Annotated in this window: 100 protein-coding genes (2 of these 100 cut by a window edge); 53 read left to right on the top strand and 47 right to left on the bottom strand. The window is 68.6% G+C overall.

The features are described 5' to 3' along the window. From ACP26O_RS15270 to ACP26O_RS15255, 4 genes are all read right to left on the bottom strand, one after another. On the bottom strand, nt 1-142 hold the beginning of the coding sequence (locus ACP26O_RS15270; protein ID WP_126228648.1) for an AGE family epimerase/isomerase. Its footprint begins 1139 nt before the window's first position; the window shows 142 of its 1281 coding nt (coding positions 1-142); it begins with the start codon at nt 140-142; its stop codon lies off the left edge, out of view. Next, nucleotides 139-1158, bottom strand: a complete 1020-nt coding sequence (locus tag ACP26O_RS15265; protein WP_006754117.1) for a LacI family DNA-binding transcriptional regulator — start codon at nt 1156-1158, stop codon at nt 139-141. Before ACP26O_RS15265 ends, ACP26O_RS15270 begins: the two co-directional genes overlap by 4 nt. 177 nt (nt 1159-1335) lie before the next feature. Beyond that, nucleotides 1336-3174 carry an EAL domain-containing protein gene (locus ACP26O_RS15260; RefSeq protein WP_175665688.1) on the bottom strand — a complete coding sequence of 613 codons (1839 nt, stop codon included), beginning with the start codon at nt 3172-3174 and terminating at the stop codon, nt 1336-1338. 205 nt (nt 3175-3379) lie between these two features. Beyond that, a complete protein-coding gene (locus ACP26O_RS15255; protein WP_175665687.1) occupies nt 3380-4423 on the bottom strand; it encodes a bile acid:sodium symporter family protein in 1044 nt (347 codons plus the stop codon). Between the two features lie 332 nt (nt 4424-4755). Between ACP26O_RS15255 and ACP26O_RS15250 the strand changes: the two genes are divergently transcribed. The 3 genes from ACP26O_RS15250 to ACP26O_RS15240 all read left to right on the top strand — a co-directional run bounded on the left by ACP26O_RS15250 (nt 4756) and on the right by ACP26O_RS15240 (nt 7818). Continuing rightward, nucleotides 4756-5241 carry a peptide-binding protein gene (locus ACP26O_RS15250; RefSeq protein WP_175665686.1) on the top strand — a complete coding sequence of 162 codons (486 nt, stop codon included), beginning with the start codon at nt 4756-4758 and terminating at the stop codon, nt 5239-5241. Nucleotides 5242-5607: 366 nt separating this feature from the next. After that, complete coding sequence (locus tag ACP26O_RS15245; protein WP_126228644.1) at nt 5608-6684, top strand: porin; 1077 nt, start codon at nt 5608-5610, stop codon at nt 6682-6684. Nucleotides 6685-6855: 171 nt separating this feature from the next. After that, complete coding sequence (locus ACP26O_RS15240; protein WP_012364858.1) at nt 6856-7818, top strand: LysR family transcriptional regulator; 963 nt, start codon at nt 6856-6858, stop codon at nt 7816-7818. A 145-nt stretch (nt 7819-7963) separates the two neighbouring features. On the opposite strand, the gene ACP26O_RS15235 is transcribed toward ACP26O_RS15240, so the two are convergent. Continuing rightward, on the bottom strand, nt 7964-8923 hold the full coding sequence (locus ACP26O_RS15235) for an NAD(P)H-dependent flavin oxidoreductase (RefSeq protein WP_011658097.1): 960 nt from the start codon (nt 8921-8923) through the stop codon (nt 7964-7966). A 271-nt stretch (nt 8924-9194) separates the two neighbouring features. On the opposite strand from ACP26O_RS15235, the gene ACP26O_RS15230 reads away from it, so the two are divergent. Next, nucleotides 9195-10091, top strand: coding sequence for an alpha/beta fold hydrolase (locus ACP26O_RS15230; protein WP_175665685.1), 897 nt, complete (start codon nt 9195-9197; stop codon nt 10089-10091). A 32-nt stretch (nt 10092-10123) separates the two neighbouring features. Here the strand turns inward: ACP26O_RS15230 and ACP26O_RS15225 are convergent, their stop codons facing one another. Next, nucleotides 10124-10615, bottom strand: a complete 492-nt coding sequence (locus tag ACP26O_RS15225) for an Lrp/AsnC family transcriptional regulator (RefSeq protein WP_006754260.1) — start codon at nt 10613-10615, stop codon at nt 10124-10126. A gap of 113 nt (nt 10616-10728) precedes the next feature. On the opposite strand from ACP26O_RS15225, the gene ACP26O_RS15220 reads away from it, so the two are divergent. After that, nucleotides 10729-11631 (top strand): DMT family transporter, encoded by a 903-nt coding sequence (locus tag ACP26O_RS15220; RefSeq protein WP_105834748.1) that lies wholly within the window; start codon nt 10729-10731, stop codon nt 11629-11631. A gap of 243 nt (nt 11632-11874) precedes the next feature. Here the strand turns inward: ACP26O_RS15220 and ACP26O_RS15215 are convergent, their stop codons facing one another. Genes ACP26O_RS15215 through ACP26O_RS15195 form a run of 5 tightly spaced genes read right to left on the bottom strand, consistent with a single transcriptional unit; the run spans nt 11875 to nt 14951 of the window. Beyond that, nucleotides 11875-12081 (bottom strand): DUF1289 domain-containing protein, encoded by a 207-nt coding sequence (locus tag ACP26O_RS15215; protein ID WP_006754262.1) that lies wholly within the window; start codon nt 12079-12081, stop codon nt 11875-11877. Then, nucleotides 12078-12584, bottom strand: coding sequence for a YbaK/EbsC family protein (locus tag ACP26O_RS15210; RefSeq protein ID WP_011658094.1), 507 nt, complete (start codon nt 12582-12584; stop codon nt 12078-12080). Before ACP26O_RS15210 ends, ACP26O_RS15215 begins: the two co-directional genes overlap by 4 nt. A 22-nt stretch (nt 12585-12606) precedes the next feature. Beyond that, on the bottom strand, nt 12607-13539 hold the full coding sequence (locus ACP26O_RS15205) for a hydroxymethylglutaryl-CoA lyase (protein ID WP_011658093.1): 933 nt from the start codon (nt 13537-13539) through the stop codon (nt 12607-12609). Between the two features lie 28 nt (nt 13540-13567). Continuing rightward, a complete protein-coding gene (locus ACP26O_RS15200) occupies nt 13568-14509 on the bottom strand; it encodes a 2-hydroxyacid dehydrogenase (protein WP_175665684.1) in 942 nt (313 codons plus the stop codon). A gap of 4 nt (nt 14510-14513) precedes the next feature. Continuing rightward, on the bottom strand, nt 14514-14951 hold the full coding sequence (locus ACP26O_RS15195) for a VOC family protein (RefSeq protein ID WP_175665683.1): 438 nt from the start codon (nt 14949-14951) through the stop codon (nt 14514-14516). Between the two features lie 365 nt (nt 14952-15316). Here ACP26O_RS15195 and ACP26O_RS15190 point away from each other — a divergent pair, with 365 nt between their 5' ends. Continuing rightward, the gene (locus ACP26O_RS15190) at nt 15317-15940 is read left to right on the top strand and encodes an RBBP9/YdeN family alpha/beta hydrolase (RefSeq protein ID WP_175665682.1); all 624 of its coding nucleotides are present in this window, start codon (nt 15317-15319) and stop codon (nt 15938-15940) included. Between the two features lie 37 nt (nt 15941-15977). Here ACP26O_RS15190 and ACP26O_RS15185 read toward each other — a convergent pair whose 3' ends face one another. Together ACP26O_RS15185 and ACP26O_RS15180 are read right to left on the bottom strand one after the other, a co-directional pair. Then, complete coding sequence (locus ACP26O_RS15185) at nt 15978-18098, bottom strand: phosphocholine-specific phospholipase C (protein WP_175665681.1); 2121 nt, start codon at nt 18096-18098, stop codon at nt 15978-15980. A 50-nt stretch (nt 18099-18148) separates the two neighbouring features. After that, complete coding sequence (locus ACP26O_RS15180) at nt 18149-18433, bottom strand: hypothetical protein (RefSeq protein WP_175665680.1); 285 nt, start codon at nt 18431-18433, stop codon at nt 18149-18151. A 559-nt stretch (nt 18434-18992) separates the two neighbouring features. Here ACP26O_RS15180 and ACP26O_RS15175 point away from each other — a divergent pair. Genes ACP26O_RS15175 through ACP26O_RS15165 form a run of 3 tightly spaced genes read left to right on the top strand, consistent with a single transcriptional unit; the run spans nt 18993 to nt 22990 of the window. Continuing rightward, a complete protein-coding gene (locus tag ACP26O_RS15175; RefSeq protein ID WP_175665679.1) occupies nt 18993-19748 on the top strand; it encodes a (2Fe-2S)-binding protein in 756 nt (251 codons plus the stop codon). A gap of 18 nt (nt 19749-19766) precedes the next feature. Further along, nucleotides 19767-20768, top strand: coding sequence for an FAD binding domain-containing protein (locus ACP26O_RS15170; protein WP_175665678.1), 1002 nt, complete (start codon nt 19767-19769; stop codon nt 20766-20768). After that, the gene (locus tag ACP26O_RS15165; RefSeq protein WP_175665677.1) at nt 20765-22990 is read left to right on the top strand and encodes a xanthine dehydrogenase family protein molybdopterin-binding subunit; all 2226 of its coding nucleotides are present in this window, start codon (nt 20765-20767) and stop codon (nt 22988-22990) included. The genes ACP26O_RS15170 and ACP26O_RS15165 overlap by 4 nt, the downstream gene beginning before the upstream one ends. 5 nt (nt 22991-22995) lie before the next feature. Here the strand turns inward: ACP26O_RS15165 and ACP26O_RS15160 are convergent, their stop codons facing one another. Continuing rightward, nucleotides 22996-23916, bottom strand: coding sequence for a LysR substrate-binding domain-containing protein (locus ACP26O_RS15160; RefSeq protein WP_175665676.1), 921 nt, complete (start codon nt 23914-23916; stop codon nt 22996-22998). 113 nt (nt 23917-24029) lie between these two features. On the opposite strand from ACP26O_RS15160, the gene ACP26O_RS15155 reads away from it, so the two are divergent. Both ACP26O_RS15155 and ACP26O_RS15150 read left to right on the top strand, forming a co-directional pair. After that, a complete protein-coding gene (locus ACP26O_RS15155) occupies nt 24030-24668 on the top strand; it encodes a glutathione S-transferase family protein (protein ID WP_175665675.1) in 639 nt (212 codons plus the stop codon). Between the two features lie 144 nt (nt 24669-24812). Continuing rightward, nucleotides 24813-27014: a TonB-dependent receptor gene (locus ACP26O_RS15150; protein WP_175665674.1), complete on the top strand. Its 2202-nt coding sequence runs from the start codon at nt 24813-24815 to the stop codon at nt 27012-27014. Between the two features lie 43 nt (nt 27015-27057). Here the strand turns inward: ACP26O_RS15150 and ACP26O_RS15145 are convergent, their stop codons facing one another. Further along, nucleotides 27058-28329 (bottom strand): MFS transporter, encoded by a 1272-nt coding sequence (locus tag ACP26O_RS15145; RefSeq protein WP_175665673.1) that lies wholly within the window; start codon nt 28327-28329, stop codon nt 27058-27060. Between the two features lie 107 nt (nt 28330-28436). Between ACP26O_RS15145 and ACP26O_RS15140 the strand changes: the two genes are divergently transcribed. Together ACP26O_RS15140 and ACP26O_RS15135 are read left to right on the top strand one after the other, a co-directional pair. After that, on the top strand, nt 28437-29483 hold the full coding sequence (locus ACP26O_RS15140) for a LysR substrate-binding domain-containing protein (RefSeq protein WP_175665672.1): 1047 nt from the start codon (nt 28437-28439) through the stop codon (nt 29481-29483). Nucleotides 29484-29597: 114 nt separating this feature from the next. Further along, the gene (locus tag ACP26O_RS15135; protein WP_175665671.1) at nt 29598-29807 is read left to right on the top strand and encodes a hypothetical protein; all 210 of its coding nucleotides are present in this window, start codon (nt 29598-29600) and stop codon (nt 29805-29807) included. A 151-nt stretch (nt 29808-29958) separates the two neighbouring features. On the opposite strand, the gene dapA is transcribed toward ACP26O_RS15135, so the two are convergent. Continuing rightward, nucleotides 29959-30852: a 4-hydroxy-tetrahydrodipicolinate synthase gene (gene dapA / locus ACP26O_RS15130; RefSeq protein WP_175665670.1), complete on the bottom strand. Its 894-nt coding sequence runs from the start codon at nt 30850-30852 to the stop codon at nt 29959-29961. Nucleotides 30853-31304: 452 nt separating this feature from the next. Between dapA and ACP26O_RS15125 the strand changes: the two genes are divergently transcribed. Beyond that, complete coding sequence (locus tag ACP26O_RS15125) at nt 31305-32324, top strand: sulfate ABC transporter substrate-binding protein (RefSeq protein ID WP_175665668.1); 1020 nt, start codon at nt 31305-31307, stop codon at nt 32322-32324. 215 nt (nt 32325-32539) lie between these two features. After that, nucleotides 32540-33505: an ion channel gene (locus tag ACP26O_RS15120; RefSeq protein ID WP_175665667.1), complete on the top strand. Its 966-nt coding sequence runs from the start codon at nt 32540-32542 to the stop codon at nt 33503-33505. Between the two features lie 84 nt (nt 33506-33589). Here ACP26O_RS15120 and ACP26O_RS15115 read toward each other — a convergent pair whose 3' ends face one another. Beyond that, the gene (locus ACP26O_RS15115; RefSeq protein WP_166725561.1) at nt 33590-34204 is read right to left on the bottom strand and encodes a glutathione S-transferase family protein; all 615 of its coding nucleotides are present in this window, start codon (nt 34202-34204) and stop codon (nt 33590-33592) included. Between the two features lie 412 nt (nt 34205-34616). On the opposite strand from ACP26O_RS15115, the gene ACP26O_RS15110 reads away from it, so the two are divergent. The 3 genes from ACP26O_RS15110 (at nt 34617) to ACP26O_RS15100 (ending at nt 41247) form a co-directional block, all read left to right on the top strand. Continuing rightward, nucleotides 34617-35174 (top strand): sugar O-acetyltransferase, encoded by a 558-nt coding sequence (locus ACP26O_RS15110; protein ID WP_175665666.1) that lies wholly within the window; start codon nt 34617-34619, stop codon nt 35172-35174. 1846 nt (nt 35175-37020) lie between these two features. Beyond that, nucleotides 37021-37251 carry a hypothetical protein gene (locus ACP26O_RS15105; RefSeq protein WP_175665665.1) on the top strand — a complete coding sequence of 77 codons (231 nt, stop codon included), beginning with the start codon at nt 37021-37023 and terminating at the stop codon, nt 37249-37251. A gap of 423 nt (nt 37252-37674) precedes the next feature. Further along, on the top strand, nt 37675-41247 hold the full coding sequence (locus ACP26O_RS15100) for an indolepyruvate ferredoxin oxidoreductase family protein (RefSeq protein WP_175665664.1): 3573 nt from the start codon (nt 37675-37677) through the stop codon (nt 41245-41247). A gap of 235 nt (nt 41248-41482) precedes the next feature. Here ACP26O_RS15100 and ACP26O_RS15095 read toward each other — a convergent pair whose 3' ends face one another. Both ACP26O_RS15095 and ACP26O_RS15090 read right to left on the bottom strand, forming a co-directional pair. Beyond that, nucleotides 41483-42901, bottom strand: a complete 1419-nt coding sequence (locus ACP26O_RS15095; RefSeq protein WP_244099035.1) for a glycoside hydrolase family 1 protein — start codon at nt 42899-42901, stop codon at nt 41483-41485. Nucleotides 42902-43225: 324 nt separating this feature from the next. Next, nucleotides 43226-44893, bottom strand: a complete 1668-nt coding sequence (locus ACP26O_RS15090) for a Na+/H+ antiporter (RefSeq protein WP_175665663.1) — start codon at nt 44891-44893, stop codon at nt 43226-43228. 291 nt (nt 44894-45184) lie between these two features. Between ACP26O_RS15090 and ACP26O_RS15085 the strand changes: the two genes are divergently transcribed. Both ACP26O_RS15085 and ACP26O_RS15080 read left to right on the top strand, forming a co-directional pair. Next, a complete protein-coding gene (locus ACP26O_RS15085) occupies nt 45185-46471 on the top strand; it encodes a sensor domain-containing phosphodiesterase (protein WP_175665662.1) in 1287 nt (428 codons plus the stop codon). Between the two features lie 88 nt (nt 46472-46559). Continuing rightward, the gene (locus ACP26O_RS15080) at nt 46560-47285 is read left to right on the top strand and encodes a copper homeostasis protein CutC (RefSeq protein WP_175665661.1); all 726 of its coding nucleotides are present in this window, start codon (nt 46560-46562) and stop codon (nt 47283-47285) included. A 100-nt stretch (nt 47286-47385) separates the two neighbouring features. Here the strand turns inward: ACP26O_RS15080 and bioB are convergent, their stop codons facing one another. The 9 genes from bioB to aceK all read right to left on the bottom strand — a co-directional run bounded on the left by bioB (nt 47386) and on the right by aceK (nt 57960). Then, nucleotides 47386-48405, bottom strand: a complete 1020-nt coding sequence (bioB, locus tag ACP26O_RS15075) for a biotin synthase BioB (RefSeq protein WP_426356251.1) — start codon at nt 48403-48405, stop codon at nt 47386-47388. A 55-nt stretch (nt 48406-48460) separates the two neighbouring features. Further along, on the bottom strand, nt 48461-49180 hold the full coding sequence (gene bioD / locus ACP26O_RS15070; protein WP_175665660.1) for a dethiobiotin synthase: 720 nt from the start codon (nt 49178-49180) through the stop codon (nt 48461-48463). Then, a complete protein-coding gene (gene bioF, locus ACP26O_RS15065) occupies nt 49177-50544 on the bottom strand; it encodes an 8-amino-7-oxononanoate synthase (RefSeq protein ID WP_244099034.1) in 1368 nt (455 codons plus the stop codon). The genes bioD and bioF overlap by 4 nt, the downstream gene beginning before the upstream one ends. Further along, nucleotides 50541-51887 (bottom strand): adenosylmethionine--8-amino-7-oxononanoate transaminase, encoded by a 1347-nt coding sequence (bioA, locus tag ACP26O_RS15060; RefSeq protein ID WP_175665659.1) that lies wholly within the window; start codon nt 51885-51887, stop codon nt 50541-50543. The genes bioF and bioA overlap by 4 nt, the downstream gene beginning before the upstream one ends. 739 nt (nt 51888-52626) lie before the next feature. Continuing rightward, on the bottom strand, nt 52627-53886 hold the full coding sequence (locus ACP26O_RS15055; protein ID WP_175665658.1) for a dienelactone hydrolase family protein: 1260 nt from the start codon (nt 53884-53886) through the stop codon (nt 52627-52629). Nucleotides 53887-53994: 108 nt separating this feature from the next. Further along, the gene (locus tag ACP26O_RS15050; protein WP_175665657.1) at nt 53995-54432 is read right to left on the bottom strand and encodes a YchJ family protein; all 438 of its coding nucleotides are present in this window, start codon (nt 54430-54432) and stop codon (nt 53995-53997) included. A 39-nt stretch (nt 54433-54471) separates the two neighbouring features. Continuing rightward, nucleotides 54472-55149 (bottom strand): SDR family oxidoreductase, encoded by a 678-nt coding sequence (locus tag ACP26O_RS15045; protein WP_011658064.1) that lies wholly within the window; start codon nt 55147-55149, stop codon nt 54472-54474. 134 nt (nt 55150-55283) lie between these two features. After that, nucleotides 55284-56054, bottom strand: coding sequence for a carbonate dehydratase (gene can / locus ACP26O_RS15040; protein WP_175665656.1), 771 nt, complete (start codon nt 56052-56054; stop codon nt 55284-55286). A 79-nt stretch (nt 56055-56133) separates the two neighbouring features. Next, nucleotides 56134-57960: a bifunctional isocitrate dehydrogenase kinase/phosphatase gene (gene aceK, locus ACP26O_RS15035; protein ID WP_175665655.1), complete on the bottom strand. Its 1827-nt coding sequence runs from the start codon at nt 57958-57960 to the stop codon at nt 56134-56136. Nucleotides 57961-58312: 352 nt separating this feature from the next. Between aceK and ACP26O_RS15030 the strand changes: the two genes are divergently transcribed. Together ACP26O_RS15030 and ACP26O_RS15025 are read left to right on the top strand one after the other, a co-directional pair. Beyond that, a complete protein-coding gene (locus ACP26O_RS15030; RefSeq protein ID WP_175665654.1) occupies nt 58313-59389 on the top strand; it encodes an MBL fold metallo-hydrolase in 1077 nt (358 codons plus the stop codon). A gap of 130 nt (nt 59390-59519) precedes the next feature. Next, a complete protein-coding gene (locus ACP26O_RS15025; protein WP_175665653.1) occupies nt 59520-59666 on the top strand; it encodes a hypothetical protein in 147 nt (48 codons plus the stop codon). Nucleotides 59667-59673: 7 nt separating this feature from the next. Here the strand turns inward: ACP26O_RS15025 and ACP26O_RS15020 are convergent, their stop codons facing one another. From ACP26O_RS15020 to argS, 6 genes are all read right to left on the bottom strand, one after another. Continuing rightward, nucleotides 59674-61314 carry an ABC-F family ATP-binding cassette domain-containing protein gene (locus tag ACP26O_RS15020; protein WP_175665652.1) on the bottom strand — a complete coding sequence of 547 codons (1641 nt, stop codon included), beginning with the start codon at nt 61312-61314 and terminating at the stop codon, nt 59674-59676. 189 nt (nt 61315-61503) lie between these two features. Continuing rightward, nucleotides 61504-63099, bottom strand: coding sequence for an ABC transporter substrate-binding protein (locus tag ACP26O_RS15015; RefSeq protein WP_175665651.1), 1596 nt, complete (start codon nt 63097-63099; stop codon nt 61504-61506). 264 nt (nt 63100-63363) lie between these two features. Continuing rightward, nucleotides 63364-64137, bottom strand: coding sequence for an SDR family oxidoreductase (locus ACP26O_RS15010; protein WP_006750886.1), 774 nt, complete (start codon nt 64135-64137; stop codon nt 63364-63366). Nucleotides 64138-64156: 19 nt separating this feature from the next. Further along, complete coding sequence (locus tag ACP26O_RS15005; RefSeq protein ID WP_175665650.1) at nt 64157-64798, bottom strand: thiol:disulfide interchange protein DsbA/DsbL; 642 nt, start codon at nt 64796-64798, stop codon at nt 64157-64159. Between the two features lie 69 nt (nt 64799-64867). Beyond that, the gene (locus tag ACP26O_RS15000) at nt 64868-65752 is read right to left on the bottom strand and encodes an SPOR domain-containing protein (RefSeq protein ID WP_175665649.1); all 885 of its coding nucleotides are present in this window, start codon (nt 65750-65752) and stop codon (nt 64868-64870) included. A gap of 84 nt (nt 65753-65836) precedes the next feature. Further along, a complete protein-coding gene (gene argS / locus ACP26O_RS14995; protein ID WP_175665648.1) occupies nt 65837-67618 on the bottom strand; it encodes an arginine--tRNA ligase in 1782 nt (593 codons plus the stop codon). Between the two features lie 201 nt (nt 67619-67819). Here argS and ACP26O_RS14990 point away from each other — a divergent pair, with 201 nt between their 5' ends. Then, nucleotides 67820-68143: a DUF1840 domain-containing protein gene (locus tag ACP26O_RS14990; protein WP_012364816.1), complete on the top strand. Its 324-nt coding sequence runs from the start codon at nt 67820-67822 to the stop codon at nt 68141-68143. Nucleotides 68144-68256: 113 nt separating this feature from the next. Here the strand turns inward: ACP26O_RS14990 and metH are convergent, their stop codons facing one another. The 5 genes from metH to ACP26O_RS14965 form a co-directional block, all read right to left on the bottom strand. Then, the gene (gene metH, locus ACP26O_RS14985; RefSeq protein ID WP_426356250.1) at nt 68257-70974 is read right to left on the bottom strand and encodes a methionine synthase; all 2718 of its coding nucleotides are present in this window, start codon (nt 70972-70974) and stop codon (nt 68257-68259) included. Between the two features lie 46 nt (nt 70975-71020). Beyond that, nucleotides 71021-72088: a homocysteine S-methyltransferase family protein gene (locus ACP26O_RS14980; RefSeq protein WP_011658053.1), complete on the bottom strand. Its 1068-nt coding sequence runs from the start codon at nt 72086-72088 to the stop codon at nt 71021-71023. Between the two features lie 263 nt (nt 72089-72351). Further along, nucleotides 72352-72609, bottom strand: a complete 258-nt coding sequence (locus tag ACP26O_RS14975) for a BTH_I0359 family protein (protein WP_006477667.1) — start codon at nt 72607-72609, stop codon at nt 72352-72354. Nucleotides 72610-72854: 245 nt separating this feature from the next. Then, nucleotides 72855-74138 (bottom strand): DUF3108 domain-containing protein, encoded by a 1284-nt coding sequence (locus ACP26O_RS14970; protein ID WP_175665646.1) that lies wholly within the window; start codon nt 74136-74138, stop codon nt 72855-72857. Between the two features lie 187 nt (nt 74139-74325). Beyond that, nucleotides 74326-75201: an IclR family transcriptional regulator gene (locus ACP26O_RS14965; protein ID WP_175701421.1), complete on the bottom strand. Its 876-nt coding sequence runs from the start codon at nt 75199-75201 to the stop codon at nt 74326-74328. A gap of 127 nt (nt 75202-75328) precedes the next feature. Between ACP26O_RS14965 and ACP26O_RS14960 the strand changes: the two genes are divergently transcribed. The 6 genes from ACP26O_RS14960 (at nt 75329) to rfaE2 (ending at nt 81381) form a co-directional block, all read left to right on the top strand. Continuing rightward, the gene (locus ACP26O_RS14960; RefSeq protein ID WP_175665644.1) at nt 75329-76321 is read left to right on the top strand and encodes a fumarylacetoacetate hydrolase family protein; all 993 of its coding nucleotides are present in this window, start codon (nt 75329-75331) and stop codon (nt 76319-76321) included. Between the two features lie 118 nt (nt 76322-76439). Then, nucleotides 76440-77267 carry an enoyl-CoA hydratase/isomerase family protein gene (locus ACP26O_RS14955; RefSeq protein WP_105832865.1) on the top strand — a complete coding sequence of 276 codons (828 nt, stop codon included), beginning with the start codon at nt 76440-76442 and terminating at the stop codon, nt 77265-77267. A 79-nt stretch (nt 77268-77346) separates the two neighbouring features. Next, the gene (locus ACP26O_RS14950) at nt 77347-78105 is read left to right on the top strand and encodes a PhaM family polyhydroxyalkanoate granule multifunctional regulatory protein (RefSeq protein WP_175665643.1); all 759 of its coding nucleotides are present in this window, start codon (nt 77347-77349) and stop codon (nt 78103-78105) included. A gap of 24 nt (nt 78106-78129) precedes the next feature. After that, nucleotides 78130-79356 (top strand): patatin-like phospholipase family protein, encoded by a 1227-nt coding sequence (locus tag ACP26O_RS14945; protein ID WP_175665642.1) that lies wholly within the window; start codon nt 78130-78132, stop codon nt 79354-79356. Nucleotides 79357-79851: 495 nt separating this feature from the next. Further along, nucleotides 79852-80730 (top strand): hypothetical protein, encoded by an 879-nt coding sequence (locus ACP26O_RS14940; protein ID WP_006755359.1) that lies wholly within the window; start codon nt 79852-79854, stop codon nt 80728-80730. Nucleotides 80731-80895: 165 nt separating this feature from the next. Next, entirely contained in the window at nt 80896-81381 is a 486-nt protein-coding gene (rfaE2, locus tag ACP26O_RS14935; protein WP_105787132.1) for a D-glycero-beta-D-manno-heptose 1-phosphate adenylyltransferase, read from the top strand. Nucleotides 81382-81397: 16 nt separating this feature from the next. Here the strand turns inward: rfaE2 and ACP26O_RS14930 are convergent, their stop codons facing one another. The 3 genes from ACP26O_RS14930 to ACP26O_RS14920 form a co-directional block, all read right to left on the bottom strand. Continuing rightward, nucleotides 81398-81640 carry a hypothetical protein gene (locus ACP26O_RS14930; RefSeq protein WP_105832942.1) on the bottom strand — a complete coding sequence of 81 codons (243 nt, stop codon included), beginning with the start codon at nt 81638-81640 and terminating at the stop codon, nt 81398-81400. Between the two features lie 225 nt (nt 81641-81865). Then, nucleotides 81866-82654 (bottom strand): type III pantothenate kinase, encoded by a 789-nt coding sequence (locus ACP26O_RS14925; protein WP_175665641.1) that lies wholly within the window; start codon nt 82652-82654, stop codon nt 81866-81868. Beyond that, nucleotides 82651-83571, bottom strand: coding sequence for a biotin--[acetyl-CoA-carboxylase] ligase (locus ACP26O_RS14920; protein ID WP_165752094.1), 921 nt, complete (start codon nt 83569-83571; stop codon nt 82651-82653). Before ACP26O_RS14920 ends, ACP26O_RS14925 begins: the two co-directional genes overlap by 4 nt. Nucleotides 83572-83866: 295 nt before the next feature. Between ACP26O_RS14920 and ACP26O_RS14915 the strand changes: the two genes are divergently transcribed. The 4 genes from ACP26O_RS14915 to ACP26O_RS14900 all read left to right on the top strand — a co-directional run bounded on the left by ACP26O_RS14915 (nt 83867) and on the right by ACP26O_RS14900 (nt 85682). After that, the gene (locus tag ACP26O_RS14915; protein WP_175665640.1) at nt 83867-84043 is read left to right on the top strand and encodes a hypothetical protein; all 177 of its coding nucleotides are present in this window, start codon (nt 83867-83869) and stop codon (nt 84041-84043) included. Further along, nucleotides 84040-84594, top strand: a complete 555-nt coding sequence (locus ACP26O_RS14910) for a hypothetical protein (protein WP_175665639.1) — start codon at nt 84040-84042, stop codon at nt 84592-84594. The genes ACP26O_RS14915 and ACP26O_RS14910 overlap by 4 nt, the downstream gene beginning before the upstream one ends. After that, entirely contained in the window at nt 84584-85258 is a 675-nt protein-coding gene (locus tag ACP26O_RS14905; RefSeq protein ID WP_175665638.1) for a M35 family metallo-endopeptidase, read from the top strand. Before ACP26O_RS14910 ends, ACP26O_RS14905 begins: the two co-directional genes overlap by 11 nt. Before the next feature lie 82 nt (nt 85259-85340). Continuing rightward, nucleotides 85341-85682: an OmpA family protein gene (locus ACP26O_RS14900; RefSeq protein WP_175662480.1), complete on the top strand. Its 342-nt coding sequence runs from the start codon at nt 85341-85343 to the stop codon at nt 85680-85682. A gap of 107 nt (nt 85683-85789) precedes the next feature. Here ACP26O_RS14900 and ACP26O_RS14895 read toward each other — a convergent pair whose 3' ends face one another. Continuing rightward, complete coding sequence (locus ACP26O_RS14895) at nt 85790-86632, bottom strand: tetratricopeptide repeat protein (RefSeq protein ID WP_175665637.1); 843 nt, start codon at nt 86630-86632, stop codon at nt 85790-85792. Nucleotides 86633-86646: 14 nt separating this feature from the next. Continuing rightward, nucleotides 86647-88707 carry a bifunctional 2',3'-cyclic-nucleotide 2'-phosphodiesterase/3'-nucleotidase gene (locus tag ACP26O_RS14890; protein WP_175665636.1) on the bottom strand — a complete coding sequence of 687 codons (2061 nt, stop codon included), beginning with the start codon at nt 88705-88707 and terminating at the stop codon, nt 86647-86649. Nucleotides 88708-88999: 292 nt separating this feature from the next. Between ACP26O_RS14890 and ACP26O_RS14885 the strand changes: the two genes are divergently transcribed. The 10 genes from ACP26O_RS14885 (at nt 89000) to ACP26O_RS14840 (ending at nt 98126) form a co-directional block, all read left to right on the top strand. Beyond that, entirely contained in the window at nt 89000-90124 is a 1125-nt protein-coding gene (locus tag ACP26O_RS14885) for an MlaE family ABC transporter permease (RefSeq protein ID WP_011658040.1), read from the top strand. After that, the gene (locus ACP26O_RS14880; RefSeq protein WP_011658039.1) at nt 90121-91032 is read left to right on the top strand and encodes an ABC transporter ATP-binding protein; all 912 of its coding nucleotides are present in this window, start codon (nt 90121-90123) and stop codon (nt 91030-91032) included. The genes ACP26O_RS14885 and ACP26O_RS14880 overlap by 4 nt, the downstream gene beginning before the upstream one ends. Nucleotides 91033-91055: 23 nt before the next feature. Then, nucleotides 91056-91991: an MlaD family protein gene (locus tag ACP26O_RS14875; RefSeq protein WP_012364800.1), complete on the top strand. Its 936-nt coding sequence runs from the start codon at nt 91056-91058 to the stop codon at nt 91989-91991. A gap of 89 nt (nt 91992-92080) precedes the next feature. Then, a complete protein-coding gene (locus ACP26O_RS14870; RefSeq protein ID WP_175656229.1) occupies nt 92081-92704 on the top strand; it encodes an ABC-type transport auxiliary lipoprotein family protein in 624 nt (207 codons plus the stop codon). Between the two features lie 19 nt (nt 92705-92723). Next, a complete protein-coding gene (locus tag ACP26O_RS14865) occupies nt 92724-93875 on the top strand; it encodes a VanZ family protein (protein ID WP_105832947.1) in 1152 nt (383 codons plus the stop codon). A gap of 154 nt (nt 93876-94029) precedes the next feature. After that, the gene (locus ACP26O_RS14860) at nt 94030-94347 is read left to right on the top strand and encodes a (2Fe-2S) ferredoxin domain-containing protein (RefSeq protein WP_175665635.1); all 318 of its coding nucleotides are present in this window, start codon (nt 94030-94032) and stop codon (nt 94345-94347) included. A 13-nt stretch (nt 94348-94360) separates the two neighbouring features. Next, the gene (locus ACP26O_RS14855) at nt 94361-95005 is read left to right on the top strand and encodes an alpha/beta hydrolase (RefSeq protein WP_126228585.1); all 645 of its coding nucleotides are present in this window, start codon (nt 94361-94363) and stop codon (nt 95003-95005) included. 527 nt (nt 95006-95532) lie between these two features. Then, nucleotides 95533-96843: a D-alanyl-D-alanine carboxypeptidase family protein gene (locus tag ACP26O_RS14850; protein WP_175665634.1), complete on the top strand. Its 1311-nt coding sequence runs from the start codon at nt 95533-95535 to the stop codon at nt 96841-96843. A 48-nt stretch (nt 96844-96891) separates the two neighbouring features. Continuing rightward, nucleotides 96892-97818: a D-amino acid aminotransferase gene (locus ACP26O_RS14845; RefSeq protein ID WP_011658032.1), complete on the top strand. Its 927-nt coding sequence runs from the start codon at nt 96892-96894 to the stop codon at nt 97816-97818. Continuing rightward, nucleotides 97818-98126, top strand: a complete 309-nt coding sequence (locus ACP26O_RS14840) for an HP0495 family protein (protein ID WP_006760320.1) — start codon at nt 97818-97820, stop codon at nt 98124-98126. The genes ACP26O_RS14845 and ACP26O_RS14840 overlap by 1 nt, the downstream gene beginning before the upstream one ends. Here the strand turns inward: ACP26O_RS14840 and ACP26O_RS14835 are convergent. Further along, nucleotides 98110-99096, bottom strand: coding sequence for a transcriptional regulator GcvA (locus ACP26O_RS14835; RefSeq protein ID WP_175662485.1), 987 nt, complete (start codon nt 99094-99096; stop codon nt 98110-98112). The two genes, ACP26O_RS14840 and ACP26O_RS14835, sit on opposite strands and share 17 nt — an antisense overlap. 102 nt (nt 99097-99198) lie before the next feature. On the opposite strand from ACP26O_RS14835, the gene ACP26O_RS14830 reads away from it, so the two are divergent. The 6 genes from ACP26O_RS14830 to ACP26O_RS14805 all read left to right on the top strand — a co-directional run bounded on the left by ACP26O_RS14830 (nt 99199) and on the right by ACP26O_RS14805 (nt 104438). Continuing rightward, on the top strand, nt 99199-99525 hold the full coding sequence (locus tag ACP26O_RS14830; RefSeq protein WP_165752088.1) for a DUF2917 domain-containing protein: 327 nt from the start codon (nt 99199-99201) through the stop codon (nt 99523-99525). Nucleotides 99526-99608: 83 nt separating this feature from the next. Then, nucleotides 99609-100364 carry a lipoyl(octanoyl) transferase LipB gene (gene lipB, locus ACP26O_RS14825; RefSeq protein WP_012364793.1) on the top strand — a complete coding sequence of 252 codons (756 nt, stop codon included), beginning with the start codon at nt 99609-99611 and terminating at the stop codon, nt 100362-100364. Beyond that, nucleotides 100357-101349, top strand: coding sequence for a lipoyl synthase (lipA, locus tag ACP26O_RS14820; protein WP_006760316.1), 993 nt, complete (start codon nt 100357-100359; stop codon nt 101347-101349). The genes lipB and lipA overlap by 8 nt, the downstream gene beginning before the upstream one ends. A 261-nt stretch (nt 101350-101610) precedes the next feature. Then, on the top strand, nt 101611-102627 hold the full coding sequence (gene tauA / locus ACP26O_RS14815; RefSeq protein WP_105832952.1) for a taurine ABC transporter substrate-binding protein: 1017 nt from the start codon (nt 101611-101613) through the stop codon (nt 102625-102627). Nucleotides 102628-102675: 48 nt separating this feature from the next. Next, the gene (locus tag ACP26O_RS14810) at nt 102676-103473 is read left to right on the top strand and encodes a taurine ABC transporter ATP-binding protein (protein WP_175665633.1); all 798 of its coding nucleotides are present in this window, start codon (nt 102676-102678) and stop codon (nt 103471-103473) included. Further along, on the top strand, nt 103473-104438 hold the full coding sequence (locus tag ACP26O_RS14805; RefSeq protein WP_175665697.1) for an ABC transporter permease subunit: 966 nt from the start codon (nt 103473-103475) through the stop codon (nt 104436-104438). Before ACP26O_RS14810 ends, ACP26O_RS14805 begins: the two co-directional genes overlap by 1 nt. Before the next feature lie 43 nt (nt 104439-104481). On the opposite strand, the gene ggt is transcribed toward ACP26O_RS14805, so the two are convergent. Next, the gene (gene ggt, locus ACP26O_RS14800) at nt 104482-106362 is read right to left on the bottom strand and encodes a gamma-glutamyltransferase (RefSeq protein WP_175665632.1); all 1881 of its coding nucleotides are present in this window, start codon (nt 106360-106362) and stop codon (nt 104482-104484) included. Nucleotides 106363-106432: 70 nt separating this feature from the next. Continuing rightward, nucleotides 106433-107395: a LysR family transcriptional regulator gene (locus ACP26O_RS14795; protein ID WP_105832956.1), complete on the bottom strand. Its 963-nt coding sequence runs from the start codon at nt 107393-107395 to the stop codon at nt 106433-106435. A gap of 228 nt (nt 107396-107623) precedes the next feature. Between ACP26O_RS14795 and ACP26O_RS14790 the strand changes: the two genes are divergently transcribed. The 4 genes in view from ACP26O_RS14790 to ACP26O_RS14775 are tightly spaced (at most 30 nt apart) and all read left to right on the top strand, a layout consistent with a single transcriptional unit that may run on beyond the window. After that, on the top strand, nt 107624-109759 hold the full coding sequence (locus ACP26O_RS14790; RefSeq protein WP_175665631.1) for a 3-hydroxyacyl-CoA dehydrogenase NAD-binding domain-containing protein: 2136 nt from the start codon (nt 107624-107626) through the stop codon (nt 109757-109759). 29 nt (nt 109760-109788) lie between these two features. Further along, nucleotides 109789-110985, top strand: a complete 1197-nt coding sequence (locus ACP26O_RS14785; protein ID WP_175665630.1) for an acyl-CoA dehydrogenase family protein — start codon at nt 109789-109791, stop codon at nt 110983-110985. 14 nt (nt 110986-110999) lie between these two features. Beyond that, nucleotides 111000-112145 (top strand): acyl-CoA dehydrogenase family protein, encoded by a 1146-nt coding sequence (locus ACP26O_RS14780; protein ID WP_175665629.1) that lies wholly within the window; start codon nt 111000-111002, stop codon nt 112143-112145. 30 nt (nt 112146-112175) lie between these two features. Further along, on the top strand, nt 112176-113216 hold the 5' portion of the coding sequence (locus tag ACP26O_RS14775) for a CaiB/BaiF CoA transferase family protein (protein WP_175665628.1). It continues 165 nt past the right edge of the window; the window shows 1041 of its 1206 coding nt (coding positions 1-1041); its start codon is at nt 112176-112178; its stop codon lies beyond the right edge, outside the window.

The raw sequence follows: 113216 nt of genomic DNA, 5'->3' as shown, positions 1-113216 counted from the left end.
ACGCGTTCGTCGCGTAGAAGCGCAGCGTATCCTCGATGTGCGACAGCAGGAACGACGGATCGCGGAAGCTCGCGACGAACGGCGCCGCTTGCGCGTGGTTGGCCGGCGTGGCCGTGCGGGATTGGACCGGGGGCATGTTCATGATTCGGTGACCGTGGCGGTATCGAGTGCCGGTGAGCCGGCGGGCTGGCTGCTGGCCCGCACGATCAGCTCGACGGGCAGGGAGATCTCGGTGCGTTCGGGCGCTTCGGCGAGCAGCAGTTCGACGCCGCGGCGGCCGAGCGCTTCCTTGTCGACGGCGAGCGTCGTGAGCGGCGGATTCGCGTGCGCGGCGGCGGGGATGTCGTCGAAGCCGACGATCGCGATGTCTTCCGGAATCCGCACGCCGCGCGCGATGCACACGCGCTGCGCGGCCAGCGCGGCGGCGTCGTTGTACGCGAACACCGCATCGGGGCGCGGGCCCGGCGCGTCGAGCAGCTGCTGCATCGCGCGCGCGGCGCCGGTGTCGGGGTCGAGCCCGGCGTCGATCGTCACCTCGTACGCGGGATCGAACAGCCGGCCGGCCTCGAAGAACGCGCGCCGATAGCCGATCGCGCGCTGCGCGATGCTGTAGTGCGCGGCGGAGCCGCCGATGAACGCGATCCGCGAGCGGCCGGTGGCGAGCAGGTGGCGCATCGCGAGCGCCGCGCCCGTCGCGTTGTCGATGTTCACCGAGCGCAGGCCGGGCGCCCACAGGTCGATCAGCACGAGCGGGCGGCCGGTCGCGGCGAGCGCCTCGATCGTCTCGGGCTCGATGAAGCCGGCCACCGCGATCGCGTCCGGCGCGTGCGGGCGCATCTGGCGGAGCACGTCGTCGTTCGGGCCGACCGTGAGCAGCGTCGGCACGATACCGCGCTCGCGGCATGCGTCCTCGACGCCGTGCAGCACGTGCGAGAAGAACGGACTGGCGGGAAAGCGGTTGTGCTGGCGGTGCAGCAGGAAGGTGAGCCGGCGGATGCGCGGGCGCAACTGGGCCGGGTCGTAACCGAGCCGCTGCGCGATCTCGACGATGCGCGCGCGCGTGGCTTCGGACAGGCCCGGCTGGTTTTTCAGCGCGCGGGAGACGGTGCCGATCGAGACCTCTGCCGCCCGCGCTACGTCGCGAATGGTGGTGCCCATCGTTCGGGATCCGGTTTGTTTAGGGTGACGGCGATTGTATAGTAAAACTCGGCGCCAAATTCGGGCCGGATAACCGGGGAATACCCGGAAATAACGGGTTTTTACGTGCTAATCTGCGAAAACGCCGTTACTAAAAATACTAAACAAAACGCGAAAAAGGCAAGGTGCGCCTCCCACTCAACCCGCCGCCGCGAGCGGCGGCTCGCCGCGCTCGCGCAGCGCCGCGCGCCCCGCATCGAGATCGACGACCGCGAGCCCGCCCGGCTGCTGTTTCGCCCGCCGCTTCGCGAGCGCCGCGACCGACGCGATCTCGTCGCTGCCGTAGCGCATCGCGCCGTGCGCGCCTGCCGGCACACCGACCGCGCCGATCGCCATCGTCACGAAGCCGAAGAACGCGGGGTTGCCGTGGCGGTCCTCGCCGCGCAGCCCGCCCGCCAGCCGGTCGGCCTGCGTGTAGAAGCGCTGCGCGCCGTCGTTGAAGCGCGCGATCGCGTCGGTCGCCCGCGCGCGCCAGTCGTCGCGCTGGAACAGCACCAGGAAATCGTCGCCGCCGACGTGCCCGAGAAAATCCCGCTGCGGATCGCACACGCCGGCCAGCACCGTCGCCGCGAACTTCAGCACTTCGTCGCCCTGCCAGTAGCCGTACTGGTCGTTGAACGGCTTGAACTGGTTCAGGTCGACGTAGCACGCATGGAAGCCGGCGTCGCGCTCCAGCAGGCGGTCGATATGCGCGCTGATCGGGATGTTGCCGGGCAGGAAGGTCAACGGATTCGCGTAGCGCGCGGCCTCGATGCGCATCTCGGTCACCGCGCGCACGAGGCTCTCGCCGGTGCCGAGCCCGAGGTAGCGGCCGTGTTCGGTGATCACGAAACCGTCCGCGAGATAGCGCTGGTCGTGGCTCGCGAGCAGCATCGCGAGCTGCTCGACCGACGTCGCGTTGTCGATCATCAGCGGCGCGTCGTTCGCGAACTGCAGGCACGGCTTCTTCCCGAACACCTCGCGGTGGTACGGCAGTGTGAAGCGGTCGATGAAGCCGCGCCGGTTCACGAGCGCGACCGGCCGCCCGCGTTCGACGAGCGCGACCGCGTGCAGGCCGGGCATCCGGTTGAACAGGTCGAGCACGTCGTTGCTGGTCGCCTCGCGCGGCAGCGCCGGCGCGGGCACGAGCATCTTCGCCGCGATCGTGCCGGCCGGCCGCGCGGTGCGCGTCGCGCCGGGGAACACCGCGATGTGCGGGGTGCGGATCGCGTCGCGCGCGGCCGGCGCGACGACCGGCGACGGCCGCGCGTTCGGCCGGCCGAGCAGGAAGCCCTGCACGCAGCAGATGCCCATGTCGCGCACGACGATCAGGTCGCTCGCGTTCTCGATGCCTTCCGCGATCAGCTGCGCGCCGCTCGCGTGCGCGAAGTGCTGCATCGCCCTGACCGCCTCGAACTTGAGCGGGTCGCGCGCGATGTCGTGGATGAAGAAGCGGTCGATCTTCACGACATCCGGGTGCAGGCGCAACCACAGGTTCATGCTCGCGTTGGCGGTGCCGTAGTCGTCGAGCGCGAACTGGATGCCGGCGTCGCGCAGCGACGCGACCGCCGGCTCGATGCGCGCGACGTCCGGCATCGCGGTCTGCTCGGTCAGCTCGATTACGATGCGCTCGGCGCCGACGCCCGCCCGGCCGAGCAGTTGCCGCACGCGCTCGCGTTCGCGCACGAGTTGCACGATCGTGCCCGCGCTGAAGTTGAGGAACAGCTTGCCGTCGCAGCCGAGCGCCGCGAACGCGTCGAGGCAGGCGAGCGCGGCCGCCTGCTCGAGTGCGATGGTCGTGCCGTCGCGGGCGGCCTGCGCGAACAACGCGGCCGGCGGCTCGAGGTCGGTGCCGCTCGGGCCGCGGATCAGGCCTTCGTAGCCGACGACCGTGCCCGATCCGAGATCGACGATCGGCTGGAACACGGCGGCGAGCGCGCGCTCCGCGATCAGGCGCGTGGTGGGAGCAACGGACGAGTCAGGATGGGGCGCGGGCATGGAGGAGGGCGGCCGAGGCGACGGGACGCCCGACTTTAACGGCAGCGCGCGCGAAGAATTGAATGAAGATTTCGTGACGCGATGCACGTCGATGGTGCAGGCGTTGCGTGGGGCCGAAAGGGCGCGACGGGGGAGGCCGGCGCGGGAGCGCCAACGTGCGTGCCGCCGGGCCGCGGCCAGCGATGCCGGCCGCGCCGCCTCCGCGTCAGCGCTTGCCCGCGTTCAGCGTACCCTGCGTGCGCGCCGTGCCGGCCGCGGCATCCTCGCCGTCGCGCTCGCCGCTCAGGTCGCGCGCGCCCCAGCGCTGCGCGAGCGCCGCGCACGCCATCAGCTGGATCTGGTGGAACAGCATCAGCGGCAGCACGATCGCGCCGACCGCCTGCGCGGAGAAGATCACCTTCGCCATCGGCACGCCGGCCGCGAGGCTCTTCTTCGATCCGCAGAAGATGATCGTGATCTGGTCGGCGCGGTTGAAGCCGAGCCGCTTGCTGACGATCGTGGTCAGCACCAGCGCGATCACGAGCAGCACGACGTTGACGACCAGCAGGCCGCCGAGCGCGCGTGCCGGAATCTGGTGCCACAGCCCCTGGTTCACGGCCTCGCTGAACGCGACATAGACGACGAGCAGGATCGAGCCCTGGTCGACGAAGCGCAGCACGCCGCGATTGCGCTCGATCCAGCCGCCGATCACGGGCCGCAGCAACTGGCCGGCGACGAACGGCACGAGCAGCTGCATCACGATGCTGCCGACCGTACTCCACGGCGACGCGGCCGCGGCCGACTGCGACGTGATCATCAGCCCGACGAGCGCCGGCGTCACGAAGATCCCGAGCAGGCTCGACGCGGACGCCGCGCACACGGCGGCCGGCACGTTGCCTTTCGCGATCGACGTGAACGCGATCGACGACTGGACCGTCGACGGCAGCGTGCACAGAAACAGCACGCCGGCATAGAGCGTCGGCGTGACGAGCGGCTGCAGCACGGGTTTCAGCGCGAGGCCGAGCAGCGGGAACAGCGCGAACGTGCTGAGCAGCACGACCGCATGCAGCCGCCAGTGGGTCGCCCCCGCGACGACGGCTTCGCGCGACAGCTTCGCGCCATGCAGGAAGAACAGCAGGCCGACCGCGATGTTGGTCGCCCAGTTGAACGCGTGGGCGGCCGGGCCGCGGCACGGCAACAGGCTCGCGAGCACGACGGTGCCGACGAGCGCGAGCGTGAAGTTGTCGGGAAGGAAACGGGGACGGGCCATCGGGAGCTCGATTCGGAAACGGCGGCGCGCATCGCGCGCGCGAAGCCGATATTGTCCCGGCTGCTCATTCAAGAGACAAATTCATTGTGAGAATCGATTGATGAATCCATTGAATGCGGCAGGGCCACCGGACGGCGCGCGAATGAGCAGAAGAATGTTCTTCCACGATTGGCCGCGGAAGTGAAAAAACCTAGCAGTAACATGGTGTTACACCGATGCCGGCGACCTAACACTTTTTGGCTCGACACCGTTTCAGGCCGCTCATAAATTACTGCTGAAAGGCTTGCGTCAGCCGAAAAACACCGGCGGCGAGCGGTAACAGGCAACGAATGATGACGGAACGGGTGAAACTGAAGGTCGGACGATGGGTGGCAGGCGTGCTCGGCACGCTGCTGATGCCGTTCGCGCTCGCGCAACCACCGCACGGCGGTCATGCGTTCGGCGGCCACGGTTTCGGCGGCGGCGACATGCGCGCGTACGGCCAGTCGGCCGCCAGCGGGCAGGTCTGGCGCCGGGCGCTGCCGCCGGGCGGCGCGCGTGCCGGCGGCGTGAGCGGCTCCGGCTCCCGCTGGGGCCTGCGGCCGACGCCGTCTTACGGCCATTACGCCGCGCAAAGCCCGTATCGCCCGATCAGCGCCGACTCCCGCCAGATGCCGCGCCCGCCGGGCGGCGGCAACGTGCCGATGCGTGCCGGCTCGATCCGCGCCGACGTCGCGCGCTACAACGAGGAGCGCGGTGGCCGTCCGATGCCGCCGCCGCGCGCGCAGGAAGAACCTGCCGCCCACTCGCCGTATTTCTCCCCGTTCTACCGAAACTGAGCGCCCCGCGCGTTCGCTGAGCGCCGCCGCGCGCTCGTCCCTCGCCGGCTGTGATGCGAATTCGCCACAGTCGCGCGCAGATTTCCGCTGATTTTCCCCCCGCATTGCGCTATCTTTCGCGCCCGGCACGGGCGCCGTCCCGCGGCCGTCCCGTCGCGTGCCTGCCCCGCGCGGGCCCGCCGCGACGCGTGCGGCCATGTGTCGATGCCGCGAAGTTAATGCCGCCGCTATACCCGCAATAAGTGCGCGCAATTTTGACCGGACAAATGATCCGTAAAGATGGCTGCGCCCCATACGACGCAAGCAATCGGCTCCAAAAAACAACGCTCGCGCCACTTATCGACTTCGACAAAACCTGGAGATCCCATGAAAGCATTCGCTCGCCGTGCGTCGCGCACGTCCGTCAAGCTGATCGCCGCGGCCACCTGCGTGGCGGCCGCCGCACCCGTCCACGCGCAGTCGAGCGTTTCGCTCTACGGTCAGGTGGACGAATGGATCGGCGCAACCAAGTTCCCGGGCGGCGATCGCGCGTGGAACGTGTCGGGCGGCGGGATGTCGACCTCGTATTGGGGCCTGCACGGTGCGGAGGATCTCGGCAACGGCTACAAGGCGATCTTCACGCTGGAGAGCTTCTTCCGCGCGCAGAACGGCCAGTTCGGGCGCTTCCAGGGCGATACGTTCTTCGCGCGCAACGCGTACGTCGGCGTCAGCTCGCCGTACGGCACGGTGACGGCAGGCCGCCTGACCACGCACCTGTTCCTGTCGACGATCCTGTTCAACCCGTTCTATGATTCGTACACCTTCTCGCCGATGGTGTACCACGTGTTCCTCGGCCTCGGCACGTTCCCGACCTATCCGAGCGACCAGGGCGCGGTCGGCGATTCGGGCTGGAACAATGCGCTGTCGTACACGTCGCCTTCGTTCGGCGGCCTGAATTTCGGGGCGATGTACGCGCTCGGCAACACGGCCGGCGACAACCGCTCGAAGAAGTGGAGCGCGCAGTTCAACTACGCGAACGGCCCGTTCGCCGCGACCGCCGTCTACCAATACGTGAACTTCAACAACGGCCCGCAGGACCTGAGCTCGCTCGTGACCGGCATGAAGAGCCAGGGGATCGGGCTGGTCGGCGCGACCTACGACCTGAAGTACGTGAAGCTGTTCGGCCAGTATATGTATACGAAGAACGACCAGGTCGCCGGCAGCTGGCACGTGAATACCGCGCAGGGCGGCGTGTCGGTGCCGCTCGGCGTCGGCAACGCGATGGCGTCGTATGCGTACTCGCGCGACGGCGGCGGCCTCGACCAGACGCGCCAGACCTGGGCCGTCGGCTACGACTATCCGCTGTCCAAGCGCACCGACGTCTATGCCGCGTACATGAACGACCACATCAGCGGCCTGTCGAACGGCAACACGTTCGGCGCAGGCATCCGCGCAAAGTTCTGACGAGACGATGGCGGGCGCGAATCGACACCGCGCGTGCCGCCCGCCCGTTTCCCGCCCCGCAACGGCGCCGCTTACTGTTGCGCCGTTTTGCCATTGTTGACCTTTTGGTTTCCTTGCCTTTGTTACCCTATCTCGTAATTGCATGATTCCCAGGAATTGCGAGCTAGTTCGATGGATACCCTCGTCAGCATGAATGTGTTTCGCTACGTCGTCGAAGTGGGCAGCTTCGTCGGCGCGGCGGAGCGCATGCAGATGTCGGCCGCGATGGCGAGCAAGCACGTGATGCATCTCGAGCAGCAGCTCGGCGCGCGGCTGCTGCATCGCACGACACGACGCGTCGCGCCGACCGAGGCGGGACGCGAATACTATGAGCGCCTCGTGCAGGCGCTGTCGGAACTCGACGAAGCCGGACAGGCGGTCGGCGCCGCGAGCGTCGTGCCGCAGGGCCGCCTGCGCGTGACGTCGCTGTCCGCGTTCGGATTGCGGCACGTGATGCAGGCCGTCACCGATTATGCGGGCCGGTTCCCGGACGTGGTCGTCGACATGACGCTGTCCGATCGCGTGGTCGACCTGATCGAGGAAGGCTATGACGTCGCGGTGCGCGCGGCGCCCAACGGACTGAAATCCTCGTCGCTGGTCGCGCGGCAGATCGCGACCGCGCACATCCTGCTGGTCGCGTCGCCCGAGTATCTCGAGAAGCACGGCACGCCGCAGACGATCGCCGATCTCGCGCACCACAACTACCTGCGCCGCGATTCGAATTCGACGATGCTCGATTCGCTGGTGATCGACGCGGCCGCCGCGTCGCGCGTGAACCTGAACGGCAACCTGATCGTGAACCATCTCGAAGGGCTGCGCGCGGCCGTGCTCGCGGGCGCGGGCATCGCGCTGCTCGGCACCGAGGTGGTCGGCGACGACATCGAATCCGGCCGCCTCGTGCCGGTGCTGCTCGACTCGGTGCCGCCGCACGAGGCGCCGATCTATGCGGTGTATGCGAGCCGCCGCCACGTGTCCGCGAAGGTACGCTCGTTCGTCGACTTCCTCGCCGCGCGTTTCGAAGGGCAGTCGCTGTGCCCGTCGATCGAATCGCATCTGCGCGTGCTGCCGATCACGCGGATCAAGCGCGCGGGCTGACCGGCGCTGCCCGCCCGCGGGCGGACATGAAAAAAAGCGCGAGCCGTTGTGCGGTTCGCGCTTTTTCGTTTCTGGTCCGACGTGATGCGCGGATGCGCGGCGGTGGCGCCGCCCGCCACCCGCCACCCGCCACCCGCCACATGCGTCAGCGTGCGATGCCGAGCCGTGCCTTCGCGTCGTCGTACTCGCGCTTCATCCGCTCGACGAGCTCGCCGACGCTCGGCAGGTCGTCCATCAGGCCGACGCCCTGGCCGGCACCCCAGATGTCCTTCCACGCCTTCGTCTTGTCGCCGCCGAAATTCATCTTCGTCTTGTCCGATTCCGGCAGCGCGTCCGGATCGAGGCCGGCCTTCTCGATGCTCTCGCGGATGTAGTTGCCGTGCACGCCGGTGAAGAGGTTCGTATAGATGATGTCGGACGATTTCGCGTTGAGGATCGCGTGCTTGTAGTCCTCGACCGCGTGCGCTTCCTGCGTCGCGATGAAGCGCGTGCCCATGTACGCGAAGTCGGCGCCCATCGCCTGCGCGGCGAGGATCGAGCCGCCGTTCGCGATCGAACCGGACAGCACGATCGGGCCGTCGAACATCCTGCGCACTTCGCCGACGAGCGCGAACGGCGACGTCGTGCCCGCATGGCCGCCGGCGCCGGCCGCGACGAGGATCAGCCCGTCGACGCCGGCTTCGAGCGCCTTCTGCGCGTGACGCAGGTTGATCACGTCGTGCAGCACGATGCCGCCGTAGCTGTGCACCGCGTCGACGATCTCGCGCGCCGGGGCGCGCAGGCTCGTGATGAAGATCGGCACCTTGTGCTCGACGCATACGCGCACGTCATGCTCGAGACGCACATTCGACTGGTGGACGATCTGGTTGACCGCGATCGGGCCGATCACCGCGTCCGGGTGCTTCGCCTTGTGGTCGGCGAGCTCGGACTGGATCTGCGTGAGCCACTCGTCGAGCAGTTCGGCCGGACGGGCGTTGAGCGCGGGGAAGGATCCGACGATACCCGCCTTGCATTGCGCGAGCACGAGTTCGGGGTAGCTGACGATGAACATCGGCGACGCGATGACGGGCAGCGTCAGGTTCTGCAGGACAGCGGGCAATGCCATGTGATGTCTCCAGTCTCGAGGGGCGGCCGGCCCCGGCGCGATCGCGCCGGCTTCGGCATGCATGCTTGGCGGTGCTTCGAGTGTAGCGGCGTAGCGCTGCGCCCATATTAATACGAACGGTCGTGCGATTCTACGCGAGCTTAGCAAACGGCGCGGCGTGGCGACAATCGAGTGAGTGTTCTCTTTCTACGCATTCGGGCCGCTGCCGCGCGCAGCAGCCGGCCGCGCGCTCCTACAATACCCGCCATAACAAACCGACGAGAAACAAACCATGTCGTTTGACGCGTTTGCATCGTTTCGCGTGACGATGCAGGACACCGACATCTTCGGTGTCAAAGGAGGCGCGGGGCCGCCGCTTCTGCTGCTGCACGGCCATCCGCAGACCCACATGATCTGGCATCGCGTCGCCGCGATGCTGGCGAATCACTTCACGGTGATCGCGACCGACCTGCGCGGCTACGGCGCGTCGGGCAGGCCGCCGAGCGACGCGCGGCATGCGCCGTATTCGAAACGCGCGATGGCGGCCGACCAGGTCGCCGTGATGCGGCATTTCGGCTTCGAGCAATTCCACGTGTGCGCGCACGATCGCGGCGCGCGTGTCGCGCACCGGCTCGCGCTCGATCATCCGGCGGCCGTCGAACGGATGATGCTGCTCGACATCGCGCCGACGCTCGCGATGTACGAGAAAACGGATCGTGCGTTCGCGACCGCGTATTTCCACTGGTTCTTCCTGATCCAGCCGGCGCCGCTGCCCGAAACGCTGATCGAAGGCCGCACCGATGCGTATATCGAACGCGTGATGGGCAACCGTTCGGCCGGGCTCGCGCCGTTCGCGCCGGAGGCGCTCGCCGCGTATCGCGCCGCGCTCGCGCAGCCGGGCGCCGTGCATGCGATGTGCGAGGACTACCGCGCGTCGGCGACGATCGATCTCGAACACGACCGCGCGGATCTCGAGCGCGGCAACAAGGTCGCGTGCCCGCTGCGCGTGCTGTGGGGCGAGCACGGGATCGTCGGCCGCTGCTTCGATCCGCTCGACGAGTGGCGGCGCGTCGCGCGCGACGTCAGCGGCCGCGCGCTCGATTGCGGGCACTACATTCCGGAAGAGGCGCCCGTCGCGCTGATCGACGAGCTGCTCGCGTTCTTCGACGCGCGCGACGCGGCCGCGTGAGCGGCGCCGGTCGCTGCGGCAAGCGCCGACGGTCAGCGGCGCGCGGCGTCGTCTTCGACGAGCGGCGGCAGGCGGCGCGGCACGGGCGTCGATTTCACGATCGCCGTGCTCGTTTCCGCGCGCTCCGTCACCTTCGACAGGATGTCGTCGAGGTGGCCGATCGTGCGCAGGTAGAGCCGGCAGATGAAGCAGTCCTCGCCGGTCACCTTGTCGCATTCGACGAATTCGGGAATCCGCCGCAACACCTCCTCGACCAGATGCAGCTGCCCCGGCAGCGGCTTCACGCGGACGATCGCCTGCAGCGTGTAGCCGAGCGCGCGCGGGTCGAGCTCGACGGTGAAGCCCGCGATCACGCCCTGCGCTTCGAGCCGCCGCACGCGGTCGGCGGTCGCGGGCGCCGACAGCCCGATCTGCCGCGCCAGTTCGCTGGTGGCGATGCGCGCATCCTCGGCAAGCGCCGCGAGGATCGCGCGGTCGGTCGCGTCCAGTGACGCGACGGCGGGCGGGGAAAGGCGTTTCGACATGATCGCTTTGCTTTCGAAGGTGAATCGGTGGTTTCGCTTCAGTTTAGTCGTGGATGCGCGGAAAGCAAGTTCCTAGAATCGAAGTCATCTTCTCTCGTCGAATGGAGTCCCTGATGGCCTCGAACGAAACCCGCCGCGGCGCCGCCGAGATGGTCGTCGCGATGATGATGTCCGGCACGATCGGCTGGCTCGTGATGTCGTCGCAGCAACCGCTCACCAACGTCGTGTTCTTCCGCTGCCTGTTTGGCGCGGCGACGCTCGCGATCGTCTGCGCGGCGCTCGGCTTCCTGCGCCGCGCGCTGTTCTCGCCGCGCATGCTCGCGCTCGCGACGCTCGGCAGCGTCGCGATCGTCGCGAACTGGCTGCTGCTGTTCGCCGCGTATTCGCGCGCGTCGATCTCGATGGCGACCGCCGTCTACAACACGCAGCCGTTCATGCTCGTCGCGCTCGGCGCGATCGTGTTCCGCGAACGGATCAGCGCCTCGACGATCACGTGGCTCGCGCTCGCCTTCGTCGGGCTCGTGTGCGTGGTGCGGGTCGAGCCGGCGGTGCTCGCGGTACCCGGCGAATATCTCGAAGGCGTCGCGCTGTCGCTCGGCGCGGCGTTCCTGTACGCGGTGTCGTCGATCGTCACGAAGCACCTGAAGGGCACGCCGCCACATCTGCTCGCGCTGCTGCAGGCCGGTCTCGGCATCGTGCTGCTCGCGCCGTTCGCGCACTTCGGCACGTTGCCCGCGACGCCCGCGCAGTGGCTCGATCTCGTCGTGCTCGGCGTCGTGAACACCGGCGTGATGTACGTGCTGCTGTACGGCGCGATCCAGAAGCTGCCGGTCGCGATGACGGGCGCGCTGTCGTTCGTCTATCCGGTCGTCGCGATCATCGTCGATCGCGTCGCGTTCGGGCAGACGCTCGCGTGGACGCAGGTGCTCGGCGCGCTGCTGATCCTGCTCGCGGCGGCCGGCGTGAACCTCGGCTGGCGCATCGTGCCCGCGCGTCGCGCGAGCGTCGGCAACTGAAACGTTCGTGCGATTCGGCGGGCGATTCTGCGTGCTGTTTCGGCTCGCCGCCGCGGCCTTCTGCCGCGCCTGTTGGCGTCACGTCCGGGAACGCCGATTGCCCGCGAACAAGGCCGCAGGAAGTTGTAGGGAAACACCCGATGCGACGCCGCAGCGTCGCTCGTATGATGCGGCTGTGACGTTGATCACGTTCACAGGATTCCGATCTCATGCCGTTCGCCAGACAGGCCGAACGGCATTTTTTTATGCGCCGCTCCGCGCGAGCAGGCGCCGCCGCGCATCGAGCCGCGCGAGCAGCGCACGCCTCGCGTCGTCGTCCGACGCGCGCCATCCCTTGATCTCGTCGCGCGTGCGCAGGCACCCCGCGCACCAGTCGGTCCGCGGGTCGATCCTGCAGACGTCGGTGCACGGCGACGCGACCGTGCCGACCACCACCGGCACGTCGCTCATGCGTCGTTCCTCAACGCGACGTCGGCGACCGGTGCGCCGGTCAACGAGACGAGCTCCTGCGGCGACAGGTTGAACACCGCGTGCGGATGGCCGGCGGCCGCCCACAGGCTGTCGAGCGCGAGCAGGTCGGCGTCGATCAGCGTGACCGGCTCGACGAGATGGCCGATCGGGCACACGCCGCCGATCGCGTAGCCGGTGTGGTCGCGCACGAACTTCGCATCGGCACGGCCGACCGGGCCGACCTGGGCGGCGACCTTCTTCTCGTCGACGCGGTTCACGCCGCTCGCGACGACGAGCACCGGCAGCCCGTCCGATTCGCGCCGAAACAGGATCGACTTCGCGATCTGCGCGACCGAGCAGCCGAGCCCGGCCGCGGCCTCGGCGGAGGTCTTGCCGGTTTCGGCGAGCATCACGATGCCTTTCGAATGCCCGCGCTCGCGCAGCAGCAGCGCGACGCGTCGCGCGGAATCGGGAAGGGAGTCGAATGAAGTGGGTGTCGTCATGGAGAATCCGTGAGTGGCGGGGTCAGACGCAGCTCGGCGCGTCGGTCGCGCTCTGCGCCTTCGCGAGCAGCGCGCGGCCGGCGCGCGACACGTTCGCGCGGCCGATTGCGTTCGAGATGAAGTCGCCGGCGGCGACCACCTGCGCGAGGTCGATGCCGGTGTCGATGCCGAGGCCCTGCATCAGGTACAGCACGTCCTCGGTCGCGACGTTGCCGGTCGCGCCCTTCGCATACGGACAGCCGCCGAGGCCGGCGACCGACGCGTGGAAGATCTCGATCCCTTCGAACAGCGCGGCATAGATGTTCGCGAGCGCCTGGCCGTAGGTGTCGTGGAAATGGCCCGACAGCCGTTCGCGCGGAAACACGCGCGTGACGGCCGACAGCACCTCGCGCGTGCGCTTCGGCGTGCCGACGCCGATCGTGTCGGCGATGTCGATCTCGTCGCAGCCGAGCGCGGCGAAGCGTTCGACGACGTCGACGACCGACGCGACCGGCACCTCGCCCTGGTACGGGCAGCCGAGCGTGCACGACACGCTGCCGCGCAGCCGCACGCCGGCATCCTTCGCGGCCTTCGCGACCGGCTCGAAGCGCGCGATGCTTTCCGCAATGCTGCAGTTGATGTTCCGCTGCGAGAACGCCTCGCTCGCCGCGCCGAAGATCACCACTTCGTCCGCGCGTGCGGCGAGCGCGTTCTCGAAGCCCTTCAGGTTCGGCGTGAGCACCGAATACACGGTGCCCGCGCGACGCTCGATGCCGGCCATCACGTCGGCGCCGTCGGCCATCTGCGGCACCCATTTCGGCGACACGAACGACGCGGCCTCGATGTTGCGGAAACCGGCGCGCGACAGCCGGTCGACGAGCGCGATCTTCACGTCGGTCGGCACGAAGGTCTTTTCGTTCTGCAGCCCGTCGCGCGGGCCGACTTCGACGATCTTGACGGCGGTGGGGAACGTCATGGTTGTCTCCAGTTTGTGTAGGCGGAATTCAGTAGCCGCGCGCGTAGTCGACGATGCCGCCGACACGCTCGCCGCGCTCGAGCGCGCGGATCTTGCCCGCGATCTGCTCGACGGCTTCGTCGCGCAGCGTCTCGGCCGAACAATGCGGCGTGATCGTGATGCGGGGCGCGTGCCAGAACGGATGATCGGCCGGCAGCGGCTCGTGCTGGAACACGTCGAGCGTCGCCGCGGCGAGCTGGCCGCTCGCGAGCGCGTCGAGCAGATCGGCTTCGACGAGATGCGCGCCGCGTGCGACGTTCACCAGGTACGCACCCGGCGCGAGCCGGGCGAAGGTGCGCGCCGACAGGATGCTGTCGGTATCGCGCGTGCTCGGCAGCAGGTTCACGAGTACCTTCGCGCCGTCGATGCACGCGCCGAATGCGTCGTCGCCCGCGAAGGTTTCGATGCCGTCGAGCTGCTTCGGGCTGCGGCTGTAGCCGCGCACCGGCAGGCCGAGCGCGGCGAGCGCCTGCGCGACCTGCGCACCGAGCACGCCGAGGCCGAGCACCGCGACGGTGAAGTGCGCGCGCGGATGCGGTTCGAGCACCTGCCAGCGGCGCTCGCGCTGCAGCGCTTCGTATTCGTCGAAGCGGCGCAGGTAGCGCAGCACCGCGTGCGTCACGTATTCGATCATCTGCTGCGCCATGCCCGAATCCTCGAGGCGCACCAGCGGCACGTCGGGGGGCAGCGTGCCGGGATGCGCGCGCTCGAGCGCGAGCAGCGCGTCGACGCCCGCGCCGAGATTGAAGATCGCGCGCAGGCCGTCGCGCGGCGCGAACAGCTCGCGCGGCGCGCGCCATACGAGCGCGTAGTCGGCGGCGGCCGTGTCGCCCGGCTGCCACGCGCGCAGCTCGGCGTCGGGCAGCGCCTGCGCGATCGCGTCGCGCCATGCGTCGGCTTCCTGGTGCGGCGAGTAGAACAGGATCTTCATGCGCTTACTTCGCGAACAGTTGGCCGATGTCGGCGAACGCCTTGAATTCGAGCGCGTTGCCGCACGGATCGAGGAAGAACATCGTCGCCTGCTCGCCGACCTCGCCCTTGAAACGGATGTGCGGCTCGATCACGAAGCGCGTGTGCGCGGCCTTGAGTTTATCGGCGAGCGCATGCCATTCGTCCATCGACAGCACGACGCCGAAATGGCGCACGGGCACGTTGTCGCCGTCGACCGGATTCACCGCGCTCGCGCCGGTTTCGTCCGGCGCGAGGTGCGCGACGAGCTGGTGGCCGAAAAAGTCGAAGTCGACCCAGTGATCCGAGCTGCGGCCCTCGGGGCAGCCGAGCAGGCCGGCGTAGAATGCGCGCGCGTCGGCGAGGCTCGATACGGGAAAGGCGAGATGGAACGGGCGCAGCGCGCCGGCGGGCGTAGCGGACATCGGGCGTCTCCTGTCGATCGGGACCGGCGCGGCGGCGCGCGGGTTTCGATCCGATGCATGGCAAGCGGGAAGCCCACATTCTACGGTTTCGCGGCGGGTTGCGTCGCCGCGGGGGGCGCCGGTGCGCGTGGCGCGGCTCGCATGGTGGCCGACGGCGGCCGTCGTTGGGTGCCCGTGGCCGGCGGCCGTCCCCGGGTGCCCGTCGCCGGCGGCTGTCCGCGGTGGCCGTCGCCGTTGGCCGCCCCCGGTGGCCGTCCCCGGGTGCCCGTCGCGCGCAGAAGCAAAGCACAAAATATTGGTTCGGCCGCCGCGCGCGGCGCGCCACAATCGAACCTCGTCTCCAAGCAAAGCAAGCGAGGGCAATCATGCGCGCATGCAGCAAATCGGCGTGGCCGCCGCGGCTCGTGACCGTTCCGGGCCTGCACGGCAGCGAAGGCGCCCACTGGCAGACCTGGCTGGAGCGGCAGTTCCCGCGTTCGCTGCGGGTCGAACAGGCCGACTGGGACGCCCCCGATCTCGCGCGCTGGGCGCAGTCGGTGCGCGCGCTGCTCGAGCGCGAGCGCGGCCCGTTCGTGCTGGCCGCGCACAGCTTCGGCTGCCTCGCGGCCGCGCATGCGCTCGCGCAATGGCCGCAGACGGCCGACGTCGCGGGCGTGCTGCTCGTCGCACCGGCCAGTCCTAAGAAGTTCACGTTCGCCGGGCCGTTCGACGCGCGCCGGCTCGCGGTGCCGTCGATTGTGATCGGCAGCGACACCGATCCGTGGATGCCGCTCGCCGATGCGCGCACGCTCGCGCAGCGGCTCGGCAGCGCATTCGTGAACCTCGGCGACGCGGGGCACATCAACACCGCGGCCGGCTTCGGGCCGTGGCCGCGCGCGAAATATTTCGTCGACACGCTGGTGCATTGCGCGGCGCCGCTGCGCTTTCGCGATGCGGACGACGGCTTCGACGCCGCGCTTGTCGACCGCGCGCTCGCGCACGCGATCTGACACTCACCGTCACGCGCTGCGCAGCGGCGTGACGCGGCTACGACGCCGAGACGGGCGCCACCGCGGCCGGATCCGAGTAGCTGGGCCGGCCGTTCTCGACGTGACCCGCGAAGCGCCGCGAGAACGTGCCGTTCGCGCCGTCGCTCACCGTAACGTCATACCAGTGGTGGCTCGACGCGAGCGCCCACTGCTCGACGCGTTCGTCGCCGCCGTGCAGCGTCACCTGGCGCGCGGGCGCGCCGTATGCGTTGTCGGCCAGCGTCAGCGTGACGTGGCCTGCGCCATGGTTGCGCAGCTTCAGGTACAGGTTGCCGTTCGCGATGTCGTAGCCGGCCTTCACCTCCGGCTGCGCGCGGTTGCGGCGGCGCGCGGTTGCCGCCGACACGTTGCCCGCGAACATCCGGACGAAGCCGTTCGGCCCGTACACCGAGAACGCATACACGCCGTTCGTCTCCGTCAGGTCGAAATCCGCGTGCAGCACGCGGCGCGCGCCGACCGTGTAGCGCCACGGGCCGTCGGTGCGGTTCGTCGCGTACACCTGGAAGTGCGCGCCCTGGTTGCCGCGGTTCGCGAACTCGATGCGCAGCGTGTTGCCGCCGTAGATGCTCGCGTTCACATGCAGTTCGTAAGGCAGCGCGCGGGCGGGCCGCACGCCGGGCTCCTGCGGGACGATCGGCGACGGCGTCGCGGGCACGGTGGGCGCGGGTTGCGACGTGCATTGCTGGTCGGCGATCGAGCGGTACTGGCTCGTATCGGGCAGCGACGGAAACGATGCATCCGACGAGCGGAAGTCGAACGCGGCGGTGAGGTCGCCGCAGACGGTGCGGCGCCACGGCGTGATGTTCGGCTCGTCGATGCCGAAGCGCTCGCCGATGAAGCGGATCACCGACGTGTGGTCGAACACCTGGGAGCACACGAAGCCGCCTTTCGACCACGGCGACACGACCGTCATCGGCACGCGCGGCCCGAGGCCGTACGGCAGCCCGTCGGCGGTGTAGCTGCCGCCGCGCCCCGGGTTCACGACGGTATGCAGTTCGCCGTCGGTCGTCACGGTCGACGCGCCCTGCGCGGCGGAGGTGGGCGGCTGCGGCGGCACGACGTGGTCGAAGAAGCCGTCGTTCTCGTCGTACATGATGAACAGCACCGTCTTCGCCCACACGTCCGGATTCGACGTCAGCGCGTCGAGGATCTGCGACGTGTAGTTCGCGCCGTACGCGGGCGTGTATTTCGGATGCTCGGAGAATGCGGCGGGCGGCAGCAGCCACGACACCTGCGGCAGCCGGTCGTTGATCACGTCGTCCTTCAGGTTGTCGAGCGTTCGCACCGTCTGCGCGCGCTGGTACAGCGACGAGCCCGGCTTCGCGTTGATGAAGTTCGTGAAGTTCTGCAGGATGTTCGTGCCGTAGTTGCCGTTGTACGGGTCGGCCCAGGTGAGCCCCTGCTGGTAGATCTGCCACGACACGCCGTGCGCCTCGAGCCGTTCGGGGAAGGTCGTCCACGACAGCAACTGGTATGCGGGCGGCAGGTCGCCGTCGACGTAGTCGGCGTTGTCGAGCAGCGGGCCGCCGAACTTGCCGGTCGGGTCGACCGTGCCCGTCATCAGGTATGAGCGGTTCGGGTGCGTCGGCCCCGGCAGCGAGCAGAAATAGTTGTCGCACACGGTGAACGCATCGGCGAGCGCATAGTGGAACGGGATGTCCTCGCGCACGTGATAGCCCATCGTCATGTCGGTCTTGTTCGCCGGCCACTGGTCGTAGCGGCCCCCGTCGATCGCCGCGTGGGTCTTCGCCCACGAGTGGTCGAGCGCGCCGAGGCACTGCGCGCTGGTCGTCTTCGTATCGAGCCGGAACGGCAGCACCGGTTTCGTCGGGTCTTCCTTCGACGGCTGGTACCACACCGGCTTGCCGTTCGGCAGCGGGATCGGGAAGCGGTCGTTGTAGCCGCGTACGCCGCGCAGGTGTCCGAAGTAATGGTCGAACGAGCGGTTCTCCTGCATGAACACGACGATGTGCTGCACATCGCGGATCGTGCCGGTGCCGCGCGCGGCCGGAATCGCGAGCGCACGGCGGATCGATTCAGGAAACGCGTTGAGCGCGACGGCGGCGCCCGCTGACTGTGCGACGGTATGCAGGAAACGGCGGCGGCTGGATGACGTCATGTTGTTTCACCTCGGTTCTGCGATCGGGGGACGGGACAGGAACGGCGGGATCAGTGCGGAGAAGATGCGGCGACGCCGGACGCGCCCGCATTCGTCGCGGGCTTGGCGTCGTCGTCATCGTCGGGCGGGTAGTGGACGACGGGCGGCGCGAGCGGTGCGGCTTCCGACGCGGTGGTGCTCGCGCCTGCACCGCTGTTGAATGCGCTCGCAGAGCCGGACGATGCGCCGGCCGGGGGCGAGCCGTCGGCCGTGTGCGCGTCGTGCTGCGCGTCGTCGCTGCAGGCGGCGACGAAGGTGGCGGCACACAGAACGACGACGAGGGCAACGCGACGCATGACTTCTCTCCTGGCAGGCGGATCGGGAAACGATTTCCAGTATGCCGGTGCGATGCGACGATTCGGTGAATCGTTTGCAACCGGGGCGTGATCGCGAAAGGCTTTCGTGAAGCTGACCAGACGCTTTCGCGAAGCATCGCAGGCTCGCATGGCGGAATTTTCCAGCGGACGCGGAGGCCGCGCGTATTTACACGCGTGTGCAATGCATCGACGGACTCATGGCAATGCCTGCGGCGTGCGCGGCGCCCCGAATGCGATCGGCAATCGACGGTCGTTGCGCCGCGAATCACGCCGAAAAGCGGGCGTTTTTGCGGCTTTGCCAGCGCACGGCCAGCCACGCGCCAGCGTCGTGCCATACATGCGTCAAGAAAGGCGGCGCGGCCAGTTTGCCGCGCGTTCGCGCCGCGTGTCGATGCCGGCGCCGCGCGTTGGGGCGCTACCCCCACATACCCGCGGCACCGGAATTGCTAACTGCGCCGATGCGCGTGCCGTCGCGCGCGGCCATCCGCGCACGGGCGGCACATCTGCATCCATTCACCCCATGGAGCGAGCAGAAGTCATGTCCAGCGATCGATCCGATTCCCCGTCCGCCGAACCCGCGCGCGATGCCGGCCCGCCGACACCCGGGCCCGGCGATTCAGCGGCGCTGCCGTTGCCGCACGATACGCCGTCGAGTGCCGCACGGCGCCGCTTTTTGCAATCCGCGGCCGCGGCCGCGACGGTCAGCGCCGCGTCGCATGTTCATCCGCAGCCCGCGCACGCCGCGTCCGGCCCGGCTGCCCCGCACCGCAATCCGGTCCCGGCACAACCGATGCATCTCGACATCAACGGGCGCGCCTACACGCTGCAGCTCGAACCGCGCGTCACGCTGCTCGACGCGCTGCGCGAATATGCGGGGCTCACGGGCACGAAGAAGGGCTGCGACCGCGGGCAGTGCGGCGCGTGCACGGTGCTCGTCGACGGGCGGCGCATCAATGCGTGCCTGACGCTCGCGGTGATGCACGAAGGCCAGCGGATCACGACCGTCGAGGGCCTCGCGCGCGGCGGCGTGTTGAGCCCCGTTCAGCGTGCGTTCGTCGAACACGATGCGTTCCAGTGCGGCTACTGCACGTCCGGCCAGCTCTGTTCCGCGACCGCGCTGCTCGACGAGTTCTCGTCCGGCGCCGCGAGCGCCGTCACCGACGATGTGCGGCGGCACCCGGCGCAGCTGTCGGACGACGAGATCCGCGAACGCATGAGCGGCAACCTGTGCCGCTGCGGTGCGTATCAGAACATCGTCGCCGCCGTGCGCGCCGCGCACGCGGCGCGCGGCTAGCCGACGGAGGGCACCGCAATGGAAGCGATCTCCTACGAACGCGCCACCGACGTCGCCGCTGCCGTGCGCGCGGCGCAGCGGCCGGGCGCGGCGTTCATCGGCGGCGGCACGAACCTGCTCGACCTGATGAAGGGCGGCGTCGCACGGCCCGTCGCGCTCATCGACATCACGCGCATCGCCGGCCTCGACACGGTCGATGCACTGCCCGGCGGCGGGCTGCGCATCGGTGCGCTCGTGCGCAACAGCGACGCGGCCGACCATCCGCGCATTCGCGCCGACTATCCACTGCTGTCGCAGGCGCTGCTCGCCGGCGCGTCCGCGCAATTGCGCAACATGGCGACCGTGGGCGGCAACCTGATGCAGCGCACGCGCTGCCCGTATTTCTACGATCCGGCGTTCGCGCAATGCAACAAGCGCGCGCCGGGCAGCGGCTGCGCGGCGATCGGCGGCCACAACCGGATGCACGCGATACTCGGCGCGAGCCCGCAGTGCGTGGCAGTGAACCCGTCGGACATGAGCGTCGCGCTCGCGGCGCTCGACGCCGTCGTGCAGGTCAGCGGCCCGCACGGCGCGCGGCAGATTCCGTTCGCATCGTTTCACCGGCTGCCCGGCGATCGGCCCGATCTCGACACGACGCTCGAGCCCGGCGAACTGATCACCGCGGTCGACCTGCCGCCGCCGCGCTTCGCCGACCATGCGCACTATCTGAAGGTGCGCGACCGCGCGAGCTACGCGTTCGCGCTGGTGGCCGTGGCCGCCGCGTTGCGAATGGACGGCCCGCGCATTGCGGAGGCGCGGATCGCGCTCGGCGGCGTCGCGCACAAGCCGCTGCGCGCGACGGCCGCGGAGCGGCACCTCGCGGGGCGCGCGCCGACCGATGCCGCGCTGCATGAGGCGGCCGCGCTCGAGCTACGCGATGCGCGGCCGCTCGACGGTAACTGCTTCAAGGTCGCGCTCGCGCAGCGCGCGATCGTGCGCGCGGTGACCCTCGCCGCCGGCGCGACGGGAGGTGCCGCATGAACACGTTGACGGGACAGCCGCTCGACCGCGTCGACGGCGAACTCAAGGTGACGGGCGGCGCGCGTTACGCGGCCGAGTTTGCCGATGCGCGGCTCGCGCATGCGGTGCTCGTGACCAGCACGATTCCATCGGGACGCATCGAGTCGATCGACACGGCGCGCGCCCGCGCGATGCCTGGCGTGCTGCTCGTGATGACGCACGAGAATGCGATGCGGCTGCCGAACGGCGGCCGCCCGCCGCTGTCGCCGCCCGCCGGGCGCCGGCTCACGCTGCTGCAGGACGACGCGGTGCGCTACAGCAACGAGCCCGTCGCGGTCGTGGTCGCCGACACGCTCGAGCACGCGACCGACGCCGCGAATGCGGTGCGCGTGCGCTATCGCGCGAGCGGCGCCGCGCTCGATTTCGCACGCGAGAAGGGCGCCGCACGCGTGCCGCCGAAGCAGCAGGGGCGCGCGATGGACACGCAGCGCGGCGACGTCGACGCGGGCCTGCGCGAAGGCGCGGTGCGCATCGACGCGACCTACACGACGCCGATGCAGCATCACAACCCGATCGAGCCGCACGCGACGATGGCGCACTGGGACGGGCCGACACTCACGCTGCACGATGCGACGCAGGGCGTGTCGGGCGCGAGCACCGCGGTGGCCGCGGTCTTCGGCATCGCACCGGAACAGGTTCGCGTGATTTCACCGTTCCTCGGCGGCGGCTTCGGCTGCAAGGGATCGTCGTGGTCGCACGTGTCGCTGTGCGCGATGGCCGCGAAGCAGGTCGGTCGCCCGGTCCGGCTCGCGCTGACGCGGCCGCAGATGTTCGGCCCGGTCGGTGGCCGGCCGTTCACGGAACAGCGCGTCGTGCTGGCCGCCCGCCACGACGGCACGCTGACCGCGATGCGCCACGACTCGATCGTCACCACGTCGACCTTCGAGGACTGGACGGAGATGTGCGGGATGCCGTCGCGCATCATGTATGCGGTGCCGAACCAGGCGACCACGCACCGGATCGTGGCGCTGAACGTCGGCACGCCGACGTTCATGCGCGCGCCCGGCGAGACGCCTGGCTCGTTCGCGCTCGAATCGGCGATGGACGAACTCGCGTGGCGGCTCGGGATGGATCCGGTCGCGCTGCGGCTCGCGAATTATGCCGAGGTCGATCCGCAGGACGGCAAGCCGTGGTCGAGCAACAAGCTGCGCGAGTGCTACCGCGTCGGCGCGCAGCGCTTCGGCTGGTCGCGCCGCACCGGCGCGCCGCGCACGATGCGCGACGGCGACACGCTGATTGGCCTCGGGATGGCGGCCGCCACGTATCCGGCGAACCGCAGCGAGGCGGCCGCGCGTGCGCGCATCCTGCCGGACGGCACGGCCGAAGTGGCGTCGGGCACGCAGGACATCGGTACCGGCACCTACACGGTGATGACGCAGGTCGCCGCCGACGCGCTCGGCTTCGCGCCGCAACACGTGCGTTTCGTGCTCGGCGATTCGAGCCTGCCGCGCGCGCCGGTGTCGGGCGGCTCGCAATCGGCGGCGAGCGTCGCGCCGGCCGTGCGCGAGGCTGCACTGCAGGCGCGCGCGAAGCTGATCGCGCTGGCGATCGCCGATCCGGGCTCGCCGCTGCACGGCGCGGCCGCCGACGACGTGGCGGTCGACGACGGCTGGCTCGTGCATCGCGGCGATCCGTCGCGGCGCGATCCGGCCGCTGCGGTGATCGCGCGGGCGGGCGGCCATCCGATCGACGCGCAGGCGACGACGAAGCCGGGCGACGAGAAGTCGCGCTATGCGTCCCACTCGTTCGGCGCGGTGTTCGCGGAAGTGCACGTCGACGCCGAACTCGGCACGATCCGCGTGCCGCGCATCGTCGGCGTGTACAGCGTCGGCCGCGTGCTCAATGCGAAGACCGCGCGCAGCCAGCTGCTCGGCGGGATGGTGTGGGGGCTGGGCACCGCGCTCGAGGAAGGTTCGCATCTCGACGTGCGGCACGGTCGCTTCACGAATGCGAACCTCGCCGAATATCACGTGCCGGTGAACGCGGATATCGGCGAGTTCGACGTGACCTTCGTCGACGAGAGCGACACGCATTTCAATCCGCTCGGCATCCGTGGCATCGGCGAGATCGGGATCACCGGCGTGCCGGCCGCGATTGCCAACGCCGTCTATCACGCGACCGGCGTGCGCGTGCGCGATCTGCCGATCACGCTCGACAAGGTGACGATGCCGGCGCGGGTCTGAGCGCGTCAGCGTCGCGGCGTCCTGCGCCGCACTTCGCTGCGCAGCCAGTCGAGCCACGTGCGGATCGCCGCTTCGTGCGGATGGCCGGGGCGCCACACCACGTAGTGCGCATAGACGTCGGTCACGCGCACCGTCGACACGCGCACGAGCGTGCCGGCCGCGAGTTCGGGTTCGATCAGCGAGCGGCGCGCGAGCGCGACGCCGCGTCCTTTCAGCGCCGCGTCGATCAACGCGTTCGCATCGGTGAAGCGCGGCGCGCGCGCGGATTCGACGAGGTCGAGGCGCGCGGCCTGGAACCACGGCTCCCACGGCTGCGCGGGATGGCGCAACAGGGTCGCGCGCACGAGATCGGCCGGCGTGCGCGGCGCGATGCCGTCGCGATTGCGGTACGCGGGGCTCGCGACCGGAAAGACCGTCTCGTTCATCAGCTTCTCGGCGACGACGCCCGGCCAGGTGCCGGGCCCGTAGCGCAGCGCGACGTCGATGCGGTCGCGCTTGCGCAGCGGCGCCAGCGCCGCGTCCGGATGCAGCGCGATCGCGATGTGCGGATGCGCGGCCGCGAAGCGCGGCAGGCGCGGCGCGAGCCAGCGCTCGGCGACGCTCGGCAGCACGCTCACGTTCAGCGTGACGTCGCAGGTGCGCGGGCGGTCACGCATGGCGAGCGCCGGCTCGAACGCGCGTTCGAGCACGCTCAGGCCCTGGCGCACCTGCAGCACGAGCGCATGCGCGGCATGCGTCGGCGTGGCGCCGTTGCGCTCGCGCGTGAACAGCGGGTGGCCGAGCTGCGCTTCGAGCGCGCGGATGTGCTGGCTGACCGCGCCCTGCGTGAGCGCGAGTTCGTCGGCCGCGCGCGTGAAGCTCTGCAGCCGCACGGCGGCTTCGAACGCACGTAGCGTCTGCAGCGGGGGAAGGTGGATGCGTCGCATCACGCATTAGTAGCACTAATGCCCGAGCACGACAATTCATCGTTTGTGGCGGCCCGCCGCGCGCTCCTACACTCGGTTCCGTCTTTCAACGAGTCCACCGGGCAACGCCATCCATGAACGCATATCGTCTCTATCTTTCGCCGGGCGCGTGTTCGCTCGCCGCCCACATCGCGCTCGAGGAAACCGGCGCGCCGTTCGACGTCGAGATCGTGTCCGTGCGCGAGCGGCAGAATCTCGACGCGCGCTATCTCGCGATCAATCCGAAGGCGCGCGTGCCCGTGCTCGCGATTCCCGGCGAGCCGCGTGTGCTGACCGAAACGCCCGCGATCCTCACGTATCTCGCGCGCCGTCATCCGGACGCGCGGCTGCTGCCGCTCGACGATCCGCTGCGCGAGGCGCGCTGCCACGAATGGCTCGCATGGCTGGTCGGCTGGGTGCACGGCGTCGGCTACGGCACGCTGTGGCGGCCGGGGCGCTTCATCGGCGATCCTGCGCTGCACGGTGCGATCAGTGCGCACGGCCGCGGGCTGATCGACGCCGCGAACGCATCGATCGAAGCCGCGCTCGCCGACGGCCGCACGTGGGCCGAGCCGGGCGGCCATTCGATCGTCGATCCGTTCCTGCTGGTGCTGTATCGATGGGGCGTCGCGATCGGGCTCGACATGGCGCGGCATCCCGCGTGGACCGCGCATGCGCAGCGCGAGGCCGAGCGTCCGGCCGCGCGGCGCGCGCTGGCGCGCGAGCAGGTCTGATACGCGGCCGCGGCTGGCCGGTCGGTTGAATGGTCGCTTCGTTCGACGGTTCATTCGGATAACGAAGTTCGGACGTGTCCAATTGCCCTGTCGCGCCCACTCCATTGTAATGAGAATCATTCTCAACAATGGAGTGGAGTGAACATGAGCCGTTGCATCCAGTCGCGCGCGACGCCGCCGCGCCGTGCGAGCGCGTCCGTCGCATTCGCGATGATGACCTGTGCGGCCGCGCCCGCCTGCGCGGACGAGGGCGAGCCGCGGCATGCGCCGCACCTGAGCCCGATCTTCGTTCACGGCGAGCGCGATGCGGGTTCGCGCGTCGACCGCTCGGGCTCCGCCAAATATGCGACGCCGCTGCTCGACGTGCCGCAGACGATCACCGTCGTGCCGCGCGTGGTGCTCGACGAACAGCAGGCGCTGAGCCTGCGCGAGGCGCTGTCGAACGTCGCGGGCATCACGTTCAACGCGGGAGAGGGCGGCGGCGGTTCGGGCGACATGTTCAATATTCGCGGCTTCAGCGCGAATGCGAATATGCAGATCGACGGGCTGCGCGACAGCGCGCAGAACAATCGCAGCGACCTGTTCAACATCGAGGCGGTCGAAGTGATCAAGGGGCCGAACTCGGTGTTCGGCGGCGCGGGCACGACGGGCGGCTCGGTGAACCTCGTCAGCAAGACGCCGAAGGCCGGCGCGTCCACGGAGGCCGGCACGATGCTCGGCACGTCGGGCTACCGCCGCGTGACGCTCGATGCGAATCGGCCGCTGCCCGGCACCGACGATCGGGCAGCGTTCCGCCTGAACGCGATGGCGCACGTCAACGAAGTGCCGGGCCGCGACGACATCCGCAAGCGGCGCTGGGGTGTCGCGCCGTCGCTCGCGTTCGGTCTCGGCACGCCGACGCGCGTCACGCTCGGCTATTTTCACCAGTACGACAACAACCTGCCCGACTACGGGCTGCCGGCGCACAACGGCCAGGTGCTGGCCGGCGTGTCGCGCGACAGCTATTTCGGCTGGCGCAATCTCGATCGCGAGCGCATCACGTCGGACGCGTTCACCGTGAAGGCCGAACACGACGTGTCGTCCGGCCTGAAGGTGCAGAACCTGAGCCGCTATGCGCACCTGAATCGCGACACCGTGATTTCCGCGTCGCACGTGAACCTGCAGGGGCTGCCGCCCGGGCGCTACAAGCCGGCCGGGCCGCAGGGCTACGGCCGCGATGCGTCGACCACGATGTGGGCGAACCAGACGAACATCACGAGCGAGTTCGCGACGCTCGGGATCGGGCACACGCTCGTCACCGGCTTCGAGATCTCGCGGGAAACGTACGGCCGCACGACCTATTCGTACGGGCTCAACCGCTTCTATCCGGCCGACGGTTTCGCGCTCGCCGCGCCGCCGGGCATCTGGCAAGGGCCCGCGCGGCGCCAGGACAGCGCGCGCAACGACACGGCGCTCATCGTGAAGGCGCTGTACGCGTTCGACACGATCTCGCTCGGCCGTCATTGGGACGTCGACGTCGGGCTGCGGCACGACTGGATCGACGGCTGGGCGGAAAGTACGCCGGCCGGCAAACCGACCGAGCGCGCGGACAGCAACGACCGTCATCTGAGCACGCGCGCGGCCCTCGTGTTCAAACCGACCGATAACGGCCGCGCGTATTTCGCCTATGGCACGTCGTTCAACCCGTCCGCCGAATTTCTCGTGACCACCGGGTCCGGCGTGAGCGCGGCGACCGGCGCGCTCGCCCCCGAGAAAAACGAGAGCTTCGAGCTCGGCGCGAAATGGGAAGGGCTCGCGGGCATCGCGCTGAACGGCGCGCTGTTCCAGACCGAAAAGAACAACGCGCGCGAACGAATGGCCGACGGCAGCTACGCGCTCGTGGGCCGGCAGCGCGTGCGCGGTGTCGAACTCGGTGCCGCCGGCAAGGTGACGCCGCGCTGGGACCTGTTCGCGAACTACACGTATCTGGCGAGCGTCACGCTCAGTTCGCCGGCCACGCCGCGCCGCGAGGGCCAGGCGCTCGGCAACACGCCGCGGCACGCGTTCAACGTGTGGACGACCTATCGGTTGCCGGCGGGCTGGACGATGGGCTACGGCTCGCACTTCGTCGGCCGGCGCAACGTGACGTCGCAAGGCGACGGCAAACTCGGTGCGTACTGGGTGCACAGCCTGATGGCCGGCTACGAGGTGAGCCGCCGGCTGCGCTTCCAGCTGAACGTCGACAACCTGTTCGATCGTGCGTATGTCGAACGCGTGCGGCAGGTGTCGGGGAGCGAATCGCGATCGTCCGCGGTCGAGCTCGGCGACGGCCGCTCGGCGATGCTGTCGGCCGTGTACACGTTCTGAAGGTCCGTGCGGGTTCGGCAAGCCGGCGCCGCGCCGGCCCCCACTAGCGGGAAAACAGCGGGTACGTCGCGCCAGCGATCAGCGCGGCGGCGAGCCAGACCACGCTCCACGAACTGACGGCGAGCAGCCGCGGAATCGCGAGCGGCGTGGCGAACAGCCCGAGATAGACGATCGTGTTCGCCATCCCGAGCGCGGTGCCCGCATGGTTCGCGCCCGCGAGCGTCGCGAGTTCGGTGTACGCGACGCCGTGCCATGCCGACACGCAGATGCCGGCGAACACGAGAATCGCGACGATCGCGGCGAGCGGCACGTGCGGGCTGCCGGCGGTGGCCGCCGCGAGCAGCGCGAACGATCCGGCCGCGACGCACACCGACCCGCGCAGATACGCGCGCCGGTTGCCGTGCCGGTCGGTATGACGCCCGCTCCAGACGCGCATCACCATCGCGCCGACCTGCAGCGCGACCATCGCCGCGCTGATGCCGGCGAGGCCGAGCCGGCCGAAATCGTGCAGGAACACGGTCGCGAACGTGAGCACCGCGAACTGCGGCGCACACAGCGCGCCGATGCCGAGCACGATGCGCCACACGCGGCCGCTCGCGAGCGGGCTGCGCGCGGCTGCGGCCGGCGGTTGCTGCGTGGCGGGGCGGTGCGCGGTGGGGCCGTGTGCGGCGCCCGGCGCGTGGGGCGGTTCGTGCAGCCAGCGCCACGTCAGCGCGGCCGATCCGGCACACAGCAGCATCAGCGCGCCGTACACCGCGGCGAAGCCGGCATGCGACGCGAGCGACGGCAGCAGCGCCGCGCCGACGCCGCCGCCGAGCGGCACGGCCGTCTGGCGGATGCTCATCGCGAGCCCGCGTTCGCGCTCGCCGAACCAGCGCATCACCGCGCGTCCGCTCGAGCCGTTCACGCTGCCGCCGAGCAGGCCGACGCAGCACATCGCCGCGACGACGCGCATCAGCGGCGGCACCGTGTGCGCGCTCGGGACGATCGTGATCACCATCAGCGCCAGCATCGCGGCCGTCGCGACGAGGCCGGTGAGCAACACGCGGCGGTCGCCGAAACGGTCGGCGGCGATTCCCCACGGCAGCTCCGACAGCGCGACGCCGAAGCCGAGCGCGCCGAGCACGAGGCCGAGCGCGCCGTTGTCGAGGTGGTAGGCCGAGCGCATCCACACGGCGGTGGTCGGAATGCCGGCCGCGGCGGCGGAAAAGCTCATGTTCGCGGCGACGCCGGCCGCGAGCACGCGCCAGCGATGGGCCGGGCCCCGCGCGTCGTGCGCGGGCGAGGACTGGGAAGCGAGGCAGGAGGTATCCATGACGACAGAGCCCGTTCGGAAATTGACATCGCCAGTGTGGCGACCTACATTCATCCTGAAAATCGGAAAGTTTTTGATGAATCGTTCGATAAAACGGGATGGTTGACATGTCCGGACAAGACAATGCTTCTGACGCGGCGTCGCTCGCGGCACCCGATGCCACGCTGGCCCGGCCGAACTTCGACGTCGCGGCGTTGCGCAGCCTGGTGGCGGGCGTGGATCTCGGCAGCTTCGCGAAGGCTGCCGATCGCGTCGCGCGTTCGTCGTCAGCGGTGAGCGCGCAGATCCGCAAGCTCGAGGAGCAGGCCGGCACGCCGCTGTTCGTGAAGGCCGGGCGCGGGCTCGCGCTGACCGACGCCGGCGACGCGATGCTGCGCTATGCGCGGCGGATGATCGAACTGAACGACGAAGCGGCCGCGGCCGTGCGCGGCGTGAATCTCGACGGCTGGGTGCGGGTCGGCCTGCAGGAGGATTTCGGCGAGGCGATCCTGCCGGACGTGCTCGGGCGTTTCGCGCGTGCGCATCCGAAGGTGAGGATCGAGGCGCGCGTCGCGCGCAACGCCGAGCTGCTCGAGCGGCTCGACGCGAACCAGCTCGATCTCGCGCTGGTGTGGGGCGACCCGGCGTCGGCGACGCTCGTGTCGCGCGCGGGCATCGACAGCGACGCGATCGCGCAGGTGCCGATGCAGTGGATCGCGGCGGTGGGCGCGGCGGGCTTCGGCATGCCGGACGGTGGCGGCCCGGCGGATGCGGCCGACGACGGCGACGCGAGTCTGCGTGTGATGCGCGAGTCGGGCGAGCCGTTGCCGCTCGTCGTGTTCGACCGGCCGTGCCGGTTCTTCGGCGCGGCGACCGACGCGCTCGACCGCGCGGGCGTGCCGTGGCGCGTCGCGTTCACGACGCCGAGCCTGGCCGGGCTGTGGGCCGCGGCGGCAGCCGGCCTCGGGCTGACGGTGCGCTCGCATTATGGGCTGCCCGCGTCGGTGCGCGTGCTCGACGCGGCGTCGTTCGGGCTGCCGGAACTGCCGAGCCTGCCGCTGATGCTGCTGCGGCGCACGTCGTCGGCGACGCCGACCGTCGAGCGGCTCGCGCGGATCGTCACGCAGGCGGTGCGGGACGCGACGCAGGCAGAGGTGGCGATGCTTGCGGCGTAACGGAACGTTCCGAAGCAGCGGCTCGGTATGCGTCGGCACGCCTCTGCCGATCGGCCGAATGGAGCGATCAGGCGAACGGGACTACAGTGATGGACACCTGAAACGGAGGTCATCATGCAAGACGCGAACCTGCCTAACGGCATTGCGATCGGTCCATCGCAGCAAGGCGACGTATCGAGCCCGGCTGACGATACTCACGTCGATCCAGTCGGGTCGGCAAAGTTGCCCATTCGCTTCGGCGTTCTACAAGGTCAGGCGTGGATCGCGGATGATTTCGACGCACCGTTGCCGGCGTATCTGCTGGATGCGTTCGAGGGACGCTGATGCGCCTGTTGCTCGATACGCACATCTTCTTGTGGATCGTGACCAACGACCCGAAGCTTGGCGCGCGGGCGCGCAAGCTGAACTGATCTCGGGCGCGGATGAGCGCTTCGTCAGCAGCGCCCATTGTCCGAGCCGCGCGTCGCGCCGCGGCCTATGCGACGGCGCTGTCCGGCGCGATTACCCCGAGCGCGGCGAGAATTCCGGCCAGCCTCCCCCGCAACCCGTCGCTCGCCGGCACGAACGGCAGCCGCAAGCCGTCCTCGCACCACCCCTGCGCGGCCAGCACCGCCTTCACCGGGGCCGGATTCGGCTCCGCGAACAGCGCCGCGACCAGCGGCTGCAGCGCGACCGACAACTCGCGCGCGTCGGCGAGCCGGCCGTCGCGAAGCAGCGCATGGATGCGCACGTGCGATTCGGGCAGCACATGCGCGCTGCTCGCGATCGCGCCATGCGCGCCGGCGCACAGCGCGGCGAAGTTCTGGTTGTCGTCGCCGGAAAGGATCGCGAGCGGCGTGTCGTGCACGAGCCGGCTCATCCGCTCGAGCGTGCCGCCGCATTCCTTGATCCCCGCGACGCGCGGGTCGCGCGCGAGCGCCTGCAGCGTCTCCAGTTCGACGTTCACGCCGGTGCGGTACGGGATGTTGTAGACGAGGATGGGCAGGTCGGCCGCGTCGACGATCACTTCGACGTGGCGGCGGATGCCGTCCTGCGTCGGCCGAACGTAGACGGGCGGCGTGACGAGCAGCCCGTCGGGCCGCAGCGCGGCGAGCTCGCGTGCGCGGGCGGCCGCGAAGTGCGTCGCGCTCGCGGTGAGCCCGACGACGACCGGCAGATCGGGCACCGCGTCGCGCAGCGTCGCGAACACGGCGTCCTGCTCGCGCGCGTCGAGCAGCACGCCTTCACCGGTCGTCGCGCCCGCGACGAAACCCGCGATACCGGCGGCAGCATAGTGGCGCGCGAGTCGCGCGAGCGCGCCGTGGTCGACCTCGCCGTTATGGAACGGCGTGATGATGGGCAGCCAGATACCTTCGAAACGTGTGTGCATGCAAAGCCTCATGGTGGAAACGGAGTGGGAAGGAACCGTTCCGCCGGCGATGTGCCGGAGCGAGGCGTGCGAGCAAGGAAAAGAAACGACCTGCGGGCATCCCGTCCGGCATTCGCCTGACGGGACGCGACGTCCCCGTCAGTCGAGGAGTCGTTTTTTCAGTTTCAGCCCGGCCGCGCGCGCACCTGCCGCGATGGCGGCAAGGATCGACGACGAGCGCAGGGCAGCGGACATGGATGAACCGTGAAAAGGGCTGAGCGGCGATCTTAACATCGGATCCGGCGCGCACGCGAGCGTGCGTGCGCCGGTTAGCAGAATTCGAGATTTGCTTTCCACGACAGATTGGAAGGCGCGCGACGCCCGGCCGCTAGAATGCCCGCTTACGTTTCGATGACAGCGCGCACGCGTGTCGTCACGCACCTTCAACACCACTGGAAACGGGGCATATCACGATGGCAAGCATCAAGGGGATCGGTCGCTGGCTGCACACGGGCACCGCGGCGGCGCTGGTCGTGGCGGCAACGGCCGCGCACGCGGACACGTCGATCCTGAACGTGTCGTACGACGTGACGCGCGAGCTGTACAAGGACATCAACTCGGGCTTCGCCGCCGCGTACAAGCAGCAGACCGGCGAAACCGTGACGATCAAGCAGTCGCACGGCGCGTCGAGCGCGCAGGCGCTGTCGGTCCTGCAGGGGCTGCAGGCCGATGTCGTGACGATGAACCAGCCGAACGACATCGACCTGCTCGCCGAGCGCGGCCAGTTGCTGCCGAAGGACTGGCGCGCGCGCTTCCCCGACAGCAGCTCGCCGTACTCGACGACGATGGTGTTCCTCGTGCGCAAGGGCAACCCGAAGGCGATCAGGGACTGGAGCGACCTCGCGAAGCCGGGCGTGCAGGTGGTCATCGCGAACCCGAAGACGTCCGGCAACGGCCGCTACGCGTATCTCGCCGCGTGGGGCTACCAGAAGCAGAAGGGTGCGACCGATCAGCAGGCGCTCGACTTCGAGAAGGCGATCTTCCGCAATGTACCGGTGCTCGACTCGGGCGGCCGCGGCGCGACGACGACCTTCACGCAGCGCGGCATCGGCGACGTGCTCGTCACGTTCGAGAACGAAGTCGCGCTGATGGACACGGGCGCGTCGGGGGCGGAATTCGATCCCGTGTACCCGTCGGCGAGCATCCTGGCGGAGCCGCCCGTCGCCGTCGTCGACAAGGTCGCCGACAAGAAAGGCACGCGCAAGATCGCGCAGGCGTATCTCGACTTCCTGTACACGCCGCAGGCGCAGGAGATCATCGCGCAGCACCATCTGCGCCCGCGCGACGCGAACGTGCTGAAGAAGCATGCGGCCGAGTTCAAGCCGCTGAAGACGTTCAGCGTCGAGCAGGTTTTCGGCAGCTGGGCGAACGCGCAGAAAACCCACTTCGCCGACGGCGGCACGTTCGATCGCGTGATCGTCGACCGCAAGTAGGCGGCACGCCGCACGCCGCGCGCGTGCCGGCAGGATGACCGTGCAGCCGGCCGCCGATGCGGCCGGCTTTTTTTTCGCGCCGGCGCGCGCAAGGCCACTGCGCATCGCTCGCGCCGCACGCGCCAGGCCGCCGCGTATCGCCCCGCATCGCTGCGCATTCCCCGCCGCCGCCCCGCGTGCTACGCTCATCGCCTTCTTGCTTCCGGCCTCGCGCGATGAACGTCGATTCGTCCTCCCCAGCTTCCCGCGGCCGTGGCCGCAAGCTCTGGTCCGGCACCCGCCCCGTTGTCGCATACGGGATGCCGCCGCTTGGCTGGCGCGACCTCTATCACCGTGCGCTGACGGTGAGCTGGCCCGTATTCTTCCTGTCGCTCGCAATATTGTTCCTGCTGCTCAACGGCGGCTTCGCGGCGCTCTACCTGCTTGGCCACGACGCGATCGCGAACCAGTCGCCGGCTGGCTTCGTCGGCGCGTTCTTTTTCAGCGTCGAGACGCTCGCGACGGTCGGCTATGGCGACATGCATCCGCAGAGCGTCTACGCGCACGTGGTCTCGACCTTCGAAATCTTCATCGGGATGTCGGGCATCGCGCTGGCGACCGGGCTCGTGTTCGCGCGGTTTTCGCGGCCGCAGGCGAAGATCCTGTTCGCGCGGCTGGCGATCGTGCGCCCGCTGAACGGGCGGATGACGCTGATGGTGCGTGCCGCGAATGCGCGCCAGAACGTGATCGCCGAAGCGCAGGCGAAGCTGCGGCTGATGCGCGTCGAGGGGACGCACGAGGGTTACACGCTGCGCAAGATCCACGACCTGCCGCTCGTGCGCAGCGAGCATCCGATCTTCCTGCTCGGCTGGAACCTGATGCACGTGATCGACGAAACGAGCCCGCTGTTCGGCGAGACGGCCGAATCGCTCGCCGCGCGTGACGCGACGCTGCTGATCACGATCGAGGGCTCCGACGAGACGACCGCGCAGGTCATGCAGGCGCGCTACTCGTGGACGCATGCGGACATCCGCTGGCGTCACCGCTATGTCGACCTGATGCATGACGAAGACGGCATCACGCATATCGACTACACGCATTTTCACGAGGTCGTGCCGGTCGACGCCGAGAGCGACGAACGCGGTTCGCCGGGCGTGATCGAGAGCGGCCCGGCGGCGCAGGTGTCCGGGCCCGCTGGATGACGTTGGCGACCGGCGCTAACGGGCGCCGGTGCGCGGATGCGGCCGCCGCCACCGCCGCCACCGACCGCGCGCCGCGCGCACGCGTCACGGATGCAGCAGACGTGCGGCTTCGCGCTGTTCGACCGCCACCGCGCGGCGGTGGCCGTCGCGGTCCTCGGCGCGTGTGACGTAGTCGCCGAGCACGCCTTCGTGCGGCAGCAGGTGCGCGTCGAACGCGATCTTCAGTGTGCTGGCGAGCAGCAGGTCGGCTGCGGTGAAGCGGTCGCCGACGAGCCAGCGGCTGTGAGCGAGCGTTTGCGCGAGCGCACGTTGCACCCGCGTGATGTTGCCCCAGCCGAACGCGACCGGATTGCTCGACGCGCCGGTGAATTTCTCGGCCATCGCCGGTTCGAGGCAGGTGGGCGTGAAGAACATCCACTGCAGGAAGCGGCCGCGCAGCGGATCGTCGGGCGCGATGCCGAGCCCGGCGCCGGGGCAGCGATCGGCGAGATAGAGCAGCACCGCGCCCGATTCGGCGAACGGCTCGCTGCCGTCGTCGAGCGCGGGCAGCTTGGCCATCGGATTGACCTGGACGAACGCGTCGCTGCCCTGCTCGTGCGAACGCAGGTCGATCGGCACGAGCTCGTAGACGGCGCCGATTTCCTCCAGCATCCACAGCGCCCGGAATGCCCGGGTTTTGGGCCAGTAGTAGAGCTTCATCGCGCCTCCGCTTTTGGATGTGCGTGTGGTTCGGGGGATGCTCAAGCGTACCCGAGCGGGAGAGGTTCGGACAGGGGCGGGCGGTGCGTCGCGCGTGTTCGAACGGTTGGGAATGGGCGGCGAATCTCCCGCCGAGCCCCGTTCGGCGGTAGTTCATGATCTAACTAGTCATAGATTAACTAGTTATGAATTGACGAAAGAGTGCGCGCTGAAACGAGTGCGACTACAGTGTTCTGCCGACCTTGCAGCAGCGTCGGCGCACGGGCCGCATGAGCTTGGACGCGGGTCGTCGACGGGCCGCGAAACGCGGAAGCCCAGTCGTCTCGCGCGGGTCGCCTGAATCGTCGAATTCAAGGCCACGGAATCGCATGCGCAGCATGCCGGTTCGATCGCACACGGAGAACAGCAACGAATGGCGAACGACGATCGCACCACGATCATTCCCCGGCGCACGCCGGAATCGGCCGCGATGCGTGCCGAGCTTGCGCGAACGATGGCAATCACCGCCCGGCTCAACCGTCTGACGTTCGATGACGCGCCCGAAGTCCGCACCTTGTTCGGAGAACTGATCGGCAAGCCGCTGGACGACGGCTTCATGCTGATCCCGCCGTTCTACGCGACGGGCGGTGCCGACACACGAATCGGCCGCAACGTGTTCGTCAACCAGAACTGCACCTTCTATGACCTCGGCGGCCTCGACATCGGCGACGACGTGATGATCGGGCCGAACGTCAGCCTCATCACGTCGGGCCATCCGGTCGAGCCGTCCCGCCGGCGCGACTTCGTCGTCGCGCGGCCGATCGTGATCGGGAACAACGTGTGGATTGGCGCGGGCGCGACGATCATCGGCGGTGTGACGGTCGGGGAGAATTCGGTGGTCGGCGCGGGTTCCGTTGTGACGCGCGACGTTCCGCCGAATATGCTGGTCGGCGGAAACCCGGCGCGGATCATTCGCGCGATTGCCGAGTGACGGGGGGGCTTCGGGCCGCGCCCACGGCGGCGCGCATGTGGACAACCGGCCCTTCCGGCCACTCGAAACGCTGTGGATGCGAAAGGTGAGTGTGTAGCCAGAGGCAGAATCGGCGGGGCTTCCCGGCACTTGACACCGACTGCGGGCAGGTGCATGAGCCGACGTTGCCGATGCGCGGGCCGCACATTCCTGCGTTGCATCGGTTGTGGATATCCAGGCATCCAAATCACTCGGCACGCTGTGCTTTTCATCGGTGAGCATGACCGCATGCGGTCGGATGCGTGATGCAGGGTGTGGACAACCGCGGCCCCGAACGACGAAAAATTCTGTGCTTTCGAAGGGTGAGCGTCGGCGGCCGATTGCGCGTGAGGCTTGCCTGGTACGGACTTCCGCGAGTCGCGCGGGTGTTCGCGCGAGAATTCGGGGCGCTGCGCATTCTAACGGCACGCGCGGATTGGCGATAGATCCGGACCCGTATCGCGGTGTGGATATCTCGCAGCCGAATTCACTCGAAGCGCTGTATATTTCAATGGTGAGGGTCGGTGACCGATTGCGCGTGAGGCTTGCCTGGTGCGGACTTCCAGGCGTCGCGCGGGTGTCGCGCGAGATTTGGGGGCGCCGCGCATTCTAACGGCACGCGCGGATCGGCGATAGATCCGGACCCGTATCGCGGTGTGGATATCTCGCAGCCGAATTCACTCGAAGCGCTGTGTATTTCAATGGTGAGCGTCGGTGACCGATTGCGCGTGAGGCTTGCCCGGTGAGGACCTCCGCGAGTCGCGTGGGTGTCGCGCGAGATTCGGGGGCGCCGCGCATTCTAACGGCACGCGCGGATTGGTGATAGATCCGGACCCGTATCACGGTGCGGATATCTCGCAGCCGAATTCACTCGAAGCGCTGTGTATTTCAATGGTGAGCGTCGGCGGCAGATCGAGCCGCGTGCCCGTTTCCGATCGTCGACACGGTTTCGAGGGTCGCGCATTCTAACCGCACTCGGGATCGCGCGTGCCGTTCGCGTCTATGCGCCGCGATGTGGATAGCTGGCCGCGGAAGCCAGTCGACGTGCTGTGTATTTAAGCGGTGAGGGCGCGTATATGCGGCTCTGCCGTGTCTGCGCGAATCCGGATCCCCGGTGCGCAGAGTGGTTGCGGGCGCGGCTGTTCGCGCCGAAGCGGCGCCTTCGCGCGACAGAACGGCCACGCTCACCGTTGAATTTCACAGCGTCTCGACTGGTCCTGGGTTGGGCTGTCCACACCCGAATCAGCGCCCTCGTTCGATCCTCGCGCCGCCGCTCACCAATGGAATTCACAGTGTTTGGCGTCGTCGCGGATCGAGCGATTCGCACCCGAATCGGCGTACTCGTTTGATTGTCTGTCGTCACTCACCGTCGAAATTCACAGTGTTGCGAGTCGTCGCGGAACGAGCTGTCCACACCCGAATCGACACCCTCGTTCGAGCGCGCGCCGTCACTCACCATCGAAATTCACAGTGTTGCGAGTCGTCGCGGAACGAGCTGTCCGCACCCGAATCGACACCCTTGTTCGAGCGCGTGCCGTCACTCACCATCGAAATTCACAGTGTTTCGAGTCGTCGCGAAGCGGGCTGTCCACACTCGAATCGGCACCGTTGTTCGAGCTCTGCCGATGCTCACCGTCGAAATTCACAGCGTTTGGAGTCGTCGCGGAACGAGCTGCCCACACCCGAATCGGCATCCTCATTCGAGCGTGTGCCATCACTCACCGTCGAAATTCACAGCGTTTAGAGTCTCCGCGGGCGGCGATATCCACACCCGTACCGGCCGTCTCGTTCGACTGCCCAACGGCTTGCACCAAGGCCGGACGGACATGTGGATATCCTGCAGCCGAATCGACTCACGACCCTGTGCATCCGGACGGTGAGGGCGACCATCGCAGCGGCGAAGCAGGGATGCGGCGGCGTGGATATCTGCTGCCGGCATCGACTCGTCGCGCTGTGGATTTCGACGGTGAGCATCGGCATCCGCCCGAGCGGCGAACAAATCGAGGTGTGGACATCCGGCACCCGGCGCGACTCGAAACCCTGTGCGATCGAACGGTGAGCGCGATCACCAACTCGGCCGATAGCCCCGGCATTGTGGACATCCCGAGCCCGCAACCAATCCGAACGCTGTGCATTCCATCGGTGAGCACGCCGCCGTTTCCTGCCCAAACCCTTATCGCACGGGCCGCGAGCGCCCGCGGCCGCGCCCGCGCCCTGCGTCCCGCTCGCCCCCGCCATTTCGACGCAAGCGCCCACCCACCCCGACCGCCCCCCGACGGCCGCCCCACCACCCCGCGCGAAAACTCTCTCAATTCCCGCCCGAAACCTGCGCAGTTTTTCTCACTTCGGCACCCGCCGAGCAAGATGAGAAAAAACTTTCTCGCGTCCGCGCGAAAAAATAGAGCCATCCAGCCACCTCCGGCCGGCGTCGCCCGACGCCCCGGTGCGCGGCCCAGAACAGCACAATCAGGAGACATCCCCCATGACCGCCCGCCTGCCCGTCGACGGTACGCCCGCTCTATCCGACTATCGTCTGACCGACAACCTGACCGCCACGCGCGGCCGGATCTTCCTCACCGGCACGCAGGCGCTGGTCCGCCTGTTGCTGATGCAGCGCGCATCCGACGCCGCGCAGGGGCTCAACACGGCCGGCTTCGTCAGCGGCTACCGCGGCTCGCCGCTCGGGATGGTCGACCAGCAGCTGTGGAAGGCGCAGAAGCTGCTCGACGGTAGCGGCGTGCGCTTCCTGCCCGCGATCAACGAGGAACTCGGCGGCACCGCGGTGCTCGGCACGCAGCGCGTCGAGGCCGACCCGGAGCGCACCGTCGATGGCGTGTACGCGATGTGGTACGGCAAGGGCCCCGGCGTCGACCGCGCCGGCGACGCGCTCAAGCACGGCAACGCATATGGTTCGTCGCCGCACGGCGGCGTGCTGGTGGTGGCGGGCGACGACCATGGCTGCGTGTCGTCGTCGATGCCGCACCAGAGCGACTTCGCGATGATCGCGTGGCACATGCCGGTCGTGAACCCGTCGAACATCGCCGACATGCTCGAGTTCGGCCTGTACGGCTGGGCGCTGTCGCGCTATTCGGGCGCATGGGTCGGCTTCAAGGCGATCTCGGAGACGGTCGAGTCCGGCTCGACCGTCGATCTCGACGCGCTGCAGACGCAATGGCCGGCGCCGGCGGGCTTCACGCCGCCGGCGGGCGGCCTGCACAACCGCTGGCCCGACCTGCCGAGCCTCACGATCGAGGCGCGCCTCGCCGCGAAGCTCGACGCGGTGCGCCACTTCGCACGCACCAACAGCATCGACAAGTGGATCGCGCCGAGCGCGCAGGCGAACGTCGGCATCGTCACCTGCGGCAAGGCGCACCTCGACCTGATGGAAGCGCTGCGCCGTCTCGACCTGACGGTGGCCGATCTCGACGCGGCCGGCGTGCGGATCTACAAGGTCGGCCTGTCGTATCCGCTCGAGATGACGCGCATCGAGACCTTCGTCGACGGGCTCGCCGAAGTACTGGTGATCGAGGAGAAGGGCCCCGTCATCGAGCAGCAGATCAAGGACTACCTGTACAACCGCGCGGACGGCGCCCGCCCGCGCGTGCTCGGCAAGCACGATGCGCAGGGGGCCTGCCTGTTGTCCGAACTCGGCGAGCTGCGGCCGTCGCGGATCCTGCCGGTGTTCGCCGAATGGCTCGCGCGGCACAAGCCGGCGCTCGATCGCCGTGAACGCGTCGTCGATCTCGTCGCGCCGCGGATCCTGTCGAACGAAGCGGACGCAGTGAAGCGCACGCCGTACTTCTGCTCGGGCTGCCCGCACAACACGTCGACGAAGGTGCCGGAAGGCTCGATCGCGCAGGCCGGCATCGGCTGCCACTTCATGGCGTCGTGGATGGAGCGCGACACGACGGGCCTGATCCAGATGGGCGGCGAGGGCGTCGACTGGGCCGCGCACGCGATGTTCACCAACACGAAGCACGTGTTCCAGAACCTCGGCGACGGCACCTACTTCCACTCGGGCATCCTCGCGATCCGCCAGGCGGTCGCCGCGAAGGCGAACATCACGTACAAGATCCTCTACAACGACGCGGTCGCGATGACGGGCGGCCAGCCGGTCGACGGCAGCATCTCGGTGCCGCAGATCGCGCGGCAGGTCGAGGCGGAAGGCGTGTCGCGCTTCGTCGTCGTGTCCGACGAACCGGAGAAGTACGACGGCCATCACGGGCAGTTCCCGGCCGGCACGACGTTCCATCACCGCAGCGAGCTCGACACGGTGCAGCGCGAGCTGCGCGAGACGCCGGGCGTCACCGTGCTGATCTACGACCAGACCTGTGCGGCCGAGAAGCGTCGCCGCCGCAAGAAGGGCGAGTTCCCCGACCCGGACAAGCGCCTGTTCATCAACGACGCGGTGTGCGAAGGCTGCGGCGACTGCGGCGTGCAGTCGAACTGCCTGTCGGTCGAGCCGCTCGAGACGCCGCTCGGCCGCAAGCGCCGCATCGACCAGTCGTCGTGCAACAAGGACTACTCGTGCGTGAACGGCTTCTGCCCGAGCTTCGTGACGGTCGAAGGCGCGGCACTGAAGAAGGCCGCGGGCGCGGCGTTCGACGAGGCGGCGCTCGCCGCGCGCGTCGACGCGCTGCCGGTGCCGGCGACGCATCTCGACGCGGCGCCGTTCGACATGCTCGTGACGGGCGTGGGCGGCACGGGCGTCGTGACGGTCGGCGCGCTGATCAGCATGGCCGCGCATCTCGAAGGCAAGAGCGCATCGGTGCTCGACTTCATGGGCTTCGCGCAAAAGGGCGGCTCGGTGCTGTCGTTCGTGCGGATCGCGTCGAGCGACAAATGGCTGAACCAGGTGCGCATCGACACGCAGCAAGCCGACGTGCTGCTCGCGTGCGACATGGTCGTCGGCGCGAGTGCCGAGGCGCTGCAGACGGTGCGCCACGAGCGCTCGCGGATCGTCGTCAACACGCATCGGATTCCGAACGCGTCGTTCGTGCAGAATCCCGACGCGAACCTGCACGCGGATGCGCTGCTCGAGAAGATGCGTCACGCGGCCGGCGACGGCTACCTGTCGAGCTGCGACGCGCAGGCGCTCGCCGCGAAATTTCTCGGCGACTCGATCGGCGCGAACATCCTGATGCTCGGCTACGCGTGGCAGCTCGGCCTCGTGCCGGTGTCGCTCGCCGCGATGATGCGCGCGATCGAACTGAACAACGTCGCGGTGCCGATGAACAAGCTCGCGTTCTCGATCGGCCGGATGGCGGCCGGCGACGCGGCGGGCCTCGACGCATTGTGGAACGCGCGTCACACGGTGGCCGCGCAGGCCGCGCCGGAGACGCTCGCCGAACTGATCGCCGATCGCGAAGCGCGCCTCGACGCATACGGCGGCGCGCGTTACGTCGAGCGCTACCGTGCGCTCGTGAACGCGGCGCGCGCGAAGGGTGACGACGCGCTGACGCGTGCGGTCGCGACGACGTTCTACCGGCTGCTCGCGGTGAAGGACGAATACGAGGTCGCGCGGCTGTATGCGGACGGCGCGTTCCGCACGGCGCTCGAAGCGCAGTTCGAAGGCGTGCCGGGGCAGGACTATCGCGTGAAGTTCAACCTGGCGCCGCCGACGGTCGCGAAGGCCGGACGCGACGGCAGCGCGCCGAAGAAGCGCGTGTTCGGCCAGTGGATGTGGCCGGTGTTCGGCATGCTGGCGCGCGTGCGCAGCCTGCGCGGCACGTGGCTCGATCCGTTCGGCCGCACGGCCGAGCGCAGGATGGAGCGCGCGCTCGCGGACGACTACGAGACGACGCTCACGCGCGCGCTTGCCGCGCTGACCGCTGGCAATGCCGCGCAGGTCGCGCAGCTGGCCGACCTGCACGCCCGCGTGCGCGGCTTCGGTCATGTGAAGGTCCGCAACCTCGCCGGTGTGAAGCGTGCGGAGCGCGAGCTCGCGCTGCAGCTCGGCATCGACGCGGCGACGAGCGCGGCCGTGCAGCACGCGCTCGACGAGATGAAGGGCGCGGGGATGCTGAAGGGCATTCCGGTCGTCGTCGCGAAGTAATGCGAACGCGCGGCGCGGGGAATCGCTGCGGGGACCGGGGAACGACGCGCCCGCGCGCCTGAAGGCGCATTCCGGTCGTCGTCGTGAAGTAAGGCGAACGCGCGGCGCGGTGATTCGTTGCGGGGCATCGGGAACGACGCGCCCGCGCGACAGCTGGCGGGGCGCCGCGGGCAGGCGGGCGAGTGGATGCGCAGGCCGCCCGCCTGCCGCCCTGCACCCGCGCCGCCTACGCGCCTTACGCGACGCGATTGCCTGCGATGCAGCGCGAGTAATAAGCGAGGCTGCGTTTCGGCAGGCGTTGCTGCGTTGCCGGGTCGACGTGGATCAGCCCGAATTTCTTCGCGAAGCCGCTGGACCACTCCCAACTATCCATTCCGGCCCAGTAGAACAGCCCGCCGAGGCGCACGCCCTGCCGATACGCGTCGTGCGCGGCGTTCAGGTAGCTCGCGAGGTAGTCGATACGCGGGCCGTCGTCGACGACGCCGCCGCTCGGCGCGGGCTCGGCGATCGCGAACCCGGTCTCGGTGACGAGGATGCGCGGCGCGCCGTAGTCGCGGTGGACGCGCAGCAGCATCTCGGACATCCCGTACGGCTCCACCGGATATCCCAGCGTCTGGGTTTCGTTCGCCGGGCTCGCGGCCAGCGTGAAGCCCGTGCCGTTGGCGCCGGCCTTCACGTAGAAGCAGTTGTAATACTGCACGCCGAGAAAATCCGGGTTCGCCGCGATCGTCGCCATGTCGCCTGGCTGGACGAGCGGCGCCAGCGCCGCCTGCAGCTCGGCCGGATAGCCCTTGCCGTACAGCGGGTCGAGAAACGCGCGATGCCAGATCGCGTCGAACTGCGCGGCGGCGGCCTGATCGGCGGCCGCATTCGTGGCCGCATGCACCGGCCGCCCGCTGATCGTGGTGCCGACCTGCGCCGCGCCCCGCACGTTCGAACGCACGGCCTGGAACATCAGCCCCTGCGCGAGGTTCTGATGGTGGATCGCGGCGAACATCGCCCCCATGGACTGCGCGCGCGGCGGCGACGCGCCGTAAGCGTAGCCGGACAGCGCGACGCCGTTGGGCTCGTTCAGCATCATCCAGTGCTTGACCCGGTCGCCGAGCCGGCGCGACACCTGCTGCGCGTAGTCGGCCAGCCGGTACGCGATGTCACGGTCGCGAAAATCGCCGGCCCACACCGGAATGTCCCAGTGAAACAGCGTCAGATAGGGCGTGAGGTGCCGCTCCAGCATCGCGTCGACCATGCGATCGTAGGTGGCGAGGCCGGCTTCACTCGCCGCGCCGGGGCCGTCCGGCTGCACGCGCGGCCACGCGGTCGAGAACCGGAACGCCTGGACGCCCGCGTTCGCGAGCAGCGAGAGGTCGCCCGGGTAGCGTTTCTCGAATTCGATGCAGCGGGCATTCGTCGAGCCGTCGGCGATCGTGCCGGGCTGGTCGGCGAACACGTCCCAGTTGCTGCGCCCGCGGCCGTCGCGGCTTTCGATTTGCGGCGCCGCGGTGGCGACGCCCCACACGAAGTCGTCGGCGAAGCGGGCGGAGGCGTCGGAGTCGATCGAATCGCCGCCGCAGGCGGACAGCATGCCGCTGCCGAGCATGGCGGTGCCTTGCGCCAGGAATCGTCGGCGGCTCTGAAGCGAGATGGGTTTGATCATGGGCTTACTCGTTGTGCGGCGATTGGCATCCGCGTTTTTGATTAGGATTGCGATTAAAGAGGCATGAGGCGCGGCGAAGTGCGCGCGCGCCGGATCAATGCGTCCGGCCCTCGACGTTCGCGGAAGACACATGGGATGAGCGGGCCGGAGGGAATTGCCAGGCCCGGCATGCATGCGGGCGCCGGTATCGTGACGGCCCGCAACAGATAATAAGGACGTCTCGTTTAATTTTTTTGAATATGCCGCCGGGGCTTCTAGAGGGAGGCGTCTAGTCCCGCGTTGCATGCGACGGGCGTCGCAGCAGGCCGCTGCGCGGCCCCATCGTCAGACGATGCCTTTCTTGCGCGTCGACAGCGCCGTTTCCGACAGGTCGATCTCGCGAATCAGCTTCGTCAGCGTCTCGTCGGAAATCTTGCTTTCGCCGCGCAGCCGGTACAGCACCGAGCGTTCCGCGCGCACTGCCGCGATCCGCATCTGCAGTTCCATCGTCTCGGTCTGCTTCGCTTCCGCGCGCGGCGTCGGGCCGTCCTCGGCGAGTGCGGCCAGGCGCCGGCGGTACTGATCCATCACGCGCGCGGAGATGTCCGCGCAGCGTGCCGCGCCCGATTCGTCGAGATCGGCCGAGATCGCGTCGTGCGACGAGTCGATCGCGCGAATCGCGGCCTGTGCGGCGGCCGCGCGCGCGGTGCGTTCCTCGTCGGCGAGCGGGTTGCGCGTCGAGCGCACGCCGCGCAGCAGCAGCGGCAGCCCGATCACCGCGACGATCAGCGAGCCGAGTATCACCGCCGACGCGACGAAGATCGCGGTGTCCCGCCCCGGCAGCGGTGCGCCGTCGGACAGCGCGACGGGGATCGACAGCACGCCCGCGAGCGTGACCGCGCCGCGCACGCCGCCGACCGTCATCACCGCGATCGTGCGGATGCCGGCCATCGTGCCCGCGAGGCCGTGACGCGCGGCGCGGCGGCTCGCGATCCAGCGCAGCAGCCAGACCCACAGGAAGCGGATCGCATACAGCGCGAGCATCATCGCGCACACGTTGAAGATCATCCGGCCGACGAGCGCGTCGCTCGTGTGGTGCGCGTCGACGAGCGCGCGGCCGATGATGTGCGGCAACTGCAGCCCGAGCATGATGAACACCATGCCGTTGAACACGAACTCGATCATCGCCCACGTGCTTTCGGCACGCACGCGCGACGCGACGGTGCTTTTGCGGGAGAAGCTCGTGTAGTTCATCATCATCCCGGCCGACACGGCCGCGAGCACGCCCGACAGGTCGAGGTGCTCGGCGAACAGATAGGCGGCGAACGGCACGAGCAGCGTCATCACGATGCCGGGGGCCGGGTCGCCTTCCTGCTCGGCGTTCAGGAAGCGCGTCGACAGCGCGCTGAACAGCCACGCGACGACCGCGCCCGTCGCCAGGCCGCCGGCGGCGACGATCACGAACGTGATCGATGCCTCGCGCAGCGAGAACACGCCCGTGAGCGCGGCCGCGACCGCGAACTTCAGCGCGACGAGGCCCGACGCGTCGTTCATCAGCGCCTCGCCTTCGAGGATGTGCATCAGTTGCGGCGGAATCCGGCCTCGGCCGGCGATGCCCGACAGCGCGACCGCGTCGGTGGGCGACAGCACGGCCGCGAGTGCGAACGCGATCGGCAGCGGCAACTCGGGTATCAGCCAGTGCGCGAAGTAGCCGACTGCGAGTACGGTCATGAACACGAGCCCGAACGCGAGCATCAGGATCGCGCGGCGCTGCAGGTACAGCTCGCGTTTCGGAATCCGCCAGCCGTCCGCGAACAGCAGCGGCGGAATGAACAGCAGCATGAAGATTTCGGGATCGAACGTGACGTGCAGGTTGAGCTTCGGCCACGCGAGCATCGCGCCGAACGCGATCTGCATCAGCGGCAGCGGAAGCCGCAACGGCAGCACGCGTGTGGCCGCGCCGGACAGCGCGACGGTGAGCAGCAGAATCAGGACAGTGAAGACGATTTCCATCGATACGGCAATTGTGGAGAATGAAACGACCGGACGGAGTTTAGCGTGACGACGTGACGGGTGCGTTCGAGTGCGCCGGTGCGCTTGCACGCAAACGGTGCATCCGGCCCGCGCCACACTGGTGCGGCGGCGCCGCACGCAGGCGTGGCGCGCGTGTTCAGCCCTTGCACGAAGCTTGCTTGATGCTTGCGTACCGTCCGGCACCGGCCGGACAACCGAGGATTCGACCATGACATTGCGCGCGCCATCTCGAACCACCGCCGCGTTCGGCTGCACCGCCAGGAGGAAGCCATGACGATCGTGCAGCAGGAGCGCCCGGCCACCGCGTCGCCGTATCGTTTCGAGCGGGAGATGAGCTCCGGCCTCGAACGCCTGGCGACGCGTCACCGCGACCTGTCGCTCACGACCGTGTTCCAGCCGATCTTCAGCTTGTCGCACCAGCGTGCGGTGGGCTACGAGGCGCTGTTGCGCGCGCATGACGCGCTCGACCGCGCGGTGTCGCCGCTCGACGTGTTCGGCGAGGCCGCGCGCCAGGGCGAGCTGCTGCAGCTCGACCGGCTCGCGCAGGCGCTGCATCTCGAGAACTTCGCGCTGCTCGGCGCCGAGCGCGAGTGGCTGTTCCTCAACGTGCATCCGGGCGTGCTCACCGATCCGTTCCAGGCCGCCGCGCTGCTCGCGAACCTGAAGCGGATGGGCATGCCGCCGCGTCGCGTCGTGCTCGAAGTGCTCGAGCAGCGCGCGGAAGACGTCGAGCGGCTCGCCGACGCCGTGCGCGAATTCCGCGCGCAGGGCTTCCTGATCGCGCTCGACGATTTCGGCGCCGGCCACTCGAACCTCGAGCGGATCTGGCAGCTGAACCCCGACATCGTGAAGCTCGACCGGATCATGCTGTCCCACGCGGCGCACCGCACGGGGCTCACCGCGATCCTGCACGGGCTCGTCACGCTGCTGCACGAGGCCGGCAAGCTGGTGCTCGTCGAAGGGATCGAGACCGAGCACGACGCGCAGATCGCGCTGTCGTGCGAGGCCGATTTCGTGCAGGGCTATTACTTCGGCCGCCCGGCGCCCGGGCTGCCCGACAGCGCGGCGGCGACCGGCTGCATCGGCGAGCTGACCGAGCGCTTTCGTGCGCAGACCGAAGCGCGCGAGCGGCGCGACGCGCAGCGGCTCGCGCCATACCTGCGCGCGTTCGAGCGCGCGGCCGAGCGGGTGGCGGCCGGCGAGCCGCTCGACGAGGTGTGCTGGAACTTCCTCGCGCTCGACGCTGCCGCGCGCTGCTTCCTGCTCGACGCGCGGGGCCGCCAGGCAGGTCGTAACGTCGTGTTGCGCGCGGACCGCGCGCTCGCCGAGGCGCGCTTCTCGCCGCTGTCGGATGCGCAGGGCGCAAACTGGCTGCGCCGGCCGTACTTCCGCACGGCGATCGCCGAGCCCGGACGCGTGCAGGTGACGCGCCCGTACCTGTCGATCAACGAGGCGCAGCCGTGCGTGACGCTGTCGGTGGCCGTGCGCATCGGCGACGCGCAGCACGTGCTGTGCGGCGATATCGACTGGGTCGACGAGGAGGTCGGCGGCGCGTAGCGCGGGCGGTGAGGCGAGCGTCGCGCTGGCGCGGTTCACGCCGCTCGGCTAGGATGCGCGAATTGTCCTGACGATTCGCGAGCCGCCGATGAACCGTACCGCCCGTTCCTCCGTTCTCCTCGAAGTGATCGCCACGACCGTCGGCGACGCGAAGGCCGCCGCCCGCGCGGGCGCCGACCGCCTCGAACTCGTGACCGCGATCACCGAAGGCGGCCTGACGCCGAGCGTCGGGCTGATCGAGGCCGTCGTGGCCGCGGTGCCGATTCCCGTCAACGTGATCGTGCGCCCGCACAGCCGGTCGTTCGTCTATGACGCCGACGACCTGCGCGTGATCGAACGCGACGTGCGCGCGGCCGTCGCGGCCGGCGCGAACGGTGTCGTGTTCGGTGCGCTCGATGCGCGCGGCGACGTCGATCTCGACGCGCTCGCCCGCATCGCTGCCGCCGCTAACGGGCGCGACCTGACGTTCCATCGCGCGTTCGACGTGTCGCGCGACCTGAACGCCGCCTTCGACGCGCTGCTGCGCGTGCCGGCGGTCACGTCGGTGCTGACGTCGGGCGGCCATCCGTCGGTGCTCGACGCGGTCGCGACGATCACGCGGATGGTCCGGCAGGCGGCCGGCTCGACCTGCACGGTGCTGGCCGGCTCGGGGCTCACGGTCGATGCGGTCGGCGATTTCGTCCGCGCGACCGGCGTGCGCGCGGTGCATTTCGGCTCGGGCGTGCGGGTGCGCGGCGAGGTGCTGGCGCCCGTCGACGCCCAGCAGGTCGAGCGCGTGCGCGCGGCGCTCGACGGCGCGGCGGCGCACGTGTGACGCGCATGTTTCGCGACGCGCAGGGCGACCGGCGCGGACGATCGGGTGAAAAAAAGCCGGGGCATGCCCCGGCTTTTTCGTTGGTACGCGGTGCTGCCGCTTACGCGTTCGCCTGCATCGCGTCCGCGTCGCTCGCGCGGATGCCGAGGCGCTCGAACAGCGCGCGATCCTTCTGCGACTGCGGGTTGCTCGTCGTCAGCAGCTGGTCGCCGTAGAACATCGAGTTCGTGCCGGCGAGGAAACACATCGCCTGCAGCCCGTCGTCGAGCTGCTCGCGGCCGGCCGACAGGCGCACGACGGCCTTCGGCATCGTGATGCGCGCAACCGCGATCGTGCGCACGAACTCGAACGGGTCGAGCGGTGCGGTGCCTTCGAGCGGCGTGCCTTCGATCGCGACGAGGTTGTTGATCGGCACCGAATCCGGATACGGGTTCAGGTTCGCGAGCTGCGAGATCAGGCCCGCGCGTTCGCGGCGCGATTCGCCCATCCCGATGATGCCGCCGCAGCACACGTTGATGCCTGCATCGCGCACGCGGTCGAGCGTGTCGAGGCGATCCTGGTAGGTGCGCGTCGAGATCACCTGGCCGTAGAACTCCGGCGACGTGTCGAGGTTGTGGTTGTAGTAGTCGAGGCCCGCGTTCGCGAGTTCCTGCGCCTGCTCGTCTTCCAGCATGCCGAGCGTCATGCAGGTTTCGAGGCCGAGTTCCTTCACGCCACGCACCATCTCGGTCAGCGCCGGCATGTGGCGCTCCTTCGGGTTGCGCCACGCGGCGCCCATGCAGAAACGGCTCGCACCGTTCGCCTTCGCCGCGCGCGCGGCGTCGAGTACCGCGTCGACGTCCATCAGCTTCTCGGCCTTCAGGCCCGTGTCGTGGTGCGACGATTGCGAGCAGTAGCCGCAATCTTCCTCGCAGCCGCCTGTCTTGATCGACAGCAGCGTCGACAGCTGCACCGCGTTCGCGTCGAAGTGTTCGCGATGCACCTGCTGCGCGCGGAAGATCAGGTCGTTGAACGGCAGCTCGAACAGCGCGACGACGTCGGCGACGCGCCAGCGCTGCGAGGCCGGAGCGGCCACGGGAATCGCGTCGGGTTGCACGGTGGCGGTCTGGGCTTGGGTCATATCGTTTTCCTGTCCTGGACGGGGATGAGGGATCGGGGGATCTGTTTCTGTTGGGTCAATGCTGCGCGGCGCGCAGCGTCTCGACGAGCGCGGCGATGTCGAGCATCGCCGCGGCGGATTCGGGGGCGGCCGGGCTCATGTGCGGAATGCGGCCGAGCAGCGGCGCGCCGTGCTCGCGGGCGAGCCAGTCGCGCATCGTCGCGACGTTCTCGTCGGCGTACGACATCGCCGGGTCGACGTGGTTCGCGACCCAGCCGGCGAGCGTGAGGCCGCGCTGGCGAATCGCGTCGGCGGTGAGCAGCGCATGGCTGATGCAGCCGAGCCGCACGCCGACGACGAGCACCACCGGCAGGCCGAGCGCGACCGCGAGATCGGCAGTGTCCTGCGTGTCGGTGAGCGGCACGCGGAAGCCGCCGACGCCCTCGACGACGACGACGTCCGCGCGCGTCAGCGCTTCGCGATGGCACGCGACGATCGTGTCGATGTCGAGCGTCACGCCTTCCTGCGCGGCGACGATGTGTGGCGCGGCGGGCGCCTTCAGCAGGAACGGCGTGCGCAGTTCGGGCGGCAGCACGACGTTCGCGGCCGCGTCGAGCTGGTCGGCGTCCTCGTTGCGCCACACGCCGTCGCGTTCATACGCGCCCGCCGCGACGGGCTTCAGCGCGGCCGCGCGCAGGCCATGCCGCGCGAAGCCGTGCAGCATCGCAGCCGAGACGAAGGTCTTGCCGATTTCGGTGTCGGTGCCGGTGACGAACAGCGAGAGCGGGGCGGTCATGCCGCAGTCTCCCGCCGGGCCGCCCCAAGGGAGGCGGCAGCCCCCTCGGGGGGCAGCGAACGCAGTGAGCGTGGGGGCTGTTCTGCATCCCGCCGGGTCTGCCCCTCGCTGGCTTCGATCAACGCTGCTTCGAGCCGTGCGAGATCGTCGAACGAATGCGCGGCCGACAGCGAGATGCGCAGCCGCGACGTGCCGGCCGGCACCGTCGGCGGCCGGATCGCGGGCACCCACAGGCCGTGTGCGTCGAGCGCGCGCATCGCCGCGAGCGTCGCGTCGTTGCTGCCGATCACGAGCGGCTGCACGGCCGTGTGCGAATCGACCGGCTGCCAGCGCGTCATGCGCAGTAGCGCGCGCGTGCGTTCGATCAGCGCGGCGAGGTGCGCGCGTCGCGCGTCGCCTTCGTCGCCGGCGATCACCTTCAGGCTCGCCGATACCGCATGCGCGACGGCCGGCGGCGCGGCCGTCGTGAAGATGTAGCTGCGCGCGCGCTGGATCATCCATTCGATCACGGTCTCGTGCGCGATCACGAATGCGCCCGCGACGCCGGCGGCCTTGCCGAGCGTGCCGACGTAGATCAGGTTCGGCGAGCGCAGCGCGGCGGCCGCGAGCGCGCCGCGGCCCTGGGGTCCCAGCACGCCGAAGCCGTGCGCGTCGTCGACGACGAGCCATGCGCCGTGCCGTTCGGCCAGCGCGACGAGTTCGGCGAGCGGCGCGATGTCGCCATCCATGCTGAACACGGTGTCGCTGACGATCAGTTTCGTTTCGGCGTCGGACGCGTCGAGCAGCGCGGCGAGCGCGGCCATGTCCGCATGCGGATAGACCTGCACGTTCGCACGCGACAGCCGGATCCCGTCGATCAGCGACGCGTGGTTCAGCGCATCGGAGAAGATCGTCGCGTGTTTGCCGGTGAGCGCCGTCATCGCGGCGAGGTTCGCCATGTAGCCGGTGCTGAAGTACAGCGCGCGCGGCGCGTCGGAGAAGCCGCCCGCGAAGGCCGCGAGTTCGTCCTCGAGCGTTGCATGCGCACGCGAATGGCCGCCGAGCAGGTGGGAGCCGCCGCTGCCGGAGCCATAGCGCTGCGCGCCTTCGGCGAACGCGGCGACGAGCGCCGGATGCGCGGCGAGGCCGAGATAGTCGTTACTCGCGAAGCCGACGATGTCGCGGCCGTCGACGCGCATGTGCGCGTCGCACGCGGTGTCGGCGGTACGGCGCACGCGGCGCAACCCTTGCGCGTCGAGCTCGGCGAGGCCGCGTTGCAGCGTATCGAGCAGGTTCGTCGCGGCATCTTGCGGGGCCGCCCCACGTGAGGCAGTCGCCCCCTCGGCGGGCAGCGAGCGAAGTGAGCGGGTGGCTGTTTGTGTCATTGCATGATCTCCGCGAGCGTTGCATCCAGCGTGTCGCGCGTGCGCTGCGCGAGCCACGCGATGTCGTCGTCGCTCATCACGTACGGCGGCATCAGGTACACGGTCGTGCCGATCGGACGCAGCAGCAGTTCGCGTTCGAGCGCGCGCTCGAAGAAGCGCCGCGAGAAGCCGCGTGCCGCGTCGCCGTCGAGCGCGACGTCGAATGCGAACAGCGTGCCGCGCTCGCGCAGGTGACGCACCTGCGGATGCGCGTCGAGCGGCGCGAGCGCGGCGCGCATCGCGGCCGATTTGCGCACGTTGGCGGCGAGCACGTCGTCGCGCGCGAACAGGTCGAGCGTCGCGACCGCCGCGCGGCACGCGAGCGGGTTGCCGGTGTATGAATGCGAATGCAGGAAGCCGCGCGTCGTGTCGTTGTCGTAGAACGCCGCGAACACGTCGTCGCGCGTGAGCACGAGCGACAGCGGCAGGTAGCCGCCGCTGATGCCCTTCGACAGGCACAGGAAATCGGGCCAGACGCCGGCCTGCTCGCACGCGAAGAAGGTGCCGGTGCGGCCGCAGCCGACCGCGATCTCGTCGGCGATCAGGTGCACGCCGAACTCGTCGCACAGCGCGCGCAGCCCGCGCACGTACGACGGATCGTGCATCGCCATGCCGGCCGCGCATTGCACGAGCGGCTCGACGATCAGCGCGGCGATCCGGTCCGCGCGTTCGGCGAACAGGCGCCGCACGTCGTCGAGCGCGCGGCCCGCGACGTCGGCGGCCGTTTCGCCCGGCTGCGCGCCGCGTGCGTCGGGCGACGCGACCACGTGCGCGTTGCGGATCAGCGGATCGTACGCATCCTTGAACAGCGCCACGTCGGTCACGCCGAGCGCGCCGATGGTCTCGCCGTGATAGCTGTTCGCGACGCACACGAACTCGCGCTTGTCCGCGCGGCCGCGGTTGCGCCACGCGTGGAAGCTCATCTTCAGCGCGATCTCGACCGCCGACGCGCCGTCCGACGCGAAGAACGCATGGCCGAGCGTGCGCGCGGTGAGCACGTGCAGCCGCTCGGCGAGCTCGATCGCCGGCTCGTGCGTGCAGCCGGCGAGCATTGCGTGCTCGAGCGTGTCGAGCTGGTCCTTCAGCGCCGCGTTGATGTCCGGGTTCGCATGGCCGAACAGGTTCACCCACCACGAGCTGATCGCATCGAAGTAGCGGCGGCCGTCGCGGTCGTACAGCCATACGCCCGCGCCGCGCGCGACGGGAATGAGCGGCAGGCGCTCGTGGTGCTTCATCTGGGTGCAGGGATGCCAGACCGCGCGCAGGCTGCGCGCGACCCAGTCGTCAGTGGCTGGCGTACTCAAGGCGACTCCGGGGGGTAAAACGGCGGCGGGCATCGAACGGGATGCCGCGCGGCGACAGACGGAAAACGCGCTGAGATTAGCGTGTTCCGCCGTGCGTTGCACTACCGGTTACAAACGCCGCAAAGCCTTGCCGGGCGGGAGTTCGGCGCAGATCCGGGGTGCTCGGAACGGTACGCGCCAGATATCCCGAAATGAGCGCAGATGACGACGTTCGAGTGAGACCCCCTGACAGAAAAAATCGTGGGGCGGACCGGCGCGTGAAGCCGAAAAATCGGGGCGGGAATGAAAAAGGGGCGCGAGACGTGACACAACGCATGCGGCGGGCGAATGGGTGCGGAGTCGGACGCAGGGGATCGGGAACGGCGCCGGGAAACGGCTTCACGGATATCGAGGGCGCGCGCGCTTCGGCGGCTCATATGATCCGGCGACCGGGCGCGAACGCCGCTGCGGGCCGTGCGAGCGTTCAGTACAGGGAGCAGGGAGAGGAGCAAAGGAGACGATGCCGGAAAGCACCGGAGCCCCCGGGCCGTCGCGATATGCAAACGCCGCTGCGGGCCGTGCGAGCGTTCAGTACAGGGAGAGGAGCGAGAAGGGGACGATGCCGAAAGCACCGGATCCCGGGCGTCGCGATATGCGAACGCCGCCGCGGGCCGCGCGAGCGTTCAGTACAGGGAGCAGGGCGAGAAGCGAAGGAGACGATGCCGAAAGCGCCGGATCGCCGGCCGTCGCGATTCGCGCGTCAGCGCGAAGCCAGCGCGTGCGTATCGGCGTCGCCGTTATCGGCCGTCTGCGTCGCGCTCGCATTCCACACGACGCGGTCGTTCACCGCATACAACCGGCACGCGCCCGCCCCCTGCTTCGTGCAGTTGTCGAGCGCGAGCGCCATCGGGTCGTCGCCGCCTTCGGCCCACGACCACGCGCCTTCGGCGGACACCGCGAACGCGCGGCTCGGATGCTGGCTCAGGAAGCGGCGATAGCCTTCGCGGCCAGCCGCGTCGAGGAACGGCACCGCCTCGACCGCATCGATCGACGCGTAGCCGGTCGCATTCGGTTCGTGCGGGTTCGCGACCGCATAGCGCACCGAGGTCGGCAGGCTCAGGTCCGCGAGGAACGCATGCACGGCCGGCCACCACACGGGCACGCCGTCGCGGTCGACGATCAGCCGGTGCGCGTCGTCCTTGTAGCGGCCGAAATCGATGAACTGCGCCTGCGTGCCGTGCGACACGTACGCGTCGTGCATCTGCGCGACGAGCGCGGGCGTCCACACCGAATCGTTGTCGCCGTACAGCCACAGCGAGCGCACGGCCGTATGCGCGCCGTACTGGTCGAATGCTTCGACGAGATTGCGCTGCCAGCCGTCGCAGAGATCCTGGCGCAGCCCGCCGGAGAAGTTGATGATGCCGCGCACGCCCGGCGCCGCTTCCGTGCCGTACGCGACCGAAGCGAGGCCGCCATGCGACGTGCCGGCGACGACGATGCGCGACGCATCGACGTACGACTGACGCGACATGTAGCGGACCGTCGCGGCGACGTCGGCGGCCTGCGCGAGGCCGTTCTTGCGGACGTTGCAGCCTTCCTGCTGGTACGTGCCGCCCGACCCGGCGAAGCCTTGCCGGTTCGGCGCGATCACCGCATAGCCGCGGCGCACGAACTCACGGGCGAACGCGAGCGGCCGGCTGCGCGGCTGCAGATGCAGATCGCCGGTGTTCTTGCCGTGGTTGAAGACGACGAGCGGGAACGGGCCGGGGCCGTCCGGCTTGAACAGCGTGGCCTCGAGCATCACGGTGCCCGACGCATCGGCCGGGATGCTGATGACTTGTTCGTTGAGGTTCGCGGCGACCTGCGGGAGGCGCGAATCGCCATAATCGAAGCGCTCGGCATGGGCGAGCGAGCCGGCGGCCGCGGCCGCGCCGGTATTTGCGTTCGGCAGCGCACCGGCCTGAGCGGCCGACAGCGCACAGGCCGCCATCCATCCCACCAATACTTTGCTGAACGCCATTCGTAAGCCCTGCCATGCAACATGACCGATCCGAAGGGCCATCGTAGCCCGACAAATTCAGGTTGTGCAATGCGGGAATTACCCGGCGTCTGACACGGCAACTATTTGTCAGCGTTCACTTACTTCGCCGTCGACATAGCGCCAGAAACCGTGCTCGTCGCGGGTAAAGCGACTGGTCTCGTGGATCCGGTACGCGCGCCCGCCGACCTTGTAGCGGGCCACGAACTCGACCTCCGCGTGCCGTTCGTCGAGCAGCGCGTGGCGTTTGACCGCGAGGCCGAGCCAGCGCGGCGCGTCGGGCGCGTTCGGGTCGGCATCGAGATCGGCCGGGCAGGTGCGCGCGTCCCAGGTCGCGCGCAGGTAGTCGGTCGCGCCGAGCACGTACGCGCTGTACCGTGAGCGCATCAACTCGAGCGCGGTGGGTGCGGCTTCGCCGCCGTCGATGAAGCGTCCGCAGCACGCCGCATAGCGCGGCGCCGGGGCTTTGCCGGCGGGAGTGGGGGACGCGCCGCCGCACGGGCACGCGTCAGGTCGGTTCAAATTCATGCGAATCGTGAATTAACGACGCCGGGTTGTCATGCCGGCTCACCAGCTGAGCTCGACGCCGTCGTACTGGAAGAAACGGCCGTTGGCTCGGGACACGTCCGCGCCGGCTTCGGCGATCACGCGGCGCATGCCGGTCACGCTGGTTTCCGGATCGATCGCGGCCTGCGCGCCGCCCATGTCGGTGCGCACCCAGCCGGGATGGAGCGAGATGCACGCGGCGTGGCGCGTCTGCAGCGACGCGATGCGCAGCACGTCGTTCAGCGCGGCCTTGCTCGCGCGGTACAGCCAGCCGGTCGTGCCGGTCGCTTCCGCGATGCTGCCCATCCGGCTCGACACGACGGCCAGCACGCCGCGCGCGTCCTCGACGAGCGGCAGCAGAATCGGCAGCAGCTGCATCGGCCCCCGCACGTTCGTATGCATCACCGCGTCGAAATCCTCGGCGCCGATCGTCTCGACGCCTTCGGTGCGCGGCCCGTACACGCCCGACACGAGCACGGCCGCATCCAGCCGTTCGCCGTCGAGCTTCCAGCCGAGCGCCGCGATCTGTTCGGGTTGCGCGATGTCGAGCGCATAGGCTTGCGCGCCGAGTTCGCGCAGCGCGGCGAGCGATGCGTCGTCGCGGGCGGTCGCGATCACGTTCCAGCCGTCGCGGCGGTATTGCCGGACGAATTCGCGCCCCAAGCCGCGCGATGCGCCGACGATCAGTACGGTTTTCATGTTCGCCGCTCCTTTGCGTTGCACCGCCGTCGCGGCAGTGTCGGTGTCAGATCAGTTCGCTACCCGTCGCGACCAGGCTCGTGCGCATCTTCAGCCGGAGGACGCGCGGCGCGTGCGCGCCGCGCCGGCGCCGGTTACTTCGCGTCGCCGCACGCCGGCTTGAGCGTATCGGCGACCGCCTGCGCGACGTCGTCGAGCTGCGCGGCGTCCGCCGCGACCATGTCGTTGTCGGGTGCATGCTGGCCACGCGCGGTGAGCGCCGCGACGCAGCGCCGGTAGGTTGCGTCGAGCGCGTCGAAGTTCGACACGGCCATCCCGAGGTTGCGCATCCGCCCGTCGTGTACGCCGTACACGAGCCCGTGCACGGTGAGCGACTGGCCGCGCGCCCACGCGTCGTTGACGATCGTCGTGCGGCACACGTTGACGACCTGCTCGATCGAGTTCAGCTCGATCAGGCGGCGATAGCGCGCCTCGCCGACCGGCCATTCGTCGAGCAGCGCCGCGTGGCGTTCGCGCACGTCCTGCACGTGGTGCAGCCAGTTGTCGGCGAGGCCGACGCGGCGGTTGTGCAGCGCTGCGTTCACGCCCGAGCAGCCGTAGTGGCCGACGACCATGATGTGCTTCACGCGCAGGATGTCGACCGCGAACTGAATCACCGACAAGCAGTTCAGGTCGCTGTGCACCACGACGTTCGCGATGTTGCGATGCACAAAAACTTCGCCCGGCGGCAGGCCGATGATCTGGTTCGCGGGCACGCGCGAATCCGAGCAGCCGATCCACAGATATTCCGGCGCCTGCTGGTCGGCGAGACGCGCGAAGAAATCGGGATCGTCGGCCAGCTGGCGCTTGACCCAGGCGTCGTTGTTGTCGAACAGGTGTGAAAGCGGATTGTCTTGAGTATTCATCGGGTGTGGATTCCGTTGGCGGAAAGCGGGTCGATAACGGTTCGATTCGATTGGATCCGGGCGTGCGATTCGGCCTGCGTCATGCAGCGCGCTGCGCATTGCCCGCGCTGTCGCCGTCGCCGGCGTCCGGCGTCGCGTCGAAGCGATCGGGGTAGCGCACGCTGAAACGCAGCGACACGTCGTACGGGTAAAAATCGGGCAGCTCGCCCTGCAGCAGCTTGTCCTTGCTGGCCTGCCACAGCGAGGCTTCGAAAAAGTCCGCGTGATGCTTCATGAAGACGGCCCGCACGCGCGGGTCGCCGAGCAGGAACGGTCCGTAGGTTTCCGGAAAGATGTCGTGCGGGCCCACGGTATACCACGGTTCGCCGGACAGTTCGTCTTCCTCGTTGCGCGGCGGCGGCACGCGCCGCACGTTGCAGTCGGTCAGGTATTCGATCTCGTCGTAGTCGTAGAACACGACGCGGCCGTGGCGCGTGACGCCGAAATTCTTGTACAGCATGTCGCCGGGGAAGATGTTGGCCTTCATCAACTCCTTCACCGCGTTGCCGTACTCCTTCACGCCGTGCTCGATCTCGGCGTCGGTGCCGTTCTGCAGGTACAGGTTGAGCGGGATCATCCGGCGCTCGATGTACAGGTGCTTGATCACGAGGTTGCCGTCCTCGTATTCGAGCAGCGACGGCACCTCCTTCTCCAGCTCGCGCACGAGCGCATGGTCGAGCCGCGAGATCGGCAGCGCGACGCTCGAATACTCGAGCGTGTCGGCCATCCGTCCGAGACGGTCGTGGCGCTTCACGAGCTGGTACTTCTCCATGATCTGCTCGCGCGTCGTTTCCTTCGGCGGCGGGAAGTGATCCTTGATGATCTTGAACACGTACGGGAACGACGGCAGCGTGAACACGAGCATCACGAGGCCCTTGATCCCGGGCGCGATGATGAAGCGGTCGCTCGAATGCGACAGATGGTGCAGCAGGTCGCGGTAGAACAGGTTCTTGCCCTGCTTCTGCAGGCCGACCGACGTGTAGATCTCGGCCTTCGGCTTGCCCGGCATGATCGTGCAGAGAAACTCCACGTACGCGGACGGCACGCCCATGTCGACGAGGAAATACGAGTGCGAGAAGCTGAAGATGATCTGCAGCAGGTCGCGGCGCAGCAGCACGGTGTCGAGCGCGAGCAGGCCCGGGCGCACGTGGCGGATCGGCACCGCGAACGGCAGCACGCGATCGCCGTTGATGATGCGGCCGACGATGTACGCGCTCTTGTTGCGGAAGAACAGCGACGACAGCACGTGGATCTGGAAATTCGGCGCGGCGTCGAACTCGCCGAATTCGTCGGTGATCGCCTGCCGCACGCAACCGATGTCGCGCGTGAGATCCTCGAACGGCGGCTCGAGCTGGAAGTTCGTGACGATGCGCTCGAGCGTCGCCGCGAGCCCGTCGGTGCCCGGGTAGTACGCGCGATAGGTCGGCTTCGCGGCCGGCTCGTCGTTCTCGAGGTATTCGGTCGAGATCGCGGGCCGCACGAAGATGAAATCGTTGCTGAAATACGAGCGGTGCAGGATCTTGCAGCACACCGAATTGAAGAACGTTTCCGCGCACTCGGGCTGGCGGTGCGACGTGAGCAGGCCGATGTAGTGCAACTTGATCTGCTGCCACACTTCGTCGTCGATGTTCTCCGCGTCGTATTCGTCCTGCAGCACCTCGACGCATTCCTGCACACGATCGTCGTACGACGTGATCCGCTCGCGCGCCAGCCGCTGCAGCCCGTGCCAGTCGGCGCGCTCGTATAGCGTCTTCGCGTCGACCGCGGCTTCCCGGAAGATCCGGTAGTGACGGTCGAAGTTTTCGAGCATCGTCTGGGCGACGTCGAAACCGATCTGCGACGACAGCAGCTTGGGGAAGTGATTCATTGCGTGCAGGCTCGTTCGAGAGGGACTGTAAGCACCCGCCATTTTAGCGCCCAAGTCGGCATTTCAACGGGTTTCAGGGTCCGGCGCCAAGTGGCGTCAATGCGCGGGTTGGGCGCGGTTGCATGCCGTTCGGTGCATCTTCGCGTAAAGATACGGGTACGGAACGGATTCTGACACGAACTTTTTTGCGCGGCCGACGCCCGCCGGGCACGCGTTTCACGCGACGGCGATAGAATCGACGCGATGCCCGCCGCGGCCTGCCGCCCGCGCGCTCATGCAATCGCATTGCCCCCGCATACGTACCCCGCATTTGCAGCTGCATCTGCAACGACAACGACGAGACACCCGACCGATGAACGCACTGGAACACCAACTCGACTATCCCTTCGCCGACACGCTGCCCGCCGCGGGCGACACGTTCGAGGTCGCGCCCGGCGTGCGCTGGCTGCGCATGCCGCTGCCGTTTTCGCTCGATCACATCAATCTCTGGCTGCTGCGCGACGAGATCGACGGGCAGGCCGGCTGGACGATCGTCGACTGCGGGATCTCGTCGGAGGCGATCCGGACGCACTGGGAACAGATCTTCGATCGGCATCTCGACGGGCTGCCGGTGCTGCGCGTGCTCGTCACGCACTGCCATCCCGATCACTTCGGCCTCGCGAACTGGCTGTGCGAAGGCGGTGACCAAGGCCGCTGGAACGTGCGGCTGTGGATGACGCTCGGCGAATACATGTTCGGCTGCCTGATGGCGGCCGGCAACGGCTCGAACGCCGGCGGCGCGGCCGCGGCCGATCACTTCGCGCGCCACGGCCTGACCGATCCGGCCGCGCTCGAGAAACTCCGCAGCCGCCGCAGCTACTACTCGGATCTCGTGCCGGCCGTGCCGCCGCGCTACCGCCGCCTGCGCGAAGGCGACGCAGTGAAGATCGGCGCGCGCACGTGGCGCGTCGTCACCGGCTACGGCCATTCGCCTGAACATTGCGCGCTGCACAGCGAAACGGACGGCGTACTGATCTCCGGCGACATGGTGCTGCCGCGCATCTCGACCAACGTGTCGGTGTTCGATCTCGAACCGGAAGCGAACCCGCTCGCGCTGTATCTGGAATCGCTCGGCCGCTACGAAACGATGGCGCCCGACACGCTCGTGCTGCCGTCGCACGGCAAGCCGTTTCGCGGCGTGCGCACGCGCATCGCGCAACTGCGCGCGCACCACGACGCGCGGCTCGACGAAGTGCGCACGGCTTGCGCGGAGCAGCCGATGAGCGCCGCCGACATCGTGCCGATCATGTTCCGCCGCCGCGAACTCGACATCCACCAGATGACGTTCGCGCTCGGCGAGGCGCTCGCCCACCTGAACCTGCTGTGGCTTGCGGGCGAGCTCGTGCGCGAGCACGGCGACGACGGCGTGATTCGCTACGCGCGGGCCTGATCGCCCCGGCCGCTCGATGCGCGACGCTACGTCGCCGTCGTTTTCGCTTCAAGCGCCATGCGCCCCGCAAATCGGATCACGCGTCGGCCTGCGAAGCTCGACGCATGATCCAACCGACGAGGGAGGGCGCATGGAAATGAATATCGATCCGCGTGCGGTCGGCAAAGTGAAATCCGCCGCCCTGACCGACCCTGGCGTGCGCGAATCGAAGCGCCTTTTCAGGCAGCGGCGCGCCGATTCCAATCCGCACGTCACGCGCAAAGGCGAGCGATCGTGAGCACCAATCACGCGACGGGTTCGTAACGCCACCCGTCGCGCTGCCATTGCATCGTGTGCGTCGGTTCGAGCGCCGCAAGAAACGCGGCGTCGTGCGACGCGACCACGATCGCGCCGGGGAAGCCGGCCAGCGCGGCTTCGATCGCGCGCACCGATTCGAGATCGAGGTGATTGGTCGGCTCGTCGAGCAGCAGCAACTGCGCCGGCGTGCCGCGCCACAACGCGCACGCGAGCGCGGCCTTCAGCCGTTCGCCGCCGCTCAGGCGGTGCACCGGCTGCGTCGCGCGTGCGGCATCGAGCTGCAGCAGCGCGAGCCGGCTGCGCAGGTCGCCTTCGGCGAGCGGCGTATCGAGCAGTCCCAACTGCTCGACGATCGAGCGCTCGGGATCGAGCAGCGCGAGCCGCTGGTCGAGATACGCGGCGCTCACATGCGTCGTGCACGCACCGGAGCGCGGCGCGAGTTCGCCGGCGAGCATGCGCAGCAGCGTCGATTTTCCGCAGCCGTTCGGGCCTGTCAGCGCGATGCGCACCGGGCCGCTGGCCGACCACGTGATCGCGTCCGCGCGCCCGGCGGCATCCCACGGCAATTGCGCATGCTCGAGCGTGAACAGCTGGCGGCGCGCGCTGACCTCGGTGCCCGGCAACGACACGAGCACCGGCGCGTCGGCTTCGACGCGGGCGGCCGCCTCCTGCAGGCGCTCGTCGAGCGTCGCCTTGAAGTCGTTCTGATGACGCCGGACCTGCCCCATGATGTTGCGCGCCGCGCCCTTGCGACGCTGACGTGCCATCGACGACAGGTTGGCCGTCTTCGCGTCGCGCAGCGCGCCGGCGGCGTGGCGCTGGATCGTGTCGTGTTCCTGTTCGAGCCGGCGTCTCACCCGCCCGCGCTCCGCGTGCGCATGCTCGAGCGCGGCCTGCGCGGCATCCTGTTCCGCGTCGCGCTGGGCGCGGTACAGCGCGTAATTGCCGCCATACGCGCGCACGCCGTGCGGCGTCAGTTCGACGATGCGCTGCACGTGCGCGAGCAACGCGCGGTCATGGCTGACGATGACGACGCCGCCGCGCCACCCGTCGAGCGCCGCGCGCAGCCACGCGCGGCCCGCCGCATCGAGATGGTTGGTCGGTTCGTCGAGCACCAGCAGCCCGGCCTCGGACAGCAATGCGCCGATCAGCGCGACGCGCGCCAGCTGGCCGCCGCTCAGCGCGTGCGCCGGCGTGTCGGCGCGCACGTCGTGCAGCCCGGCCGCGTCGAGCGCCGCGCGCAGCCGCTCGGCCAGGTCCCAGCGATCGCCGATCAGGTCGAAGTCGAGCGCGTGCGCGCGGCCGTCCGCGAGGCGCGCCAGGGCCGCGAGCGGCGCATCGAGCGCGGCGATTTCGGCTACGGTGCGCGTGCCGGCCGGCGCGTCGTCGTGCTGCTGCGCGACGTACACGACGGGCGTATGCCGGTCGATCGTGCCCGCGCTGGGCGTGCGCCGGCCCGCGATCAGTTGCGCGAGCAGGCTCTTGCCGACGCCGTTGCGGCCGACGATGCCCGTCGGCGTGCGGTCGATGGAAAGGTCGAGCGAATCGAACAGCGTGACGCCGTCGTCGAAGCGGAAGGAAACGTGATGAAGCGCGACGAGCGCGCCGATGGGCGTGGCAGCAGCCATAAGCACCTCCGAAAATGCGTGAAACCCGTCGCGCGGCGTGCGTGGCACGGCGGCGAAAACATTTTTGGGAAGGCTTAGTTGTTCACTTTGGCTGGCGTCCGGTATGAGGAATGAGCCGCAGTGTAGCAAGCGCGCCGCGCGGGCCGCAAGCGACGGGCCGGGATGCCGTCGCTTGCGCGCCACGCGCGGTTACTGCACGGAGACGGTCGTGAAGTTCTGGCGGCCGAACGGACTGACGTGATAGCCGCTCACGTTCGGGCGCGTGAGCGCGGCCGCGGTCGGGTAGCCGAGCGGAATCCACAGCGCCTGGTCGTGGATCACCTTCTGCGCCGATTCGTACAGCTTCGCGCGCTTGGCCTGGTCGGCGGTCGATTTGCCGTCGGCGATCAGCTTGTCGAGCTGCGCGTCGCAGAAGCGCGCGAAGTTGATGCCCGACTTAACCGCGTTGCAGCTGAACAGCGGCGACAGGTAATTGTCCGGATCGCCGTTGTCGCCGGCCCAGCCCATGAACAGCATGTCATGCTGGCCGAGCTTCGCCTGCTTGATGAGTTCGCCCCATTCGATCACCTTCACCTCGGCCTTCACGCCGATCTTCGCGAGGTCGGCCTGCAGCAGTTCCGCGCCGGCCTTCGGGTTCGGGTTCAGCACGCTGCCCGTCGGGCGGGTCCAGATCGTCGTCGAGAAGCCGTTCGGGAAACCGGCCGACGCGAGCAGCTGCTTCGCCTTCGCGGGATCGTACGCATACGGCGCGATGTCCTTCGCGTAGCTCCACGTGTTCGGCGGATACGGGTTGTTCGCGGCGGTCGCCGTGTTGTCGAACACGACCTTCAGGTAGGTCGTGCGATCGAACGCGAGGTTCAGCGCCTCGCGCACCTTCTCGTTGTCGAGCGGCTTCTTCTGCGTGTTCAGCGCGACGAACGCGGTCATGAACGCGGGCGTCTGCACGACCTTCAGCGCGCTTTCGCCCTTCGCGGCGAGCACGTCCTGCGGCTTCGGCGACAGCGCGATCTGGCATTCGCCGGCCTTCACCTTCTGCATGCGCACGGACGCGTCGGGCGTGATCGCGTAGATCAGCCGGTCGACCTTCGGCTTCACGCCCCAGTAGGTCGGGTTCACGTCGTAGCGGATCAGCGCGTCCTTCGTGTAGCTCTTCAGCACGAACGGGCCGGTGCCGACCGGCTTCGCGTTCAGGTCGGCCTGCTTGCCGGCCTTCAGCAGCTGGTCCGCATATTCGGCCGAGTAGATCGACGCGAAGCCCATCGTCAGGATCGACACGAACGTCGCGTTCGGCTCGTTCAGCACGAACTTCACCGTGTTGTCGTCGACCTTCGTGACCGACTTCACGAGCTTCACGAGGCCCATCGACTGCGCGTGCGGAAAGCCGCTCGCGCCGGCCACCTTGTGCCACGGGTTCGCATCGTCGAGCATCCGCGAGAACGTGAACACGACGTCGTCCGCGTTCAGCGGGCGGCCCGGCTTGAAGTAGTCGGTGGTCTGGAACGCGACGTTCGGGCGCAGGTGGAACGTGTACGTGAGGCCGTCGGCGCTGGCTTCCCATTTGTCGGCGAGCGCCGGCACGACCTTCTTCGCGGCTTCGTCGTACGACACGAGCGTGTTGAAGATCACGTCGGCCGATGCGTTGGTGGTGACGAGCGAGTTGTACTGCACGACGTCGAATCCGTCCGGGCTCGATTCCGTGCAGACGGTGAGCGGCTTGGCGACGGCGAGGCCGGGAGCGGCGAGGGCGGCGGCGAGCGTGGCCGCGGCGAACAGCTTGGCGTGCATAGGTTCTCCCACGTGACTTGTGATTTTTGCCGGATGTCGGAATGCATGCGGAATGCAGGCGCGGCCCAATGGTGGACGGGGCGGCGCGGCTGGCGAATAGCATACCGGCAAAGCGCGCGGCGCGTGAAAAAAGGCGTCGGAACGCGGCGAATTGAGCGAACAACGGCTGCGTTCGCGACGGAATGCGTGTTGGGGCGGCGGTGAGGGAGGGGGGAAGGCGCAGCACCGGTCCGGCACGCACGGCGTGCCGGAGGCGCGATGCACTCAGTGCGCGCCGGCCTTCGGCTTGCGCGGCGCCTTCTCGAACAGGCGGTCGTAGAGCCAGCGCGGCAACACGTGCAGCACCTTCGCGACGACGCCCATCTGCCACGGAATCACGCGAAACGCGTGCTGCCGCGCGATCGCCTGCGCGGCGCGGGCCGCGAAGCGATCGGCGTCCATCAGGAACGGCATCCGGTACGGGTTGTGCGCGGTCATCGGCGTGCGGATATAGCCGGGCGCGATCGTCACGACGCCGACACCGGCCGGGCGCAGCTCGACGCGCAGCGCCTCGAGATACTTGATCGCGGCCGACTTCGACGCGCTGTACGCGCCGGAGCCCGGCAGGCCGCGCACGCCGGCGACGCTCGCGACACCGACCAGCGTGCCGTGGCGCGCGGCCGTCATCGGGCCGACGAACGGCTCGAACGTCGCGACCATCCCGTAGTAGTTGATGTCCATCACGTCGCGGAACGTGGCGAGGTCGCCCTGGCCCGTGACGGCGCCCTGGCTGATGCCCGCGTTCGCGATCACGACGTCGGGGCAGCCGTGCGCGGCGATGAACGACGCGGCGGCCGTCGCGAGCGCATCGGCGTCGCGCACGTCGGCGCTATAGACGGAGACGGACAGCTTGGGGAAGCGCCGCGCGAACGCATCGAGGGCATCGGTGCGGCGCGCGACGAGGGCGAGCGTGGCGCCCTGGCGGGCGTATTCCTCGGCCATCGCGAGGCCGAGGCCGCTCGACGCGCCGGTGATGAAGACCTTCAGCGGAGTAGTCATGCCGGCGCGCGGGCGGGGATCAGAGCTTCTTGTCCTGAACCTGCTTCACGAGGTAGTCGAGCGTTTGAGCGGTGCCCGGGATGCTGTTCGTGTAAGCCGGGCCCGTCTTGTACTTGCCCTGGACGACGACCGTCGGCACGCCGTCGATCGCGTAGCTCTTCAGCAGCTCGGCCGACTGCTTCACCTGGCCCTGCACGCTGAACGAGTTGTACGCGTCCATGAACTGCTTCTTGTCGACGCCCTGCGTCGCCAGGAAGTCGGCCTGCGCCTGCGGCGTCAGCAGGTAGTTCTTCTGCTTGTGGATCGCGTTGAAGATCGCCGGCGTGACCTTCTCCGAGATGCCGAGCGCGGACACCGCGTAGAACAGCTTCGAGTGCGGGATGAAATCGTCGCGGAACGCGACCGGCACGCGCTTGAAGTCGATGTTGTTGCCCTGCTTCTTCACCCAGGCCTCGATCGTCGGCTCGAATTCGTAGCAGTGCGGGCAGCCGTACCAGAAGAATTCGATGACCTCGACCTTGCCGGCCGGCGCGGACACCGGCTGCGGCGACTTCATCACCTCGAAGTCCTTGCCGGACACAGGCGCGGCGGGCGACGCCTGGGCGAAGCCGGCGACGGCCAGGCCCAGGGACAGAAGGAGCGTGCTAAGTAGTTTTTTCATGTTGTAAGCGTCGAATCAGTTGCTTGGATGACGAAACGTAACGGGTTCTGCGTGGGCGCGGCCGGTTGCTTACTGCTTCGTGAAGCGGATCACCGCCGTGTCGACACCTGCATCGGACAGCCGCTGACGGGCCGAGTTCATATCCTCGAACTTCGAGAACGGGCCGACGCGCACGCGGAAATAGGTCACGCCGCTGACATCGCGCTTCGACACCTTCGACTCGAAGCCCTGGAAGCCGAGGCGCGCGCGCTGCTGCTCGGCGTCGCCTTCCGTCTTGTACGCGCCGACCTGCAGGAAGTAGCCGGTGTTCGCGTCGTTCGCGGTCGGCGGCTTCGCTGCCGCGGCGGACGTGGCGGATGTCGCGGACGGCGCCGGCTTCGGCGTGTTCGCGGCCAGTTGCTGTTGCTGCTGTTTCTGCGCGGCCGCCTGCTGCGCCTGCTTCTGCGCGGCGAAGCGCGCGAGATCGTCCTCGCCGCCTTGCTGCTGTTGCTGCGCCTGCTGCGTCTTCTTCGGCGGCGTGTTGTCGGCCGGCTTCGGCGCGACGGCGACGCCGTTGCCCGACGTCGCATTGTTCGAGGCCGTGGTGTTGGAGCCGTTCGCGTTACCCGAGGGCGGCACCTCGACGATCTGCGGTTCGGGCAGCAGGCCGCCCTGGGTCTGGTTCGCGGCCTGGCCGGGCGCGGTGTTGGGCGGCGCGGGCTGCGCGGCCTGCGGCACCGGCTGGCCGGGCGTCTTGCCCTGCAGCGCGCGGTTCGGGTCGAACTGCTGCGGCTGGCTCGCGCCGGTGTCGGTCGGCGGCGGTGCGACCTTCGACACGAATGGCGACGGCGAACGCGTGATGTAGAGCGCCACCACCACCGCGATCGCGAGGCCGACGATCAGGCCCAGCACGATTCCAAGAAATGTCCCTCCGGCTTGTTTCGATTGCTTCGAAGTTCGGCGTGGTTGTGCCATTGCTTGAGTCACCTGCAAAAAGAATCGTGAAAAGGCCGGGGCAGGCGCTCCTGCCGCGGCCATTCGCTGCCCCGTTCGGGCCGCTTACATCTTGGCGGGCGCGGACACGCCGAGCACCGCCAGACCATTCTCGAGCACCTGCCGGGTCGCGGCGAGGAGCGCGGCGCGCGCGTTGCGCGGCGCTTCGTCGTCCACCAGCACGCGCTCCGCATTGTAGAACGAGTGGAATTCACCAGCGAGATCGCGCAGGTAGAACGCGACCGCATGCGGCGCGAGTTCCTTCGCCGCGTGCGTGAGCATGTCCGGATACTCGGCGAGCTTCTGCATCAGCGACACGGCCTGCGGGCTCGTGAGCTGCGCCAGGTCGGCGCCCGGCAGCTGCGCCACGTCGACGTTGTAGCGCGACTTCAGTTCGTTGAGCACCGAGCAGATGCGCGCATGCGCGTACTGGACGTAGTAGACCGGATTCTCGTCGTTCTGTTTCAGCGCGAGGTCGATGTCGAACACGAATTCGGTGTCGGCCTTGCGGGAGATCAGGAAGAAACGGACCGCGTCGCGGCCGCGCGTGATGGTCGCCTCGTCGATCAGGTCGGGCGCCGCTTCCTGGCCCGGTGCCGCGCCGCCCGACCATTCGATCAGGTCGCGCACCGTCACGTAGCTGCCCGCGCGCTTCGACAGCTTCACTTCCTGGCCGTCGCGCATCACGGTGACCATCTTGTGCAGCACGTAGTCGGGATAGCCCTTCGGGATGCCGACGTGCAGACCCTGCAGACCAGCGCGCACGCGCGCGATCGTGCCGTGGTGGTCCGAGCCCTGGATGTTGATCACCTGCGTGAAGCCGCGCTCCCATTTCGTCACGTGGTACGCGACGTCCGGCACGAAGTACGTGTACGTGCCGTCCGACTTGCGCATCACGCGATCCTTGTCGTCGCCTTCGTCGGTCGTGCGCAGCCACAGCGCGCCGTCCTGCTCGTAGGTCATGCCGGCCTTGACCAGCGCGTCGACCGTCTTCTCGACCCGGCCTTCGCTGTACAGCGACGACTCGAGGTAGTACTGATCGAACTTCACGCCGAACGCCTGCAGATCCATGTCCTGCTCGTGGCGCAGGTACGCGACCGCGAACTTGCGGATCGCGTCGAGATCGTCGATGTCGCCCGCGCCCGTGACCGGCTCGCCATCCTTCGCGGCGACCGTCTCGCGGTTCAGGTAGTCGCGTGCGATGTCGGCGATGTATTCGCCGTTGTACGCGGCTTCGGGCCAGCCCGCGTCGCCCGGCTTCAGGCCGCGCGCGCGCGCCTGCGTCGAGATCGCCAGGTTGCCGATCTGCACGCCGGCATCGTTGTAGTAGAACTCGCGGTGCACCGCGTAGCCCTGGCTCGCGATCACGTTCGCGAGCACGTCGCCGAGGGCCGCCTGGCGGCCGTGGCCGACGTGCAGCGGGCCGGTCGGGTTGGCCGACACGAATTCGAGCAGCACCTGCTTGCCCTTTTCGCGGTCCGACGTGCCGAACGCGCGGCCCTGCTCGAACACGGCGGCGATCACCGCCTGTTTCGCGGCGGCCGTCAGGCGCAGGTTGATGAAGCCGGGGCCGGCGATCTCGGCCGCATCGACGAGCCCTTGCGCGGCCGGCTGGGCCGTGAGGGCGGCGACGATCTTCTCGGCGAGCTGGCGCGGGTTCGTGCCGAGCGGCTTGGCGAGCTGCATCGCGACGTTGCACGCGACGTCGCCGTGCGCGGCGACCTTCGGGCGCTCCAGCGTGATGGCCGGGGCGACGAACGCTGCGTCGGCGCCTTTCAGCGCGTGTGCGACCTGCTTGACGCTATCCGCGAGCAGGGCTTCGAGGGTCTGTTTGTGTGCTGGCAGCATGCTGGTAGAAGGCTTCGTTGGTGGCTGCCGGAAACACCGGCCGGCCGGCGCGCTTTTTAAGCGCGCGTTTCAGGGATCGCAGAATTTTAACAGGTGCTAATATGCCGCTCAGGCGCCCCGGCTTCGTGAGGCCGCACGCCGGTCTGCCGGCGTCCCACCAACCGCGCCGGGCAGGCACAACAAGATGAAAAGGGAATTGTCATGATTACGTTCAAGAGCAAGGCGGCACAGGATCTCGACGTGCTGAAGGATTTCGCCGTGTATGTGCTGGGTCTCGTCGGCAAGCAGCTGGGCGAGCGCGGTGTGATTACGCACGACGAACTGGACCACGCAATCGCCAAGCTGGAAGGCGCGGTTGCGCAGGCGAAGCAGGAGCGCGCCGAGCACGCGGGCCACTTCCACGAGGACGACGACGACCACGCGCACCACGAAGTGCCGCCGAGCCTCGCACAGCGCGTTGCACCCTTCCTTACGATGCTGCGCGAAGCGAAGGCCGGCCAGGCCGACGTGCACTGGGGCTTCTGAGCTTCCTTGCCCGCCCGATCGAAAGATCGTTGGCAACGCAAAAAAAGCCCGCTTTCGAGCGGGCTTTTCATTTCCTCTGACGAAATGGCGGGCCGCCCGCCCGCCGGCATTGGTCAGAGCTGCGGCGCGAGCGCGCGCCGGGCGTCGGCGAGCGACAGCGACATCCGCCGCGCGTAGTCGTCGAGCTGATCCTGCCCGATTTTGCCGACCGAGAAGTAGCGGCTGTCCGGGTGCGCGAGATAGAAGCCCGACACGCTCGCGGCCGGCAGCATCGCCAGCGATTCGGTCACGCTCATCCCGATTTCCTCCGCATGCAGCGCGGCGAACATGTCGCGCTTCACGAGGTGGTCGGGGCAGGCCGGGTAGCCGGGCGCCGGGCGGATGCCCGCGTACTTTTCGGCGATCAGCGCATCGTTGTCGAGCGTTTCGCCGCTCGCATAGCCCCACAGCTCGCGGCGCACGCGCGCGTGCATCGCCTCGGCGAACGCTTCCGCGAAGCGGTCGGCGAGCGCCTTCAGCATGATCGCGCTGTAGTCGTCGTGGTCGGTTTCGAACTGCTTTTCCTTCACGTCGACGCCGAGGCCGGCCGTGACCGCGAACATCCCGATGTAGTCGGCGATGCCCGATTCCTTCGGCGCGATGAAGTCGGCGAGCGAGCGGTTCGGGCGCATCACGCCGTCGACCACCGGACGCACGCTCTGCTGGCGCAGGTTGCGCCACGTGAGCAGCACTTCGGAGCGCGAATCGTCGGTGTAGATCTCGATGTCGTCGTCGTTGACCGTGTTCGCCGGCAGCAGCGAGATCACGCCGTTCGCCGTGAGCCAGCGGCCCTGGATCAGGCGCGCGAGCATCGACTTCGCGTCGGAGAACACGCGCCGCGCCGATTCGCCGACGATCTCGTCGTTCAGGATCGCCGGGTACGGACCCGCGAGATCCCAGGTCTGGAAGAACGGGCCCCAGTCGATGTAGTTCGCGAGCTCGTTCAGGTCGTAGTTCTTGAACACGCGGCGGCCGATGAACTTCGGCTTCACGGGCCGGTAGCTCGCCCAGTCGAGCTTCGCCTTGTTCGCGCGCGCCTCGGCGAGCGTGACCATCGGCTGGGCCTTGCGGTTCGCGTGCTGTTCGCGGATCCGTTCGTAATCCGACTTCAATTCGTCGAGGTACTTCGTCGCGCCTTCGTCCGACAGCAGGCTCGATGCGACCGACACCGAGCGCGATGCGTCGGGCACGTAGACGACCGGGCCTTCGTAATGCGGCGCGATCTTCACGGCCGTGTGCACGCGCGAGGTCGTCGCGCCGCCGATCAGCAGCGGAATCTTCTTCACGCGGAAGTAATCGTCGCGCTGCATTTCGGACGCGACGTACGCCATTTCCTCGAGGCTCGGCGTGATGAGGCCCGACAGCCCGATGATGTCCGCGCCCTCGACCTTCGCCTTCGCGAGGATCTCGTTGCACGGGACCATCACGCCCATGTTGACGACTTCGAAGTTGTTGCACTGGAGCACGACCGACACGATGTTCTTGCCGATGTCGTGCACGTCGCCCTTCACGGTCGCGATGACGATCTTGCCCTTCGCGCGCACGTCGCCGCCCGCTTCCGCGAGCAGCCGTTTTTCTTCCTCGATGAACGGGATCAGATGCGCGACGGCCTGCTTCATCACGCGCGCCGACTTCACGACCTGCGGCAGGAACATCTTGCCCTGGCCGAACAGGTCGCCGACGACGTTCATCCCGTCCATCAGCGGGCCTTCGATCACGTTGATCGGGCGGCCGCCGGCTGCGGCGATGGCCGCGCGCGCTTCCTCGGTGTCCTCGACGATGAAATTCGTGATCCCGTGCACGAGCGCGTGCGCGAGGCGCTTCTCGACCGGCTGGTCGCGCCACTCGAGGTTCTCTTCCTTCTTCGCGGCGCCGGTCTTGAACTTGTCGGCGATCTCGAGCAGGCGGTCGGTGGAATCCTCGCGGCGGTTCAGGATCACGTCCTCGACCCGCTCGCGCAGTTCCGCGTCGAGATCGGCGTACACGCCGAGCTGGCCCGCGTTCACGATGCCCATGTCCATCCCCGCCTGGATCGCGTGGTACAGGAACACGGTGTGGATCGCCTCGCGCACCGGGTCGTTGCCGCGGAACGAGAACGACACGTTCGACACGCCGCCGCTCACCTTCGCGTACGGCAGGTTCTGCTTGATCCAGCGGGTCGCCTCGATGAAGTCGACCGCGTAGTTGTTGTGCTCCTCGATGCCGGTCGCGACCGCGAAGATGTTCGGGTCGAAGATGATGTCTTCCGGCGGGAAGCCGACTTCGTTCACGAGGAAGTCGTACGAGCGCTTGCAGATCTCGGTCTTGCGCGCGTAGGTGTCGGCCTGGCCCGTCTCGTCGAACGCCATCACGACCGCGGCCGCGCCGTAGCGGCGGATCAGGTTCGCGTGATGGCGGAACGCTTCCTCGCCTTCCTTCAGCGAGATCGAGTTCACGATCGCCTTGCCCTGCACGCACTTGAGGCCGGCCTCGATCACTTCCCACTTCGACGAGTCGATCATGATCGGCACGCGCGCGATGTCCGGCTCGGAGGCGATCAGGTTCAGGAAGCGCACCATCGCCGCCTTCGAATCGAGCATCGCCTCGTCCATGTTGATGTCGATCACCTGCGCGCCGTTCTCGACCTGCTGGCGCGCGACGGCGAGCGCCTCGTCGAACTGGCCGTTCAGGATCATCCGCGCGAACGCCTTCGAGCCGGTGACGTTGGTGCGTTCGCCGACGTTGATGAAGAGCGTCCCGGACGTGACGTTGAACGGCTCGAGGCCGGCAAGGCGCATCATGTGATCGGTCATGGCGGTGCGAATTCGTGTGAGGTAGGGCGGGCGTTGGGGCGGTCGGTCAGGCGGCGTCGCTGTAGTGGCTCGGCCAGCGGCGCGGTTTCACGTCGGCGAGCGCCTTCGCGATCTCGGCGATGTGCTCGGGCGTCGTGCCGCAGCAGCCACCCGCGAGGTTCACGAGCCCGGCTTGCGCGAATTCCTTCAGCAGGCCCGACGTGACGTCCGGCGTCTCGTCGAAACCGGTGTCGCTCATCGGGTTCGGCAGGCCCGCGTTCGGGTAGCACGACACATAGGTGTCGCACAGCTTCGCGAGCTCGGCGATGTACGGGCGCATCAGCGCCGCGCCGAGCGCGCAGTTCAGGCCGAACGTGAGCGGCTTCGCGTGGCGCAGCGAATTCCAGAACGCCTCGACCGTCTGGCCCGACAGGATGCGGCCCGACGCGTCGGTCACGGTACCCGAGATCATGATCGGCAGGCGCTCGCCGGTGTCCTCGAACAATTCGTCGAGCGCGAACAGCGCGGCCTTCGCGTTCAGCGTGTCGAAGATCGTCTCGACGAGGAACAGGTCGACGCCGCCGTCGAGCAGCGCCTTCGCCTGCTGGTAATACGCGCTGCGCAGTTCGTCGAACGTGACGTTGCGCGCGCCCGGGTCGTTGACGTCCGGCGAGATGCTCGCCGTCTTCGGCGTCGGCCCGATCGCGCCCGCGACAAAGCGGGGTTTGTCGGGCGTCGCGTAGCGCACGGCCGATTCGCGCGCGAGCCGCGCCGATTCGACGTTCATCTCGACGACGAGGTCTTCCATCCCGTAGTCGGCCTGCGCGACCGTCGTCGCGCCGAACGTGTTGGTTTCGACGATGTCCGCGCCGGCCGCGAAGTACTGGTCGTGGATCTCGCGGATGATCTGCGGCTGCGTGAGCGACAGCAGTTCGTTGTTGCCCTTGATGTCGCGCGGGAAATCCTTGAAGCGCTCGCCGCGATAGGCGGCCTCGTCGAGTTTGTAGCGCTGGATCATCGTGCCCATCGCGCCGTCGAGGATCAGGATGCGCGATTTCAGCAGCGCGGGCAGTTCGGCGCCGCGCGTGTAGCGCGCGTCGAGCGGGACGGAAGCAGCGAGAGGGGTCGCAGACATGGCGGAAGACCGGCGAAGACGGGAAAACCGTCATTGTAGCCGGTGCGCCGGGGCGCCGCCCGGGCTCGCGCGGCGCGGGTGGCGGGGCCGGCGCGAAGCGTGCGGGCGAGCGTTGTTCGCGCAACGAAGGCGCGCCCGGCCGCGCACGGGCCCCATCAAACGAAAACCCCCGCCGGCGAACCGGACGGGGGTGTAGATCAGAGTGCTCGCGACGCCGCGCAGTGCGCGGCGATGGGCCCGGCGATGCGCCGGACCGGGTGTCGTCAGTGCAGGACGACGGGCATCATCATCAGGCTGTCGAACTGTCCGAGGAATTCGTCCACTTCGTCGAGCGACGGCTCGTCCTCGATCAGCTGCTTCACGTGTGCGCGGAAACGCTCGGCAAGTTCGCCGTCGATGAAAATCTCGCGCTGCGCGTTCTTGTCGACGATTTCGTATCCGCCGGCATTCATCAGATGGTGACCGGCCTGCGGCGCAAATTCGACGACGCAGTAATTGGGGCTGTTGTAGATCATTTGCATGGCGGCACTCCTCTTCGCAGTGGCATCTGGCCTTGTTGCTCCGTAGGTGGGGCAGGCCGTGCCGGTTTCAAGGGGCTTGCGCTGCACACCCCGTTCTCCCGTTTGCGTGGGGTGTATTGGTTAGAAGCCGATGTCTATCAAACGTTTCTTATTGTGATCCGGTGCACTGAAATAGTTGTTAAAGAGTGTCATCGGCCATTTCGGCCAACAACTTTAATCGGTCGAAATTGCCGATCTGTCGGTCATCACGGCGCGGGCGGCGTCGACGCGGGTGGTGAACCCGTGGGCGCCGATGGTTGCACGTCCGTCGGCGGCGCGGGTTGTGCCGGCTCCGCGGCGGGTGCCACGGCGGCCGGGGTGCTGGCGGGCGCGCTGTCGGGCGCATTTGTTGCGCGTGGCGTCACGCCGTCGGCCGGTGCGTCCGGCGGCGCGAGCCGGCCATGCCAAAGCAATTCGATTTGCGCACCGTTCGGTTCTGATTGTACGAGCCTTGCGGGCAACCAGTCGAGCGACGGCGCGAGCCACATGTCGATGCGGCGCGTGTCGCCGGCGCGGCGCGGCAACCGCATGAAGTGCCGCGCGCGGACGATGCCGGTTTGCGTCTGCACGTCCTCGTCGCCGATCACCGTGATCGGCCAGGTCTCGCCGCTGTTGTTGTCGATCACGAAGAACTGCTGCGTGACGCCCGGCTTGTACGCGGACGGATTGCCGCGCACGAGCCCCGACAACTGCATCAGCATGCTGAAGCGGTCCTGCACGCCGTCGGGCAGCGGCGCGTTGTTCGGCGTGCGCGTGAAGACCACCTGACGGATCTCGCGGTTGAAGATCGCGATGTCCTCGGGGCGCTTGCCGCGTTTCTCGACATATCGATCGGGGGCCACACCGAACGCGTCGATGCGGCCTTCGCTGCGGTACGTGAACGGACCGACGAACGGCACGGGCATCGACACCGACAGGTCGTAGGTGTGTCCGTCGGTGCGCCAGTGGATCGTGCCGATCATGTTCTGCATCCCGTTGTAGAACGTATCGTATTGCAGATCACCGGACGACGGCGCCACGAACTTCACGCCGCTCGTCGCGGGGCCCGGCGTCGCGGCACTGCTCGCGCTGCTGGCGCCGCCGGCCGGTGCCGCATTCGCGCCCGATGCGCCTGCCGTGCCGCTCGCGGCGGAGGCGGCGGCAGGCGGCGGCTCGCCGTGCTCGGCCGTCTGCGTCGACGTCAGCACGGGCTCGGGTGATGGCGCAGGCTTCGGTGCGGCGGGAGCCGGCTTCGCCGGCGCAGGCTCGGCATGATGTTCGGCTGAAGGTTCGGCCGGCTTCGGCGCGGGCTGGCGCTCGATCGGCCGCGGCTTCAGCAATTCGATCTGCACCGGGATCTCGGCGGGCGCGGGCGGCGTGAACGATTCGCGGTTGCGCGTCAGCCACAACGCGGCGAGCGCATGCAGCACCAGCACGACGACGATCGCGATGCCCGCGCGCAGCCAGTGGCGGGGCAGGACGTGACGAGAACGGGTGTCGGCAGGCGGCATCGGCGAAAACGGAGCAAGGTTGGGGCAGTCGTGGCGGATCGTGCATGACGTACATCGCTGCGGCACGTCGCAACGGCACGTCACGACCGCACGTCACGACCGCACGTCACACCCATCGGACCACCGGCCGCGCCGCGCGTTCGCGCAGCATCGCGCGCATTCGCCCGGGTGTCGCGCGGCTCGCGTGTCAGGCGTCGCGCGCGTCCGGACTATAGCCGAGTTCGTAAGACAGTTTCTGCGCGCACGCGCGCAGCGCGGTGTCGATCTCGCCGCCCCATGCGATGTCGAACGTGCCTTCCTGACCGAGCGCGACGATCGCGAGCGCCAGCTCGCCGACCGCATCGAACACCGGCATGCAGAACGCGTGGATCGTCGGCAGCAGCATCCCTTCGACGCGCGCGGCCTGATGCGCGCGTACGTCGGCGAGCACCGCGTCGACTTCGTCGAGCGTGCGCGGGCCGCCGTGATGCGGCGAACGGCGCGTATCGGCGAGTTCGCGTTCGAGCATCGCCGCGGTCTTGCTGCGCGGCAGGTACGCGGCGAACAGCAGGCCCGTCGCGGAGCCGAGCAGCGGCATCACGTCGCCGAGCTTCAGCGACGCCTTCGCGGGGTGGCTCGATTCCATCCAGTGCACGATCGTCGGGCCCTGATTGCCCCACACCGCGATGCCGACCGTCTGATCGACGCGGTCGCGCAACTCGGTCAGCGCGATCCGCGCGAGCTTCACGCCGTCCACGCGCGCGAGCCGCGCGAGGCCCATCTGCAGCGCGAAGCCGCCGAGTTCGTAGCGGCCCGACACGGGATCTTGCGACACGACACCGAGCCGCGAAAAGCTCACCAGGTAGCGGTGCGCCTTCGCAGGGCTCATGCCCGCGCGCTGCGCGAGGTCGCGCAGCATCATCGCGCGCGGCTCGCTCGTCAGCACCTCGAGCAGGCGAAAGCCGACCTCGATCGACTGGATGCCGGAGCGGACCTTCTCGCCGCCTTCGCCATGCTCGCCGGAGCCGGTGTCATCGGTGTCGGAATCAGCGAGTTCGTCGTCGGGAAGCGGGTTGGAGGGCATGGGCAACGGGGGCGCGGCGAAGCGGCAAGGGTCGGGACGAAAGCGGCACGCACGATCGTGGCGCGCCGCTCGGATTCACCATCGTAAAATAGATTCCCTCCATCGTCACTACAACGGCAGACACCCCATGAAACTTGCATCGCTGAAGGACGGCACGCGCGACGGCCAGCTGATCGTCGTGTCGCGCGACCTGCACACCGCGGCGATCGCCGATGCGATCGCACCGACGCTGCAGCGTGTCCTCGACGACTGGGCGTTCTACGCGCCGCAACTGCGCGACCTGTCCGACGCGCTGAACCACGGCCGCACACGCAACGCGTTCGCGTTCGATCCGGCGAACTGCATGGCGCCGCTGCCGCGCGCGTTCCAGTGGGCCGACGGCTCCGCGTACGTGAATCACGTCGAGCTCGTGCGTCGCGCGCGCGGCGCCGAAATGCCGCCGGAGTTCTGGACCGATCCGCTGATGTACCAGGGCGGCAGCGACGACTTCCTCGGCGCGCGCGACGACATCGTGTGCGCGTCCGAGGGCTGGGGCATCGATTTCGAGGCCGAAGTCGCGGTGATCACCGGCGACGTGCCGATGAGCGCATCGCCCGACGACGCGCTGAAGGCCGTGCGGCTCGTCACGCTCGTGAACGACGTGTCGTTGCGCAACCTGATTCCGGCCGAGCTCGCGAAGGGCTTCGGCTTCTTCCAGAGCAAGCCGGCCACCGCGTTCGCACCGGTGGCGGTGACGCTCGACGAGCTCGGCGACGAATGGCGCGAAGGCCGCGTGCACCGGCCGATGATCGTTCACTGGAACGGCAAGAAGGTCGGCCAGCCCGACGCGGGCACCGACATGGTGTTCCACTTCGGCCAGCTGGTCGCGCATGCGGCGAAGACGCGCAACCTGCGTGCCGGCTCGATCGTCGGCTCGGGCACCGTGTCGAACAAGGACGCGAAGCGCGGCTACTGCTGCATCGCCGAGAAGCGCTGCCTCGAGACGATCGAGCACGGCGCGCCGCAGACCGAATTCATGCGCTATGGCGACACCGTGCGCATCGAGATGTTCGACGCGGCCGGCAAGTCGATCTTCGGCGCGATCGAGCAGTCGGTCGCACCGCCCGACGGCGCGGCCTGACGCCCGCGCGAAGCCCGGCTCCCGGCCCGCGCGCCGGGTTTCGCCCGATGTTTGCCCGCGCGGGCTTGGCTACACTCGATTCAGGCGTTTCAAACGCCTCAAGCACCGGGAGCTGCGCATGGCCGATCTTGCCGCATACGGCGGTTACGAAGCATTGAAGGTGACGCGCCGCGAGCATGGCGTGCTCGATATCGTGATGAGCGGCGAGGGCGCGAACCGCAGCGGCCTCGCGACCGCGAACGAACGCATGCATCGCGAACTCGCCGACATCTGGCGCGACGTCGACCGCGATCCCGATACGCGCGTCGCGGTGATCCGCGGCGAGGGCAAGGGCTTTTCGGCGGGCGGCGATCTCGCGCTCGTCGACGCGATGGCGAACGACTTCGACGTGCGCGCCCGCGTGTGGCGCGAGGCGCGCGACCTCGTCTACAACGTGATCAACTGCAGCAAGCCGATCGTCTCCGCGATGCACGGCCCGGCCGTCGGCGCGGGGCTCGTCGCTGGGCTGCTCGCCGACATCTCGATCGCCGCGAAGGATGCGCGCATCATTGACGGTCATACGCGGCTCGGCGTCGCGGCCGGCGATCATGCGGCGATCGTGTGGCCGCTGCTGTGCGGGATGGCGAAGGCGAAGTACTACCTGCTGCTGTGCGAGCCGGTGAGCGGCGAGGAGGCCGAGCGAATCGGCCTCGTGTCGCTCGCGGTGGAGCCGGCCGACCTGCTGCCGAAGGCGTACGAAGTCGCGGAGCGGCTCGCGCACGGGTCGCAGTCGGCGATCCGCTGGACCAAGTACGCGCTGAACAACTGGCTGCGCAGCGCCGGGCCGACGTTCGATACGTCGCTCGCGCTCGAATTCATGGGCTTCTCGGGGCCCGACGTGCAGGAAGGCATCCGCTCGCTGCGCGAGCGGCGCCCGCCCGACTTCCCCGGCGACGCACCGTTCTGACGCGCGCTATCATCGAACCAGGGCGGCCGCGCAACCCGTGCCGGCCGCTTCGCTCACCCAGTCAACCAGGATGCCCGTAATGACGAACGAAGCCTCCGGCTCCAATCCTTTCGCCGGCTTTGCCGGTTTCAAGCCTGCCGACATGCTCGACCGGATGTGGGACATGATGCGGATGTCGCCGTTCGGCGGGATGGCGTCGTTTCCCGGCGCCGCGTCGGGGCTGCCGCCGTCGCTGTCGAGCATGTCCGACATGATGGCGCCGCTTACGAGCGTCGAGGAGCTCGACAAGCGGATCACCGATCTGCGCGCGGTCGAGCAATGGCTCAAGCTCAATCTCGGGATGCTGCAGTCCGCGATCCAGGCGCTCGAGGTGCAGCGCGCGACGCTCGCGACGCTGCGCGCGTTCGGCGCATTCGCGCAGAGCTCGATGTCGGCGGCCGAGGAAGCCGCGGTCGCGGCCGCGCAAGCGGCGTCCGCGCCGCGCGCCGATGAGCAAGCGCCGGGCGCTGGCGCTGCCGACGCGCCGCCGGCAGGCGACGCCGCGCAGCAGGCGTTCGACCCGGCCGGCTGGTGGAACCTGCTGCAGGCGCAGTTCAACCAGCTCGCGAGCCTTGCGATGACGCAGCCGGGCGTGCAGGGCGATCAGCCGGACGATGCGTCGCCCGCGCAGGCCGCGCCAACGGCGCCGGCGGAACCGCCCGCACCGGCCGCGGCTGCGGCCGCTGCCGCCGCGCCGCGCAAGCCGGCCGCGAAGCGCACGAAGCCGTCCGGTTCGGCCGCGGCGCGCGCGGCGGCCGCTTCGTCGCCCGAAACGCGTCCGCCGAAGCGCTCGACCTGACGCGAACCGGATGGCAGGTCGATCATGCGGCTCGCGCTCGTTCTGATGGGGGGCGGCGCCCGCGCCGCCTACCAGGTCGGCGTGCTGAAGGCGCTGGCCGAGATCGCGCGCGAGGCCGATCCGCAGCGGCATACGGTGCCGTTTTCGGTCGTATGCGGCTCGTCGGCCGGCGCGATCAATGCAACGTCGATCGCGAGCCACGCAGACGATTTTTCGCACGGCGTGCGGCGCCTGCTCGAATTCTGGGAGCCGCTGCGCGCGGACTACGTGTATCGCACCGACTGGCTCGGCATCGCGGCGGCCGGTGCACGCTGGCTCGCGGCGATGAGCTTCGGCTGGGCGGCACGCCGTTCGCCGCGCGGGCTGCTCGACAACGCGCCGCTCGCGCACCTGCTGAAGCGCGAGCTGAGTTTCCACCGGATCGAGCAGATGCTCGAGAGCCGGCTGCTGCACGCGCTGTCGATCACGGCGCTCAGCTATTCGAGCGGGCGGCACCTGACCTTCTACCAGGCCGCCGAGCCGATCCAGGCATGGCGGCGCGCGCAGCGCACCGCGCGGCTCGTCGACCTGTCGGCGTCGCACCTGCTCGCGTCGTCGGCCATTCCGTTCGTGTTCCCGGCCGTGCCGCTCGTGCTCGACGGACAGGTCGAATATTTCGGCGACGGGTCGATCCGGCAGGTCGCGCCGCTGTCGCCGGCGATCCATTTCGGCGCGAACCGGATCGTCGTGATCGGCGCGGCCGATCCGCGGCCCGAGATTCCCGCCGCGAACGGTTCGGGACGGGTGCGCGGCTATCCGACGCTCGCGCAGATCGGCCAGCAGGTGCTCGCGAGCGTGTTTCTCGACTCGATCGGCGCGGACATCGAACGCATCGAGCACATCAACCGGATGATCGAGCACCTGCCGCAGCAGGTCGAAGTGGACAGCGGCTGGCGGCACGTGGACGTGCTCGCGATCGCGCCGTCCGAGCGCATCGAGCTGATCGCCGCGAAACACCTGAAGCAGATGCCGGCCACGATGCGCGGGCTGCTCGGCGCGATCGGCGGCAGCCAGCCGGCCGGCGCGTCGTTCGCGAGCTACCTGCTGTTCGAGGAGGCGTTCACGCGCGAGCTGATCGAGCTCGGCTACCGCGACGGGCGCGCGCAGCGCGACACGCTGGCGAGCTGGATCGCGGGCGCCGACGGCTGCAGCGCGCCGCCCACCGGCACGCCGCCGGAAGGCGGTATCGCGACGGGCGAAATACGGGTCTGATGTGAGTCAGGTCCCCGGAAATGGCGCTGAGGCAGATGCGCCTTACAGATCGGTTGCGTTTTCGCGACGCCCGCCCGCGACCGATCGCCGCACCGCCGTGGGCGGCGCACGACCGGCCCGGCGTCTCGGAACCGTCATGGGTGCGTGCTATCATGGCCGCCGCCGTATACACCATATCGAGCAGCCTGCCGTCCGGCAGCCGTACGGAGAACCCGTCCGGGAGCCGTGTGACGCCGGGGCCGGCTCGTCAACGAGCCGGCTTGCGCCGGCCCCCACATGAGGCACGCGCGGTCGGCTCCGTTCGAGCGGAGCGGGGCTGCAGCGTGCGTCGAGGCGGCGGCGCGGCCGCCTGGCAGCCGGATGCGGAATCTGCGTCCGGCGGCTGGATTCCCGCGTAAAATTAGAGTCTTGGCTGCGAAAAGCGCGCTCGCGCGCGTACGCGGCAACAGTCACGTTTAGAGAAGTCGCATTGCGCAGAACAGGGGTGGGACCATCATGAACACCATGCTTTATCCGGAACTTTACAGGTCGCTCGAAGCTGTCCGCTGGGACATGGAGAAGGACATTCCGTGGGACAAGTTCGACGCTTCGCTGCTCACCGACGAGCAGGCGAAGACGATCAAGATGAACGCGATCACCGAATGGTCGGCGTTGCCCGCGACGGAAATGTTCCTGCGCGACAACCAGCACGACAGCGACTTTTCCGCGTTCATGAGCGTGTGGTTCTTCGAGGAGCAGAAGCATTCGCTCGTGCTGATGGAATACCTGCGCCGGTTCCGGCCGGAAATGGTGCCGACCGAGGAAGAGCTGCACGCGGTGCGCTTCCAGTTCGATCCGGCTCCGCCGCTGGAGACGCTGATGCTGCACTTCTGCGGCGAGATCCGCCTGAACCACTGGTATCGCTGCGCGGCCGACTGGCACACCGAGCCGGTCATCAAGCACATCTACGAAACGATCTCGCGCGATGAAGCGCGCCATGGCGGCGCTTACCTGCGCTACATGAAGAAGGCGCTGAACAACTGCGGCGACGTCGCGCGCGCGGCGTTCGCGAAGATCGGCGTGCTGATGGCATCGGCGCGCCGCACCGAGAAGCCGCTGCACCCGACCAACCTGCACGTGAACCAGGCGCTGTTCCCGCGCGACACCGTGCAGTCGCGCCTGCCCGATCCGGAATGGCTCGAGCGCTGGCTCGACGAGCAGATCCGCTTCGATGGCGAGTGGGAAAAGAAGGTCGTCGACCGGATCCTGCACAACCTGTCGATCCTGTTCGAGCGCACGTTCGCGACCGCGCAGGAGCTGAACCGCTATCGCAAGGAAGTCACCGGCCGCCTGCAGTCCGAAAGCGGCCCGTCGTCGGCCGCGCAACCGGCCTGACGCCGCGCGGCGGCGCAGCCGCCGTGACGCTCCGCCGGTTGCGATCGTCGCAGTGAATTCCTGCATGAAGCCCGCCCGGCCCGCCGGCGGGCTTTTCATTATCTGGCGCCGCCGCGTCCTGTCGCGACGTACACGGCGCGCCGCTCACGCCATCCGAACTCCATCATGTCCGCTACCTTCGAACGCAAGCTGATCACCCGCGACGCCCTGGTTGCCCTGCGCGCTTCGCTGCCTTCGCCCGTCGTGTTCACGAACGGCGTGTTCGACATCCTGCACCGTGGCCACGTCACGTATCTCGCCGATGCCAAGGCGCTCGGCGCGTGCCTGATCGTCGGCGTGAACAGCGATGCGTCGGTGCGCATGCTCGGCAAGGGCGACGACCGTCCGATCAACCGCGAGGACGACCGGATGGCGCTGCTCGCGGCGCTGGAGAGCGTCGATTGGGTCGTGAAGTTCGAGGAAAAGACGCCGGTGTCGCTGATCGAGGCCGTCCGTCCGGACATTCTCGTGAAGGGCGGCGACTACGACATGGACGCGCTGCCGGAATCGGCCATCGTGCGCGGCTGGGGCGGCCGTGCGCTCGCGATTCCGTTCGCGCATGACCGCTCGACCACCGCGCTGCTGAAGAAGGTGCGCGCGCAGCAGTCCTGATGCGTACGCCGCGCCGTCAGGGCGCGGATGCCGCGAGCGGCGCCTCCGTGAGGGCCGGCGCGGCGATCGGAGCGCCGATCACGGGCTGATCGGTCGCCTGCGCGAGCGGCATCGCATGCACTGCATCGGGCCGCACCTGCCGGGACAGCACGCCCGGTTCGCGCGCGCCGGCCGCCGGCAGCGGCCCGAACACGCCGCGCACCGCCACGAACGCGAGCAGGTTCGCGAGAAAGAGAACAGCGATCAGCCAGCGCAGCATCGTCGACACTCCTCGTCGTGGTTCAGTCGTTCAACCGTTCAGTCGGGCCGGCCGCATGGCAGAGGTTGCCGTTGCAGCTGGCGATCGTTCGCGGCGGCCGAGCCGCGTGAGCGGCCGGCTGCCTGCATGGGCGCACACACCGCGCCCGTTCTTCCATCCTTCCCGTGACGAAGCACGCAGCCGGGCATTCGTCGATGCGGTCGGCGCGATACCGGCCGGTTTTCGTCAATCCTGCGCCGCCCCTTCCGCGGCGATCAACGCAAGCCCCGACAGGATCAGCGCGTCGTGCCGTGTATGCGGCAACGTCAGCGCGCGCGCGACGTCGTCCGCCGCACCACCTGCCAGCACCAGCCGCACGGGCGCCTGCCACGCATCGGCGAGATCGCGCCATGCGCGCTCGATCAGCCCGGCCTGCGCGTACAGGCAGCCCGCCGACAGCGAGCGCGGCGTATCGACCTGGAACGGCTCGGCCTGCGCGCCCGCGAGCAGCCCGCTCGCGATGTCGGTGGTCAGCGTCGGCAACTGCGCGGTGTGCGTGCCGAGCGCGCGCATCATCAGCGCCCAGCCCGGCGCGATCAGCCCGCCGGTGAAGCGACCGTCCGCGCGCAGCGCTTCGAGCGTCGTCGCCGTGCCGAACGTCGCGATCAGCAGATGCTCGCCCGGAAACGCCGCACGTGCGCCGATCAAGCCGGCCCAGCGATCGCTGCCGAGCTGTTCGGGCGTCGTGTAACCGTTCGTCACGCCGCACTGCGCGGGCTGCGAGCGGATCGTCGTGCGCGGCAGGCCCGGCCAGCAGGCGTCGAGCAGCGCGTCGAGCCGTGCGGCCACGTCGGCGCCCGCGACGTTCGAGATCCATGCGCGATGCGGACGCGGCAGGGCCGACCAGTCGGGATCGGCGCCGCCGTCGCGCGTATGGCCGAACGCGCCCGTATCGACGAGCGTGCGCCGCGCATCGGCGAGCGCCCACTTGATCCGGCTGTTGCCGGCGTCGATCAGCAGATGCGGCTCGTTCATTGCGCTTCGCGCAGCGATACGTCGCCGGCCGCGATCGCCTGCACGCCGTCGGGCGTGTCGAGCAGCAGCTGGCCGGTCGCGTCGATGCCCGTTGCGATGCCGCGCGCGCGTTCGACGCCCTGTTCGAGCAGCACGACTTCGCGTCCGGCGTACGCGTGCAGCGCGTGCCAGCGCGGCAGGAACGGCGCGAGCCCGTCGGTGCCGAACTGCGCGAGGGCGGGCGTGAGCGCGTTCAGTGCGGCGGCGAGCGTATCGGTGAGGTTGGCCGATGCGCACGCGGCCGACAGCGCGGCCGGCGGCAGCCCGCTCGCGAGCGTCGCTTCGCGCGCGCGCAGCGCTTCGACCTGCGCGGCGACGGCTTCCGCGCCGCGCACGTTGATGCCGAAGCCGATCACGACGGCGGTCGCGTCGGCGGTGCTCCACACGGTTTCGATCAGGATGCCCGCGAGCTTGCCGACGATGTGCGACGTACCGTCGTCGGTGGCCGTCAGCAGCAGGTCGTTCGGCCATTTGAGGGCGACACGCGAGCGGGCGTCGAGCGGCAGCGCGGCGAGCCCTTCCGCGAGCGCGACGCCGATCGCGATGCTGAGACCGGCGAGCGCGTCGACGGGGCGCGGCACGATGCAGCCGACCGAGCACAGCAGGGCGTTGCCGGGTTGCGCGAACCACGGGCGGCCTTGCCGGCCGCGGCCGGCCGTCTGCTCGAACGCGACGCGCACGAGCGGCGCGGGCAGCGCGCTCGCGGTGCGCGGCAGCGCCTTCAGGCGCGTCGCGACGTCGGCGTTGGTCGAGCCGGTGGCGGCGACGATGTCGAGCGGCCACGCGCGCGGCGCGGCATCCAGGTGCGCCTCGAGCCGGTTGCGCGCGATGCGCGCGTCACCGGTATCGGGCGTGTCGGAGGAGGTGGGGGCGTTCATGGCGCATATTGTAGCGACAGGGCGCTAATAAAGTCGGCAGTCGGGGCGGACGTCATCTTGCGAAGTGCAGGGCCCGATCGACGTGCGACGCTGGGCGCTCGTTTTCTGTTGTCTGGTTGAGAAAAGCGTCATTCGGAGGAAAGTTGCCCCCACGTCCTGGTCGACCGATTGGCGAAACATAGTCGACCGATGCCAATTTATTAGGATTTCGAATTCGTCAGATTGATTCTGTTATGCCGATCGCGCATTTTGGTGCGATGCGATTTGCACCGATCAGTGACGAGAGGGAATCCAGATGAATCGTGAAAAGCAATTGTCGCCGGGGCTTTCATGGACTGCTGCCGACCGCTGGTTCGTGGCCGATCATGGCAGGGGCTTTCCAGGTAGGCGGGCAGCCGCAGAGTTTGCGGCAACCGGTGCTTTCACGGGCGGCAGGCGTTTGATTGCGGTCAGTTCAGGTGACATCGAATGATCCGCTACTTCCTTGCCAGGGGCGATCGAGGCGGGAGTGCCACGATCACGGAAGGACTCGAATTCGTCACCTGTTCCAATCCGCCACCGCTCGTGCAGATTGCCACGCTCTATATGAAAACCTACTGCACGGCCTGTAAGCGGGAAGGGTTTATTGCGCCGGCAGGTCCTCGCTTGCCCGGCACGGCGCCCAATGGTCAGCAATGGGCGTTGAGTGGGGACATCAACGCATGCGGGTGCAGCCCGCCGCCGGTTTTCCATGCCGAGCGAAGTATGAAGATGTTTGTTGGCGACGAGTATGCGGTGGGGCCGACGGCGCGGGGAAACGATCATTCAGCTCCGCCATTCGCTAGTGAGCAATACGATGAGCAGTATGTATTGAAGAATGCGAAGACCGGCCGGCCCTTGGCATGTGTGCCATACCGAATACATACCAGTTCCGGTCGCGTCCTCAGTGGTATGACTGATAGTACGGGCCACACACAGCGCGTTGCGACGAGCTACGCGGAGAGACTGAGAATCGAAATAGTCGAGAACAACAATGCCTCATGACGACTACGAATACGTGACTGTGCACAGCTCAGCCATGACGAACACCACACATGGCTCCAAGGTGGAGCTCTTGTTGGCAGTCGACGGCCCACCAATCTGTGACAACATGACCGATGCGGAATTTCGGAAGAAGGTTCTGACTTTGCGTGACGATGCCGTAAAAATAATTACGCACCGAATCTACGAGCTCGATGCCTGGAAAGAACCTGCGCGGGCAAGAGTCAGGGAATGGTTCGGGATCGCCGATGAGTCCACTCGACGTGTATTGGTAGGCGGACTGGTTTCCTTGATCACGGTGATGAATGGATTGACGGCAAGAAATTTCGTTCGCTCCGATCCGGAGCTTGATCGGGCGCTGGGGTGTACACCGAATACCAAAAATCTAGCAGGTGAAGTTGCCCACGTTTGCGGTCCCGATACTGCAACGCATACGATATCGCTCAACCCAAAGTTCTGTGAACTGCCGGACACGAGTGTGGGCACGTTGTCCTCGATGCAACTTACCATCGTTCATGAATGCGCGCACTTTTTGGATACGTTTGGAGCGTTTGACTACAAGAACACCTATGGACAATTCCTCAGTCGACGTCTTGCGAAAGAAGATCCCACAATGGCAATCAGGAATGCGGACAATATTGCGTGGTATATCTTGTGCGTCGATTAGTCTTGCGGCGCTATGCGGGCCAAGTGCTGCGTTCGCTTGTAGTTTTGCGTTGCAATACGCAAGTAAGCTTGACCATGGCATCGTGAATATTTCGAATGCCGACCGGATTGCACTCGCCAGTTTGTTGGTTACCGTCCGGGGCAGTGTGGCGAACAACGGCCCCGTGGTGATCTACGGATATTCAGACGAACACGAGCGTGACGCAATTGCAATTGCCCGCGATCGAGCCAACGCTGTTCGGGCATATCTGGTTGATCTCGGTGTTTCAGAAGAGAGAATTCATACCGAATCTAAAATTTGGCGTAGCAACTCCGTTACCGCTCCGGATCAACGCAATCAGATAGAGATTGAGTTCATTCCCGCGTGTTCATCGGATGGTTGCGAGAATCCATGTGGTACGTCCGTGCCGAACCGGAAGCAATGACGGTGCGCCATGCGCATGCGGCACGTCCACATTGGATTCTCACAGCATCAGCGCCGCGCAGGCTTGGTGCCGACGGATGATGCGTCTCGCAGGTTGGAGCAACACCCTCAGGGCGCCACAACCGGATGCTTCAACGCATGCGCGGTCTCGATCCACTGCGCGTGGAACGCATCCGAATCGGGCTTGAGCCCAAGCTCACCGTTGCGATACGCCATCGCGAGCGTCTGCACGGCTTCCGGCAGCTCGTGTTCCGCCGCACGCCGATACAGCGCAAGCGCGCGCGCTTCGTCGCGCGGCACGCCCCTGCCGTCGCGGTACGCGTTCGCGAGCATGAAGTCCGCGGCCGGGATGTCCGCGCGCGACGCGAGCTCGAACCAGTGCGCGGCCTGCACGGGGTCGGCCGCGGTGCCGTACCCGCTGCGATAGATCAGCCCGAGGTAGTACGCGGCGGCCGGGTCGCCCTGGCCGGCCGCTTCGCCGAGTAGCGCACGGGCGCGCGCGTAGTCCTTCGGGATGTCGCCGCTGCCGAGCAGCAGCGCCTTGCCGAGCGCGAGCTGCGCGCGTCGCGCCGCCGGCGAGTCGGCCTTGCCGTCCGCGGCGGCGGTTTCGAGCCACCCGCGCCCCTCATCGCGCAGCCCCGGCTCGCGCGCATCGACGAGCGCGATGCCGAGCGCCGCCTGCGCATCGCCCGAACCACGCCGTGCGAGGGTGCGCAACTGCGCGAGCGCATGCGGCTCGACGGCCTGTGCGACCATCGCTTGCCACTCGTCGAGCTGCGCGGCGCTCGGCGCGGGGCCGGTGGCTCGCCAGCCGGTCGTCGCGACGACGGCCGCGACGGTCACGGCCGCCGCCGCGAGCAACGCGGCCGGCGGGAGTTTCGCGCGCAGCAGGCGCCGCGCGGTGGCGGTGAAGCCGGCCTCGGCCGGCCGCATCGTCCGGATCGGTTGCATCGCGGGTCTCATGGTCATTGCGTGAGGTCGATCTCGTAGATGGCGAGGTTCTTGCCCGAGCCGTCGTCGGCCGCGACCTGCGTGAGGCCGCTCAGGCCGGCTGCCGCTGCGTCGCCGAGCCGATTCGGCGCCGACGTGAACCGCACATGCGCGACCGAGCTCGCGAGCTTCGTGAAGCGCCAGCTGCGCTGCGCGCCGTCCGCCGCGCGCGTGATCGCGCCGCGCTTCTTGATGAACGAGATCAGCACGTCGCGGTTCGCGTCGGGTGACGCGAAGATCGTCTTGCTGCCGTCGAGGCCCGGGAAGTTGCCGCCGCCGCTCGCGCGGTAGTTGTTGGTCGCGACGATGAACTGCGCGTTCGGGTCGATCGGCGCGCCCTGGTACGTCAGGTTCCTGATCCGGCTGCCGACCGGCTGCGTGACGTCGATCTCGTACGCGAGATCGACGGACGTGAACATGTCGAAGTTGTAGCCGGGGAAGCTGCTGACGAGCGGCTGCACGGTCGCCTTGGTCGGGTCGATCGTGTTGAAGCGCTTCGCGGCCGTCTCGAGCCAGTTCTTCACGTCGCTGCCGCTCACCTTCACCGCGTACACGGTGTTCGGGTACAGATACAGGTCGGCCGCGTTGTTGATCGCGAGCGCGCCCGGCGCGACGTCGGTGTAGTCGCTGCCGCCGCCGAAGCCGCTCTTGAACGGCGCGCTGACCGACAGCACCGGCAGCGACGCGTATTGCGGCAGGTTCGCCTGCACGTAGGTCCGCACGTAGTCGGCCTGCGCCTCGTTGACGATCTGGATCGCGCCCGGATCGCCGACGTCCGCGAAGTACGAGTTCATCCGGTAGTCGGTCGAGCCGATCGGCGTCTTCACGTAGTCGATCGTTGCCTGGTGCTCGGCGGCGATCGCGGCGGAGACGGACGGGTCGGCGGCGACGTAGCTCTTGTCCGCGTTCTGGATCGGCCGCGCCTCGACGGTCGTCAGCGACTTGTCGACGCTCCACGCGTGGCCGTCGAACTTCAGGCCGAGCTTGATCACGCCGAGATGCTTGCCCCAGAAGTTGGCCATCACGGTCGGCACGCCGTTGACGGTGCCCTTCGCCTTGTCGACGCCCGGCAGGTTGAACTGCGGCACGGTGCTGTTCGCGTCCGGGAACACCTGGTGCGAGTGGCCGATCAGCATCGCGTCGATGCCGGGCACCTTCGACAGCCACCAGCTGCCGTTTTCCATTGTCGGCGAATAGGCGGAGTTGTCGAGGCCGCCGTGCGAGATCGCGACGACGAGATCGGCGCCCTTCGCGCGCATCTCCGGAATGTACTTCTCGGCCGCTTCCTTCAGACCGGTCGTATAGACCTTGCCGTCGAGCCAGCGCTTGTCCCAGTTCATGATCGCGGGCGGCGTGAAGCCGATGATGCCGACCTTCACCGGCGCGCTGACGGTCTTGCCGTCGGGCGTGACGGCCGTCACCGTGCGGGTCAGGATCGTGTACGGCGTGAACAGCGGCGCGTTGGTCTTCGCGCTGATCACGTTCGAGAGCACCTGCGGGAAGTTCGGGCCGGCGCACTTCTTCTGCTGCGCGGGGGCCGGCAGCCCGTCGACGTCGAACGTGTTGCCGGTCACCTGCGACAGGTACGGCAGCCCGTAGTTGAACTCGTGGTTGCCGATCCCGCCGCCGTCGAACTTCGCGGCGTTCATCACCTTGTAGATCGCGAGCGTCTGGTCGCAGCCGATCGGCTTGACGAGCGCCTGGTAGTCCGACAGCGCGGTGCCCTGGATCGTGTCGCCGTTGTCGAGCAGCAGCGTGTTCGGGTACTGCGCGCGCGCCTGCGCGATCAGCGTCGACACGCGCTCGAAGCCGAGCGAGTTGTCGGCGGCGAGCTTGAAATAGTCATATGACAGCACGTTGGTGTGCAGGTCGGTCGTTTCGAGCAGCGCGAGCGTGGCGGTCGTGCCGGCCGGTGCCTGGGCCTGCGACGGCGGAGCGGTGACGTCGTCGCCGCCGCAGCCGGCGAGGGCGAATGCGAGGCTGGCGAGCGTGGCGGCGAAGCCCGCGCGGCGGCGGGAAAGCGGGGGGAGACGCATCGGTTGTCCTGTTCGGTGTTCTGTTCTATGAGTCGCGACGATGAAGCGCGAAGTGCGCAACGAAATGGCGGCGCGGGCGCCGACGGCCTGATGTGCGCGCGTGAGAGTATCGAAAGGAAACATGACGGAAGAATGAAAGGCGCGCGCGGGACAAGCCGAGCCGGGCCACGCACGCCCAGGCAGGCGCCACGGGCCGGCGCGCCGGCCGGGCGCCGCGACGGCAATCCTCACGTCGCTGCGCCGGGCGGTTCGCTACAATGGCCGCTGTCATCCTTTTGCAAACAACCCGCCCTTGGACTTCGAGACTCCTCCCGGCCTGTCGGTCGACGCCGGCGGCCAGGGCCAGACGGTGCGCCTGTACGGCCAATGGACCGCGCTCGCGCTCGCGCGCAACCGTGGCGCGGTCGCGCGCCGCGTCGCGGGCATCGCGTCCGGGCGCGTGAGCGAATGGGATCTGTCCGGCATCGAACGGCTCGACCACGTCGGCGGCCAGGCGCTGTGGCGCGTGTGGGGCCGCAAGCTGCCGGACGGCGTCGCGCTGAGCCCCACGCAGCGCACGATCTTCGAGCGCATCGAGCGGCTCGACAGCCAGCGCGAGGCGCCCGAGCGCGTCGTGCACTTCGGCCCGATCACGCGCCTGGGCTTCATGCTGTTCGCGTTCGCCGAGCACCTGCAGGGCGGCATCGCGATGTTCGGCCTCGTGATCCTCGACGCGCTGTCGGTGCTGCGCCGTCCGAAGACGATGCCGTGGAAGGAAACCTCGGCGAACATCTACAGCGCCGGCGCGCAGGCGCTGCCGATCACCGCGCTGGTCGCGTTCCTGATCGGCATCGTGCTTAGCTACCTGTCCGCGCAGCAGCTGCAGACATTCGGCGCGAACCGCTACATCGTGAACATCCTCGGGCTGTCGGTGATCCGCGAGCTCGGCCCGGTGCTGTCGGCGATCCTCGTCGCGGGCCGCTCGGGCTCGGCGATCACCGCGCAGATCGGCGTGATGCGCGTGACCGAGGAGCTCGATGCGATGCGCGTGATGGGCATCCCGCACGGGCTGCGGCTGATCCTGCCGCGCGTGCTCGCGCTCGGCGTCGCGATGCCGCTGCTCGTGATGTGGACCAACATCATCGCGCTGACCGGCGGCGCGCTCGCCGCGAAATTCGTGCTCGGGATCGACATCAACTATTTCGTGCGCTCGTTGCCGGGCGTCGTGCCGATCGCGAACCTGTACATCGGCGTCGGCAAGGGCGTCGTGTTCGGCATGCTGATCGCGCTGGTCGCATGCCATTTCGGTTTCCGAATCAAGGCGAACTCGCAAAGCCTCGGTGAAGGCACGACCACGTCGGTCGTCTCGTCGATCACGGTCGTGATCCTCGCCGACGCGGTGTTCGCGATCATGTTCCAGAACGTGGGGCTCGGATGAACGCGTCGAACGACCCGGCGGCCGGTGCCGCCAGCGCCCATACGGCGGCAGCCGGAACACCGCCGGCCGCCGCGCCCGGTGACGACTTCGTGATCGAGGTGCGCAACCTGACGAAGCGCTACGGGCGCAACATCATTCACCAGAAGCTCGATTTCGACGTGCGGCGCGGCGAGATCGTGGCGATCGTCGGCGGCTCGGGGTCGGGCAAGACGACGCTCGTGCGGCAGATCCTCGGCCTCGAGCGGCCGACGTCGGGCACGATCAAGGTGTTCGGCGAGGACACCTCGAAGATCGACGACGCGAGCGCGCGGATGATGCGCACGCGCTCGGGGATGCTGTTCCAGCAGGGCGCGCTGTTCTCGTCGATGACGGTGTTCGACAACGTCGCGCAGCCGCTGCGCGAGCTCGGCCGCGTGCCGCCCGACCTGCTGCACGACATCGTGATGCTGAAGCTCGAGATGGTCGGGCTGCCGTGCAAGCACGCGTCGAAGATGCCGGCCGCGCTGTCGGGCGGGATGGTGAAGCGGGTCGGCATCGCGCGCGCGATCGCGCTGGAGCCCGAACTGCTGTTCCTCGACGAGCCGACCGCCGGCCTCGACCCGCAGGCATCCGACGAATTCGTCGAGCTGATCGCGACGCTGCACCGCACGCTCGGGCTGACGGTCGTGATGGTGACGCACGACCTCGACACGATGGTCGCGCTGTCGACGCGCGTCGCGGTGCTGGCCGACCGCAAGGTGCTGGTGGCCGCGCCGGTCGAGGAGGCCGCGAACGTCGACCATCCGTTCATCCACGAATATTTCCTGGGGCTGCGCGGGCGCCGCGCACTGCAGGCGCTGCCGCCCGAGCGGCGCGCGAAGCTGCCGAAGGCCGCCCTCGAACCGGCGCTCTCGAGCGTCGAGCTGTAACGGCAAGGACAAGGAATCTCCTGATGGAAAACAAATCACATGCGTTCTGGGCCGGCCTGTTCACGATCGCGCTGACGCTGGCGATCGCGGGCACCGTGTTCTGGTTCAACGTCGACCGCACCGTGCGCGTGCCGTACGACCTGCTCGCGCGCACCAACGTGACGGGCCTGTTCCCCGATGCGGCCGTGCGCTTTCGCGGGCTCGACGTCGGCAAGGTGCAGTCGATCGGCTTCGACCGCACGCATCCGGGCCAGATCCGGATCCGGATTCTCGTCGACCGCGACGCGCCGATCACGCAGTCGACCTACGGCAGCCTCGGCTTCCAGGGCGTGACGGGCATCGCGTTCGTGCAGCTCGAGGACACGGGCCGCGACTTGGCGCCGCTGCCGTCGTCACCGAAGTCGATCGCGCAGATTCCGATGCGGCCGAGCCTGTTCGACCAGATCCAGGAGCGCGGCGACGTGCTGTTGCGGCAGCTCGAGCAGGCGGCGGAAAGCGCGAATGCGCTGATGTCGCCGGAGATGCGCGAGCAGTTGCGCGCGACGGCCGAAAGCCTGCAGCACGCGGCGGACGGCGCGGCGACGCTGTCGAAGCAGCTCGCGCCGGCGGTGGCCGCGCTGCCGCAGACGATGCACCAGGTCGATCGCGCGATGGCATCCGCGAACACGCTGCTGCAGCCGAACGGGCCGCTCGTGTCGAACCTGAACAAGGCCGGCTCGGCCGCGGAGCAGGTCGGCGTCGCGCTGAACGACCTGAACGCGCGGGTCCAGTACGACACGCTGCCGCGTTTCAACACGCTGGCGGACAGCGTCGGCGATGCGTCGCGGCAATTGAAGGACGTCGCCGGTGAACTCGGCCGCAACCCGAGCAGTCTGTTGTTCGGTTCGCCCGGCGCCGCGCCCGGGCCCGGCGAAGCAGGCTTCGTCTGGCCGGGCAAGGGTGCGGCGGCCGGCAAATGACGCGCGGCGCCAGCCCATCGACCGCCCGGCCCGGAGCGACGCCGGGCACTGACGCCATCGAAACCGGAAACATCATGCAGGAACATGCCATGCCACGAATCCTTGATCGCGCGCTGCGTCCGGCCGCGACCACCCTCGCGATGCTGATGCTCGCGTTCGCCGCCGGCTGCGCCGGCAATGGCGCGGCGCTGTCGAACGTCCGCTACGACCTCGGGCCGGCCGCGTCGGTCGTGACGGCCGGTACGGGCCCCGCGCTGAAGGTGCTCGACGTCGCCGCGCCCGACGCGCTCGACACCGACAAGTTCGTCTACCGCCTCACGTATGCGGATGCGCAGCGCACGGCCGTCTATCGCGACAGCCGCTGGACCGCGCCGCCCGCGCAACTGCTCACGCAGCGGCTGCGCGGCGCGCTGTCGTCGCGCGGCGCGGTGCTCGAAGGCTCCGACGGCGTGCGCGCGCCGACGCTGAAGGTCGACCTGAACGAATTCGAGCAGGTGTTCGACGGGGAGTCGCAGAGTCACGGCGCGGTCACCGCGCGCGCGACGCTGATGCAGAACGGCAAGGTGCTCGGCCAGCGCACGTTCGTCGCGCGCGCGCCGTCGAGCACGCCCGATGCGGCCGGCGGCGCGCGTGCGCTCGCGGCCGCGAGCGACGAGCTCGTGTCGCAGATCGCCGCGTGGGTCGGCGTGCAGGCGTACGCGGGCAACCCGTGACGCGCAGCGTGCAGCCGCGATGAGCGCGCCGGTCACGCCGCGCGCGTCGTCGCTCGCGCGACAGGCGTTCGCCGCGTACGCGGCGCTCATCGTCTATGCGTCGCTGTATCCGTTCGACGGCTGGCTGTCGCTCGGCATCGGGCCGTTCGACTACCTGTTCGCGCCGATGCAGCGTTATGTGACCGCGTTCGACGTCGTGACCAACGTGCTCGGCTATTTGCCGTTCGGCGCACTCGGCGTGCTCGCGCTGCATCCGCGCTGGCGCGGCGTGGCCGCGACGCTGATCGTGGGTGGCCTCGGCGTGCTGCTGTCGGGGGCGATGGAGGCGCTGCAGACCTACCTGCCGATGCGCGTCGCGTCGAATCTCGACCTCGCGGCCAACGCGCTCGGCGCGCTGTTCGGCGCCGCGCTCGCGGCCCCGGCCACCGGCGCGCTGCTCGACCGCGGCGCGCTGCGCCGGCTGCGCTTCGCATGGTTCGAGAACGACGGCGCGACGCCGCTGCTGCTCGCCGCGCTGTGGCCATTCGCGATCCTGTTTCCGTCGCCGTTCCTGTTCGGCATCGGCGACTGGCCGGCCGCGTTGTGGGAGCGCGCCGACGGCTCGATGCAGGACGCGCTGCTCGCGTGGCTGCCGGCCGCGTGGCGCGTGAGCGAGTGGCCCGAGCGTGTCGACGGCTGGCTGTCCGACTCCGCGTGGGAAGCCGTGCTCGGCGGGTTGATGCTGTTCGCCGCGTTGGCGATCGCATCGCTCGCGATGCGCGCCGGCGCGCCGCGCGTGCGACTCCTGATCGCGTTCGTCGCGGCGTCGCTCGCGCTGAAGGCGGGCGCCACCTTCATGCAGTCGAGCACCGGCCTCGTCGTCGTGTGGGCGACGCCGGGCGCGCGGCTCGGTATCGAGCTCGGCTTCGCCGCGGCGCTGGTCGCGTTGCGCGTGCCGGCCACCTGGCGCGCGCTGCTCGCGGCGGCCGCGCTGCTGGCCGGCGTGGCGCTCGTCAACCTGCTGCCCGTCAACCCGTTCTTCGACTTCACGCTGTCGGGCTGGCGGCAAGGCCGCTACGTGCACTTCAACAGCATCGCGCGCTGGCTCGCGTGGATCTGGCCCTACGCGGCGCTGATCTGGCTCGGCCAGCGGGTCGAGCACGCGTGGCTGCCGGGCGCGCTGCGGCGCTGACGCGCTGAGGCAGCGCGCGGGGCAGGGCGGCCACGGTCCGCTCGCCGGCAGCGGCGCGCGCCGCTCGTTATAATCGTCCGCACATCCGTTGCCGCGCGCGACGGCAATCGCCCCTCTTTCCGCCCGGCATCGCGCCGGGCCGCTCGTCACCATCATGGATTCCTACTACCAGCACCACGTCTTTTTCTGCCTGAATCAGCGCGACCCGGGCGCCGAGCGTCCGAGCTGCGCGCAATGCAATGCGCAGGCCATGCAGGAATACGCGAAAAAGCGCGTGAAGGAACTCGGCCTTGCGGGGCCGGGGAAGGTCCGCATCAACAAGGCCGGCTGCCTCGACCGCTGCGAGGAAGGGCCCGTGATGGTCGTGTATCCGGAAGGCACCTGGTACACGTACGTCGACCAGGCCGACATCGACGAGATCGTCGAATCGCACCTGCGCGACGGCAGGGTCGTCGACCGCCTGAAGATCTGAGCGGGCCGGCCGAATGAACGTTCATACGCAGAAGTCGCTGATCGCCGGCCCGGCCGGGCAGATCGAAATCGCGGTCGACCTGCCGGACGCCGTGCGCGAAGGCAGCGCCGCGCCGCGCGGGATCGCGCTCGTCGCGCATCCGCATCCGCTGTTCGGCGGCACGATGGACAACAAGGTCGCGCAAACGCTCGCGCGCACGCTGGTCCAGCTCAACTACGTGGTGTACCGGTCCAACTTCCGCGGCGTCGGCGCGACCGAGGGCGTGCACGACAACGGCATCGGCGAGGCCGACGACCTGCTCGCGGTGCTCGCGCACATGCGCGCGCAGCCGGCGCAGGCGGAGCTGCCGCTCGTGCTCGCGGGCTTCTCGTTCGGCACCTTCGTGCTGTCGCATGTCGCGAAGCGGCTGCGCGACGCGGGCGAGACGATCGAGCGGATCGTGTTCGTCGGCACGGCTGCGAGCCGCTGGCAGGTCGCCGACGTGCCCGAGAACACGCTCGTGATCCACGGCGAAACCGACGACACGGTGCCGATCGGATCGGTCTACGACTGGGCGCGGCCGCAGGAGCTGCCGGTCGTCGTGATCCCCGGCGCCGAGCATTTCTTCCATCGCAAGCTGCATGTGCTGAAGCGCATCATCGTCGACGCGTGGCGTTGAAGCGTTGATACGTTGAAGCATCGATGCGTGTAGCGCGGCGCGCATCATCGCTGCCGCGCCACCACGATGCCGCCGCTCGCGCGGCATCGCGTCGCACCGTGTCGCATCTCGTCGCACCGTGTCGAACCCGGTCGCACATGCCCGCCGCCGCCGCGCGGCGCCCCCGTCCCGCACCGCGCCCGCGCACGCGTTTCGCGCGGCTTCGAGCGCGATTGTCCGCAGCGAAGCCGCGCTCTCCTCCCGAATCCCGCGTGCGGCCACCCGCACGGTTCGCGAAAACGTCGTTCGCGGCCACGTATAATGGCCGCATTTCGCGTCGCCCGCGGCCCGGCCGGGCCCATGCGGCGCTCGTTTCGCCGCCTGTCAGCCCGCTCGCGACGGCCGCGAACCGAACGCGTCCGCACGAGTCCAACCGGCGCGTTTCGCGCCGTCCGACGCAGTCGGACGAATGCCCGGAACGCCCGCCGCCTTGCCGTTCAACCCTGCGCGTTTCGCGCCGCACTTTCTGCCACCAGCCTGAATCGATCATGCGTCTGTCTCCCCAAGGCCTCAAGTCCCTCGCTTCTTCCATCGCCATCGGCACCGCCGCGCGCAACGTCGCGCTGGGCGTGATGCTGCCCGTCGCGCTCGCATCGACGATCGTCGTCGCCGAGGCGAAGCCGGCCGCCAAGGCCAAGGCCGCGCACGCGGCGCCGGCCGCCGAGCAGTTCACCGGCGCGCCCGCGACCTTCATGCCGGGCGCGGTGCCGCCGCCGGGCGTGAATGCGCGCTCGTGGGTGCTCGTCGATGCGACGAGCAACACGGTGCTCGCATCGGGCAACGCCGACGAACGCGTCGAGCCCGCATCGCTCACGAAGCTGATGACGGCCTACCTGGTGTTCGAGGCGCTCGACAAGAAGAAGATCTCGATGGAGCAGATCATCACGCCGAGCGAGGCAGTGCGCCGCGTCGGCCTCGACGAGTCGCGCATGTTCATCGAGGCGAACAAGCCGGTGTCGGTGCACGACCTCGTGTACGGGATGATCATCCAGTCGGGCAACGACGCCGCGATCGCGCTGGCCGAACTGGTCGGCGGCAGCGAAGGGCAGTTCGTCACGCTGATGAACGCCGAGGCGCAGCGCCTCGGCATGAAGGGCACGCACTTCGCCGACGTGAACGGCATGCCCGATCCGAACCACTACACGACGGCCGGCGACCTCGCGAAGCTGTCCGCGCACCTGATCCGCGATTTTCCGCAGTACTACGGCATCTTCTCGGAGAAGGAATTCAAGTACAACAACATCCGCCAGGGCAACCGCAACCGGCTGCTGTGGCTGGATCCGACGGTCGACGGCCTGAAGACGGGCCACACGCAAGCGGCCGGCTACTGCCTGATCGCATCGGCCAAGCGCGCGATCCCGGGTGTCGACGGTCAGCGCCGTCTCGTGTCGGTGATGATGGGCGAGCCGAAGGAAGGCGAGCGCACGCAGGACAGCATGAAGATGCTGAACTACGGCTATAGCGCGTTCGACGCGGTGCGCCTGTTCAAGGGTGGCCAGGCGATGTCGACGCCGCGCGTCTACAAGGGCAAGGAGAACACCGTGCAGGTCGGCGTGAAGAGCGACCAGTGGGTGACCGTGCCGCGCGGCCTGGGCGACAAGGTGAAGCCGGAAGTCGACGTCAACGCGCCGCTGATCGCGCCGCTCGCGGAAGGCCAGCAGGTCGGTACCGTGAAGCTCGTCGCCGACGGCAAGACGCTGTCGGAGTTCCCGGTCGTCGCGCTGCAGCCGGTGCCGGAAGCGGGTATCTTCGGGCGTATCTGGGACTCGATCCTGCTGATGTTCAGCAAGAAGAAGTAAGCGCGACGGGCCTTTGTTTTCACGACTTCATCCCCATCTGGTATAGCTATGAGCCAAGCCGAATTCGAACCGATCGTCTACCTCAGCGTGTCGTCGCAGGAGGAACTGGTGCCGCTGTCGCAAGCCCGTGTGCCGGTGCTCGACCGCGGGTTCATCTTCGGCGATGGCGTGTATGAAGTTGTCCCCGTTTATGCGCACGACGGCGCGCACGTGCCGTTCCGGATCGAACAGCATCTGGACCGGCTCGCGCGCAGCCTGAAGAAGATCGGCATCGACAACCCGCACGACGCGGCCGGCTGGCGCGCGCTGATCGAGCGCCTGGTCGCCGCGAACGCGGAAGGCCTGGCCGACGGCAACGCGCTCGTCTACCTGCAGGTGACGCGCGGCGTCGCGAAGCGCGGCCACGCGTTCCCGGCGGATGCGGTGCCGACGGTGTTCGCGATGACGAGCCCGCTGCGCCTGCCGTCGGACGACGAGCGCGCGCGCGGCGTGCGCTGCGTGACGGCCGAGGATCGCCGCTGGCTGCATTGCGACATCAAGTCGATTTCGCTGCTCGGCAACGTGCTGATGGCCCAGCATGCGGCCGAACGCGATGCGTTCGAGACGATCCAGCTGCGTGACGACAAGGTGACCGAAGGGTCGTCGTCGAATGTATGGATCGTGAAGAACGGCGAGCTGATGGCGCCGCCGCGCAGCAACAAGATCCTCGAGGGGATCCGCTACGCGCTCGTCGAGGAGCTGGCCAATCAATGCGGGATTCCGTTCGTCGCGCGCGAGCTCAGCGAGGTCGAGCTGCGCTCGGCCGACGAGATCATGATCACGTCGGCCACGAAGGAAATCCTGCCTGTCACGTCGCTCGACGAACTGCCCGTGCAGGGCGGCAAGCCGGGCCCCGTGTTCGCGGCGTTGTACGACGCGTACCAGCGTGCGAAAGCGCGCGAGTTTGAACAGTTTGACCTAACCCGGAGGAAATGATGAGCGAACCGACCAAAACCATCGAGGTCACCGGCGCGATCGATACCCGGAAGGAGTCGCTGCTGGAGTTTCCGTGCGATTTCCCGATCAAGATCATGGGCAAGGCGCACCCGGAATTCAAGGACACGATCTTCAAGGTCGTGGCCGTTCACGACAACGAGATCGACGTGGAGAAGATCGAGGAGCGTGTGTCGAGCGGCGGTAATTACACCGGCCTCACGATCACCGTTCGGGCGACGAGCCAGGAACAGCTCGACAATATCTACCGCGCCTTGACCGGCCATCCGATGGTCAAGGTCGTACTCTAAGTCCCTTCCATCCGCCTTCCTGCGCGCACTCGGCGGGGGTCTTCCCCGCCGCGCGCCGCGCGTCCAGTTCGTCGCACAGCAGCTTGAATTGCGCGACTTCCTCGAGCATCCACGCCCTGAATGCCTGCACGCGCGGCGCATTCAGCAGCGGCGGCGGACACACGAAAAAATAGTGCCACGGGCTCGCCCCGTCGATGTCGAACAGGCGCACGAGGCGCCCGTCGAGCAGGTCGTGCACCGCGAGCGAGCGCCGCACCAGCGCGATGCCCTGGCCCTCGATCGCGGCCAGCAGCAGGTTCGACGAATCCTGATACAGAATCCCGCGTTTCGGCTCGGTCAGCGTGTCGAGCCCCGCCGCGTCGAACCACGGCCGCCACAGCTCGTCGTCCGAGCGCAGCAGGTTGTAGTGCACGAGATCGGCGGGCGTCTGCGGCAGCTTGCCGCCGTTCAACGTCGGCGCGCACGCCGGAAAGAACACTTCGTCGAACAGCGGCTCGACGTGCAGCCCCGGATAGTTGCCGAAGCCGAAGCGGATCGCGAGGTCGACGTCGTCGCGCGCGAAATCGGTCAGATTGTTGGTCGACTGCAGTTCGACGTCGATTTCCGGATGCCGCTCGATGAACGTGCCGATGCGCGGCGTGACGAAGCGCGCGGCGAACGACGACAGCATCGACACCACCAGCCGCCGGTCGCGGTCGCTTGCCCGCACCTCGCGCGTCGCGTCGGCCAGCATCATCAGCGCGGTGCGCACCTGCTGCGCGTAGCGCATGCCGGCGCCGGTCAGGCACAGCCGCTTGCCGTTGCGCGCGAACAATTGCACGCCCAGCTCCTCCTCGAGCGCGCGCACCTGATGGCTGACCGCGCCGTGCGTGACGAAGAGTTCGTCGGCGGCGCGCGAGAAATTCTCGTGACGTGCGGCGGCTTCGAACGCCCGAATGGCGTTCAGCGCAGGGAGCTGGCGGAGGTCCATTTGCTAATTTTCCTCACATCGACGTGAAAATTGGTCGTTTGGTCGGGCGCCTTTAAGTGACTACGATTGTAGCCATCGAAGCACTTATTGGCGGAGTCGATCATGCAAGAAATTTCTTCAAGCATCACATTCGAAATCCCGGCGGGCGAAACCGTGCCGATGAAGGTGCAACGCAGCACGCGTCTGACCGTGCAATGCGGGCCGGTGTGGGCGACGCGCAGCAACGACGTCGAAGACTACTTCCTGGTCGACGGCGAGACGCTGCGGCTGCGCCGCGGCGAGCGGCTGTGGCTCAGCGCGGAAAGCGGGCAGGGCGCCCATGTGGCGTTCTCGGTGTCGCGGCCGGCCGCGGAAGTCGCGCGCGGCGTGCTGGCCCGGGTGCGCAACCGCGTGAATGCGCTGCTCCACGACGGCTGGCGCACCGTCTGACGCACCTTTCCTCCGACGGATCCTCGTGATCCGTCCCTTTCCCCGGCCGGCGAGACCCATGGGTTTTCGGTAAACTACCGCCCATGTCCGTCTCGCCGGTTCCCATCGTGTCCACGCCCGTCGCCGTTTCCGAATCGCCCGCCGGGTCTCCGGTTCAGCCCGCCGTGCCGGTCACCGTGCGCTGGCGGGGCAGCGAGGCGTACGAGACGAGCTTCGACGCGATGCGTGCGTTCACCGACACGCGCACGGCCGATACCGGCGACGAAATCTGGGTCGTCGAGCATCCGCCCGTCTACACGCTCGGCCAGGCCGGCGACCCGGCCCACCTGCTGGTGGCCGACAGCGGCGTGCCGCTCGTCAAGGTCGATCGCGGCGGACAAATCACCTACCACGGCCCCGGCCAGATCGTCGTCTACCTGCTGCTCGACCTGCGCCGGCGCAAGCTGATGGTGCGCACGCTCGTGACGAAGATCGAGGAGGCCGTGATCGAAACCCTCGCGGCGTATAATCTCGCTTCGGTCCGCAAGGCGGGCGCGCCGGGCATCTACGTGGCTTCCGGCGTGCACGAAGGCGCGAAGATCGCGGCCCTTGGGCTGAAGATCCGCAACGGCTGCAGCTATCACGGGCTGAGCCTGAACGTGAAGATGGATCTGCGCCCGTTCCTTGCGATCAACCCGTGCGGCTATGCCGGACTGGAAACCGTCGACATGGCGAGCCTCGAGGTTGCCGCCGACTGGAACGACGTCGCCCACACGCTGGTGGGGCGTCTGATTGCCAACCTCGATGGCGAATCCGCGGCCGCCGACAAGCCGCAGGCACTGGAACATTCGAATGACTGACGTTACCGCTTCCCCCGCACCGGCCGATTCGGCCGCGACCGCAGCCTACGATCCGACCGCCAAGCAGAAGGCGCAGGCGAAGACGGCGCGCATCCCGATCAAGGTCATTCCGATCGAGAAGCTGAAGAAGCCGGAGTGGATCCGCGTGAAGGCGGCCACCGGCAGTTCGCGATTCAACGAGATCAAGACGATCCTGCGCGAGCACAACCTGCATACGGTGTGCGAGGAAGCGAGCTGCCCGAACATCGGCGAATGCTTCGGCAAGGGCACCGCGACGTTCATGATCATGGGTGACAAGTGCACGCGCCGCTGCCCGTTCTGCGACGTCGGCCACGGCCGCCCCGATCCGCTCGACGCGGACGAACCGAAGAACCTCGCCCGCACGATCGCCGCGCTGAAGCTCAAGTACGTGGTGATCACGAGCGTCGACCGCGACGACCTGCGCGACGGCGGCGCGGCCCACTTCGTCGAGTGCATCCGCGAAGTGCGCGAGCAGTCGCCGGAAACGCGCATCGAGATCCTGACGCCGGACTTCCGCGGCCGTCTCGACCGCGCGATCTCGATCCTGAACGCGGCGCCGCCCGACGTGATGAACCACAACCTCGAAACGGTGCCGCGCCTGTACAAGGAAGCGCGCCCGGGTTCGGACTACGCGCACTCGCTGAAGCTCCTGAAGGACTTCAAGGCGCTGCATCCGGACGTCGCGACGAAGTCGGGCCTGATGGTCGGCCTGGGCGAGACGGAAGAGGAAATCCTGCAGGTGATGCGCGACCTGCGCGCGCACGACGTCGACATGCTGACGATCGGCCAGTACCTGCAGCCGTCGGAGCACCACCTGCCGGTGCGCGCGTACGTGCATCCGGATACGTTCAAGATGTACGAGGAAGAGGCGTACAAGATGGGCTTCACGCACGCGGCGGTTGGCGCGATGGTGCGTTCGAGCTATCACGCCGATCTGCAGGCGCATGGGGCAGGGGTGGTCTGAGCGCCGCGTCCGCGTCTCTGCGGCAGTCACGCAGTCGAACAAAAGCCCGCAGCGATGCGGGCTTTTTTGTTGGCGCGGCTGCTGCTCTGCTCGCGCATGCGCACGACAATCGTCATCTGACCGGACGCGTGATCTGGTTCAGCGTGGAAAGCAAAGCTGAAACGGCATCGATAGCTTCGCAGGATAAGTTCGCTCCCGCCGCGCGCAAAGCTCCTATAGTCGGCTCTCCCGCAGCAATGCCCGCATTCGAAGGAGAGCCGCATGCACCGTTTCCGCTTCATCCGCCGCGCCGTCGTCGCGCTGACCGCCTTTGCCGCGCTCGGCGCGGCGCACGCCGAATCGCGCGAAGTCGTGATCGCGTACCAGGACATGGTCGTGCCGTGGCGCTATGCGCAGGCGAGCGGTGAAGTGGAGAAGGCGACCGGCTACAAGGTCACGTTCCGCAAGCTCGACAGCGGCGCCGACGTGATCCGCGCGCTCGCGTCGGGCTCCGTGCAGCTCGGCGAGGCCGGCTCCAGCCCGATCGCGGCGGGCCTGTCGCAAGGGCTCGACATCTCGCTGTTCTGGGTGCTCGACAACATCAACGACGCCGAGGCGCTCGTCGCGCGCAACGGCTCCGGCGTGACCAGCATCGCCGCGCTGAAGGGCAGGAAGATCGGCGTGCCGTTCGTGTCGACGTCGCATTTCCATACGCTCGTCGCGCTGCAGGCCGCCGGCGTGAATCCGAACGACGTGAAGATCGTCAACCTGCGTCCGCCCGAGGTCGCAGCCGCCTGGACGCGCGGCGATATCGACGCGACCTACATCTGGGATCCGGTGCTCGCGAAGGTCAAGCAGTCGGGCACCGTGCTGACGACGTCGGGCCGGGTCGCGAAGGAAAGCGGCAAGGCGACCTTCGACGGCTTCGTCGTGAGCCGCAAGTTCGCGCGCGAGAATCCCGAGTTCGTCGCGCGCTTCGTGAAGGTGCTCGCGGCGGCCGACGCCGATTACCGTGCGCACACCGCCGCGTGGCGGGCCGGTTCGCCGCAGGTCGCGGCGGTCGCGAAGGTGTCGGGCGCGAACGCGCAGGACGTGCCGGCAAGCCTCGCGCTCTACGCGTTCCCGACGCCGGCCGAGCAGGCGTCGCCGACGTGGCTCGGCGGCGGCGCGCAGTCGGGCGCCGCGAAGTCGCTCGCGGCCACCGCCGCGTTCTTGAAATCGCAGGGCACGATCCAGGCGGTGCTCGCCGACTACTCGGTCGGCGTCGATCCGCAGTTCGTGCAGAAGGCCGCGCGCTGAGCGCGGTAGTTCAGGCATCCCAGGCCACTCATCGCGGAGCCCTCGATCATGAGCACGCTGGAAGTCCGTCAGGTATCGGTCTCTTATCCGGGCGAACGCGGTCGGCCGACGACGCAGGCACTCGCGCGCGTCGACCTGCGCATCGACTCCGGTGAATTCGTCGTGGCGCTCGGCGCGTCGGGGTGCGGGAAGACGACGCTGCTGAACTGCATGGCCGGCTTCGTCGCGCCGACGACGGGCGACGTGCGCGTCGATGGCGTGCCGGTCACGGGCCCCGGCGCCGATCGCGGCGTCGTGTTCCAGAAATATGCGTTGCTGCCGTGGCTCGACGTGCTCGCGAACGTCGCGCTCGGGCTGCGTTTCGCTCACGTGTCGAAGGCCGAACGCGAGGCGCGCTCGCACGAGATGCTCGCGCTCGTCGGCCTCGAGCCCCATGCGCATGCGCGCGTGTACGAACTGTCGGGCGGGATGCAGCAGCGCGTCGGCATCGCGCGTGCGCTCGCGAGCGATCCTCGCGTGCTGCTGATGGACGAACCGATGGGCGCGCTCGACGCGATGACGCGCGGCACGATGCAGGCGCTCGTACTCGACGTGTGGGCGCGTACCGGCAAGACGGTGTTCTTCATCACGCACGACGTCGAGGAGGCGCTGTTCCTGGCGACGCGACTCGTCGTGATGACACCCGGCCCCGGCCGCATCGCGGAAACCTTCGAGCTGCCGTTCGCGCGGCGCTACGTCGAATCGCGCGATGCGCGCGCGGTGAAGTCGTCGCCGGATTTCATCGAATGGCGCGAGCGGCTGATCGCGTACCTGCATCGCGACGAGGCGGTCGCGGAGACCGCGTGATGCATGAGTTCGCGCGACAGGGCGCGTCCGTCGGGCGCGGCCGGATCAGACCATTGCACAGGCAGGACGACATGAGCACGCAGGATTCGCGGGTGGCCGATCGAGCGGCCGCGGAGTTCGGGCCGGATCGGCGCGCGACGCAGCGTCGCCACGCGGCGCGGCCCGCGCGCGCATCGCATCGCTACCGGTTGCCGGGGCAGGGCAGGACGGCGGCCTTGAGCGCGGCAACGGTCGCGGCGCTGGCCATGCTGTGGTGGGTCGCGACGCATCGGCAGTGGCTGCCGCCGCTGTTCCTGCCTGCGCCGGAAGCGGTGTGGGCGGCGTTCGTCGACGCGTGGCACGGCCGCATCCAGGGCGGCCTGCCGTTGTCGGAGCATCTGTTGTGGAGTGCCGCGCGCGTGTTCGGCGCGTTCGTGCTCGCGGCCGCGATCGGCGTGCCGGCCGGCATCCTGATGGGCGTGAGCCGCATCGCGCGCGGCGTGCTCGATCCGCTGCTGGAGTTCTACCGGCCGCTGCCGCCGCTCGCGTACCTGCCGCTCGTCGTGATCTGGTTCGGCATCGACGAGACGGCGAAGCTGGTCGTGATCTTCCTCGCGTGCTTCGCGCCGATCGCGATGGCCGCACGCGCGGGCGTGCGCGCGGCGACGATCGAGCAGATCAATGCCGCGTATTCGCTCGGCGGCAGCTTCGCGCAGATCGTGCGTCACGTCGTGCTGCCGGCCGCGCTGCCGGAAATCCTCACCGGGCTGCGGATCGCGATCGGGTTCGGCTGGACGACGCTCGTCGCGGCAGAGATGGTCGCCGCGACGGCCGGGCTCGGGCAGATGGTGCTCAATGCGTCGAGCTTCCTGCGCACCGATATCGTCGTGATGGGCATCCTGATCATTGGCGCGATCGCGTGGCTGTTCGATCTCGCGATGAGGTGGGTCGAGCGGCGGGTGGTGCCGTGGAAGGGGCGGGGGTGACGCGAAGCAGGCGGCGCATGCGCGCCGCCGCTACCGGCCAGCCTCAATCCCCCATCGCATTCCCTTCGCGCCGCGGATCCGCGCCGCCGAACCACACCGTCTGTCCCTGCACGTTCAGCCGCTGGATCCCCTGCAGTCCCGAGTTCATCTCGACGACCTGCACGTCGTGCCCGCGTCCCTTCAGCCCGTCGACGAGCGCGTCGGACACGCGGCCGCGCTCGAGCTGCGTCGGCCCGTTCGTCGACCCGACGTTCGGCAGCGCGATCGCCTGCTGCATCGTCATCCCCCAGTCGAGCACGCCGATCAGCGTTTTCGCGACGTGGTTGATGATCGCGGGGCCGCCGGCCGAGCCGACGATCATCGTCACCTGCTTCGTCTTCTGGTCGAACACGAGTTCCGGCGACATCGCCGAGCGCGGCCGCTTGCCGGGTTGCACGCGGTTCGCGACCGGCCGACCGTTCTCGCTCGACACGAACGAGAAATCGGTGAGCTGGTTGTTCAGCATGAAGCCGCGCACCATCAGCCGCGAACCGAACGCGTCCTCGACGCTGGTCGTCATCGACAGCGCCTGACCGTAGCGGTCGACGATCGCGATGTCGGAGGTCGACGGCAATTCGGGGCTGCGGTCGTCGGCCAGCGCGAGCGTCGCGCCCTGCGGCGTGCCGGCCTGCGCGACGCCCATGCTGTTGTCGCCGATCAGGCGCGCACGCTGCGCGAGATAGGTCTTGTCGGTGAGGCTCGCCCAGCTGCCGCCCGGCAGCGGCGCGAAATCGGGATCGGCGACGTAGCGCGCGCGGTCCGCGAACGCGAGGCGGCCGGCCTCGCTGAACAGATGCGCGGCGAACGGCGTCGGCTCGTAGCCGACTTCGTTGCGCACCGGCTTCTGCGCGCCGATCTGCTGCCAGTCGGGCATCGCCTCGAGGATGCCGAGCATCTGCGCGATCGCGAGGCCGCCCGACGACGGCGGCGGCATCCCGCACACCACCGAGCGCCGGTAGTCGGTACACAGCGGCGTACGCACCTTCGCCTTGTAGCGCGCGAGATCCTGCAGCGACAGCAGACCCGGATTGGTCGGGTGCTTGCGCACCTTCGCGACGATGTCGCGCGCGATCGCGCCGGTGTAGAACGCGTTCGCGCCGCGGTCGGCGACCTGGCGCAGCACGGTCGCGAGCGCGGGGTTCTTCAGTACGGTGCCGGCCGCCTTCGGCGTGCCGTCGTTGTTGTAGAAGTACGCGCGCGCGGCCGGGTCGTTCATCAGGTACTTGTCGTTCGCGATCAGCATCGCCAGCCGCGGGCTGATCGTGAAGCCGTGCTCGGCAAGCCGGATCGCGGGCTGGAACAGCCGGCGCCACGGCAGCTTGCCGTGCGCGCGATGCGCGGCGTCGAGCATCCGCAGCACGCCCGGCGTGCCGACCGCCCGCCCGCCGACGACACCTTCGTAGAAGCGCATCGGCTGGCCGGTCGGCCCGTAGAACAGGCGGTCGGTCGCGGCGGCCGGCGCGGTCTCGCGGCCGTCGTACGCCTGCGTCGCGTGGCCGTCGAAGTACAGCATGAACGCGCCGCCGCCGAGCCCCGACGATTGCGGCTCGACGAGCGCGAGCACCATTTGCGTCGCGATCGCCGCGTCGATCGCGGTGCCGCCGGCCTTCAGCATCTCGTAGCCTGCCTGCGTCGCGAGCGGGTTCGCGGCCGCGATCATCGCGTGCTGCGAGGTCCAGCCCGGCTTGTCGGTCCAGCCGGACGACAGTTCGGGCGCGTGAACGCCGGGCAGCGGCACCGCGGCGCCCGATGCGGCGGCGACCGGGACGACGGCGCCCGACGGCGCGGACGGGGACGTGCAGCCGGCGCCGAAGGCGACGAGTGCGAATGCGACTGCGGCGGCGAGCGTCCAGGGACGCGAATGCGGACGAATCCGGTCGAACATTGAACCCTCGGCAACGGTGAATTCGAAGGCGGCGGCGTGTGCGCGGCACGCGCTCCGCACGGGCGGCGCGCTATTGTCGCCGTGCGGGCGGCGGATTGTCATCCGACAGGAAACCCTGACGCATCGCGCCCGGCCCGCCCCGGCCGGTCTTTCCGGCCTGTTCGAGGATGAACTCTATGAACGTTGCGGTCGCACGCGTGTGGTGCCGGTTCGGCATGTACAGCATGTACATGTGCGTGCCGAAGATGCTGAGCCGATAAGCGTCGAGCGACGTGACGACCGTGCCGCGCCGCATGTCGTCCTGCACCACGTAGTCGGGCACGATGCCGACGCCGATCCCGGCGAGGATCGCCTGGCGCAGGAACAGGAAGTTCTCCGAAATCAGCGTCGGCTCGAGCAGCACCTCGTGGCGCTCGTCGCCGAGATACGCGGCGATCCGCAACTGCCGCCCCATCACGGTCGCGGTGACGACCGGCGCGGCGGCCAGCGCGCCGAGGCTCGCCGGCATCCCGTGCGCGGCCGCGAACGCGGCCGATGCGCACGCAACGTAGCGCACCGCCCCCATGTCGCGTGCGACGAGGTTCTGCGGCGGCTCCGGCATCACGCGCACCGCGATGTCGATCTCGTCGCGCATCAGGTCTTCCACGCGATTCTCGAACACCACGTCGAGCACGATGCCCGGATGCAGCCGCTTGAACGCGAGCAGCCAGTCGGACATCACCATCTGCCCGTAGCCGCTCGGCACCGACAGCCGCACGCGGCCCTGCAGGTCCTGGCCGAGCGTCGTCACCGACTCCTGCGCGGCGAGCAGTTCGTTGCGGATGCGCCGGCCGTGCTCGTACAGCTTCAGCCCGATCTCGGTCGGCTCGATGCGGCGCGTCGTGCGGCGCACGAGCTGCTGGCCGATCGAGCGTTCGAGCTGGTTCAGCCGGTAGCTGACGTTCGCGCGACTCACCTTGAGCCGCTGCGCGGCCTTGCTCAGATTGCCCGCGTCGAGGATCTCGACGAGCAGCGTCAGCGCGTTCAGGTCCATGTCCGGTGTCTCCTGATCCGTCCCGTTTAACGGTTCGAAAGCATTCAGTGTCAAGTCAGACTTGACAGCTTGTAAAGGCGTGCGGGAATTGTCAATGAATCTCGATCAATCGAGAATCGAGTCATCCCCGGCAACCACGCCGGATCGTTTCCCGCCGCGCGGGATCCCGGAACCGGCGCCGCCGGCCCGTCCCGCGGCTGCCGCCCGGCGTACCGCACTGGAGACACGATGCATTCAACCGCTTCCCCCGAACCCTCCCGCACCGGCACCGTCACGCGCGAACGCCGCGACAAGGTGCTCGTCGTCACGATCGACCATCCGCCCGTCAATGCGTTGTCCGCCGACGTGCGGCGCGGCCTGGCCGACGCGCTCGATGCCGCGCAGACCGACGACGCGATCCGCGCGGTGCTGATCGTCGGCGCCGGCCGCAACTTCATCGCGGGCGCCGATATCCGCGAATTCGGCAAGCCGCCGGTGCCGCCGTCGCTGCCCGACGTGTGCGAGCAAATCGAGTCGAGCGCGAAGCCGGTCGTGGTCGCGCTGCACGGCGCGACGCTCGGCGGCGGCCTCGAGGTCGCGCTCGCCGCGCATTACCGGCTCGCGGTGCCCGGCGCGAAGCTGGGGCTGCCCGAAGTCACGCTCGGCCTGCTGCCGGGCGCGGGCGGCACGCAGCTCGCGCCGCGCCTGATCGGCGCGAAGGCCGCGCTCGACCTGATGCTGACGGGGCGTCACGCGAGCGCCGACGAAGCGCTCGCGCTCGGCCTCATCGATCGCCTCGCGCACAGCGACGACACGCTCGCCGAAGGCCTGGCCTATGCGCAGGAACTCGTGTCGCTCGGCGCGCCGGCACGGCGCACGCGCGATGCGCGGGGGCTCGCCGATCGCGCGAGCGCGCAGGCCGCGATCGACGCGGCGCGCGCCGACTTGCCGAAGAAGTCGCGCGGCCTGTTCTCGCCGGCGAAGATCGTCGATGCGGTCGAGGCCGCGCTCACGCAGTCGTTCGACGCGGGGATGAAGCTCGAGCGCAGCCTGTTCCTGCAGTGCATCGACAGCCCGCAGCGCGCGGGCCTCGTGCACGCGTTCTTTGCGGAGCGCGAGGCGGCGAAGGCGCCCGAGGCGCGCCGCGCGAGCGCGCGTCCGGTCGAGCGGATCGGCGTGGTCGGCGGCGGCACGATGGGCGCGGGGATCGCGGTCGCGGCGCTCGATGCCGGGCTGCCCGTGACGATGATCGAGCGCGACGAAGCGTCGCTCGCACGCGGCCGCGCACACGTCGAGAAGGTCTACGACGGTCTCGTCGCGAAGGGCCGGATGACGCCGGCCGCGCATGCGGCGCGGCTCGCGCGCTTCAAGGGCAGCACGTCGTACGACGCGCTCGCGCAGGCCGACGTCGTGATCGAGGCCGTGTTCGAGGACATGGCCGTGAAGCAGGCGGTGTTCGCCGAACTCGCGCGCGTATGCAAGCCGGGCGCGGTGCTCGCGACCAACACGTCGTATCTCGACATCGACGAGCTGGCAGCCAGCATCGACCGGCCGGCCGACGTGATCGGCCTGCATTTCTTCTCGCCGGCCAACGTGATGAAGCTGCTCGAGATCGTCGTGCCGGCACGCGTGAGTGCGGAGGTCGTCGCGACGGCGTTCGCGCTCGCGAAGCAGCTGAAGAAGACGCCGGTGCGCGCGGGCGTGTGCGACGGCTTCATCGGCAACCGGATCCTCGCGGTCTACCGCACCGCGGCCGACTACCTGATGGAGGACGGCGCGTCGCCGTACCAGATCGATCGCGCGGTGCGCGACTTCGGCTTCCCGATGGGACCGTTCCAGGTCGTCGATCTCGCGGGCGGCGACATCGGCTGGGCGACCCGCAAGCGCCGCGCGACGACGCGCGACCCGCGCGCGCGCTACGTGGAAATTTCCGACCGGCTGTGCGAGCGCGGCTGGTTCGGGCAGAAGACCGCGCGCGGCTACTACCTGTACCCGGACGGCGCACGCGTCGGCACGCCGGACCCGGAAGTGGAGGCCATCGTTGCCGACGAGCGCGCGAAGAAGGGCATCACGCCGCGCGCGTTCAGCGACGACGAGATCCTGCGCCGCTACCTCGCCGCGATGATCAACGAAGGCGCGAACGTCGTGCACGAGAAGATCGCGCTGCGCCCGCTCGACGTCGACGCGGTGTTCCTGCACGGCTACGGCTTCCCGCGCTATCGCGGCGGCCCGATGCACTACGCGGACACGGTCGGCCTCGCGAACGTGCTCGCCGACATTCGCGCGTTCGCGCAGGAGGATCCGCTGTTCTGGAAGCCTTCGCCGCTGATCGTCGAGCTGGTCGAGCGCGGCGCGGATTTCGCGAGCCTGAACCACATCGACTGAACGCCCACCGCCTTCGCAACGGACTTACGATGGACCTCAATTTCACTCCCGAAGAGGAAGCGTTCCGCGCCGACGTGCAGCGCTTTCTCGCCGCCGAACTGCCGGCGCGCACCGCGCGCAAGGTGAAGGGCGGCCTGCATCTGACGCGCGACGACATGCGCGAATGGCACGCGATCCTGAACGCCCGCGGCTGGCTCGCGAGCCACTGGCCGCGCGAGTTCGGCGGCCCCGGCTGGAGCGTCGCGCAGAAGTTCCTGTTCGACAACGAATGCGCGCTCGCGGGCGCGCCGCGCATCGTCCCGTTCGGCGTCAACATGCTCGGGCCCGTGCTGATCAAGTACGGCAGCGAAGCGCAGCGGCGCCACTGGCTGCCGCGCATTCTCGACGGCACCGACTGGTGGTGCCAGGGCTATTCGGAGCCGGGCGCCGGTTCCGATCTCGCGTCGGTGAAGACGAGCGCGGTGCGCCACGGCGATCACTACGTCGTGAACGGCCAGAAGACGTGGACCACGCTCGGTCACTACGCGAACATGATCTTCTGTCTCGTGCGCACCGCGACCGACGTGCGCAAGCAGGAGGGCATCAGTTTCCTGCTGATCGACATGAACACGCCGGGTGTCGAGGTGCGTCCGATCATCACGTTCGACGGCGAGCACGAGGTGAACGAAGTGTTCTTCACCGACGTGCGCGTGCCCGTGGAGAACCTGGTCGGCGAAGAGAACCGCGGCTGGACCTGCGCGAAATACCTGCTCACGTACGAGCGCACCAACATCGCCGGCATCGGCTTCTCGACGGCCGCGCTCGAGCGGCTGCGCGCGGTTGCCGCGAAGGTCACGAAGAACGGCCGGCCGCTCGCGGACGATCCGTTCTTCGCGGCACGCGTCGCGCGCGTCGAGATCGAGCTCGAGAACATGCGCACGACCAACCTGCGCGTGCTGGCCGCGGTCGCGGGCGGCGGCGTGCCGGGGGCCGAGAGTTCGATGCTGAAGATCCGCGGCACGCAGATCCGCCAGGAGATCACCGCGCTGATGCGCCGCGCGATGGGGCCGTACGCGCAGCCGTTCGTCGAAGACGCGCTCGACGGCGATCACGACGGCGAGCCGGTCGGCCCGGAGGAGGCCGCGAGCGCCGCGCAGCAGTACTTCAACAACCGCAAGCTGTCGATCTTCGGCGGCTCGAACGAAATCCAGAAGAACATCATCGCGAAGATGATGCTCGGGCTGTAACGAGGAACGAGACGATGGATTTCCAGCACACAGAAGACCGCCGGATGCTGGCGGACACGTTAAACCGCTTCATCGCCGAACAGTACGCGTTCCCGGTGCGCGATCGCATCGCGCAGTCGGCCGACGGGTTCGATCGCACGATGTGGCAGCGCTTCGCCGAACTCGGCGCGGTCGGCGCGCTGTTCGCGGAGGCCGACGGCGGCTTCGGCGGCGCGGGCTTCGACATCGCCGTGGTGTTCGAATGCCTCGGGCGCGGGCTCGTCGTCGAGCCGTTCCTCGGCGCGCTGCTCGCGGGCCGCGCGCTGTCGCTCGCCGGCGGCGCCGCGCATCGCGAGCGGCTTGCCGCGCTGATCGACGGCAGCGCGAGCGCCGCGTTCGCGCACGACGAGCCGGGCTCGCACTACGAACTGACGACGGTGCGCACGCGCGCCGAGCGTGCCGGCGACGGCTGGGTGCTGACGGGCGCGAAGGGCGTCGTCGACCAGGCCGCGCAGGCGGCGTTCTTCGTCGTCAGCGCACGCGTGTCCGGTCACGACGACGACGCGGCCGGCATCGGCCTGTTCGTCGTGCCGGCCGACGCGCCGGGCGTGTCGCTGCGCGACTACCGGAAGATCGATGGCGGCCGCGCGGCCGAAGTGTGTTTCGAGCGCGTCGCGCTGCCGGCCGACGCCGCGCTCGGCGCGCCGGATGCGCACGACGGCGAAGCGGGCGCCGCGCTGCTCGAACGCGTGCTGGGCTACGGGCTGCTCGCGCTGTCGGCCGAAGCGCTCGGCGCGATGGACATCGCGAAGGAATACACGCTCGACTACCTGCGCACGCGCAAGCAGTTCGGGATGCCGATCGGCAGCTTCCAGGCGCTGCAGCACCGGATGGCCGACCTGCTGCTCGAAGTCGAGCAGGCGCGCTCGGCGGTGATCAACGCGGCCGCGCAGCTCGATGCGCCGCGTGCGGTGCGCGAGCGCGCGCTCGCGGCGGCCAAGTACAGCATCGGCCGGATCGGCACGCTGGTCGCCGAGGAAAGCATCCAGCTGCACGGCGGGATCGGGATGACGTGGGAGCTGCCGCTGTCGCACTACGCGAAGCGGCTGGTGATGATCGATCACCAGCTCGGCGACGAGGATCATCATCTCGCGCGCTATATCGCGCTGTCGAAACAGTAAAGACGAACGACGCGAATGGAGGAGACAACGATGACGAACGACCCGCGCGCATTGCCGCTGGCCGGCGTGAAGGTGCTCGATTTCTCGCGCGTGCTCGCGGGCCCGTGGAGCGCGATGGTGCTCGCCGATTTCGGCGCGGACGTGATCAAGATCGAGCATCCGGCGCGAGGCGACGACACGCGCGACTGGGGGCTGCGGATCGGCGACACCGAGACGACCTACTTCAACAGCGTGAACCGCAGCAAGCGGTCGATCTGCGTCGACCTGCAGACGGAAGCCGGGCGGCGCATCGCGCGCGAGCTCGCCACGCAGGCCGACGTGCTGATCCACAACTTCAAGGCCGGCGGCGCGGAAAAGCTCGGGCTCGGCTACGACGCGCTGGCCGAGCTGAATCCGCGGCTCGTGCATTGCGCGATCTCGGGCTACGACCGTTCGGGCCCGGAGGCCGCGCGGCCCGGCTATGACCTCGTCGTGCAGGGCGAGGCGGGGCTGATGGCGCTGAACGGCGAGGCCGGCCAGCCGCCGCTGAAGTTCGGCGTCGCGGCGGTCGACCTGTTCACCGGCATGTATTCGGCGCAGGCGATCCTCGCCGCGCTGTACGAGCGCCATGCGACGGGGCGCGGACGGCGCATCGAGATGGCGCTGTTCGACTGCGGGCTGATGATCACCGCGTACTACGGGCTCGACGCGCTGCTGATGGGCGAGGATCCGCCGCGCTACGGCAACGCGCATCCGTCGATCGTGCCGTACGGCGTGTTCGATGCGGCCGACGGCCCGCTCGTGATCACGGTCGGCAACAACACGCAGTTCGCGCGTTTCTGCGACGCGATCGAGCGGCCCGACCTCGCCGCGGACGAACGCTACAGGACCAACCTCGGCCGCTCCGCGAATCGCGCCGAGCTGCTGCCGGAGCTCCGCCGCGAGCTTGCGCGTCGGCCACGCGCGACGCTGCTCACGGCGCTTTCCGGCGCGGGCATTCCGTGCGGCGAAGTGCTCGGGCTGCACGACGCGCTGACGTCGGAGCGTGCGACCCGCGCGGGGCTCGTCACGCGGCAGCCGCATCCGGTCGCG

It is taken from the genome of Burkholderia sp. R-40 (assembly GCF_049942845.1).
GTDB classification, from domain to species: Bacteria; Pseudomonadota; Gammaproteobacteria; order Burkholderiales; family Burkholderiaceae; genus Burkholderia; species Burkholderia ambifaria.
This window is presented reverse-complemented; position numbering and strand designations above follow the sequence as displayed.

Excerpts from the sequence above, each read along its gene's own strand:
- ACP26O_RS14865 (WP_105832947.1), top strand. The coding sequence starts at position 92,724 with ATGAGCGCGCCGGTCACGCCGCGCGCGTCGTCGCTCGCGCGACAGGCG.
- ACP26O_RS14895 (WP_175665637.1), bottom strand. The coding sequence starts at position 86,632 with ATGCAACCGATCCGGACGATGCGGCCGGCCGAGGCCGGCTTCACCGCC.
- ACP26O_RS14960 (WP_175665644.1), top strand. The coding sequence starts at position 75,329 with ATGAAACTTGCATCGCTGAAGGACGGCACGCGCGACGGCCAGCTGATC.
- ACP26O_RS15195 (WP_175665683.1), bottom strand. The coding sequence starts at position 14,951 with ATGTCCGCTACGCCCGCCGGCGCGCTGCGCCCGTTCCATCTCGCCTTT.
- can (WP_175665656.1), bottom strand. The coding sequence starts at position 56,054 with ATGAATACTCAAGACAATCCGCTTTCACACCTGTTCGACAACAACGAC.
- rfaE2 (WP_105787132.1), top strand. The coding sequence starts at position 80,896 with ATGTCCGCTACCTTCGAACGCAAGCTGATCACCCGCGACGCCCTGGTT.
- aceK (WP_175665655.1), bottom strand. The coding sequence starts at position 57,960 with ATGAATCACTTCCCCAAGCTGCTGTCGTCGCAGATCGGTTTCGACGTC.
- ACP26O_RS14855 (WP_126228585.1), top strand. The coding sequence starts at position 94,361 with ATGAACGTTCATACGCAGAAGTCGCTGATCGCCGGCCCGGCCGGGCAG.
- ACP26O_RS14990 (WP_012364816.1), top strand. The coding sequence starts at position 67,820 with ATGATTACGTTCAAGAGCAAGGCGGCACAGGATCTCGACGTGCTGAAG.
- ggt (WP_175665632.1), bottom strand. The coding sequence starts at position 106,362 with ATGTTCGACCGGATTCGTCCGCATTCGCGTCCCTGGACGCTCGCCGCC.
- ACP26O_RS14870 (WP_175656229.1), top strand. The coding sequence starts at position 92,081 with ATGCCACGAATCCTTGATCGCGCGCTGCGTCCGGCCGCGACCACCCTC.
- ACP26O_RS15155 (WP_175665675.1), top strand. The coding sequence starts at position 24,030 with ATGAACGCATATCGTCTCTATCTTTCGCCGGGCGCGTGTTCGCTCGCC.
- ACP26O_RS15110 (WP_175665666.1), top strand. The coding sequence starts at position 34,617 with ATGGCGAACGACGATCGCACCACGATCATTCCCCGGCGCACGCCGGAA.
- bioB (WP_426356251.1), bottom strand. The coding sequence starts at position 48,405 with ATGACCCAAGCCCAGACCGCCACCGTGCAACCCGACGCGATTCCCGTG.
- ACP26O_RS15260 (WP_175665688.1), bottom strand. The coding sequence starts at position 3,174 with ATGCCCGCGCCCCATCCTGACTCGTCCGTTGCTCCCACCACGCGCCTG.
- ACP26O_RS14950 (WP_175665643.1), top strand. The coding sequence starts at position 77,347 with ATGACGAACGAAGCCTCCGGCTCCAATCCTTTCGCCGGCTTTGCCGGT.
- ACP26O_RS14980 (WP_011658053.1), bottom strand. The coding sequence starts at position 72,088 with ATGTCTGCGACCCCTCTCGCTGCTTCCGTCCCGCTCGACGCGCGCTAC.
- ACP26O_RS15125 (WP_175665668.1), top strand. The coding sequence starts at position 31,305 with ATGGCAAGCATCAAGGGGATCGGTCGCTGGCTGCACACGGGCACCGCG.
- ACP26O_RS15010 (WP_006750886.1), bottom strand. The coding sequence starts at position 64,137 with ATGACTACTCCGCTGAAGGTCTTCATCACCGGCGCGTCGAGCGGCCTC.
- ACP26O_RS15140 (WP_175665672.1), top strand. The coding sequence starts at position 28,437 with ATGTCCGGACAAGACAATGCTTCTGACGCGGCGTCGCTCGCGGCACCC.
- ACP26O_RS15160 (WP_175665676.1), bottom strand. The coding sequence starts at position 23,916 with ATGCGACGCATCCACCTTCCCCCGCTGCAGACGCTACGTGCGTTCGAA.
- ACP26O_RS14840 (WP_006760320.1), top strand. The coding sequence starts at position 97,818 with ATGAGCGAACCGACCAAAACCATCGAGGTCACCGGCGCGATCGATACC.
- argS (WP_175665648.1), bottom strand. The coding sequence starts at position 67,618 with ATGCTGCCAGCACACAAACAGACCCTCGAAGCCCTGCTCGCGGATAGC.
- ACP26O_RS15180 (WP_175665680.1), bottom strand. The coding sequence starts at position 18,433 with ATGCGTCGCGTTGCCCTCGTCGTCGTTCTGTGTGCCGCCACCTTCGTC.
- ACP26O_RS14940 (WP_006755359.1), top strand. The coding sequence starts at position 79,852 with ATGAACACCATGCTTTATCCGGAACTTTACAGGTCGCTCGAAGCTGTC.
- ACP26O_RS15135 (WP_175665671.1), top strand. The coding sequence starts at position 29,598 with ATGCAAGACGCGAACCTGCCTAACGGCATTGCGATCGGTCCATCGCAG.
- ACP26O_RS15240 (WP_012364858.1), top strand. The coding sequence starts at position 6,856 with ATGGATACCCTCGTCAGCATGAATGTGTTTCGCTACGTCGTCGAAGTG.
- ACP26O_RS15095 (WP_244099035.1), bottom strand. The coding sequence starts at position 42,901 with ATGATCAAACCCATCTCGCTTCAGAGCCGCCGACGATTCCTGGCGCAA.
- ACP26O_RS15235 (WP_011658097.1), bottom strand. The coding sequence starts at position 8,923 with ATGGCATTGCCCGCTGTCCTGCAGAACCTGACGCTGCCCGTCATCGCG.
- ACP26O_RS15215 (WP_006754262.1), bottom strand. The coding sequence starts at position 12,081 with ATGAGCGACGTGCCGGTGGTGGTCGGCACGGTCGCGTCGCCGTGCACC.
- ACP26O_RS15170 (WP_175665678.1), top strand. The coding sequence starts at position 19,767 with ATGGAAGCGATCTCCTACGAACGCGCCACCGACGTCGCCGCTGCCGTG.
- ACP26O_RS14850 (WP_175665634.1), top strand. The coding sequence starts at position 95,533 with ATGCGTCTGTCTCCCCAAGGCCTCAAGTCCCTCGCTTCTTCCATCGCC.
- dapA (WP_175665670.1), bottom strand. The coding sequence starts at position 30,852 with ATGCACACACGTTTCGAAGGTATCTGGCTGCCCATCATCACGCCGTTC.
- ACP26O_RS14920 (WP_165752094.1), bottom strand. The coding sequence starts at position 83,571 with ATGAACGCCCCCACCTCCTCCGACACGCCCGATACCGGTGACGCGCGC.
- ACP26O_RS15100 (WP_175665664.1), top strand. The coding sequence starts at position 37,675 with ATGACCGCCCGCCTGCCCGTCGACGGTACGCCCGCTCTATCCGACTAT.
- bioD (WP_175665660.1), bottom strand. The coding sequence starts at position 49,180 with ATGACCGCCCCGCTCTCGCTGTTCGTCACCGGCACCGACACCGAAATC.
- ACP26O_RS15220 (WP_105834748.1), top strand. The coding sequence starts at position 10,729 with ATGGCCTCGAACGAAACCCGCCGCGGCGCCGCCGAGATGGTCGTCGCG.
- ACP26O_RS15055 (WP_175665658.1), bottom strand. The coding sequence starts at position 53,886 with ATGGCGTTCAGCAAAGTATTGGTGGGATGGATGGCGGCCTGTGCGCTG.
- ACP26O_RS14965 (WP_175701421.1), bottom strand. The coding sequence starts at position 75,201 with ATGCCCTCCAACCCGCTTCCCGACGACGAACTCGCTGATTCCGACACC.
- ACP26O_RS15250 (WP_175665686.1), top strand. The coding sequence starts at position 4,756 with ATGACGGAACGGGTGAAACTGAAGGTCGGACGATGGGTGGCAGGCGTG.
- ACP26O_RS14915 (WP_175665640.1), top strand. The coding sequence starts at position 83,867 with ATGAATCGTGAAAAGCAATTGTCGCCGGGGCTTTCATGGACTGCTGCC.
- ACP26O_RS15265 (WP_006754117.1), bottom strand. The coding sequence starts at position 1,158 with ATGGGCACCACCATTCGCGACGTAGCGCGGGCGGCAGAGGTCTCGATC.
- ACP26O_RS14790 (WP_175665631.1), top strand. The coding sequence starts at position 107,624 with ATGCATTCAACCGCTTCCCCCGAACCCTCCCGCACCGGCACCGTCACG.
- ACP26O_RS15045 (WP_011658064.1), bottom strand. The coding sequence starts at position 55,149 with ATGAAAACCGTACTGATCGTCGGCGCATCGCGCGGCTTGGGGCGCGAA.
- ACP26O_RS15190 (WP_175665682.1), top strand. The coding sequence starts at position 15,317 with ATGCGCGCATGCAGCAAATCGGCGTGGCCGCCGCGGCTCGTGACCGTT.
- ACP26O_RS14905 (WP_175665638.1), top strand. The coding sequence starts at position 84,584 with ATGCCTCATGACGACTACGAATACGTGACTGTGCACAGCTCAGCCATG.
- ACP26O_RS15150 (WP_175665674.1), top strand. The coding sequence starts at position 24,813 with ATGAGCCGTTGCATCCAGTCGCGCGCGACGCCGCCGCGCCGTGCGAGC.
- ACP26O_RS15145 (WP_175665673.1), bottom strand. The coding sequence starts at position 28,329 with ATGGATACCTCCTGCCTCGCTTCCCAGTCCTCGCCCGCGCACGACGCG.
- ACP26O_RS15185 (WP_175665681.1), bottom strand. The coding sequence starts at position 18,098 with ATGACGTCATCCAGCCGCCGCCGTTTCCTGCATACCGTCGCACAGTCA.
- ACP26O_RS14860 (WP_175665635.1), top strand. The coding sequence starts at position 94,030 with ATGGATTCCTACTACCAGCACCACGTCTTTTTCTGCCTGAATCAGCGC.
- ACP26O_RS14805 (WP_175665697.1), top strand. The coding sequence starts at position 103,473 with ATGCATGAGTTCGCGCGACAGGGCGCGTCCGTCGGGCGCGGCCGGATC.
- ACP26O_RS15090 (WP_175665663.1), bottom strand. The coding sequence starts at position 44,893 with ATGGAAATCGTCTTCACTGTCCTGATTCTGCTGCTCACCGTCGCGCTG.
- ACP26O_RS15015 (WP_175665651.1), bottom strand. The coding sequence starts at position 63,099 with ATGCACGCCAAGCTGTTCGCCGCGGCCACGCTCGCCGCCGCCCTCGCC.
- ACP26O_RS14955 (WP_105832865.1), top strand. The coding sequence starts at position 76,440 with ATGGCCGATCTTGCCGCATACGGCGGTTACGAAGCATTGAAGGTGACG.
- ACP26O_RS14930 (WP_105832942.1), bottom strand. The coding sequence starts at position 81,640 with ATGCTGCGCTGGCTGATCGCTGTTCTCTTTCTCGCGAACCTGCTCGCG.
- ACP26O_RS14835 (WP_175662485.1), bottom strand. The coding sequence starts at position 99,096 with ATGGACCTCCGCCAGCTCCCTGCGCTGAACGCCATTCGGGCGTTCGAA.
- ACP26O_RS15030 (WP_175665654.1), top strand. The coding sequence starts at position 58,313 with ATGAACGCACTGGAACACCAACTCGACTATCCCTTCGCCGACACGCTG.
- ACP26O_RS14810 (WP_175665633.1), top strand. The coding sequence starts at position 102,676 with ATGAGCACGCTGGAAGTCCGTCAGGTATCGGTCTCTTATCCGGGCGAA.
- metH (WP_426356250.1), bottom strand. The coding sequence starts at position 70,974 with ATGACCGATCACATGATGCGCCTTGCCGGCCTCGAGCCGTTCAACGTC.
- ACP26O_RS15005 (WP_175665650.1), bottom strand. The coding sequence starts at position 64,798 with ATGAAAAAACTACTTAGCACGCTCCTTCTGTCCCTGGGCCTGGCCGTC.
- ACP26O_RS14945 (WP_175665642.1), top strand. The coding sequence starts at position 78,130 with ATGCGGCTCGCGCTCGTTCTGATGGGGGGCGGCGCCCGCGCCGCCTAC.
- ACP26O_RS15175 (WP_175665679.1), top strand. The coding sequence starts at position 18,993 with ATGTCCAGCGATCGATCCGATTCCCCGTCCGCCGAACCCGCGCGCGAT.
- ACP26O_RS14830 (WP_165752088.1), top strand. The coding sequence starts at position 99,199 with ATGCAAGAAATTTCTTCAAGCATCACATTCGAAATCCCGGCGGGCGAA.
- ACP26O_RS15230 (WP_175665685.1), top strand. The coding sequence starts at position 9,195 with ATGTCGTTTGACGCGTTTGCATCGTTTCGCGTGACGATGCAGGACACC.
- ACP26O_RS14875 (WP_012364800.1), top strand. The coding sequence starts at position 91,056 with ATGGAAAACAAATCACATGCGTTCTGGGCCGGCCTGTTCACGATCGCG.
- ACP26O_RS14970 (WP_175665646.1), bottom strand. The coding sequence starts at position 74,138 with ATGCCGCCTGCCGACACCCGTTCTCGTCACGTCCTGCCCCGCCACTGG.
- bioF (WP_244099034.1), bottom strand. The coding sequence starts at position 50,544 with ATGACACAAACAGCCACCCGCTCACTTCGCTCGCTGCCCGCCGAGGGG.
- ACP26O_RS15205 (WP_011658093.1), bottom strand. The coding sequence starts at position 13,539 with ATGACGTTCCCCACCGCCGTCAAGATCGTCGAAGTCGGCCCGCGCGAC.
- ACP26O_RS14925 (WP_175665641.1), bottom strand. The coding sequence starts at position 82,654 with ATGAACGAGCCGCATCTGCTGATCGACGCCGGCAACAGCCGGATCAAG.
- ACP26O_RS15080 (WP_175665661.1), top strand. The coding sequence starts at position 46,560 with ATGAACCGTACCGCCCGTTCCTCCGTTCTCCTCGAAGTGATCGCCACG.
- lipA (WP_006760316.1), top strand. The coding sequence starts at position 100,357 with ATGACTGACGTTACCGCTTCCCCCGCACCGGCCGATTCGGCCGCGACC.
- ACP26O_RS14880 (WP_011658039.1), top strand. The coding sequence starts at position 90,121 with ATGAACGCGTCGAACGACCCGGCGGCCGGTGCCGCCAGCGCCCATACG.
- ACP26O_RS14845 (WP_011658032.1), top strand. The coding sequence starts at position 96,892 with ATGAGCCAAGCCGAATTCGAACCGATCGTCTACCTCAGCGTGTCGTCG.
- ACP26O_RS15115 (WP_166725561.1), bottom strand. The coding sequence starts at position 34,204 with ATGAAGCTCTACTACTGGCCCAAAACCCGGGCATTCCGGGCGCTGTGG.
- ACP26O_RS14975 (WP_006477667.1), bottom strand. The coding sequence starts at position 72,609 with ATGCAAATGATCTACAACAGCCCCAATTACTGCGTCGTCGAATTTGCG.
- tauA (WP_105832952.1), top strand. The coding sequence starts at position 101,611 with ATGCACCGTTTCCGCTTCATCCGCCGCGCCGTCGTCGCGCTGACCGCC.
- ACP26O_RS15210 (WP_011658094.1), bottom strand. The coding sequence starts at position 12,584 with ATGACGACACCCACTTCATTCGACTCCCTTCCCGATTCCGCGCGACGC.
- ACP26O_RS15255 (WP_175665687.1), bottom strand. The coding sequence starts at position 4,423 with ATGGCCCGTCCCCGTTTCCTTCCCGACAACTTCACGCTCGCGCTCGTC.
- ACP26O_RS15225 (WP_006754260.1), bottom strand. The coding sequence starts at position 10,615 with ATGTCGAAACGCCTTTCCCCGCCCGCCGTCGCGTCACTGGACGCGACC.
- ACP26O_RS14785 (WP_175665630.1), top strand. The coding sequence starts at position 109,789 with ATGGACCTCAATTTCACTCCCGAAGAGGAAGCGTTCCGCGCCGACGTG.
- ACP26O_RS14795 (WP_105832956.1), bottom strand. The coding sequence starts at position 107,395 with ATGGACCTGAACGCGCTGACGCTGCTCGTCGAGATCCTCGACGCGGGC.
- ACP26O_RS15245 (WP_126228644.1), top strand. The coding sequence starts at position 5,608 with ATGAAAGCATTCGCTCGCCGTGCGTCGCGCACGTCCGTCAAGCTGATC.
- lipB (WP_012364793.1), top strand. The coding sequence starts at position 99,609 with ATGTCCGTCTCGCCGGTTCCCATCGTGTCCACGCCCGTCGCCGTTTCC.
- ACP26O_RS15165 (WP_175665677.1), top strand. The coding sequence starts at position 20,765 with ATGAACACGTTGACGGGACAGCCGCTCGACCGCGTCGACGGCGAACTC.
- ACP26O_RS15025 (WP_175665653.1), top strand. The coding sequence starts at position 59,520 with ATGGAAATGAATATCGATCCGCGTGCGGTCGGCAAAGTGAAATCCGCC.
- ACP26O_RS14910 (WP_175665639.1), top strand. The coding sequence starts at position 84,040 with ATGATCCGCTACTTCCTTGCCAGGGGCGATCGAGGCGGGAGTGCCACG.
- ACP26O_RS15050 (WP_175665657.1), bottom strand. The coding sequence starts at position 54,432 with ATGAATTTGAACCGACCTGACGCGTGCCCGTGCGGCGGCGCGTCCCCC.
- ACP26O_RS15120 (WP_175665667.1), top strand. The coding sequence starts at position 32,540 with ATGAACGTCGATTCGTCCTCCCCAGCTTCCCGCGGCCGTGGCCGCAAG.
- ACP26O_RS15200 (WP_175665684.1), bottom strand. The coding sequence starts at position 14,509 with ATGAAGATCCTGTTCTACTCGCCGCACCAGGAAGCCGACGCATGGCGC.
- ACP26O_RS14780 (WP_175665629.1), top strand. The coding sequence starts at position 111,000 with ATGGATTTCCAGCACACAGAAGACCGCCGGATGCTGGCGGACACGTTA.
- ACP26O_RS14890 (WP_175665636.1), bottom strand. The coding sequence starts at position 88,707 with ATGCGTCTCCCCCCGCTTTCCCGCCGCCGCGCGGGCTTCGCCGCCACG.
- ACP26O_RS15020 (WP_175665652.1), bottom strand. The coding sequence starts at position 61,314 with ATGGCTGCTGCCACGCCCATCGGCGCGCTCGTCGCGCTTCATCACGTT.
- ACP26O_RS15085 (WP_175665662.1), top strand. The coding sequence starts at position 45,185 with ATGACGATCGTGCAGCAGGAGCGCCCGGCCACCGCGTCGCCGTATCGT.
- ACP26O_RS15000 (WP_175665649.1), bottom strand. The coding sequence starts at position 65,752 with ATGGCACAACCACGCCGAACTTCGAAGCAATCGAAACAAGCCGGAGGG.